Consider the following 115,343-nt stretch of genomic DNA (forward strand, 5'->3'; position numbering starts at 1 on the left):
GCCGCAGCGAAAGCGAGTCTGAATAGGGCGAATGAGTATGTGGTTGTAGACCCGAAACCGGGTGATCTACCCATGTCCAGGGTGAAGTCCAGGTAACACTGGATGGAGGCCCGAACCCACGCACGTTGAAAAGTGCGGGGATGAGGTGTGGGTAGGGGTGAAATGCCAATCGAACTCGGAAATAGCTGGTTCTCCCCGAAATAGCTTTAGGGCTAGCCTCGAGGGAAGAGTTTTGGAGGTAGAGCACTGATTGGACGAGGGGTCCCCACAGGATTACCGAATTCAGTCAAACTCCGAATGCCAAAAACTTATCCTCGGGAGTCAGACTGCGAGTGCTAAGATCCGTAGTCAAGAGGGAAACAGCCCAGACCATCAGCTAAGGTCCCAAAGTATACGTTAAGTGGAAAAGGATGTGGAGTTGCTTAGACAACCAGGATGTTGGCTTAGAAGCAGCCATCATTGAAAGAGTGCGTAATAGCTCACTGGTCGAGTGACTCTGCGCCGAAAATGTACCGGGGCTAAACGTATCACCGAAGCTATGGACAGACACCTTCGGGTGTCCTGTGGTAGGGGAGCGTTCCAAGGGCGTCGAAGCATGACCGGAAGGACATGTGGAGCGCTTGGAAGTGAGAATGCCGGTATGAGTAGCGAAAAGAGGGGTGAGAATCCCCTCCGTCGAAAGCCTAAGGTTTCCTGAGGAAGGCTCGTCCGCTCAGGGTAAGTCGGGACCTAAGCCGAGGCCGAAAGGCGTAGGCGATGGAAAACAGGTTGAAATTCCTGTACCACCACGTTTCCGTTTGAGTAATGGGGGGACGCAGTAAGGTAGGGTAAGCGCACCGTTGGTTGTGTGCGTCGAAGCAATTAGGCTGACAAGTAGGTAAATCCGCTTGTCGTGAAGGCTGAGTTGTGATCGCGAGGGAAATTTAGTACCGAAGTTCCCAATCCTACACTGCCAAGAAAAGCCTCTAGCGAGGAAGCTGGTGCCCGTACCGCAAACCGACACAGGTAGGCGGGATGAGAATTCTAAGACGCGCGGGAGAACTCTCGTTAAGGAACTCGGCAAAATGACTCCGTAACTTCGGGAGAAGGAGTGCTCTATTAGGGTGCAAGCCCGAGAGAGCCGCAGTGAATAGGCCCAAACGACTGTTTATCAAAAACACAGGTCTCTGCCAAGCCGCAAGGCGATGTATAGGGGCTGACACCTGCCCGGTGCTGGAAGGTTAAGAGGAGGGGTTATCCCGTAAGGGAGAAGCTCTGAATTGAAGCCCCAGTAAACGGCGGCCGTAACTATAACGGTCCTAAGGTAGCGAAATTCCTTGTCGGGTAAGTTCCGACCCGCACGAAAGGTGCAACGATTTGGGCACTGTCTCAACGAGAGACCCGGTGAAATTATATTACCAGTGAAGATGCTGGTTACCCGCGACAGGACGGAAAGACCCCATGGAGCTTTACTGTAGCTTGATATTGGATGTTGGAACAGCTTGTACAGGATAGGTAGGAGCCTTGGAAACCGGAGCGCTAGCTTCGGTGGAGGCATTGGTGGGATACTACCCTGGCTGTTTTGACATTCTAACCTCGGACCGTGATCCGGTTCAGGAACAGTGTCAGGTGGGCAGTTTGACTGGGGCGGTCGCCTCCTAAAGAGTAACGGAGGCGCCCAAAGGTTCCCTCAGAATGGTTGGAAATCATTCGTAGAGTGCAAAGGCATAAGGGAGCTTGACTGCGAGACATACAGGTCGAGCAGGGACGAAAGTCGGGCTTAGTGATCCGGCGGCACCGTATGGAAGGGCCGTCGCTCAACGGATAAAAGCTACCCTGGGGATAACAGGCTAATCTCCCCCAAGAGTCCACATCGACGGGGAGGTTTGGCACCTCGATGTCGGCTCGTCGCATCCTGGGGCTGAAGTAGGTCCCAAGGGTTGGGCTGTTCGCCCATTAAAGCGGCACGCGAGCTGGGTTCAGAACGTCGTGAGACAGTTCGGTCCCTATCCGTCGCGGGCGCAGGAAATTTGAGAGGAGCTGTCCTTAGTACGAGAGGACCGGGATGGACACACCGCTGGTGTACCAGTTGTTCCGCCAGGAGCATCGCTGGGTAGCTACGTGTGGAAGGGATAAGTGCTGAAAGCATCTAAGCATGAAGCCCCCCTCGAGATGAGATTTCCCATCACGTAAGTGAGTAAGATCCCTCAGAGAAGATGAGGTAGATAGGTCTCGTGTGGAAGCATGGCGACATGCGGAGCTGAGAGATACTAATCGATCGAGGACTTAACCAAATGTTTTACTCTAAGCAACGATTCTTTTCAGTCCATCACGTTATCCAGTTTTGAGAGGTCAACGACCACTCACTATGTCCAGTGACGATCGCGGAGAGGTCACACCCGTTCCCATGCCGAACACGGAAGTTAAGCTCTCCAGCGCCGATGATAGTTGGGGGTTTCCCCCTGTGAAAGTAGGACGCCGCTGGGCAATTAGGAAAAGACATTCTCTTTGGAGAGTGTCTTTTTTGTGGTTTTAAAGGGTTATCGGTCTATAATCTTGAGGGTAGGTGCTACGCTAGTAGCACCTACAAACGTCGCGGGAAGAAACAAGAGGCATGAGCGAGAATAAGATACTTTGAAAGGTGCTTCTACTATTTAGTGACATTCAAAGCAACGAAGAAGTGAAGATAGTAGATATGCTTGGCGTTTTCCGTCAGTGGGTGCAAATGTTTCAGGCTGAGAGTAGTTAACCAAGTAATTTAGAGACATTCAATACCGGTTTTTCATTGGAAGGTTACTATAGCTATAATATTTATACTAAGCAGCCTCATGATAGCAGAACAAAGTGCACCTACTTAAACAGTTCTTAAAAGCAATTGCTTGATAGATAAGAAAACTTTCCAGGATTCTAGTAAATAATAAACTATCCATCCTTGAAATGAAATGATACAGTGAAACAACCTCATGTTTCCAGTTAAAAAAGCTTGACGTGCGAGGAGATTTTAAGTAGATTGAGGAAAGTAATTGTTTTGATTTTGACATAAAGAAGGAAAGTGACACATGCGTATTTCATATTTTGATAATTTAAAAGTGTTTTTGATTTTTTTAGTGGTTACGGGTCATTTAATGGGACAGTTTTTAGGTAGAAGTGAATTCATAGATAGTTTGTATTTTTTTATAAATATATTCCATATGCCACTTTTTGTTTTTGTGGCAGGGTACTTCTCGAAAAACTTTGCTAGAAAAGACTATATCGGAAAATTGGCTATTAAGCTATTAATTCCGTACTTAATATTTCAATATATTTATACGACGTATTACAATTTGTATGGAGATGGCTTAGCTTATAATTTTTTAATTCCTAGGTGGGCGTTATGGTTTTTAATTAGTTTATTCTTCTGGAACCTATTGTTAATTGTGTTCAGTAGGTTTAAATACGGTTTGATTCTCTCTGTTGTAATAGGGGTATTTGCCGGATATGTGAATGAAATAAACGAAGTGTTAAGCATGTCACGAACATTCTTTTTCTTTCCATTCTTTATCCTAGGATATTATGCAAAGATGGATCATATTCTGGCTTTCAAAAAAAATATCTTTAAAGTGATAAGTGTTATTTGTTTAACTAGCTTACTATTTTTTATATATCAATATAACTTGATAGATCACGGACAATGGTTGATGGGAAAAAGAAGTTATGAGTTTATGTTAAATGGTGACATTAATTTAGCCTGGTTGTATAGAATGATCACGTATATGACAATGTTCGTCGTTTCATTTTCAGTCGTGCTTTTAATCCCTCAAAGAACATTAAGAGCATCAGAAATTGGTAAATACACGATGTATATTTACTTATTGCATTTATTTTTTATAAAACTAATCGTGGAATCCCCTATAAAAGAGCTTGTAATCCAAGAATCGATGTATGTCTTCTTGTTTATTATTCCATTTATGATTGTATGGTTTACGCAAAGTAAAGTGGTGAGAAAAATAACAAGTGGTTTAATCGAAGTGAAATTCTTAAAAAGGAAACATAAAACATCTTCTGTATAAAAGTGCTTAATGGTTTCCGTGATGGATGTCATATAATGAACATCATGCTAGCTTTTCAAAAGTAAAAGGACTCTTTCGTTTCGGGAAGAGTTTTTTTGCGTTTTATATATGTGTATGATGAGTACGCGCGTCCCCTAGACAATGGTAATGAAGCACAGAACCGTCCCCATGTTTCCTTAAATCGTGGGAAATAACTATACTGTTTGATTAAATATGAATAGATTGAATGAAGAAAACGAAAGGAGGAGATAAAATGATAAGAAGAGAATTTGACGATAATGGAAACCAAAGTTACTTTAAAGACTCTGAATCAAATGCTAGAGATTTAGAAGATTTAGCTGGTGTTTTTGAGGAAGAGTTCAAAGTCAGAGTCAATGCTTTTATTGACGGTAAAGATTTTTGCAATGCAGTCCGTCGTTGTCTATTAAAGGACCTTCTTGCAGGGGCTATGGATGAAAAAGACGATGATAAACGTAAGAAACACGGCTAGTTTTTAGATGTGAGGACAGGGCAATTATTGCCTTGTCCTCTTATTGGGTTTGTCTATAAATCGAAAACGTTTCTTGCTTGTTTATCTGTCTCGTATTTGAGTATGCAGTTTTTGGTACTATTTCGTAAATAGCTTAAATTCCGCCATTTAGATAAAGTTAAACCTTAATTAGTGTACTTCAATATATATAAATAACAACCAGCATTGTCGAATTAGCGAATCGTCTAAAGTTTAGCACATTTTTTTGATAGTAATTACAATTGCCCTTCCCTCCTTTTCTATCAGACATAGTATGCAGTATCAAACAATAAGGGGGTGTGAGATCAATGGGAGATTATAGAAGAAGAGATGATAACGATGTAGCAGGTATTTCTGATAAAAAGTTAAGACGTTTAGCAGATCTTTTAGATGAAGATTTCAAAGTACCTGTACGTGCAACCATTGATGGAGAAGATCTTTGCGATGCTGTTCGTCGTTGTTTAATCAAAGACCTTGTTGACGGTCTATTAGATGAAGAAGATAAACCGAAAAGACACAAGAAACACTTCTAGTTATTGGAGAACAATATTTAAGAGGTCAGGACAGTTATTGTCCGGGCCTCTTATTGTTGATAGATTATAGGGATTCTCGATTAATTGAAAACATCTATCGCAGTCTCGTATTTAATTCTGCAATTCCTGGTTTGATTCCGAAAATAGCTTCAATTTTTTCTCTATAAAAGATTACTATAATTTTTGTTTTTAGCACAGAACCGTCTCTATGTTTCCGCATATATTGCATTGACACAATAAGGGTTCAATAGTACTATTAGATTTATTGTGAATGATAATCATTATCAATCCGGGTTCATTTTTGGATGGTTATCATTGCTAGGTATACATAAGAGAGGGGAATTAATCATGGAAAGAAGAGCATCATTTTTTAGTGTTATTATCATTATGTTGTTAAGTATTTTGTCTGGTTGTGGATCTAATAATGAAGCAGCAAATGACCAAGCACAAGCGGAGGAAGAATCAATTCAAGTTGAAAACAGCAATGAAGAGGTTGATGAAGAAGATGTAGAATCGAGGGTTATTACTCACGAAATGGGTGACACGACTATTACAGGAACACCAACTAATGTTGTCGTACTCGAATTTTCATTTGTAGATGCATTAGCATCTTTAGGAATTTCTCCAATTGGAATTGCTGATGATGGTGATGAAGAACGGATAATCGGGCCTATTGCTGAAAAGATCAGCGACTACACTTCGGTTGGTGCTAGAAAAGAGCCTAGTTTAGAAGTTATTGCCAGTTTACAACCGGACTTAATTATCGCTGATTTAAATCGTCATAAAGATTCGTACGAAGAATTAAGTGAAATCGCACCTACAATTGTATTATCTAGTTTAAGTGCTAATTATGAAGAAAACGTTGAGTCGTTTCCCATCATAGCGGAAGCCTTAGGAGCAACAGAACTAGCTGACGAGCGTACGACTGATCACAACGAATTGTTAGCTGAACTGAAGTCTAAAGTTCCTTCTGATGAAAGCCGCACATTCTTACCGGCTGTAGTTACAGATACAGGATTTCACGCCCATTCATCTACATCATATACGGGGTCTTTACTTGAAACATTAGGATTAAAGAATGCGATTCAAGGTGAGGGAGTGGAAGATGCAACAAATAAGATTGATTTAGAAACACTGGTGGAGCATAACCCTGATATTATTTTTCTTATGACAGGGGATGAAGAAACAATTATCTCAGAATGGGAAGAAAACCCATTATGGGAAGAGATCAGTGCTGTGAAAAATGATCAGGTCTATAAAGTCGATCAGAACGAATGGTCACGTTTCCGAGGATTAATAGCTGCTGAATTAATCGTTCAAGATACTATTGACCTGTTATATGAGAACTAAATAATAATCCAAAAAAAGCGGATAAGCCGATCTTACCGCTTTTTTTATTTCAATGATGAACGAGTGAATTTCATCAATTGTTTCAACAAAGGATGTGCCTATATATGACTATTTCAGCAAAAAACCATCAATCCATCACGAAAAGTTCCAGGAATGAATTATTTCGTTTTTTACCACTTTTTGTTATAGGGATCTTCATCCTAGTCGTTGGAATTTTGATTAGTACATCCATTGGTATGGCAGATGTACGTTTTACTCATTTGATCGAATCTTTTTTTATTGGTGAGCTAACAAAAGAGCATTTAATTGCGCAAACTATTCGTTTACCAAGAGCTATTATTGCATGTCTTATTGGAGCAAGTTTAGCTATAGCGGGCGCGATCATGCAAGCAATCACCCGGAATCCCCTTGCGTCTCCACAAATTTTTGGAATTAATGCAGGAGCTTCTTTTGTAGTTGTGGCCTCTTCCATTTTCTTGACAGGAATTTCACCATATTCGATGGTTTATTTTGCTTTTTTAGGAGCAGCTTTAGGAGGAATGTTAGTTTATTACTTAGGTTCTTCCGGGGAGGGAATGACACCTGTCAAATTAGCCTTAGCTGGAATCTCTATTCACTTTTTTCTATCGGCAATAACCGAGGGACTCATTATATTTAACGAGGATACGACAGAAGGAATTCTTTTTTGGTTAGCGGGTTCAGTAGATAGTACAAGCTGGCAGGATGTAAGAATCATTTCCCCTTGGGTTCTTCTAGGGATAATCGGATCTTTTTTATTAGCTAGTTCTATTAATGTATTGAATCTTGGAGATGATGTTGCGAGTAGTTTGGGACAAAATACTGGTTGGATACGCGTGCTTTCAGGGTTACTCGTTGTTATTTTAGCAGGGTCTTCTGTTTCCATTGCGGGTCCTATTGGTTTTGTAGGATTAATTGTACCCCATATTACAAGGAATCTTGTAGGTATAGATTATCGATGGATTTTGCCTTTTTCCGCGTTATTTGGAGCTATACTCCTTATTTATGCGGATATTGTTGCACGTTTTATATCGTTTCCATATGAATCACCCGTTGGAATTGTGACAGCACTAGTAGGTGCCCCTTTCTTTTTTTACTTAATAAAAAGAGGGAGGAATTTATCATGATAAAAGACGAAGTGAACAAGGATATTACTAGAATAAAACGTATAACGCCTAAATGGCTGTTTATTATCTTGCCTGTAGCAATTATTATATTTTCTATCATAAGCACTGGGATAGGTGCTGTTTTTATTCATCCTTTAGATGTTTTAGCTGTGTTAGTGGGAACAGGGACAGAGATGGATACAATTCTCGTTGAAAAGTATCGAATTCCTAGAATCGTCTTAGCGCTTCTTGTTGGGGCAGGCTTATCTGTGTCGGGTACGATTTTACAAGGTATTATTCGAAATCCTTTGGCATCACCTGACGTCATCGGCATTACAAAAGGGGCTGGGCTGGCTGCGGTTGTGGTCATCATCCTTTTTCCGAATTCACCTACTTTTGTTTTACCGCTTGCTGCATTTTCTGGAGCACTGATCATTGCACTTATCCTTTATCTCTTAGTTTATAAACAAGGGATGCAGCCGACCACGTTAGCACTGGGAGGAGTTGCTCTTGGGGCTTTATGTAATGCTGGGATTCAGTACTTTATGATTAAGTTCCCTCTAGAAATAAATGCTGCTCTCATTTGGCTAACTGGTAGTCTATGGTCTAGTAGGTGGGAACAGATTTATGGCGTTTTCCCTTGGATTATCATTTTGCTACCCTTGTCGATGATTTTAGCGACCAAACTTGATATTTTAAATTTTGGTGATGATGTAGCAATAGGGCTAGGTTTAGGGGTAGTGCGTGTTCGGTTGCTTTTATTGTTCATTGCGGTTGCGCTAGCTGCTGCATGCGTGGCAGCTATTGGTTCCATTGGTTTTGTTGGGTTAATCGCTCCTCATGTGGCAAGAAAGTTAGTAGGTGCTAAACATAAACTTTTGATTCCTATGTCAGCAATGACAGGTTCTTTGTTAGTAGTGGTGGCCGACTCTATTGGACGCGGATTAATACCACCAAAGGAAATTCCTGTTGGAATCGTTGTAGCAGTAATAGGGGCACCTTATTTTTTATATCTTTTGCGTAAAGAAAGTAAGAATTTATAACGATATGGAACGACATTAGATGTGGTTTAAAATTTTGCTAGAGAGGGAGATAAGCATGGAGAAAAGGATATCTGCAATAGCAAAGGTTATACGCGAACGGAGATCAATTAAGAGTGGTTATGTAGACAAAGAAGTTTCACAAGAGTTAGTAATGAATTTATTAAAAGATGCTGTATGGGCACCTAACCATGGACTACGGGAACCTTGGCGATTTATATTTGTACCAACTGATAAAAAGAGTAAGTTTATTGAAGAAATAGTTGATACTTTACCAGAAGAACTGAAAGAAAATAGGAGAAACTATTTGAGTCAACCAGCGGCTTTTCTTATTATTGTCATGAAAGAAGAGTGACAACAAAAGCAATGGGAGGAGAACTTTGGCGCGGTAAGCTCTTTAATTCAAAACTTTCAATTGCTTGCTTGGGAACAAGAGCTTGGTGTTGTCTGGAAAACAAACCCACATATATACGATCCGAAAGTATATCAACTTTTAGATGTACAACCAGGCGAGAAAATTGTTGGGTTTTTACATTTAGGTTATTTTGAGAGTATACCAACATCAAAGCCACGGACATCAATAGAAGAAAAATTTACTGTTTTCAAAGGCAAGTAGAGTAGGTGTTCAGGAAAACAATTTGATGTGTAGGTTCAGTGGAATTCTGGTATTAAGGATAAAAAAACATAAGCTCGTGGTGGCATTTCTGCAATAAAGCAGGATGCTTTCACAAGATAAGCGTTTATAAAATTATCGGTTTTTTAGAGATTGTTGTTTTCGTCGAATAGAGGCTCGCGGACCGGAACATACGTGTAACCCTGCAAATGAAAAGGAAGCACAGAACCGTCCCCCATGTTTCCCTTGATAAATAGTCATAAATGATTTACACTGATATTTAATTAAAAAAATATAGTGATAGACTTCTTATCCAGAGTGGTGGAGGGACAGGCCCTTTGATACCCAGCAACCATTAAATCAATGATCGATTGATTTAAACGGTGCCAATTCCTGCAAGGATCGTTAACAATGATCCTTGGAAGATGAGAGTAATCGTATATACATATACGAGAACCTCTCTTAAACTTAGAGAGGTTTTTCTTATGGAGAGAAGATTTATCGCTCAAAAAGGGGCGAATTAGAATGGAAAAAGTAGTATTTGGAGCAGGTTGTTTTTGGGGTGTCGAAGCATTTTTTGAAAGTATTCGCGGAGTGGAAGCAACAAAAGTAGGCTATTCCGGTGGTCATGTGGAGAATCCATCTTATGAAGAAGTGAAAACAGGCACAACTGGTCATGCAGAGGTAATTGAAGTATTATATAATCCATGGAAAATATCTTATGAAGAGCTAGTGAGTAAGTTTTTTGAATGTCATAATCCGACAACCCGTAACCGTCAAGGGATAGATATTGGCACTCAATATCGTTCCGTGATTTTCTTTCAAAACCGGCAGCAATTAGAAATTGCGAGCACTAAAAAAGCCGAGTTAAATGACGTGGGCAGTAAAGAGATTGTCACTGAACTTAGTCCTTTACAACCGTTTTATCCAGCAGAAGAGTATCATCAAAAATATTTTCAAAAAAATAATGTGGTTGCTTGTGGGATATAAAGAGATTCAAAAGGGGGAATGAGTCAGTTGAGCTTGTTCTCCTTTTTTCTATGTACGAATATTCACTGGATACTAAAGCAATAGATGAAGATGTGCAAAGAATACCCTGAATTGAATGGGTCCTATTTTTATGGTCTGTAATTGGGATTTTATGTTAAAATTAACAAAGTGAGTTTTTCAGGATAGCTACTTTTAGAAGAATCCATTGCAGTTAAGAGGTAATACTTCATTTTGAAGTGGGAGGGAAAAGATGGTTCCTACATTAGAGACTAAACGATTGTTATTAAGAGAAATTTCAATGGATGATGCGGAAGAAGATAGCTAGGATTATATAATACTAAAATAATTTAGAGCTCTCCTTGCTTAACCTTTGTGTTGCGATTTTTGAGGGGTGTTGATATCGTATGATCAAAAATATATTTCGAGGAATGGCTATAGGAATTACCGAAACTGTTCCTGGTGTGAGCGGCAGTACAATTGCAATGATTTTAGGTATTTATGAAAAGCTCATCTATTCTCTCAGTATTTTAACTAGCCATGAAAGAAAAGAGGCAATGCCCTTTTTAATAACCTTTGGTTTGGGGATGGTCATCGGTTTTGCTTTATCTATAAACATTATAAACTATTTATTACATACTTACCGGACACCTACGCTCATGTTTTTTGTTGGAATCATTGTTGCTTTTATACCTTTTCTATGGAAAGAAGCTAATAATCATGCTAAAACAAATTTGACGATGAAACACTACCTCATTATTACTCTATTTGTATGCCTGGTTGTTTTAGGTCAGCTGTTAGGCGGATCGAACACTTTGGAAATGTCTAACCTTTCATTAGGTAATTATTTATTCCTTGTGTCCGCGGGTTTTATTGCAAGTACAGCACTTGTACTACCTGGTATAAGTGGAGCTTTAATGTTAACTATATTAGGTATTTATGAAATAGCTACCGCCGCTGTTATTTCATTATACATTAGTTAGATGACCAATTTATATTTGACTTGGTCTTTTTCTAATTGTCTATATATAAAGGATGTTAACATATTGTAAAAAACAATATAGCGAATTATTGATTATTTCTTGCAATCAAGTGATTTTTTTAGTATTATCGTTTCATAGCTAACGATTATGAAAATTCAAAAGGTGGTGGATCACGATACATTCATTTAATGATCTGGGAGAGTTGCTGGAAGAAGAGAAGGACACGATCAACCGCTTATCTAAAATGCCGTTGGGTTCACTTGATTTGGATGCTGTTTCCGTCGTTACGAACATATACCGGGTTGCACAAGGGTTAAGAAATAAAATGGAACGCGAAGTATTATCGAAATACGGACTATCGTGGACATCTTTTTCGATACTTTATGATTTGTCTATTTGGAAGGCAATAGAAACAAAAAAGTTAGCAGAATCTGCGGCGGTATCAAAAGCCACAATAAGTAATATAACAAAAACATTAGAAAAAAAAGAACTTTGTTATCGAAAAACGGATACGAGAGACAGAAGAATTACCTATGTAATGATTACAGCTAAAGGGATACAAGTAATGGAAGAATTATACCCTGAATTTCATAAAAGGGAAGTTGAAATTGTCTCTGGTTTAACTGTAAATGAACAGAAAAGTGTCACTGAATTGCTAAGGAAAGTTATCAGGAAAAATCAGTTTTAGTTTTGATACAAATGAATAGTGTAAAAAGTGATGATAGGAAAATAGTAGGGCTTACCTCCCTGTTTCAGAGAGTCGATGGTTGGTGTGAATCGATGCAAAGGTAATACGAATTACATTCCTAGAGCTTTCTTTGTAAAACTTCAATTGCAAAGAACGGACGAGCCGTTAATCGTGAGTGGAAGACCAGATTCTTTAAGAAGGGTGGAACCGCGTGATAAAATCACGTCCCTTTATGAAGGGTGTGGTTTTTAATTTACAGATAAGAAAGTATAAGTTGACAGCTATCTTTACGCCACGCGTGTCAAGGGAAACCCACCTCCTTTCGAGTAGCACCTACACGCACTTCGTAGGTGCTACTCGGGGGTGGCGAAAGATATGCTGTATTTAATAAAAGACGCTACGCGTTTTTCTTAGGAGGTTATGTAGATGGAAAATGTAATGGAACAACTGAATGTTGAACAAACAGCGGAAGTAAAAAGGCAAATGACGTTTTACAAGCAAGGTGTAAAAGAGATTATTCCTACAGAGGAGTTAGAGGTGAAGGTGGCACATTCCGTAATCAAGAATCAGCCACTTAAAATAAAATTAGGATTAGATCCATCAGCTCCAGATGTCCATTTAGGTCATACAGTAGTTTTAAATAAGCTTAGACAGTTTCAAGATAACGGACACATCATTCAATTGCTGATTGGTGATTTTACAGGAAAGATTGGAGATCCAACAGGGAAGTCTGTTGCTAGAAAACAATTAACAGATGAGGAAGTAAAGCATAATGCAAAGACGTACTTCGAACAATTTGGCAAGATTGTTGATATGGAAAAAGTAGAGCTTCATTTTAATTCTAAGTGGCTTTCTAAATTAAATTTTGAAGATGTGAACCAGCTGGCTGGGAAAATTACCGTTGCAAGGCTGATGGAAAGGGATGATTTTGAAGAACGCATGGCTCTTGGAAAACCCATATCACTGCATGAATTCTTCTACCCGTTAATGCAAGGCTATGATTCCGTGGAATTAGAATGTGATATTGAGCTTGGAGGAACGGACCAGCATTTTAACATTCTTATGGGAAGACATTTCCAAGAGAAATACGGTAAAAATAAACAAGTGGCGATGTTAATGCCATTATTAGAAGGCCTTGACGGTGTAGAAAAAATGTCTAAATCAAAGAAAAACTACATTGGTATTGATGAAAAGGCTCAAGAGATGTACGGGAAGACAATGTCTATCCCCGATGTATTAATAGGTAAATACTTTGAACTAGTAACAGATTTTTCACCTGAACAGGTAAACGAAATAAAAGCTGAGTTAGAATCAGGTAAATTACATCCAAGGGATGCAAAAATGTTATTAGGAAAGACCATCGTGCGTATGTACCACGGAGAAGAAGAAGCTGAAAAGGCAGAACAGCATTTTATCTCTGTTTTTCAACAAAGATCGTTACCTGACGACATTCCAGTAGTTGAATGGAATGGAAATAATGAAATGCCTATCTTAGATCTTCTTGTTGAGTTGCAGTTGTTAAGTTCTAAAAGTGAGGCCCGCAAAATGATTGATAATAGGGGTGTCAAACTTAATGGAAAAACGATAGAAGATACTAAAATACAGCTTACAATGATTGAAGATTTAATTGTTCAGGTAGGTAAACGTAAATTCGTAAAAATAAAGCTCTAAATCCACGAGGGGTTATCATCCCTCGATTAATTTTATGAAATATAAAAGAGATAGCAGGTGTAAATATGCAAAAAGTTATTTTCATAGATGTTGATGGGACGCTCGTTAATGATCATGGTGTGATTCCAGAATCAGCAAAGCTTGCGATCCGAAAAGCTAGGGATAACGGTCACCTTGTTTTTATATGTACAGGTCGGTCAAAAGCTGAGCTATTTCCCGAAATACTAGAAGCTGGATTTGATGGTATTATTGGCGCAGCTGGGGGATATATCGAAGTAGGCAGTGAAATTATATTACACGAACAAGTGAAAAAAGAGGATGTCGAACACCTCGTACAATTTTTTACCGAACACGAGATAGATTTTTATTTAGAATCAAATGGAGGTTTATTTGCGAGTAAACATTGCAAAAAACGTATCGGTAGCCTTATACAAAACTTATTAGCTGAAAAACCTGAAGATAAAGAGGAAATTGAAAAGGGATTGCAGCCATTTCATGATTGTTTAATTGAGGGAGAAGATTTAGTAAGAGAGGACATTAATAAGATATCCTTTTTAGGTTCAAATTTACCTCTTGAGAGAATAACTCAAGAATTTGCCTCAACATTCAATGTAATTCCTAGTACAGTGCCTTCATTCGGCAATAATAGTGGGGAATTATCTGTTCCTGGGATCCATAAAGCAACAGCCATTGCAAAGTTGCTACAGCATTTAACAATGGATAAAATAGATACCTTTGCATACGGAGATGGTTTGAATGATTTAGAAATGCTTGAATTTGTTCAACATGGTATTGCCATGGGTAACGCAAAAGATGCCATTAAAAAAGTAGCTGACGATATTACCGATACACACGATGAGAATGGTATTTATAATAGTTTTAAAAAATATGGTTTGATATAAAAATCATTTGAGTAGTCCTGTTCTAGCCCTTTGGGAGTGCACGAATAGTGATTCAAAATATTTATTGTGGCAAGTGATTAGTTTTATATTAGGGTTTAAAATGATTACCTATTGAAAACAAAGGTTGATCTAAAATGTCTTTCAAATTGCAAGATAATTTGAGAGGCATTTTTTATTTGTGGAGTTTGAATGAGATTACCAAGGTAGTAGTATATCATAATGATTAGACAAATATGGCAAATGGGTATTTATGTTAAAATTGGTGGAGAGGTAAAAATAGGATTGTCGAGTGAAAAAGGGGGAACTTATGAAATTACCAACCTGTTGGTCGTGTTCTTACGGTTTTAAATGGAGCGAATTACTAATTGTTATGGATGGGAGAAAACAATGCCCTCATTGCTCTAGTAAACAATACTTTACTGCTCATAGTATTTTCAAGTCAAGTGTCGTTGCTGTTCCTTTAGTGTTTATCCCGTTTATCTTAAAGCTATTAAATACTTCCTGGACGATGATGATTTTTATAGCTTTTCTTTTACTCATGATTTATATTGTTTGTTTACCTTTCCTATATGAATTTACTAACGAGCAACAGCATTTTTTTAAGTGATAAGAATTTATATAATTGGCAGCTACCTTCACACCGCGCGTATCAAGGTAAACCCATTCTCCTATCGAGTAGCACCTACACGGACTACGTAGGTGCTACTCGCGGCGGTTGAAGCTGACGCTGCATTTAATAAAAGACGGCTATGCCGTTTTTCTTAAGTGAGTTCATAAAAAACTTTGAATATTTAGAAGTTAGGGAGGTAGACATTGTGGATAGTACGATGAAAAAAGAATTCGAAAGATCAAAGTCAAAGGATAAAGTAGAACGCTATGAAGCGTACCACAATATTTTAAAAGCAACCGAACAAGAAGTAGATTGGGCCTATGAAATTTGGGAGCAATTGCTAGAGGATTTAACACATAAAGACAACCATCAACGCTCTAGAGCTGCACAATATTTGGCCAATCTAGCGATAAGCGATCCAGAGAAGAGAATGATAAAAGACTTTCCTCGGCTGTGGGAAGTAACCAAAGATGAAAAGTTTGTTACTGCAAGGCATTGCCTACAATCTATTTGGAAAGTAGGACTTGCTGGGACTGCACAAAAAGAGATGGTCATGGAATATATGGTTGATCGTTTTGAAAATGGAACAGATGAAAAAAATTATACTTTAATTCGTTCAGATATTCTGCAAAACATGAGATATTTATACGATACCTTAGAAGATGAGGACATAAAAGTAAAAGCTATGCAGGTAATTGAAACAGTGGATGAGAGTAAATATAAGAAAAAATATGCAAGTATATGGAAATGAACCAAAAGAGATAATTATGTTTATATAGACGACCGTAACCCTCCGCTATATTCATATGCAGCGGAGGAAAGGAAAGAGGCTGTTAATACTCTAAGGGGGTTTCAATGGCACAATACACAGGATTTGTTATAACATTGGGGTTCATATTTATCATCGTGATTTTCAACAAATATATGTTTTGGTGGGGCAAAAGCGTAATTATTACTTATTATTTGGTCGTTTCCTATTTTTTTATAACGGTTAAGAACAGAATTGATGAAAAATATGAGGACATTCTCCCTGTTCCAGAGGAATATTGGGATCAAAATACAGGATGGGTTGGCACGATAACTAATTATCTATTTTTACCTTTAATAGGTATCATCGTTTTTATTTATTTCAGGTGGTTTACCAAGGCTCGCACTAAAAAGGGGAAGGTACTTATTTTATTAAGTGTCATTCCTGCAACTGTCGTCTATGTTTTATTTAGCTTCTTGTTTTCTTTCGTGTACGGATACAGACCTTAAGATTAATTTAAGCGCGGAAAACTGGTTATAGAAAAGTGGTTATAAAGATAAAAATGGATTGGAGTTTTAATGATGAGAAAAGTAATTTTAGCAGGAGGAACAGGTTTCATAGGTGAATATTTTAAAACTAAATTTGACGAGCTTGGATATGACGTGAAAATTATATCGAGACAACCTCAGTACATTTCCTGGGATGATACATCTGGAATAATAGAAGCATTAGAAGGTGCAGAACTTCTGGTTAATCTGGCTGGAAAATCAGTGAATTGCCGATATAATGAAGAAAATAAAAAGGAAATCATAAATTCAAGGGTCAAGACAACTACTATTCTTGGAGAGTGTATATTGGCTTGCGAAAAACCACCTGAAGTTTGGATGAATTCGAGCACAGCTACTATTTATCGACACGCGGAAGATCGTCCGATGTCAGAAGAAAATGGGGAGATAGGTTCAGGATTTTCAGTTGATGTTGCTTTACACTGGGAGAAAACTTTCTTTGCATATGACTTACCAAAAACAAGAAAAGTCGCTCTCCGCACTGCTATTGTACTCGGTAAAGAGGGAGGAGTCATGACTCCATATCGAAACTTAGTGAAGTTTGGGCTTGGTGGTATCCAGGGAACAGGAAAACAAAAATTTAGCTGGATCCACATAGAAGATCTATTGCAAATTGTGCTTTTTCTAAAGGGAAGAGAGGATCTTAGTGGCGTATTTAATTGTTCGTCGCCAAATCCTGTAACTAATCAAGAGCTTATGAAATCATTACGAACGGAAATGAATAAGTCGTTTGGTTTACCTGCCCCAAAATGGATACTGGAAATAGGATCGGCTATGATAAGGACGGAAACAGAACTGGTTTTGAAAAGCCGCTGGGTTATTCCAGAACGACTGGAACGAGAAGGATTCACGTTTACTTTCAATACACTTCATAAGACGTTGCAGGACGTTTTATAATAAATCAAAACATTACTCCTTTGAAGAAATTACATACTTGTGTACAGGGAGCAAATAGTTATAGAGTCCTGTGAGAGCCTGGAGAATGACTAGAAAATGACAAGGTTTAAGAGGCTTAATTGTCAGGATTTAAAGATTCATTCAGCCAGAATAATTTATAACAAGTGGTATAAAAAGTGTTAGGAATGCCTCTTAAATTAAATGTTGATTTGGTAGGCATTTTGATTCGTTTATAAGATTTTCGGTATAGGCTGATATTTGTATAATGAGTGAAAAGGGTAATTGGTTATTTATGTTAAAATTAGTGTAGAGGAACACAGACATTGTGAAAAGATATTAATCTAGTGATATTCTTTATTTGTAGTCTATTATCTTTTTTAACATTCCGTGAAATAACTCCTGTCAGGAGGAATATAAGTGAAAAAATATCTATTTGTGATTACATTTTTTAGTATTTTTTTGTTTGGATGTCAACAGGGGGCTCTTACAAATGGTAATGATTCTACAAAAGATAGAGTCTATAGCAGCTTATGGGATGAGAATAGTATCAATGTCAAACAGAAAAAAGACAACGGGAACTACGCTACAATAAATGAAATTCAGGCGAATGATCAAGTGGAAACTCTTATTGAAGCTTTGAAAAACGCTGACTGGCAGGAAAATGTGGAAGTGGATATTGGTCCCCCTGATTTTCGCTTTACTTGGAATTCATATAATCACAGCGTTAGGAGAAACCGAGATTATAATAGAATAGAATTAAAAATTGAGGGACAATCGAATTACGGAACATTGTCTAAAAACTCTTCTGAAATTGTATATGAGATCCTAACAGATAAAAAATGGGAAGCTGAATAGTATTGGGAGCAGAGGTGTTGAAGAAATAAGAAGGGTAAGATTTTTATGCAAACAATTTTAACGAACATAGCAATTGCTATAGTGACAGTTTTTATATTAGTTTATGTAGTAGATAATCTGATGATTGGAATTATTCCTTTAGTTAGTCTCTGGGTAGTCAATAATTATATTCGAGAATTGGAAATGAAAACGAAAGTTGATATAAAAATGAAAAAAATAGGGACTATCTGTTATTTTTTTACTGTAATTATAGGCTTTTTAATATTCTTCTTATAGGTCAAGTTAAGTTGCTAGATAGTACCAGTTCCTGTTTACCTCGTTATTGGGAGCGGATTATATTCGTGCACGATAACTGTATTTTTTTACTCTAAATTGGAGGAGATATGTTTGATAGTAGAAGCCGTAATGTTAAATGTTAAGCGAGGAATGGAAGATGATTACGAGGAAGCATTTAGGGAAGCCGCAAAAATCATTTCATCTAGGAAAGGTTACATATCTCACGAATTACAGCGATGCCTAGAAGTGAAAGGGAAATATTTACTGTTAGTGAAGTGGGAAACATTAGATGATCATACAGTTGGATTTAGACAATCGGAAGAGTATCAAGAGTGGAAGAGGCAATTGCATCATTTCTATGATCCATTTCCAACAGTGGAACATTTTGAAAAAGTACCTGTTTCATAGTTTGACGGAATTGGGGGGGGATTTGTCGGTGTAAATTAACTCGTATCTTATTCAATTTGCCGTTACAGCAATCGTTATTGGAGGAACTTTTACCATTCGATATTTCAGAACTGGTGAACTTTTATTGGACCAAATTATTGGCGTTATAGTAGGTGCTGTTCTATTGGTTTCTTTACTGGCTTGGAAAAGTATATAAGTAATTCCGATATACAAATGGTGTGCCTTTGCCTGGTGTTAGTGTTTTATTAAAGGGGGGATTGGATGAATAGTAATAAAGAAACTCCTGAAAGACGGCGAGAGAGAATGAGACAAGAAGAATTAAAACGAAACCCAACTGGAAATATGGTAGATGCTGCTAACAGAGCCCAATCTGGTGGTCTAATAGATTTAGTCAATAGCCTTGGTTGGAAAGGAACAGGCATACTTATTATTGTTATCATTCTAGGTTATTTAATTGTATCCTTCTTCTTTTAACAGTGGAGAATAATAACGGTTCTCTGTGTTTTCCTTAGCTTTTTCTTGGTTTAGTGTTAGGGTTTAACAATCTAGTTTTTAGAGTGATTTATAGGTTGAGGGGGATTTTTAATGGCCACTAAAACAAATAGTAATGCTGTTATTTCTTTAACTGTGGGGATTCTTTCGATAATTTTACCTATCATTGGCTTAGTCTTCGGCGTAATTGGGATTGTGACAGCGAGAAAAGCTGTGAAAGAAATAGAAAAATCAAGTGACGTTGGTGAAAGATTAGCAACGTCCGGTTTAATTTGCAGTTCGGTTGGAATTTTCATTCAATTAGTTGGGGTGTTAGGAATTATCATGTTTAACTTTTCTAGTGGAGGATGATGTTTGGTTATCGGGAGGAAAGATTGGCCATCAAGATATTAACTTGACGAACTGGTTCACCTCGCGCTTTAGTGAAAGCAACTTATAAGTTACAGAATCTAGTTAAAAATTGAATAGTCTAAAACTATAGAGCATTTCTGGCTAATGAGAAATGCTTTTTGTCTTTTTCGGGAGATAAATTGACAGCTCTTTTTAATAAAAAGACGTTATGTGTTTTTCTTATTAACAATAGAAACACAATACAAATCAACATTAATTTATTGTTAAACGATAAAATTTGTGGTAAAGTCAAATTTAATAATAAATAAGTGAGGTGCTTATTATGAAACGAGGAACAACACTGTTTTTAAGAATTGCTTTGATTATTATTGGAATTCCAGTTCTTGCTTTGTGCCTATTTTTGGTGCCTGAGATAGCGAATTTTGCAGCAGAATTGTATCCGGATATTGCTTATATAAAATATCTTATTTTCATCGATTTGTATGCAACGGCGATACCTTTTTACTTTGCTCTGTACCAAGCTTTTAAACTTTTAAGCTATATTGACAAGAATAAAGCTTTCTCGGAATTATCTGTAAGAGCTTTAAAGGTTATAAAATACTGCGCCTTCACAATCAGTCTCTTATATGTGGTAGGCATGCCACTTTTCTTTCTCATAGCGGAGAAAGACGACGCCCCAGGTATCATACTACTTGGAATGGTCATGATTTTTGCTTCCATGGTGATTGCAGTCTTTGCTGCTGTTCTTCAAAAGCTGTTAAAAAATGCTATAGATATAAAATCAGAAAATGATTTAACGGTATGAGGTGAATAAGATGGCGATTATTATCAATATTGATGTGATGCTTGCTAAAAGGAAAATGAGCGTGACAGAACTATCAAATAGAGTTGGAATCACGATGGCTAATCTATCTATATTAAAAAATGGAAAGGCAAAGGCGGTTCGGTTATCAACGTTAGAAGCAATTTGCAAGGCTTTGGAATGTCAACCTGGAGATATTCTTGAATATCAAAGTGAAATGGACAATCAACAACATTAAGACAACAGAACTTTTTTAGAAAGTGAGTGTTACATTAATTGGTAAATAAAATTTTATATTAACGAGGGGTAGTATAATGAAGAGATTATGGTCGTTATTTATGATAATTTTGTTACTTACTTTTTTATCTGCTTGTTCAGATAGCCCAGATACTCCTATTGAACCAAATGAGAATAATATGATGATCAACATAAAAAACAACGCTAATTTTGATTTTTATGGATTAGAAACTAAAATATTGAATCATTCACAAGGTATGACTAATGCTGACGGCTCTATAATTGAAAATGGAGAAGAATTAAGGTTTGAATTTCTAAAAGAAGATTTTGAGTTAGATGGAGAGGTTGAAATGGAAACTTTTATTTTGGCGGACGGTAATGTAGAAGATGACGTGGATAGAATACAGTTAAACAAAAAAGTTACGCTTGAATTAGTCAATAATAAAGAATTATTTTTTGAAATTACTGGTGATTCGATAAATGAAGCTGATTTGAAAAGAATAAAATAAAGCAAGGGACGGTTCTCTGCTTCATTTGTTGCGGAGAATTGAAGCAGAGAACCGTCCCCGTGTTTACATATAATTCAGAAAAAACTTGTGGAGGAACAAAACATGAGATCACTAAAACAACTCCTTCGTTTTGGGCGGGAGCAGGCTCTATCATGCTTGTTTCCTGTCGTTATTTTTGCCTCTTTGGCTCTCACCCAACTCATAGCCCTTCCCTTCCTGCCGCGGTACGACTGGCTTCTCATCATTTGCCTTCTGATGCAATGGTTGATGGTGCGGTCTGGACTTGAAACACGGGATGAACTAAAGGTGATCACATTGTTTCACCTTATTGGACTTGCGCTTGAACTCTTCAAGGTACATATGGGCTCCTGGTCTTATCCAGAGGATGGATATTCCAAGATTTTTGGAGTGCCTTTTTATAGCGGATTCATGTATGCAAGTGTAGCGAGTTATCTTTGCCAGGCGTGGAGGAGGCTTAAGATTGAACTGGTTAAGTGGCCACCGTTTTTGATCGTTGTACCTCTTGCAGTTTCCATTTATTTGAATTTTTTCACCCACCATTTTTGGATGGATGTTCGTTGGGGCTTATCTGTACTTGTCATTTTTGTCTTTTGGAAATCATGGGTCATATACGAGATTGATGGAAGTCGTTACTGTATGCCAATCGCACTTTCTTTTGTGCTCATCGGATTTTTTATATGGATAGCCGAAAACATCGCAACGTTCTTTGGAGCATGGGAATATCCTAACCAAACCGATGCATGGAGTCTCGTTCATTTAGGAAAGGTCAGTTCATGGCTCTTATTAGTGATTGTTAGCTTTCTCATAGTAGCGACGTTGAAGCAGGTTAAAGGAAAAAATTCCACTAAGGTAGATACTAGTCGATCTTTATAATTAAATTCGAATATTAGTTGAAGTTCTTACTAAAGCATACTAAAGGATGAACCGTGAACAGCGAAGCAGGGGACGGTTCCCTGCTTCACTTTTCGGGTGAAGAAGATGTGTCATTAGAACCTGAAATTCGGCGAAACGAATCTCACCGTTCTTATGAAGATTAAATAGATTATGATAATTGGTGCCATACATTTTTAAAAATATTGTGATTAAAACAGAAGAGAGATAGCTTGTTTTGCGTACGGGTTATATGCTTGAATAAGTTGACGTCTGTCTCTTATTGAAGTATCAGTCAGGTTTATAAAGATGGCTGAAAAGAAATAAACATGTGGAGGATGAAATTATGGATGTGAACTTAAAAGAACATTTAAAAGAATTAGAAATGAGGCACACAGGACTTGAAGTACGTCAAAGTCTTGAAGAACTAGATAATATACTAGACGATGATTTCTTTGAAATAGGCAGTTCAGGTTATATGTTTGACAAAAAAGAATGCCTTGAATCTGGAGTTGTATTAACTGAAATGTCACTACATAATTATGAAATATATCCGTTATCATCTGATTTAGTTTTATCCACTTATTTTATAGTAGATAAGACTAGAAATCGTAATACACTTCGAAGTTCTATATGGAAACTTATAGACGATAGATGGAAGTTATATTTTCATCAAGGCACTATCTCACCATTGCAATTAAGTGAAGTAATAAAAGATCTCACATGAAAAGTTAGTTTATATGTGCTAACGGTGATTTTCCTAATAAAGTACCAGCGGTGATCTTATCAATAGAGATCTCTTGTTTACTAGCGAAAGGCTAATTTATCAGAAAAAATACTGATAAATTAGCCTATTTTCTTGTAAAATCCTTACCGTTGTAATCCTCACTTCCTTCATGTAACCTAGTGGTAAATGTTGCGGCAATCGCTTCTAAAAATCATACAAAAGTGGAATATTTTAAACCTACAAAAATATCATTATATTATTTATTAAGACAGTCAATTGGAAAATAGTGTTAAACTAAAAGCGTAGTAATAGAATAAGAAAAAGTGAAGCGATTACATAAAAGTTATTGGGTATGTTGTTTTCGATAATCATTTTTTAGGAGGATAGTAATGAATAATCCTAGGAATAGGTTTGTATATAAAATATGGTCTCCTATATACGATAAGATTTTTAACTCAGGTGTTTTATGATACAATGGTTTACCTCAAAAATGAAGTGGAAAATTCGCCCACATAAAATTGACATAAGACTTAAATATTCTGAAAAGAGGGGGATAATTTGAAAAAGAGAATACCGAAAAAGATCCATATTATTGGTTTTGTTGGAAGTGGCAAAACAACGTTGGCAAAAGAGTTATCCACTAAGTATTCAATTCCATTTCACGAATTAGATAACGTTGTATGGATAAGGGATAAGGCGGGCGATATAAAAAGAACTGAGAAGGAAAGAGAAGATTATTTGAATAAGATTATTCAATCTGAAAGTTGGATAATAGAAGGTATTCACAATGAAGATTGGGTTGCTAATAGTTTTCGACATGCAGATTTAATTATTTTTTTAGATACAAAGTATTCAATACGAACATCACGAATAACAAAGAGATTTTTGTATCAAAAACTAGGATTAGAGAAATCAAATTACAAGCCGACAATCAAAATTTTTTTCAACATGTTTAAGTGGAATAAGCAATTTGAAGATAGAGGAAAGCCCAAATTTTTCGAAAGATATGGAATATATCGTGATAAAATATTTGTCGCAAATAACAAGAAATATATAATTAGTTACCTTAACTCATGGCAGGCAACGTTGAGAAGATATTAAAGAAATGTTCCCCCGTGAAATTCAGAATAAAATCTTAAATTATTCAACGATACATATTGGTGAACTTATAGAAGATAGGGAATACAATGTAAATTGAATGGGAGTGAAAGTAATCTATGACTGCAAGACAGTTTTTTCTGTGAAAATAAAAAGTGAAGAAGTTTTCGCGTTAAGAATTTAGGAAGTTGGGTTGAAGGGAAATAGTAGTTGAAGGCCGCACTAAATAGAGGGTGTATTTCTTGTTTTTTTTTTTTTACACAACCTTGAATGGATATGACATTGTAAACTTTTTTATCCAACTAAACGTGATTCTACGTACTGTTGTTTATTAATGAGTAGTGTGTAAATTATTCTTAGTAGTTTATGGGCGATTGCCAGTAATGCTTTGTTCTTTCCTCTTCTAGCAGAGAGTTTCCAAAAAGTAGACGCCATGGCTGTATTTTTCGATCTTGATATGGCCCAAGCTACTTCACAAAGAGCGGCTTTTATATGCGGGTTTCCTTGGACGCTTTTAGAACTTTTTTTTTACCGGCACTTTCGTTGTTTCCAGGAGATACTCCAGCCCATGAAGCTAAATGCCTGGAGGAAGGAAATTGCGTCATATCTGTGCCGATTTCAGCAATGATGCAGGCAACGGTATGTTCCTTAATTCCTGGAATGGTTAAAAGGATGTCTTTTTCTTCTTGATGAAATTGGACCAGAGAATCAATTCTGCTTTCTAGATCTTGAATGGACCTTTCCAAGTATTCGATGTGATTCCAAGAGCTTCTAATCATAAACATTTGATGTTCATTTAATGTGCCGAAAAGAGATTCAGAGATCGTTTCTGCTTTTTTTCTTAGGCAGTGATGTATACTAGCATTCACATCCTTTTGATCAAGGTACCCTTTTTCGACTAAGTGATTTAAGAGCCTACGTCCGGAAACGCCAAAGATATCGGAAATAACAGAGCCTAATTTGATATTTGAACTTTCGAGTACTTTTGAAATCCTGTTTTTTTCCGCGGTTAAGTTCCCGATCCATTTCTTTCGTAAGCGAGTTAAGTCGCGTAACTCTCGGAGATCTTGACTAGGTACAAAGCTTTTTTCAATTAAACCGTGACGAAGCAGTTTGGCAATCCATTCTGCATCGGAGACATCCGTCTTACGACCAGGGACATTTTTAATTCGTTGAGCATTGGCAAGAGTGATATCAAAGTACCCTTCAAGAATATTATAGACAGGCTTCCAATAGATTCCTGTGCTTTCCATGGCAAGGTGGATAATTTCTTTATCTTCCAGCCATTTCAATAAATCAAAGAGACTTTTAGTGAGAGTGGAGAAGGATTTTGTTTCTTTTTGAATGTCATCATCGGTTGAACCGATGATGGTACAAACGACAATCTCTTTTTGATGTACATCCATACCAGCACAACGGGGAACGAAAGTTTCCATACGATCTACCTCCAAAATAATGTCTATGGAAAGTGGAATAAGCTTGAACAAATAGTATTTTTCTGTACGTGATCATCTTCGGATAAAAGGAAGAGTCAACATCGGGGTGTACACAAAGCAAATTCCAAACAGTTTCTTATTCAGGGTTAGGACCACCACAAAAACGCGCGTTTAACGTCCTTTCCACAGCATTAATCAGTATAGGTAAATGGATAAAAAGAAAAACCCCGAGGGATAGGATAATTTTCATGCCCGGGGTGTGAGTGTTAAATCATGTGTGTTTCTTATGTGGTTCATTTCCTGAGGAGTATTCCACCGGTGATAAAGAAGCAGAGAACCGTCACCATGTTTTGAAACTAAGAATGCGAGGTGTTAGTTTTGCTAGATAATGAGGTTATGGAACTTTTAGGTATTGAGTATCCGATTATTCAAGCGCCAATGGCAGGTGGAGTAACAACGTCGGAATTAGTAGTGGCAGTTTCTAATTCTGGTGGTCTAGGAATGATTGGTGCAGGTTATATGACTGCCGATCAAATGCGTGAACAAATTAGAGAAATAACGCAGTTAACTGACAATACTTTTGGTATAAACTTATTTGTACCAACTGAATTTGAAGTGCCAGAGGAAGAAGTGGAAACCGCTAATCAGTTATTGCAGCCTATTCGTGAACAATTGAATATAGACGCTAAAGATAGCTTGGAAATTCCTCAATATAAAAAAGTTTTAGCAGAATTCCATGAACAAATAAACGTGGTAATCGAAGAAAAGGTCCCTGTTTGTTCTTTTACATTTGGTATACCTTCTAGAGACGTGATTAAAGAGTTGAAACGGTATGGCATTATCGTAATTGGCACAGCTACAACGGTTAAAGAAGCCATGGAAATTGAAAAAGAAGGAATGGATATGGTAGTTGTCCAAGGTAGCGAGGCTGGTGGACATCGAGGGAACTTTTTAGTTGAGCATGAAGAGAGTTTAGTAGGTTTAATGTCACTGATCCCACAAGTTGTCGACAATGTTAATATTCCTGTTGTTTCCTCTGGAGGTATAATGGATGGGAGAGGGTTAATGGCCTCTATTTGTCTAGGTGCGAAGGGTGTTCAAATGGGCACTGCTTTCTTAACTTGCAAGGAAAGTGGCGCTAGCGAGTTACATAAAGAAGAAATTCTTCAAGCTCATGAAGATCAGATTGTCTTCACTCGTTCTTTTTCAGGAAAGTGGGCAAGGGGAGTTAATAATAAATTCATCATGGAAATGCAACAAAACGAAGCCTCCCTACCAAGTTTCCCAGTACAAAACACCTTAACAAAAGGAATTAGAAAAGCTTCTTCTTCGCAAAGAAATCGAGAATTTATGTCTCTATGGTCCGGACAAAGTCCAAGATTAGCGAAAAGCCAAACGGTTAACGCATTAATGAAAACGATAATTGCAGAGGCGAAAACTATTTGTAACAAGAATTAAAAAAGAGGTTTTTCGGTTTAAAACGGAAGTTAAGCCCTAATGATTACAGCTTACTTAGTTCGAGAAATTTTATAGAAGGAGCGAATATAAATGAAACATGCCTTGGTCGTTGGTGGTATAGGTATGTTATCGAATGTGTCACTTTGGTTAGCAGATAATGGCTATCGTGTGTCGGTCATTGCAAGGAATCCCATAAAAATGGCACAGCTGATCGAGAAAGCAAGCACAAAAAAACAGATCACTCCATTGTTAGTGGATTATAAAAATGGGTTTGAATTACGAGATCAACTAAAACAGTCGATTCAAGTAAATGGAGGGATTGATATTGTCATTGCGTGGATTCATTCAGATGCTGAAGATGCACTGGAAATCATCGGAAATGATGTTTCTACTTCTATCGAAACATGGGACTTGTATCATATTTGTGGCAGTAGTTCAGATTTAGAAGAAATAAAAAGAAATGATATCGCACCTGATGGTTGTCAATACCACCAAGTGCAATTAGGATTTGTGGTGGAAGACAATCACTCAAGGTGGTTAACAAATCAAGAAATTTCCACTGGGGTTATAGAGGCTATTAAAAAGAATACATATATTTCATGTGTTGGTGTAGTTACTCCTTGGGAAAAGCGTCCTTAACAAAAAGGAAGTTTCATGATACGCAGGGACGGTTCTCTGTTTCAATCCTCACCCAAAAATGAAGCAGAGAACCGTCCCCATGTTTTATTAACACGATATTAGAATGAAAAAAAGGAGAGAGAAGAATGGAACTTGATTTTTTTTGGTTAGCAATAGCAATAGCGGCCGCAGGGTATTTTATTGGGGACGGGTTAAAAAACATTAATAACCCAAATGCTAAAAGTATAATAGATTCCTTGGATGATGACGATGAACACGAACTGATGAAAGAAAGCGAAGTTCATCATTTTATGGGAATATCAAAAGAAGATGCAAACTCTTTAATTAAAGACCATTCAGACATTCCACATATTATTATAAATAACAATGTGTATTATCCAAAGTCAAAATTGCGTAAATGGTTATTAGATCAAGAGTAGTGAACACTATTTGATGAACAGATAGTAGTAAGTTTATCTAACCTGCAAAGTTATATTTCTAGAAGCATAAGTAAAGCCTATCAGCAGCTGAAATTGCTTTCTAATAGGCTTTATTTAATAGGACTTTATTTCATCCATAGATAACAAAGCGTTTCTGAATGGTACCAGTGATTTCTTCCTCCGAAATTTGACTTTCATGATAGGTGATTTTAACTTCTCCATCTTTCGTATCCACTAAAGCTCTTTCAATGCCATCCATTTGCATTAAAACGGTTTCTAGTGTTTGAATGGGTTCCTCGTTCGTGGCTTCTTTAATAAATAAGGTCATATCGGCCAATTGTTACATCCTCCTTTTCCATTTAACTAAGGCATTAATATAAGACAAAACCAAGAGCGGTTCACACACACGCTCTTGGTTTTATTTATAAATTTATCATGATTGTTATTGCATAGGGTTTTGATTTTGATGATTTTGATGTTGGTTTTGATTTTGATTACCTTGCATTTGATTCATTGATCCGGATCCCATGTTCTGAAACATATCTTTCATTTGGTGTGTTTGTGACGTATTGAAAGTAGTTGGTTGGTAATAGCCATTTTGGTGCATCCAAGTCCAGATCTCATACGCCATCTCTTGACATAGGTTAGCTCCGTTAACATGGTATGTACGAAGCAATGTATCTACGCACTCGTTAGCCCACTGCATTCCCATCATCGAACCTGTTTTATGGGTGTTAAGAGCTAAGGTAGCCATGGTTTGATCCGAAAGAGTTTGTGGATTCATCATCGGAGCAGACATGGTCGATTGATGTTGCATAGTAGCATTAGATTGATTATTTTGATTAGAACCTTGTGATTGGTAGTTATTTTGCGTCTGAAAGTTAGGAGTTTGATGAGTTAACTGGGCGCCTCTTCCTTGCGCAAGGTTAATTCCCTGTTGGTAGGCAGACATCATTTGTTGTTGATGCTTTTCTAATATCCCTTTTAAGCGTTGATCATTACATTGGTTGGCAAACATCCCATGTTGTTCAATCTCGGCTGCTTTGGTTCTTAAAGCTTCCGATGTTTCCAAAAGTTCGTGTGCTGCAAAATTCATGCATATTCCTCCATATAAGTTATTGGGTTGTCCCCAAATGATAGTGTGCACTTTAGAATAAATTACATGCACGAATAAAGGTTCAAACAAGTCCGATTGCGTATCTTTTTCTATTAAAAAACTTTTAAATAGAGGAAAGTATCTCCGAGAAGCGAATTCAAGTGACATCCTATCTTCCATTAAAAGAGTAGAGAATCCAATGGCGCCAATGAAGCACAGAACCGTCCCCATGCTTCCTGTGAATGTGTGTGAAATAGTGTGGATTTGGTCGTTTTTTGGTTGTTTGTTTTTGTTTTAAAATGTTTTATGTTGTTTTATTTGGAAGGTTTCTTTATAATGAAAATTGTAAGGGCTTTATATTTTATTACTTGGAGGTAATTTTATGAGTGAAAATAAACCATTTATTGAAAAAAAAGAAGTTTTAAATTATATGGATAAGCTAATTAACAACCTTTCGCAGATCAAAGATGAATCTGGAGAATTTTTGTTGGATTTTGACGGACTCATTGTGGACGACAAAAGTTGGAGTGTATGGAATTGGCCACAAGGTGTTGGTTTATATGGAATATATAGATTTTGGGAGATAACAAAAGATCCAAAAGCCTATAATGTGGTGATGGATTGGTTTAATGATAGATTGGAAGAAGGAGCTCCGCCGAAAAACGTGAACACCATGGCCCCACTATTAACCCTGGCTTATTTATATGAAGAAACAAAGGACAAGACGTATCTTCCATATTTAGAAGAGTGGGCAGAATGGGTCATGTATGATATGCCAAGGACAACAGACGATGGGTTGCAACATATGACCTATGGTCCGGAAAATAAAAATCAGCTCTGGGATGATACTTTAATGATGACGGTATTGCCTCTAGCGAAAATTGGAAAACTATTAAATAGACCGGAATATATAGAAGAAGCTAAAAAACAATTTCTAATACACATAAAATATTTAGCCGACAAAAAAACCGGCTTATGGTTTCATGGTTGGACGTTTGAAGGAAACCATAATTATGCAGAAGCGTTATGGGGAAGAGGCAACTGCTGGATCACGATTGCCATTCCGGAAATCATAGAAATATTGGACTTGAAAAAAGGAGATTTCTTTAGAGAATTTCTTATCGATACATTAAATAGTCAAGTAAAAGAGTTAGCTAAACTCCAAGATGAAAGCGGTTTATGGCATACGCTGTTAAACGACAAAACATCTTATCTTGAATCTTCTGCAACGGCTGGTTTTGCTTACGGAATATTAAAATCTGTCCGCAAACGATATATTTCTCCAGAATATAAGGAAGTGGCTGTGAAAGCGGTCAAAGGAATTATTAATGAGATTAGCGAAGATGGAGCAGTTAATAAAGTGTCAGTAGGTACAGGAATGGGTGACAATTTAGAATTTTATAAAGAAATTAAAACAACTACTATGCCTTACGGACAGTCATTGGCAATTACTTGTTTAACAGAATATCTATATTCTTACGTTTAAGAAGAAAACATTATTTTTTTCAATTACATGTAAGCGTTGCGATATCAAGGAGGAGGAGGCAGAAGAGAATGAAAAAGAATATTCTTGCGTTAGTTGCCGGTTTAGCGATGTTAGTACTCATTTCTGGTTGTAGTACTCGAACTGGTGCGGAACAAGATACTCAGGTTTTAAGATTCGGATATGCAAGTAACAGTCAGCCAGTTATTGATGCTATGAAAGAGTTCGGAAGACTAGTAGAGGAAAAAACGGATGGAGAAGTGGTAGTGGATTATTTTCCAGACGGTCAATTAGGTGGAGAAAGAGAACTTATTGAGTTAACGCAAACTGGCGCGATTGATATGACAAAAGTTAGTGGCGCAGCATTAGAGAGTTTTTCAGATATTTATTCTGTTTTCGGGATTCCGTTTTTGTTTGATAGTGAGGAACATTATTACCGAGTGTTAGAAGATGACGATATTATGGATCCTGTCTATCAATCTACGCAAGATATGGGGATCGTTGGATTAACGTATTATGACTCCGGCGCAAGGAACTTTTATATGTCGGAGGGACCTATTGAAACACCCGAAGATCTAGAAGGGAAAATCATTCGGGTCATGCAGAGTGAAATTGCGATCGAGATGATTGAACTATTAGGTGGTTCGCCAACTCCGATGGGCAGTGGCGAAGTATATACTTCTTTGCAGCAAGGTATTATTGATGGTTCAGAAAATAATGAATTCGTTTTAGTAACAGCTGGACACGGAGCGGTTGCCCCGTATTACTCGTATTCCGAACATACGAGAGTACCAGATATCATCGTAATAAATGAAGAGAGTTTAGCAGGTTTAACGGAAGAACAAATAGAAGCGGTTCATGAATCGGCTGAGGAATCAACCGAGTTTCAAAAAGGAGTATGGAGTGAGGCAGTCGAAAACGAAAAACAAACAGCAGCAGAAGAATACGGGGTTGTTTATAACGACGTAGATAAAAAGCCATTCCAAGACGCTGTGCAGCCTATACATGAGCAGTTTAAGGAAAATGACGAATTTAATGAAATGTATGAAGCGATAAGAAATCTTAGTGATACAGAAGAAGAGTAATGAGGAGTTGTTTCTAGTGATAAACGCTAAAAAATATGTCGATAGAGTACTTGAATTTGTTACCTGTACAGTTTTTGCGTTAATGGTAGCGGTTACGGCGTGGCAGGTAATCAGTCGATTCATATTAAACAATCCAAGTACTGCTACGGAAGAGTTTGTTCGATTCGGTTTAATATGGTTATCGATGTTAGCAGCAGCATATGTAGTAGGTCGAAAGGGTCATATAGCGATCACTCTTTTAAGTGAAAAACTAAAAGATGGGAAGAAACTGGCATTAGGTTTAGTGATCCAATTTGGTTTCCTTTTTTTCGCTGCCATTATTATGATATACGGTGGATCCAGAGCCGTATCTCTTACAATGGCTCAGATTTCACCTTCATTAGGGATACCAATGGGATTAGTGTATTTATCTTTACCCGTGTCTGGCGTACTCATCCTATTTTATAGTTCTGTTAATATCCTAGAGCTTGTAAAAGAAAAGAAAGAAGGGGCACCAATCGAAACGCAAGTAGATAACCAAATCAAAATTAATTAAACAAAGCAGGTGAATGTTATGGTAATGGAAGCCAGTTTGATTTTAGTCCTCGTCTTTGCTCTTTTATTGGCGCTTGGAATACCTATTGCAATTAGTATAGCGATAGCAGCACTATCAGCAATTTTATTAGCATTACCACTCGATATCGCAGTTTTCACTTCTGCTCAAAAAATGGTGGCGAGTTTAGATAGCTTTTCTTTAGTAGCGGTGCCATTTTTTATCCTGTCAGGGATTATCATGAACCATGGTGGAATTGCTCATAAACTGATTGATTTAGCTAAGTTAATTGGCGGTAGAATTCCAGGCTCATTAGCGCACACGAACATTATCGGAAATGGATTATTTGGATCGATTTCAAGCTCTGCGATTGCAGCATCTACTGCAATTGGTGGGGTAATGGTTCCACTGCAAGAAAAAGAAGGTTATGATAGAAAGTTTGCTGCAGCAGTAAACATTGCATCCGCGCCAGTGGGGATGGTTATACCTCCTAGTACAGCATTTATTATTTTTTCGTTAATAAGTGGAGGTACTTCTATAGCCGCTTTATTTATGGCTGGTGCCGTCATCGGGTTACTTTGGATGTTCACAATCATGGTCGTTGCATATATAATTGCTAAAAAGAACAACTATCCAATTGCAGCTAAAAATAGCAATCAAAATGTGAAAAAGATCGTTATCGATGCCATCCCAAGTTTATTTCTCATCGTAATTGTTATTGGTGGGATACTCACAGGTGTTTTTTCAGCGATCGAAGCATCTGCAGTATGTGTCATCTATTCTTTATTTTTAGCGTTAGTTTATTATAGAACCTTAAAAGTGAATCAATTACCACATGTGTTTGTTAAAGCTGTGGAAATGACCGGGATTATTATGTTTTTAATTGCAGCATCTTCCCTCATGTCTTTTACGATGGCATTTACGGGAATTCCAGAAGCTTTAAGTAATTTAGTGTTGGGTTTCTCGGACAATCCTATTATCATTTTACTAATTATCACACTTGTCTTAATCCTGATTGGGACTGTGATGGATGTCGCACCAGCGATTTTAATTTTTACTCCCATTTTTCTGCCGATCGCATTGGATTTAGGGATAGATCCAGTACACTTCGGTATGTTCTTTATCTTAAACTTGTGTGTTGGTACGATTACACCACCTGTAGGTACAGGACTGTTCGTTGGGTCGAGTATTGCTAAAGTGAATATAGAGAAGTTAATCAAACCATTGATGCCATTTTATTTAGCGATATTTATACTCTTGTTAGTAGTTACCTTTGTACCGCAGATTAGTTTATTCTTGCCTAATCTATTAGGTTTGTAATCTAGGGATTCGTTAGTAGAATCGGTTATGTTTAAAAAAGAAACTAAATTATAGTTGAATATTGTGTATTTACATGGTTCCTCTCGTTATTGAATCTTAGATGTTTTAATAACGATGCAGGAGCCAATTTTAACAGGGATGAGAAAGCGTTACCAAACCAAGTAAACGATAGAAAGTAGGGGGGAAATGCTTTTAGCAGAAAGGCAACAAAAGCTTGTAAAACTTGTTAATGATAAAAAAAGTGTTCGTGTATCGGAATTGAGTGAAATGTTCTCTGTTTCTGAAGAGACCATTCGAAGAGATCTGGAAAAGCTGGAATATGATAAAAAATTAATTCGAAGTCATGGCGGGGCAATTCATCTCACTCCGGATGATGATTCAATAGAAATTCCTTTTTCTGAAAGAGAAACGATGAACGTAGAAGAGAAACAAGAAATTGCGCTTAAGGCAGTAGAGTATGTCAAAGAAGGCGATAAAATTATCTTAGATGCAAGCACGACTGCTTGTTATATGGCTAAAGTATTACCTGATATAGCCATAACTGTTTTGACCAATTCTGTTAAAGTAGCCATGGTTTTAGCGAAGAAAGAACGTGTAACTGTGATTTCAACAGGTGGGATCTTGTTGTCTAATTCCCTATCCTATGTTGGGCTGTTAGCTGAATCTGCAATGGATACTTATCACGTAGATAAGGCTTTTGTTTCTTGTAAGGGTTTACATTTGGAGCGGGGACTTACAGACTCGGATGAACAGCAAGCGAGGATCAAGAAAAAAATGATTGAGAATGCAGGAACCGTTTATATTATGATTGATTGCAGTAAGATTGGGGTTAGGTCCTTTTCCAAGTTTAGTGATTTGGATGTCATTGATTACTTGATTACCGATAGCAATATTGATGGAACGCTTGTCCAACAAATTAATGACAGAGGACTTGATGTTATTAAGGTATAGATGGTTGATTTTTAAAAGAATGAAGGTTAATTTTTATATCTGATAAACAGGTTATAATAATTCTTTTATTTACAATTCAATCTGAATTAGTTTAATGTGAATTAACGAAATTGTTTGATTAGTAGGTTGGATATAAGTTATTAGAAATGTTTGGTATGAGATGTTGGGCGTCCGTCTATCCATGATCAAATAAATGCCGATGAGTTGGAATGTTAGGTGCTGAAAGTTATCTGGAAATCCTATTATCCCATTTACGAAAACTTGACGAAAATAATTAATAAAACGTAGACTCTTTCCACGGGAAGGGTCTTTTTTGGAGCTATTTTTTGCTAGGTCAACCCAAGATTACCCCATCGGTGAAAAGGAAGCAGAGAACCGTCCCTTTGTTTTATTCATCATCTATTGTAGTCCAGGTCTTTCCATCTATATTATCATTCACAGCTTCTTGAACAGGCGTGAGGGGGCTGTCGTCTAAAAGGCTTTCATTCTGTCCTGGATGCTGTTCAAATTCAGTATCAACGACGTCATTTAATACCGCTGAACTGTTAGTTTCCTCTTTTACATTGTCCATTTGCTGCTCAAATAGGTTTTTCTTCTTCATAATTTTCCTCCATCCATCATAGTGATAATGTTATTATTCAACTTATCTTATATTAATATGAGTGGATATGTAATTTTGTTTTCTGTATGTTTTTCCAGTGTTTTTATATTAAATATTTTTTCTAACAAATAATACATGGCTCCATTAATATAGGTAGAAATAATCGTATCTAAAGGAAGTGGAGTGATATTTTGGTTTTTAAACTTATAGCAAGTAATATTAACAGTGTTTGCAAGAGTATTTATATCAAAGTTGGAAAACTAAAAAGAAAAGATTGAGCTAGGTGAGTGGAGTAACTGAAATAACTACAGAGAATGAAGTAACATTAATTACGTCACTGGTGCTAGGGAAGCACAGAACCGTCCCCTTGTTTCCCATGATTCATAATTAATAAAGGGTTTTCATGGTTTTTGTTGAATATAGTAAATCGTTGAGTAAAATCGAAGAAAGTAAGTTGGTGGGGGTTGAAATAGAGTGAAAAAGTGGTTGTACTTTCTTATGTTCTTGTCCTTTCTGTTCTCTGCAACTGCGTTTGTTTACTTTTTTATGAAAACGCTTACTGAAGATGTGGCCAAATCTGAAATTAGGAGCGATAAACCTAGCTATCGTCTTGTGATCATTCCAGAAGAAATGAATAATGATTATTGGCGTTTAGTGGAAGAAGGTGCTCGCAAAGCTGCAGAAGAATTAAACATATCTTTACAGTATACTGGCCCTGTTACTGCAAATGTAGACGATCATATAAAAACGATTCAAAAAGCTGTAGCTTCTAATGTAGATGGCATAATCACTCAAGGATTAATTGAAGATGATTTTACGCCACTAATTGATCAAGTAATTCAAAAAGGGATTCCAGTAATAACTGTTGATACAGATGCACCTGATAGCAGAAGGATGTCATACATAGGTACAGATAATTACAATGCTGGTTATTTGGCTGGACAGGAACTCGCAAAAGACACCAATGGGCAAGGGAAGATAGCAATTATAACCGGACACTTTAATACAGCCAATCAAGTGTTACGAGTACGAGGATTCAAAGATGCGATAGAGAAGGAAAAAGACCTTGAAATTGTTGCCATTGAAGAATCGAAAATCTCCCTGATTCAAGCTGCAGAAATGACATTTAAAATTATGAATGAACACTCTGACATAACAGCATTCTTTGGGACTAGTGCCCTTGATGGTGTAGGGATAGCGAGTGTGTTAAATAGTCTTGATAAAAATAAGAATATATATATCATGGCATTTGATACATTACCGGAAACACTTCAATTGATGGAAGAGGGAAGAATTAACGCTACTGTGATTCAGCATCCTTATGATATGGGATACAACAGCGTCAAAGTAATGGTAGATTTAATTCATGGCGAGAAAATCGAAGAATTAAATTTTACGGATACGGGAATTTTGCGTAAACATGAGCTCATAAAGAATTTGAACGAAGTGCAGGTCATTGACTAATGATTCACATTCGAACAAAGATGTTTATTTATTTTATGGCAATTATACTTATTATGATCGTTGGTACGATTTTTTTACAAATAAATAGTCAAAAAACGATTCATAGGTACACGGAAAGTTTTGAAAGTTTTTTAATATTAAATGAAATATCTCAATTAACAATCCAAACATATGACACATTAAATCTGTATCTGACAGAACGTGACCCCGAATATTTAGCAAAGTATGAAGTTTATAGAGATGAATTAAAGAGATACCAAGACAAATTAACAGGGAAGTTGGAATCGGAGAGCAACTCGTTAATTATCCAAAATCACGAAAATATGATTGGAAGTTTTTTAGAGGAATGTGAATTGACAATTCTCGCTTTCGAAGCCGGGCAAGTGGATTTTTATTCATATCACATAAATGAATCTTTAAAGATCTCACAATACATCCATGAAAATACGTTATCACTCGTAAATTCTGATCTAACAGAATATCAATTATTTTTTAATAAGATGACTGAGCGGGATCAAGCATATTTCTGGATGGTTGTTTACGCGTTATTAACTATCTTTTTCTTAAGTCTATTTCTAACCGATTGGTTCTCGAGAGGGGTGACTAAACCTGTATCTAAGCTCTCGAAAGCTGCTATAGAGATTTCAAAAGGGAATTTTGATATTGAAGATGTAACGATTAATACAAAAGATGAAATGGAAGTATTGGCAAACGCTTTTAATCAAATGCGTAATAATATTCAAAACCTGGTTGAGGAAATAAAACAAAAATCAGAATTAGATAAACTATTAAAAGAATTAGAGCTTAAAACCTTGCAAAGTCAAATTAATCCACATTTTTTATTTAATACATTGAATACAATTTCTCGAACGGCATATATTGAAGATGCAGAAAAAACAGTGGAGCTAATCGAATCGATCTCCACTTTATTAAGGTACAATCTCGGAAACTTGGAAAAACCTGTTTTACTGAAAGACGAAGTAAATATTGTGAAGGAATACTTATTTATTCAGGAGACAAGGTTTGGAGACCGAGTAACCTTTGTGTTAGAAATTGATGAAACTTGTTTAGACATAAAAATACCTAGTCTTACACTACAACCGATTGTTGAAAATGCGTTTATTCATGGGATCGAATCTGTGGAAGAAGCAGCAGAAATAAAATTAATTATTCGAAAAGATATGACGAATATCATTGTCGAAATACGTGACAATGGATGTGGTATGGCTGAGGAAACGATAGAAAGAATTCTGAATGAGTCAGAGCATAGTAAAGAGATTAAAGAAATAGTTGCCCAAAAAAAGAAAGGACACTCTACTGGGTTAGGCTTAGCAAATGTGATAAAACGGTTACGATTATTTTTTCAAAAGGATGATTTATTTTCAATTTATTCTAAGGTAGGGGAAGGAACTAGTGTTTATTTAAAATTGCCGAATAAAAGGGGGGAACTTTATGAAAGTAATGATCGTCGATGATGAAGCCATAGAGAGACAGGTTTTAAAACGTATTTTAGAGAAAGAGATCCCTGGTATTATTGTAAATGGGGAAGCTAGAAACGGACGTATAGCGATAGAAATAGCTGAAGAATTTAAACCGGATATTATTTTCATGGATATTAAAATGCCAGGGATGAATGGAATCGAGGCGATAAAGGAGATTCAACAGAGCCTTCCAAAATCAAAATTCATTATGATCACTGCATTTGATACATTCGAATATGCGAGAGAGGTTATGCAAAAAGGGGTACGGGAGTATTTGTTAAAACCAGCAAAAAAACAGGATGTATTAGATGCCTATTACCGTATGGAGGAAGCGATCAAGCGGGAAATAGAGGAAAGAGAGAAGCGGGATAATGTGAAAAAAGAGTATGATAAAGTTCTCGCGATCAGCCAAAAGGAGTGGATTGCTTCCTCTATAATGGACCATGTTTTGGAAATATCTTTTGAAGATTGGAGTGACCTTTTAGGATTAAGAGTTAATACTGGTCAAATGGTTGTTTTTTCTTTTAACGATACAATAGGAAAACAACAGCGCCAGTTTTATTACAATTGGTTAAAACAAACGATTAAACGAGGGAGTGAGTTATTTTTCGTCGGACCGATGATTGGGGAGAAGATTCCTGTATTATTCCTGTGTGAATCTAGAATTGGGAAAGAGCGACAAGTAAAGGCAGTCACTATCCAAAACGTTAGAAACTTTATTCATCAGTTTTATACTGCACAAGAAAAACGGACTGGAATAAAAGCTGGGATCGGAAAACCTTTCTTCATAGAGAGTGACTTTTCATCTTCCTACAATGAAGCGTTGGTAGCTTTAGGTCAAGTTAGAGATCAGGAGGGCCCACCTTATCAATATGGTGTAGTTGGGCAAAAAGAGATCGCTAATCAATTCCCATTAGACAGAGAAAAACTTATTATGGATGGCGTAAGAAATGGAAACGAGCAAGAAGCCCTTACAGCTTTTGAAGTTTATATTTTTGAATTGAAAGGAGAAGGTTTCTCACTTCTAGAACTTCATCAAAAAATGGAAGATTTTATGATTGTATTACGCCATACGTTGAAGGAATTAGGTATTGACAGTAAACGTCGATTCCAATCAACAGGTATTACTGGAAATGAAGAATTAATAGTTCTTTGTAAAGAGTATATACAATATCTTATTATGGAAATTATGAATTGGAGAATGGCTCACTCACAGTATTCATTGATTGAAGTAAAGGATTATATAAAAGAAAATTATGATAAAAACCTCACTCTGGAAGGGGTTGCGGAACAGCTTGGATTAAGTCCATTCTACTTTAGTAAATTATTTAAAGAAAAATTTCAGATTACTTTTATTCACTATTTAACAGATGTTCGTATGAACAAAGCAAAGGACATGTTATTGCAGAGAGATCAAAGTGTGAAAGAAGTTTGCTTTCTGGTTGGTTATAAGGATCCCAATTATTTTAGCCGTGTTTTTAAAAAGAATACGACTTTCACACCTAAGGAATTTAAAGAGAAAGCAATGCAAAAACAAGAGTGACTTTTGGTCATTTATGAAAAGTTAAGAATTTATAAGTTGACAGCTATCTTTACGCCAACGCATCAAGGGAAGCACACCCTTGATTTTTGAAAAAGTTAGTTTACGTAGACAGCCTTTCTGAAAGGTTGTTTTTTATTTGCTCTACAATAGCTCGTTCCTTAAACAATAATGGATGGGAAGTTTAAATAATCTAAAAGCAAAAAATTCCCCATGGTAAGTCAGCTACTTCATAAGCTTTGTGTAAATCCATGAAATGAATATAGTATGGATTCATTAACGCAGTCCAGAACGCTCTTTTATTAGTTTGCAGTAGAAGAGTGTGCTCTGTTAAACTCATGATTAGATAAGGAGTGAATGCAATGTTAATCGGTCATATAAAAGAAATTGTTCGTCATCCAGTAAAATCTTTTCGTGGAGAAAGTGTACAAAAAAACAAAATAATGGAATATGGTTTATATGGGGATCGTAGCCATACTTATTTAGACGATACTAAAAAAGGAGATTTCTTAACTATAACGCAATTCCAAGAAATGGTACGATATAAAGCGAGATTTGAGGGAGAAGAATCATTGGACAAATTTCCAAAAGTCGAAGTAATCACGCCTGAGGGGAAGGTTTTGGATTGGGAAGATCAAGAATTAATAGAAGAAATGGAAAGCAAATCAAAACGAAAAATTTCTACTAGGAAATATACGCCATCACATGTACCTATTGGACCAATTGCAGTAGAACACATTTTACTTGCAACAGATGCTTCATTAGATAAGTTGAAAGAACTATGGGGGAAAGAAGAAGTTAATATGAGACGATTTCGTCCTAATTTATTTCTATCATTAAAGGAAAAGAGACCTTTTATTGAGGAAGAATGGATTGGCCGACGTATTAAAATAGGCTCAGAAGTAGAATTGGAATTCGTAGGACATTGTGAAAGGTGTATGATTATTACTGTTGATCCTAGTAATGCCGAACGAGATTCGAGTTTACATAAAACGCTTATTAAAGAAAGAAATAATAATTTTGGTGTTTATGCTTCTGTAATAAAAACTGGGGACATTCAAGTAGATGATGAAGTTCATCTACTTGATTGAATTTTAAAAAAGAACGTGATGAATGTAAATGATTGAACGTATACTCTGTATCGTAAGCTTTTTTAAACATAAAGAATGTTCCCTTTAGTAATTTTGTATGATCACGTGGGGAAGTTGGTAAAAGGTCTGCTCCCTCTATTACATACTGAAAGATAGACTTAAACCTCGGTGCATGAGCATCGAGGTTTTTTATCAATTGATGATATGATTATCCAGTTTTTAGTTTTCGTTGCCATGGTTCTTATAGAGAATGTGGAATTGTCACATCGTTCTGAATATGCTTGTATTCGCATTTGCAGAGAGGGACTAGGAGGCACAATGAAGTGGTGGGTGAATAATAAGAACAAAAAAGTAGAGGTAATGATATAAATGTGCTAATGATAGCGCTCTCATTTATTTTTCATGAAGCTATAATTAAGCTGTACTAAATGATATTAACTTGAAAAGGGGAGTAAAAATGAGAAAAAAAATCAAATCCATTCCTGTTGTTTTGGTAGTTATCATGCTTGCATTTATTTTAGGGGCTTGTAACAGTAACAGTGATAGCGACGTAAGTGGTAACAGCGAAGGGGCAGCAAACGACGAAGAAAGTGCTGGCAACGAAACAACAAGTGAAAGCGGACTCAGTGTTGGGATCGTATTACCTACTAAAGATGAACCAAGGTGGGTACAGGACGAAGAAAGATTTAAAGAAGCCTTATCAGATTCTGATTATACGACGGAAATTTTATTTAGCCAAGGTTCTTCCGCTAAGGAAAAAGAAAACGTTGAAACTTTGATCAGTAAAGGTATTGAAGTTCTAATTATAGCTCCACATGATGGTCCTGCTGCTGGTGTCTCAGTAGAAGCAGCAAAAGCGGAAGGAATCACGGTTATCGCCTATGACCGCCTTATTACAGAAACGGATGCGGTTGATTATTACGTGACGTTCGACAGTCTCGCAGTTGGCGCAGCGCAAGGACAATATTTAGTGGACAATGCGGGAGAGGGTACTAACGTTCCATTGTATCTATATGCGGGTGCTTCTTCTGACAACAACGCATTCTTGTTCTTCGAAGGTGCATGGAGTGTTCTTCAACCTAAAATCGCTGATGGAACATTCGTAATAGCCAATTCTAGTGAAGCAGAAGCTTTACAAGATAAAGCGGAACTTACTCGTGATGAAATGGGTAAAATTCTAGGGCAGGTCACTACAAACTGGGATCCGAACGAAGCGAAAAACAAAGCTCAAACGCATCTTACAGCTGTAGGACCAGAGATGAAAGGTGATATTGCAGTACTTGCGCCTAATGACGGCACTGCACGTTCAATCGCAGATGTATTCTCAACTGATCCTGAAGTTTCAAGCTATATTATCACGGGTCAAGACGCGGAGAAAGCTTCTATTCAATACGTTATCGATGGGAAACAATCGATGACAGTGTTTAAGGATGTTCGTACGCTTGTGACAGATGCGATGGGCATGGCGGTTGATGTTTTAGATGGTAATACTCCTGAAACTACTGGTAATTACGACAACGGAAGTATTGATGTAAAAGCAAAGCAAACGGACGTTATTGTTGTTGACGAAGCCAATGTGCAGAGTGAACTTATTGATTCTGGATACTATGAAGCTAGCGAATTCACTGGACTATAAAATACAAAATAACGAAAAGACATACTTGCAAGGAAGTAGTGATGGACTCGTCTATCACTATTTCCCGATTGTAAAGGTTGTTTGTTAAGGGAGGGAAATCATGAGCGAATATATTCTGGAAATGCATCAGATCACAAAGGAATTTACAGGAGTCAAAGCGCTCAGTAATGTTAACTTCAAAGTAGAAAAAGGTGAAATCCATTGCTTAATCGGTGAAAATGGAGCCGGCAAGTCCACGCTTATGAAAGTACTTAGCGGTGTCTATCCTTATGGAAAATATAAAGGAGATATCGTATTTAATGGCAGTATTCAACAGTTTAATAAAATAAACGACAGCGTAGATGCAGGTATTGCGATTATTTACCAGGAGCTAGCATTATTTCCGGATCTAGCGGTTTATGAAAATATATTCATAGGCAATGAAGTAGAGAATAGAGGAGTATTGGATTGGAACCAAACGATTATTGAATCGCAAAAAATGCTAGATAAAGTGAATCTGAAAGTAAATCCAGAAACATTGATTAAGGATTTAGGTGTAGGCAAGCAGCAACTCATAGAAATTGCTAAAGCTTTAAGCAAAGAAGTAAAGCTACTCATTTTGGATGAGCCGACAGCAGCGCTCAACGAGGACGACAGCGAAAATCTATTGAGATTATTAAGAGAGCTTAAAAGTCAGGGAATTACTTGCATTATGATTTCACACAAGCTGAAAGAAGTAATTTCTATTGCGGATAAAGCGACTGTGCTTCGTGATGGAGAGACGATTTGCACGTTGGATGCTTCAAAAGGAGAAATTAACGAAAGTATCATTATTAAGAACATGGTTGGTCGAGAAATTAATGCTATTTATCCCAAACGAGAGAATAAAATTTTTGGCGATAAAATACTTGAATTAACGAATTGGTGTGCCTATGATGCCCAATTGGGACGTCAAGTCTCTAAAGATGTCAACCTTCATGTCAAACAAGGAGAAATCATCGGATTAGCTGGCTTGATGGGTTCGGGCCGAACGGAACTTGCCTTAAGTATCTTTGGTAATCCAAAGTCTTATAAATTGCAGGGGGATTTAAAATTGCACGGTAAGTCTAGACAATTTAAACATACTAGCGAGGCAATGAAAGCAGGAATCGCTTATGTTACTGAAGATAGGAAGGGCGATGGGTTATTTTTAATACAAGATATTAAAAGTAATATATCCGTTGCAAATATGAAGGGGATTTCCTCGAATGGAATTATCAATGTAAACGAAGAGATCATTGTTGGAGAGAAATATAGAAAGTCTATGGGAATTAAAGCGTCATCATTAGAGCAAGTTGTCGGCAATTTGAGTGGCGGTAATCAACAGAAAGTTTCGCTAGGTAAATGGTTATTTGTAAATCCAAATCTACTGATTTTAGATGAACCGACACGGGGCATTGATGTAGGAGCCAAGTTTGAAATTTATACGGTTATGAACAAACTAATAAGCGATGGTATGAGCATTATCATGATTTCCTCGGAGCTTGGTGAAATTCTGGGAATGAGCGATCGTGTATATGTTATGGCCAAAAGTGAAATCAAAGGCGTGTTAACATCTGAAGAAGCCAGTCAAGAAAAAATTATGCAGCTTGCTACGCAATAGGAGGTTAAATGTATGAAACTTTATATGGAAGCAAAAGAATTAATATCAGATAATATTCGCGACTATGGGATGTACATTGCCTTAATCGTAATCTTTATTACCTTTTCTATCCTGACGGACGGACTATTCATGTCTTCTCGAAATTTAAGTAATTTACTAGATTCTGCTGGTTACATTGCCGTTTTGGCAGTAGGTGTCATGCTAGTGATAGTCATTAGACACATAGACTTATCTATTGGATTCTTAGCTGGTTTTCTTGGAGCAATTGCTGCTATTCTACTCATGCAGGTCGGATTATCAGTATATTTGGTCATTCCCATCATTCTTATACTTGGAATTATCGCTGGTTTGGCTACAGGTTTTCTCGTTGCAAAAGTTGGGATTCCCGCCTTTGTTGCGACACTGGCTGGATGGCTCATCTATAGAGGAGCATTACTTTTAGTAACAGAAAGAACAGGGACGATAATCGTTCAGGATGATAAATTTAACGCAATCGGTAATGGATTTATACCGTCTCTTATGCAAGTAAATGGGTTGCATGTACTCACTTTGCTTGTAGGTGCATTGGGTATCTTATTCTATATTTATGGCGCAGTCTCCAATCGGAGAAATAAGATGAAATATAGTTTTGATGTTGTTTCAAAACAGCTTTTCCTTTTACAATTAGTTTTTGTTTCAGCTATTATTGCTTATATTACGTGGATCCTGGCAGGGTATAATGGTTTTTCTTGGACAGTCATTGTAATGTTGATTGTGCTTCTTGTTTATCATTTTTTTACAACGAAAACAGTATTAGGGCGACATATTTATGCAGTGGGAAGTAACCCTGAAGCAGCACACCTTAGCGGCATCAACGTCAGTAAAATTACTTTTCTTGTATTCGGTTCCATGGGCATGCTCTCTGCGCTATCTGGAATTCTGTTCACCGCTCGATTACAATCGGCAACAACAACTGCAGGTACATTATTTGAGCTAGATGCCATTGCAGCAGCATACGTCGGAGGTGTTTCCGCTGCAGGGGGCGTTGGTAAAGTGACTGGAGCTATTATTGGGGCGGTAGTTATGGCATCTCTAACTAACGGAATGAATTTGATGGGCGTAGGGATTGCCCCCCAATATATCATTCGAGGTAGTGTATTGGCGCTAGCTGTTATCTTTGATGTTACTACTAGAAAGAGAGGGAAATAGTTTATAATATTTTACTAGTTCATCGTGAAGACAAGGAAGGGTGTGGAAAACGTAACCGTATTTTTTGGTTTTAGGGACTCTTTTCCTTATGGGAAGGGTCTTATTTGTGTTTATTTCCACATCATCGAGTCAAATTACCTCTACCATTGCCAATGAAGCACAGAACCGTCCCCTTGTTTCCAAACGAGTGTGGGTGTAAAATGAATTGGAGGTTGTTTTCTGAAAATTTAAAAAATAAACTGTGAAGGTTGATGAAAATTGACAATGGAGGCTAAAGAATTAAAGGTTAAAGAACAAACTATTTTTCATCACACTGGAAATAAAATAATAATAGAAGATAGAGTGATAGATATCATCACGAGATTAGAAGAACCACTAATCATGGTCTTAGGAAATGTTTTAAGCGCGGAAGAATGTGATGAGCTAATTAGCTTGTCGAAAGACAGAGTGAAGCGTTCAAAAATCGGAAATTCACGTGAAGTAGAGGATTTGAGAACAAGCAGTAGCATGTTTTTTCAGGAAAATGAAAGTGACCTTGTGACGAAAATTGAAAAAAGAACCTCACAAATCATGAATATACCTTATGAGCATGGAGAAGGTCTTCAAATTCTTAATTATAAAATTGGGCAGGAGTATAAAGCTCATTATGACTTTTTCTCATCTGCACATAAAGCCGTTCGTAATCCAAGAATCAGCACATTAGTTATGTACTTAAACGATGTAGAAGAAGGCGGCGAAACTTATTTTCCTAAACTCAATTTTTCAGTAACTCCAAAAAAGGGTATGGCTGTCTATTTCGAATACTTCTATGATGACCATGCTTTAAATGAGTTAACGTTACATGGCGGCGCACCAATTATAGCAGGAGATAAATGGGCCGCAACACAATGGATGAGAAGGCAAAGAGTCGAATAAAGTGAAGAAGAACTGTCTCAATTGGGCATGAGACAGTTCCTTTTCTTTGTGTACGTGGGATATCGGCGGATGCCGCATCATAGAATTACTGGCATAGGAGGCTGAAAGCATTCACTTTCAAGTGACATGTTAGTAATCAGCAGATTCCTTTCCTACCTAGAAGGTTTTCTTATTTTACCTTTTACATCTTGAGAAAGACTATTCCCCTGGTGCCAATGAAGCAGAGAACAGTCCCCTTGTTTCTATTCAAACTGGTCCATTTGTTCATCAAAACCTGAAGAAACCTTTTCAAACTCTTCATCGCTGTCAATCGCGGAGATAGCACCATTATTGTCGACCTTTAAAAAGAACACATCAACCTCTTCACTTTCCTGCTCCAACTCGTCAACAAAACTTACGGCAACATATTCGTTATCATCTAGTTCCATTGTACCTAAAACTTCAACTTCCTGATCCTCCGTGTTTTCATCACTTATGGTGAACACGTTACCAATTTCTAGTTTTTCCATTCTACCAGCTCCTATCAATTATGATAAATCAATAATGGTTCTTTACAAATATGTTTTCTGTGTTGCTTAGTATCTTCCCTTAATTAAAAAAGTAAACACGGTAAATTTTTGTTCATGTTCAAACGTTCGTTTATTCAAATACAGTTTAGGTGAAAAATAATGAAATCCCGTCTGAAAGATGTTGAACTCATCCGCTGGGAAAAGTATTAATTGGAATCTACTTCGTATATGTGAAGCATACTAGTACTTCTCTATTGCCAAGTCAATGAAGCAGAGAACCGTCCCCTTGTTTCCAACTTTAAAGGAGTGAGATGAATGCAGGAGAAATACTTAGATAGAATGAGAAACGGAAAAGGTTTTATCGCAGCGCTTGATCAAAGTGGTGGAAGTACACCAAAGGCGCTTGCGGCTTATGGTGTATCTGAAAACGACTATTCCACCGAGGAGGAAATGTTTGATCTGGTGCATGAAATGAGAACTCGCATTATTACTGCGCCAGCATTTGATTCGGAGCATATCCTCGGTTCGATTTTATTTGAGCAAACAATGGATCGTGAAATTGAAAGCCAATATACCGGACAGTATTTAGCCGAGAAAAAAGGAATTGCACCATTCCTTAAAGTCGATAAAGGTCTTGCCGAGCTTTCTAACGGTGTTCAGAAAATGAAACCAATTGATAATCTCAGTGAAACACTGGAAAGAGCTAACCAGCGTGGTATGTTCGGAACAAAAATGCGGTCTGCTATTCAAGAAGCAAACAAAGATGGGATTCAAGAAGTAGTTGATCAGCAATTTGAAATCGGTAAAAAGATTATCGATGCAGGACTTGTTCCAATCATTGAGCCGGAAGTGGATATTCATAGTGCCGATAAAGAGCAATCGGAAGAAATATTAAAGCAGGAAATCAATAAACATCTTGATCAACTAAAAAAGAAGGAACGTGTGATATTGAAGCTTACCATTCCTACGATCGGTAATCACTATAAAGAGCTTATTGATCATCCTCAAGTTGTTCGTGTAGTCGCTTTATCTGGTGGCTATTCCAGAGACGAAGCTAATGCAAAACTTAAAGATAACGAAGGATTAATCGCAAGCTTCTCTAGAGCATTAAGTGAAAACTTAAATGTAAGTCAGTCTGACGAAGAATTTAATGCAGCATTAAAAGAAGCGGTGGACTCTATATATGATGCATCTGTAAATAAAAATAGCTAACAAAAGACGCTATGGTGAAATATGAGGCATGAATCCGACTATAAATAACAATTCTATAAAGCGGGCGACGTATCGACAGTCGCTCGCTTTATTAATGAGAGGCATAATCCCACCGATAATGACCAGCAATCGGGGTGCTTATTGAAGTTAGTTTTACTTCCGCTGCAAACGGACGGGTATTGTGAATTAAATAAGGCGTGCCATCTTTTGCACGTTTATCGGAAATAATACCGACGTGATGGAAACCTTCCAAATAAAGAACGATATCACCAGGCTGCCATTCTTTAAGATTCTCCACGTCACCTGGAATTAATTCCTTCGTTAACGACTCTGCAAAACGCTCAAAATACACATATTGATTTGGCACGCGTCGGAAATCAATATTAGTGTCCGGATGCCCATCTACTCTTGGATACAGTTCAGTGTTCGCATGTATATCCTCGTCCATCAACTCTTTTAAAGAAATCCCTGCATTGAGTAGTCCCCGCCAAATAACATCCGTACAAACCCCTTCGTTCTCAGGGGGATAGCCACCTGCATAGTAGGCGCTTTTATATTTAGTTCTCTGTTCCGATTCCACCCGGGCAGCGTTGACAATATCAATCGGATCCGGAATGCCGTTTTTATTCCGGTCTACTGAGGAATATGTATTTGGGACCTCAACTGTTTTTCCGAAAGGTATTTCGAAATGAATACCTACAGAATCAAGAATAATTCCGTCTTTAAAGAAGAACAAAAAAGCAAAGATGAAAGTGATAAAGATAGGAAAAATATAACGTATTATTTTACGCTTCATAATAGATATCTCCTCAGACGAATTTAAGTGAATTATATGGCAAAATCAGAAAAAAATCTAGCATATTAATGGTAATGCAGGGGACGGTTCTCTGCTTCATCCGGATAGTTTAGCAACACTATATAAGGAACATACATTCGCATTTTGTGGACAATGGTAATCTACAGGGATATAATATTAATAACCACATGTGGCTATTGGACAGAAACTTCCATTATATCTAAGGGTGGGATATTACTTTTTTAGGCGTATGAACGATGTAATACGTATCGTTTGTTTATGTGAATTTCGTGGTAAACTAAACGAAAGGAAGACTCGAATATATATTCAAAGCTAATACAGCCGAATTATTTAAGACTCTTGAACGCTCAGTAGAGGCACTTCAGGAAATTGAGGATAAAGACACGAGAACGGCATACTTTCAAACGTTAATTAACTATATTTTTAATGTAAAGAAAAACTTAAGTCAAGCTGAGGTGAAACAGTTCAGTAAACGAATCGAACATATCTATCCTGAAGGGAGCAAAATGATTATGAGTTTGAGAGAAGAAATCCTAAAAGAAGGGAAACAAGAGGGTAGACTACTTCAAAATCAGGAAGATATTCACTATTTTTTAGAAGAAAATATTCGTGAAGAAGCAGAAGATCTTTATAAAAAAGTGACATCCATTCAGGATACTGAGCGTCTTGGACAGTTGAAACGCAAATTGTATCGAACGAGTTCAAAGGCTGAAATAAGAAAGATGGTTATAGAGGGAAGTCAGTGATGTGTGTTTCTTGATTCTCCATGTATGAATATGCTCATGCGCGGAGGAGTTAGGTATTTTAACAGGTCGGAATTCAGATAATTCTTGATTTATGGAGATTGCTGTAGGTTTTAGAACAGAAGGCTCGAATACGCTCTAGCCGACGCTTTCCGCGGGCAACGACTTCGGCCTCCTCGGGAAAGTCCGCCCTGTGCGGTCTTCAGTTGTTGCTAATCCCGCAGGAGTCACCGCATTCGCTACTTCGAGCTTTTAAAAATCTATGGTTAAGAAGGTTCACGCTGTTATAAATAAAAGACGCTTTGCATTTTTCTTAACAAGAAAGGATAAAGTGAAGACTCAGTATAGGCACATAATTTCTTTATAAACTTATTTTTATCGTTTTCGAAAAAACATATTATTCACTGCAGTCATGGCTTAAAGCAGGGCGTATTTTTTTGTGTGAATTATCTAATGTTGCCTGCGATACTATACTTCCCCATCAAGTTTCACACCATAGTTTTTACCTGTGCAGTTCCTTGTTACCAACAAATCTCTCAACAACTAGCTAAAACCTCACTGATATTTCCAGGAGGGCCATTTGGATAATTGTTTCTTGATATCTATCGATGTTCATATGCTATAATCTAGTATTAGATGAAAACGTGAGTTATTACAAAACCAAATAGAAGAGTTAAATAAACTGGTTTCCAAGATAGTGTTGCAAGAGGGACACTCAAATTCGCTCATTGCATCAAAGGGATACTGAAATAGTGAAAATCAATTTTTTCAGTAACCTTCAGAATAATTCGTATTACATAATAGAGATCAATCAATCCCTTAACAGGCAATCTCATAGCAAGCAGGTGGAACGTGATGAAGTTACTGAATAAGACATATCGTTGTCCAATTACCTTAACAAATAAGGCAAAGGACAAAATGGGCGTGCTTGGGATAGAGCGTTCGTTTTTTTCGTTGGAGAGATCATTTCGTGTATATATAGAAAAGTATCCGCAGACAGCGGATCGTCCCCTTTCTGCCGCGTTGTTCTTTGATAATGTGGAAAATAAGCGTTTGGCCGATATGTACGATCGTCTTGTGATCATTCTTCATTGTGTGGTGGAGAAGGATTGTTTTATTGTGACAAATGTGACGAAGAAATCAGCGCGTTCCTCCGTGCGAACAAACTGGCGTCAATCAGTCGATCTCACTTTTGATTTAAGCGACCAACGAGGGAGACAGGTCCCATTTGACTTGCTAAACTTGCTTCATGACATGCCGGTAGCGCAAGAAATTTCCACATATGTGAAAAAGCGGATGACGAGTTGGGAAGGCTATTTGAAAATTCAAGAGCGTTCCGCGGATATTCCGGACATGGTCGCTCGTTTTACGAGTCTTGCATTCAACGATGATTTTAGCCGTGTAACGATCAAGGGATGCGAGTTGAATGATAAGGAATGGAAATCACTCAGAAATTTGAGCGTAAAACTTAAGGGGCTTGACCAAGACATCGGGAAGGTACTGAAAGCGAATCGCTCCGCTCGTACAGTGGAAGTAGAAGTCAATAAATATATGGAAAAACGAGCAAGGGAGCAGCAGCTCGACCTGCCTCAAAAAGAAGTGATCTTCAGTAACTTTGCGGCATTGAGCCAGGTGAAACGGTTACGGCAAGGGTTTAAACATTTAGAAGATGGCTTGGCCGCCAATCCGGAACTGGAACAACTTTTATTTGAAAACAAGCCGCCCGTTCAAACGCCCAAAAAAATCGCTCCGCTCAAATTTCATAATCGATTGAATGAATTTCAGCAGGAAGCAGTCCAAGGTGCGGTGGCTTCGGAAGATTTGTACGTCATTCAAGGGCCACCTGGAACGGGAAAAACAACGGTTATATCGGAAATTTGCCTGCAAAATGCGAGAGCAGGGCTTCGTACACTCGTTGCATCCCAATCGAATTTAGCAGTTGATAATGCGCTCGGCCGATTGTTGGAAAATAAGGATATTCGTATTCTTAGAGTAGGTCGTACGGAAAGCATTGAAGAGGAAGGCAAAAAGTTTATGGAAGAAAACGTAGGTCAGTATTGGAAGGACCATACGTTAAAAGAAGTCTCCACTCAATTTGAAGCGCGACATAAGCGCGAAAAAGAACTAGAAACAGAGTGGACGGAGAATGAAGCGGAACAAGAGCGGCTAAAGCCGGTGCTCGCACGATTAGAAGCAGAGGTAGAAGCGAAAAAGAAAGCGAAAGAGCAACATCACGAAATCGAAACGTTTTTGAAAGAACAAAAAAAGAAAGTGGATCATGCTGAAAAGGAGCAACAACATGCTCAGAGCGATGTGCAGGAGATCGAACAAACTCTTCGTACGTTGACGGATTTGATAGAAGAAGATAAAAACTTTCTGCGTGAGGTCCCCGAACCTGACACGATAAAAAAAGAAATCGAAGACAATCAACAGGTGATCCAAAAGCTGCAACAAAGCATTGCTGTTCAAGCACTTGAAGACAAAATCAGTGAACAAAAGCAAACACTGGATCAAGCGACTACGGAATATGAAAAGTTTGCCGAGGCTATCCAACAAACTGATGCTCTCATTATCAAAGTAACAGAATCGAAGCAAGTCGATACTCTGAGATGGATGGTTCTAGAGCAAAAACTCGAACGTACGTTAGATGTTCAGCAGTTATTTGAAGAGATAAAGGACATTCGTGAAGAAATTAACCAATTCCAAAAATTAAAGGAATACAATGACACGCTAAACCGCGCGATTTCCTATCTTGAACAGAGATTAAACGAGCATCATACCCCGACTGACAAGATTCAGCAACGGGCGCTCCACCGATTATCCGTTTATACGGCGGATGAAATCGATCAGTTTTTAGACGAATTAAGAAGCAAACTGAATGGACAACAAATCTCTGTGCAGGTGCTTGTATCGGATCTGGAAGGTTTGTATAGCAGGAGACACTTTGTGCGGCAAAAAGCCGAACGGTTAACGCCATTTGATACGAATAAACAGTTGGCGCAGGAAGCCTTTGGACAGGTGAAGCAAAAAATGCTCGGTCAACTCCACTACAAGCAGAGTGTCAATAATATGTCTCATGAAAAATGGCAGCTGGAAAAAAAAGACGAGGACTCAGCACTTCATTCTCTTCAAGAGAGTCTGAAGCAAATGTTGGAGACAGCAGAACGAATTCCGAACGCAAAAGATTTACTTCCACAAAAAGAAGAAAAAATGCTGGAACTGAAGAAAAAACACGAGCAATATAAGCAAGTGAAAGAGCAGCTTGAAACGAACCGCAAAAAACAAGAAGAAGAAAGCGTTCGGCTTCAAGAAGAAAAGAAGAAGCTCGGTGAAACTGAGGCCCGGCTCGAACAATGGCAAAGTTCGATCACTCAGAAGCAAGAAGAACAACTCCTTTTAAATGACATATTGGAGACTGATCCGGAGAGCGAGCATGAGGACCGCTTAAAGCAATGGGCGAGTCTAGCATTTAGGTGGGATTCTTTAAAAAAAGAGAAAGAGAGACTGCCTGTTTTTCAGTCGATTCAAGGACAATGGCTCTCTCTGTTAGAAGAGGCAAATGAACACGATTTAGAGGAAATTCGCAAGCTTTATGTGAAACATGCCAACGTGATTGGAACGACTTGCGTGGCCTCTGCACGAAAAGATTTCATCGACAGCTATCCTGAATTTGATGTCGTGATCATCGATGAAGTATCGAAAGCGACCCCACCGGAGCTTCTTTTGCCGATGCTAAAAGGAAAGAAAATCGTCTTAGTGGGGGACCATCATCAGCTGCCGCCTTTATTAGGAAACGATACGCTAGAAGAAACGTTGCAGGAAATGGCGGATGATAGTGATGACTTTGAAGGTAAAGTTGAATTAAAAAAACTGTTGAAAGAATCGCTGTTTGAAAGATTGTTTAAAAGCTTACCGAAACAGAACAAAACGATGCTTGCGATTCAATACCGCATGCATGAAAACATTATGGAAGCTATTGCACCGTTTTATGAACAGGAAAATGAGCGGCTTCAGTGTGGTTTAACGGATTCAGCTGCACAACGTGATCACTTGCTGGAATCACCGCTTGTTCAGCGAAATAATCATCTTTTATGGCTTGATGTTCCGAATGAACCTTTGTTTTTCGAAGAGCGAATGAAAGGCGGAAAAAGTCTGTATAACTCCGCTGAATTGAGAAGAATAGAAGATTTACTGAAGGAGTTGGATGAGGCAACAGCTCAAGCAAAACAAACAGGGAAAATGAATGCCGATGAGAAAAAAAGCATTGGTGTCATTAGTTTTTACGGGGAACAAGTTAAAAAAATCGATCGATTGATTCATCAGGTACTTCGTTTGGATCACTTGACGGTGCGCACGGGAACTGTCGACCGTTTTCAGGGCATGGAAATGGATGTGATTCTGTTAAGTATGGTGCGAAACCATGATAATAAACAGGCGGACATCGGTTTTGCCAATGATTACCGCCGATTAAATGTTGCCCTGTCGAGAGCAAAAGAATTACTCGTTTTAATCGGCAGTATAGAAATGTTTACCAAAAAGGCGAAACAAGCAGATACACGAAAAATGTATACGCACGTGTTAGAAGCAGTCAAAAAACAAGATGGTTTGCGTGAGCTTGAAGGGGTGGTTCAGCATGGATAAAGTCATGAATCGGTTACGCGCTGGTTTGCTTGAGAATCCGGCAGTCGTTATCAAAGAGACGGCTGTGTGGCATGTACCAGTTAAGATCTTTGATACGTCCTTTACGCGGGTCAAGCGTTCGAAAATGGATATTTTGATGAAAATGATGCTGATTGCTTTTGAGAAGACGGATATTCGGCGTGCTGCAAATATCACTGAAATGTTGTTGGTCGAGGAGCTGTTTGTTGCCGATTTGATGGAAGATATGCAGCGCAGGGGATTGATCCACCTTGAAAAATCAATTTTCAAGCTGACAAGAAAAGGGCGAGAGCAGTTAGAGTCTGGCATCATTGAAGAAGCACTGGATGAAGAGGGAGCAGAGCTTTATTACAGCGTTACTCATGATGATTTTTGGCCAAAAACAAGGAATGAATCGATGCCGGACCTAGATGAAGAAGGGTCTGCTTACCGGTATGAGCACGCCAAAGAACATGTTGATGAGGCCCGAATCTTGGAGGTCCTTTCCAAGCAACAAAACCGATTGGATGAAAAAGGCTTTCAAACGGTTGTTGCCGATGTTCATCGGTTTGAGACGAGGACGATAGAATCTGTCCCGTGTCTGGAATTTCAACTGTACAATAAAGAACAGGATATTTTTTATGCCCGTGTCTGGAACACATGGCTCGAACGTTGGGATGATAAACTCGAGAAACAAATCGAGGAAGAAGATCGAGTGGACTGGAGAAAGAAATGGATGGGAGTGGAGGAGGAGTGATTAGTTTTTTGTGGTGACTCTCCCCACGGAGAGGTTGAATGCTTTGAGGATGGCTGTATCAAATTCGGATGAAAGTTCCTGACTCTCATTGTGCAAAATAACGATCTTTTTGATTGTGTGCCAGCTCATGTTATAATGAACAACTTAGGATAATTACGACTTTAGCTCATAATTAAACGGATGCCAAGAAAAGCCTCCGCCTAGCAATAAATATGGAGGTGTAAGAGAATGAATAAACGATGGACAATCAGTAAAATTAAAGAATATGTTGAGAATAATTCAGAAAGTACGTTGTTATCGACGGAATATCACGGTTTTTCTCAAAGGTTACTGTTTAAATGTGCGTGTGGTAGCAACTTTGAAAAAACATTTACGAGATTTAAAAATAAAAACCAACGTAAATGTGACGTGTGCCAACCTCCAAAAGAGTCAAACTAAACGTATATCGAATAAACGAAGTGCCGATTTCAGAATCAAAGTTCTTGACCCCAGTGGGTCTACATAAATTAACGAGAATATAATTAGTAAGATACATACTTTAGTAGTGGTCAAATGGAGAAGCCTTTTGATGTAATGAAACATAGTCTGCTGCTGTTTATAGGGCGTTAAAAGCTTAACACATGTGCAAATAGAATAATCGATCCACTGTTACCACGCGAGTTTTGTAATATTGTTTATATATACATAGAATGTTTCATGCATATAAAGCTACCAGTATCAGATATAGATTCCCATGGCATCGTGAATTAATGCCAAATATCAATGGATTCCCTCACCGAAGATATAAAAAGTGATTGAAAGCAATGGGAAAGATCTGTGAGAGGTTCTGTGAATAAATCTAATAGTGTTACATTTACGCACTTCTTGATGAAGTGCGTTTTTTAGCAGACAAGGGGTTAAATATTGTTGCGTTAGAGCACGTGGGGGCACTTTTCTAGCACCAAGATTATCTCATCGATGCCAATGAAGCACGGAACCGTCCCCTGCTTTAGAATGCAATCTTTTATTAAATAATCGAAATAATGAACACGTATCATTTGAATTAGAATTTTTAGACTCATTTTTCATGGAAGACGTAGTTAGAATGGAATCACTTATGAATTTAGCTGGTCCGTATAGTATTACGATAGAGGCTAATAGTGAAAAGTCTATTCACTTGAAGGAATTACTCGAATTATCAGATGTTTCGGAACATATTGATGGAAGATCATCGTCTGATATTCATTTTAAGTTAATTGACGAGGAGAATACACGTACTTATTCGCTTACAAGCGTCATAATGGAATGAAATTATGGAAAGCGATTTTTGAAAGTAATATTATTATTTCTCCTTTGCCTTTATACAGTGTTTTTACATCATTGAATAGGATAGGAGAGTTAATTTCCTGATTACTAACGGGGTAGCGTTGAAGAAGAAAATAGAAATATAAGGGCATGGAGACTAAATTTCCATTCCCTTATTTATTGTGAATAATACTGTGATTTGTGTTGTGATAGTTATGCGATTTCTAATGTGCTTTGGTCTGCGATTTATGAATTAACCTATAACCCCCGTTTTTCAAAAATTAGAATCCCGACAAATGTTGTTGCATAAACGTTTGTGGGGATTTTTTGAGGATAAAGGTTGCTCATGAAAAAACCAGAAGTGGAAAAGTTTGTTTTTCGGTAGGCATTGAGGTAATGTGAAGCGTGATTTAAAATAACTTAGTGTAGAAATGGGGGGTCTACTATTGTATGTTGGATCCCAGTTTAAAATATTTTTTAAATACGCTCTGCCAATTCATTTAAGTCTGGTGAAGGAATGATTTCAAACGACCGTCTGCCATATTTGGCTTACTGATCACCTAATATAGGAGGGAAACATGAATCGTACATCTATTATATATATTGTTTTAATCTCGTTCATTTTAGCGGCAATCGTGTATTCTTTCTATTTTTATAAACAAGTACAGGACTATGATCAACTGATTGAGAAAGGTATGTCTTCTGAGTCTTCTCTGCCTACCTATCATTTTGCATTGATCGGTGAGGAAATGAATCATGATTATTGGCGTTTAGTAGGACAAGGTGCAAAGGAGACCGAAGCAGCGTATGATGTTTTTGTCCAATACGAGGGGCCTAAGCGTTCCAATCCCGAGGAACAACTGAAGCTTTTAGATATTGCTTTAAAATCACAAGTAGATGGGATTATTGTCCAAGCACTGAACGATAATTTCACTCCGCTAATTGATCGGGCTGTAGAGGCTGGCATTCCAATTATTACGATTGATACAGATTCTCCTGATAGTTTAAGAAATGCATATATTGGGACAGATAATTACGCCGCCGGTCAATTAGCTGGAGAAGCGTTGATTGAAGATACTAATGGAAAAGCTACTGTAGGAATTATTACAGGAAGTTTTGATAATGCCCATCATCAGTTGCGAGTCGAAGGATTTAGAGATGTAGTAGAAAAGGTCGAAGGAATCGAGATCGTGGCTATGGATGAATCAAACATCACAAGAGTAAAAGCAGAGGAAAAAGCATACGAGATGCTAACCGAGCATGACAATATTACTGCCTTTTATGGAACAAGTTCGTTTGATGGGATTGGCATCGTAGCCGCAGCGAAATCACTAAATAAAGAGGAGAATCTTTATGTGATGACTTTCGATACGTTAAATGAAAACATTCAATTATTAAAAGAAGGGGACTTAGATGCCATCGTTGAACAACAACCCTTTGAAATGGGGTACAAAAGTATTGAGATAATGCTCGATATTATTAAAGGGAAGTCGGTTCAAGACACCTATTTTACCGATGCTTCGATCATACGTATCTCCAACTTAGATAACTGGAAGAGTGAAAAGGATGAAGCCTCATGATTAAGATTCGCACGAAGTTGTTAATCTATTTTGTGGCTATTCTATTATTGATCGTACTTGCTTTTTTCATTCGGGATCAAAATGATCAAAAAGTAATGGAACTCTATGATGAGAATGTCGAACATTTCTTTCTCTTGAATGAAATGACGAAAATAACGAATCAGACGTTCCAATCCTTGCAAATTTATGTGCATGAACCTTTGCCTGAAAATCTATCTTTTTATCAAGAGGATAAGCAAAACCTTCTCGAGCTACAGCAGGAATTTTCCACGAAGGAAACAGAGGGAATCCCTAAGAAAAACTATCTTAACTTGTTGAGGACTTTTCTTGAACAAGCAGATCAAACAGTGGAAGGTGTAAATAAACAAGATATTCGGCAATATTCGATGTATTTAAATGAAGCAGATCAAACATCCAGTTATATTCATGAGAAAACACTAGAATTGATTAATCAAGAACTTACAAACTATAAAGAGTTATCTTTACTGATGGACACTAAAATTACCTATACGGAAAAGACCGGGACAGCTATGATAACTTCTATCATTTTACTAAGCATTTTATTTGCGCTTTGGTTTTCTAACGGCATTACCAAAACCATTGGTCGTCTATCAAATGCTGCAAAGGAAATTTCTGCAGGGAATTATTCTGGTGAGGATGTTGTGGTTTCTAGAAAGGATGAGCTTTGGCATTTAACGAATACATTTAATGAAATGAAAGGAAATATTAATCAATCCGTTACGGAGATTGAAGAAAAAGCAAGGCTTTCGCAACTCCTGAAGGAAATGGAATTGAAGAGTTTACAAAACCAGATAAATCCACATTTCCTATTTAATACGCTAAATACAATTTCCAAAACCTCTTATATTGAAGGCGCAGAGCGAACCAGTGATTTAATTTCTTCCGTTTCTGCGTTGCTGCGTTACAATATTGGTAACTTAAATAGAGAGATAGAACTTAAAGATGAAGTGGAAACTGTCAAAGAGTACTTTTTCATCCAAACAACGCGTTTCGGTGACCGCGTAGCGTTTGAAGAAAAAATAGATCCTGCGTGTCTCTCGACTCCACTTCCTTGCTTAACCCTGCAGCCAATTATTGAGAACGCCTTTATGCATGGGATCGAAGACATGGCTGAAGGGGCAATCATTGCATTAACGATATATCAATTGAACGAGAGGGTTTGTATTGAAGTGACGGATAACGGGGTAGGCATGGATCAGCAAACGATCGATCGCTTGCTGGATACGAGTAGAGAACAACCTGTTTCTTCAACAAAAAAAAGCTCTGGTCATTCCACTGGCATAGGGATGAAAAACGTGATTACTCGTCTCAAACTGTTTGATAAAGAGAGTAACGTGGAGATTGATTCCAAGCCTGGAAAAGGTACAACCGTAAGAATTTACTTATCAAAACAGGAGAGAGGAGGAGGAAAATAGTGATAAAAGTCATGCTGGTAGATGATGAGCCACTGGAAAGAGAAGGGCTCAAGCTGATGCTATCCAAGAACCGTTCGGGATTTGAAGTCATTGCCGAAGCGAAAAATGGAAATCAGGCTGTAGATCTGGCGTTAGAAAAGAATCCAGATTTAATTTTTATGGATATTAAAATGCCACAGTTAGATGGACTCCAAGCGATTCAAAAAATTATCGATGTTTATCCAACGATAAAGTGTATCATGGTATCTGCGTTTGATACGTTTGATTATGCTCGTCAAGCAATGAAGTATGGTATTAAAGAATATTTGTTAAAGCCAAGTAAAGTATCAGAAGTACTCGAAGCTTTCGACCGAATGGTAGAAGAAATAGAAGCCGAAAGAAAACAAGGGACTGAAATGCTGGAAATGACTCAACGGTTGGAACGAGTTAGTTCCTTTATCGAAATGGAGTTTATCGTATCGTCACTATTGGATCATGTCCATGAATTTGATCAAGCGGATTGGAATGAATGGTTACACCTTGATCAGTCACAAGGGTTCGTCGTCGTTTTTTCATTCGATTCGACTCGTCTCCAACCTGACAGAAATGAAAAAAGCCGGTGGTATCGGATATTAAAACAGGCATTACATGACCAGCGCCATCCTTGTCTTGTTGGTCCACTAACTGGTTTTCAAGTCCCGACATTATTGTTACTGAACAAAGAAGAAGAAGCAACTCTGGAAATGAGACAAGATTTTGCACGTTCCATCATCCATCAGGTTCAAAATCAGTTAGAAGCTTGCAGTGTATTGGCAGGAATTGGTACGATCGTTTCTGATGTTCATCAATTTTCTCGTTCCTACGAGGAAGCCATCTATGCGTTGGAATTAGTTTATAAACATGCAAGTGCGTCCTATATGACCTATAGTGACCATATGAAACAAAAGCGGACAGAGCTGATCCCATTTGAAGTAGAGAAAGAACTTGTGAATTCGGTGAAGAAAGGGGATATCCAAAAAGGTTTACATCTGTTTGATACTTATTTTCAACTGATTCACCAAGCTTCTGAATCGAAGGTAGAAATGATTAAAAAAGCAATGGAGAATTTCTTTATCATTTTAACCCGATCGATGAAAGAGTTTGGATTTGATGAAGATGTTCAGATGAGCTTTGATACATTAGAAACATCTATGCAAATAAAAGAACGTGCGAAAACACACCTCTCTGTTATTATCGAACGTCTAGGAGAGTGGCGAACGAGCGGTGTAGAGAGCCTACTTTTACAAGCAAAAGAATATATCGACAATAATTATCATAAAACAGTGATGTTAGAAGAAGTTGCTGAAACAATTGGTCTTAGCTCTTATTACCTGAGTAAGTTATTTAAGGATAAGTTTCAGGTTACATTTATTGATTATTTAACGAATACGAGGATACAAAAGGCAAAAGACTTATTATTGGATGGGAAAACCCCATTAAAAGAAATCGCAATGAATATAGGATACAAGGATCCGAATTATTTTAGTAGAGTCTTTAAAAAGGAAATGGGATTAAGTCCGCGTGAATATAGAAGCAAATATCAACAGTAAAACAATGATTTTACCTATTACGGGCTTACTAGTGAAGTGCAAAATACCAATATATAAAGTGGATTCCCAACTTTTTTTAATAGACGAGGAACAGGTTTGTTGTCCCGATGATAGGGGATAACAAACCTGACTTTGTCAATCTAGGATCAAGAGCATTATATTAATCTTTAACTGCCTTCCATATAGATCCATCATCTGACGAATTAATCCCCGTTTATGAAACACATACCAGCGAGGTCCCTCTTTAGAAATGACGGGATCGTGTGCACATAATTGACCGTTCAGACCCCAATCTACTACGTAAAAGTTTACTCCTTAAAGGAAAGACCTTGTTCTAGACAATACTTGTTTACACTAGCACCCAATAAATGATGGCGGACATAGCATCCGTAAGTTCAATAAAAACGATTGGCTTTTTTTGTGAAAATACTTGTACAAAATAGTCTAGGTTTTAACAATAATGTGAAGATGAAAGTGCTACCAAGAAAAAGTGTTTATGATAAATTTACTTTAAGAGAACGTTCACAATGTTATTGGAAACGTTTTATAGCTCATAACACGAATAATGGTAACGATATCATAGCGGCAAGTGACAACAGGAGGTGTGCAGAAAAGAAACGTTTATGTTGATTTAAGGGAAGATTAATCATAGAAACAAATAAGATAATTAGACACATCAAAAAGTTTTGACAGTGTATGGTGTGTATTTACCTAGAGAGTATGAGGAGGATCATTATGTTACAGAAACATTCATCACGATATGTTATATTAATTGCAATTGCAGCAGGTATGGCCGGTCTAATGTACGGTTTTGATACAGCGGTTATTTCAGGGGCAATTGGTTTTCTTGCGGAAAAATACAACTTATCACCGGCTATGCAGGGCTGGGTCATTTCCTGTGTAATGATTGGTGGGGTGGTTGGTGTTGCAATTTCCGGTTTCTTAAGTGATAAATTCGGTCGGAAGAATATCATGTTTTTAGCAGCTATTCTTTTTATCATTTCTGCACTAGGGTCTGCATTTGCAACAAGTGTTACAATGCTAGTTTATGCTAGAATTATCGGTGGATTAGGAATTGGTTTTGCTTCTGCTTTATCTGTTACATATATTAGTGAATGTGCGCCACCAAAAATTCGCGGTAGACTCGGTTCCCTTTATCAGTTATTTACTATTTTCGGTATTTGTGCTACTTTTTACATCAACTACGGTGTAGCGAATAGCGGTACCTATGCTTGGGGATTGGATGTTGGCTGGCGCTGGATGCTTGGATTTGGAACGTTTCCAGGCCTAATCTTTTTTATTCTATTATTCTTCATTCCAGAAAGCCCAAGGTATTTAATGCAAAAAGGTAGAGAAATAGAAGCGTTTCAAATACTGAAACGAATTAATGGCGAAGAAGTTGCGGAGCAAGAGTCGAAAGAAATTAAATACTCCATCAAAACAGAAAATAATACTTCTATTAAACAGTTATTGAAGCCAGGTTTGCGAATGGCTATGGCAGTTGGGATTTTCCTTGCACTGTTTAACCAGGTAATTGGTATGAATGCGGTAACCTACTATGGTCCAGATATTTTTCGTAGTGTTGGGTTTGAAAATAATACCGAATTTTTGGCGACAAGTATCATAGGTAGTGTGCAAGTAGTGTTTACAATTGTTGCACTTCTGTTGATTGATAAAATTGGAAGAAAGAGATTGATGGCAATTGGTTCGAGTTTGATGGCGATCTTTATGGTGCTGATTGGAAGCGTATTCTACTTTGAACCCGCTAGTAGTGGCATGTTACTAATCATATTTATAGCTGGTTTTACTGCAGCATTCTGTGTATCCATGGGACCAATTCCTTGGATTATGATTCCCGAAATCTTCCCGAATCATCTACGTGCTAAAGCGGTTGGTATTGCGACGATGTTCCTTTGGGGAGCAAACTGGGCAATCGGACAGTTCACTCCGATTCTAATCAATAACATGGGCGGAGCATTCACTTTCTGGATGTTCGCTGTGATCAACGCAATTTGCTTCACCTTTGTTATGACAATTGTACCGGAGACGAAAAATAAATCGCTCGAAGAAATTGCTGAAATTTGGAAGCCGAAAAATAAAAAAACAGTTGTTTTTGATAAAGATATTCACCAGGATTATGGTGTAAAGTAAACAACAAGTAAATAGTTAAGAGTTTTAAGGTGTCAGGTACTTTATATAGACAAATGTCTTTATGGAGTGCCTGACATCTTTGTTGTTTTGATCAATTGGTGATGAGCCAAGTTCAAGAAGTTCCTATCAATATGAAGATCTCAAAAGGTATTCAAAACCATTTTGATTTTGTGTGTACAAACATAGAAGGTTTAATGCCATATAAAGCTTCAAGTACCAGAGCATAGATGGATAGAATATACTAAATATCTATCTATGTTTAAGGACTTGACTTGATTCTTTATGCAATCAGCGCTAGGCTTTTAAAAGAACTGAACTAAGAAATGAGGCTTACTATTGACAACCTTTACTGAAAAAGTGATTGAGATTATACGAGACATTCCTGAAGGGAGAGTTATGTCATATGGACAGATTGCAAGACTAGCTGGGAACCCGCGTGCTGCCCGCCAAGTCGCTCGTATATTACATTCAATGAGCAAGAGACATCTTCTCCCATGGCATCGGGTTATTAATGCCAAGGGTAAGATCTCTCTTCAGAATGATGAGTCCTTTAACGAGCAGTTGTTGTCCTTGGAAAATGAGGGTGTAGAGGCAGGATTAAATGGAGTCATTGATTTAGCAAAATATCAATGGATTCCCTCACCGAGGGTATAAAAGGTGATTGAGGGTAATGGGGGAGATCTTTAAGAGTTTCCGTGAATAAATATAAAAATTTAAATTAACGCACTTCTTGATGAAGTGCGTTAATATGCTTTTCATAGAAATATTGTCACGATTGGCTTGTTGTGGATTCTGCCCCCAGTGCTTTATAGCACTGGGGGCACTTTTTTGTGAACCAAGATTACCCAATCGTGCCTATGAAGCAGAGAACCGTCCCCATATTTCCTATGACTTTAGTAATAGTAATTTAACTTATTACTTGAGTTAAATAAGTAACCGCCCGATATGAAATGTGTCAAAAAAATACGTGTATATACTGACAGGACTTGCTAAACCCTCTAATTAAAATAATAATAATGAATTCTATAGAAATTATTTGCAAATTTTTCTATGAAAATAGTAGGACTTATATTATGATATAAATATACTACATGAGAGAGGAAGAATTGCATATGGAAAAGGTATTAGGTTTTATAAAACTTAGATGGGGATATATTTTGGTAGCATTTATTGCTTTAATCATTGGAGGCATATTTGGCCCTTCTCAGGAGCAGGTAGATGCACTGGATCAAGAAAAAACTACTCTAAATGACACCATTTCGGATACAAATAAGCAAGTCAAAGCACTTGAAGGGGAATTATCGGATATAAATAAGCAAGTTAAAGCACTTGAAGGAGAAAAAAAAGAGTTGGAAGCTAAAGTAAAAGAAGCGGAGCCATTTTTTCAACTAAAAGAAGCCGAGCGTAAAGAAAAAGAGGCTGAACTAAAGAAAAAAGAAGAAGAAGCAAAGGCTAAGAAAGAAGCAGAAGAGGCTGCTGCTAAGGCTGAGAAAGAAGCGGAAGAAAAAGCAAAAGCTGAAGAGGAAGAAAAGGCTCAAGCTGAAGCAAAACGATTGGCGGAAGAGGAAGAGAAGAGAGGTTATGACACAGGGATAACCTATGACCAACTAGCAAGAAATCCCGATAACCATATTTTTGAAAAAGTTAAATTTCATGGGAAGGTTGTTCAAGTAATGGAAGGTGACGGTATAACTCAAATTAGATTAGCTGCTAATGATAATTACGATACCATGGTTTTTGCTGAATTTGAATCTTCTGTTGTTGATTCTAGAATTTTAGAAGATGATACCATTACGATTATGGGTATCTCTACTGGCTTATTGACTTATGAATCTACAATGGGCGGGAGTATATCCATTCCTGGTGTTTCTATTGAAAAAATAGAAAGGTAAGAGGATTATAAAATAATATATCTTTATCTTAAAAGAAGATGGCTTGAGTGGGCACTGAAAATATTAATAGTCCAAAGCTGAATATATAAATCTACCTAGCGGGCTGCCTAAATATGGCAGCTTTTTTTACCTGGATCGATATGGCTTTCAAACGGTTTTATCGATGTTCATCACTTGGAGACACGGACTTGTCGATTATGTCTGATGTTTAGAATTTCAACTGTATAATAAAGAACAGGATATTTTTAAAAGTTCGCATCAGAAATACATCGCTCGAACGTTGGTATGATGAGACCGAGAAATAAATCGAGGAAGAAAAACGAGTGATTGGCGATTGACCTTAAACGTTTCCGTCTAACAGAGGATTCGAATTCGCTCCAGGCGGCTGCTTTCCTGCCAAAGTCTCCACTTTCGCTCTTTCTAGTTTTTCCAAAAAAACAAGGTTTACTGAAGTAGGAGACCGAGGGAGTAATTATTTATGGAGATTAAGTTTTCGTTTATTTTAAACTCTGATTATGAAAATAAAGCAGCTTATAATAATGGCTTTATTGAAGGTGAATTTAAAATTTCACTTAAAGAAAAACTATATTTCGAAGACCCATACATCAATGTTGCTGAGCTAGGAATTCAATTGGGGGAATGGATCAAAAAAGTTCAAAAAGGAAATAGAATAAATATGAACTACGAGACTATTGACCATGACGAGGTAATTCTAAATTTTCTTTATGAAGGCAATAATAATTGGAGTATTTTTCCATTTGGCAGAATTTTGAGTCTCAAGAATTCTTTGCTACTGAGACATTAGTAGAGGCTGTTAGAGATTATTTACATGAGTTAAATAAAACAACTTCACGATATAAAATATGTCGTGAACCTTGATGAGTACATTAAATAGATCTTATATGCAGAGCTAAAATTATATAGATGCGTTTTATTAAGAATCTTAATGGATTCATTTCATAGGGTGGTTTGGTATGTTTATTTTCTCATGTCTAATTAACAAATATCCCCACCGTTGAAATGATGCACGGAACCGTCCCTTTGTTTCACGGGTTTGCGTTCACGCAAAATAATTGCGTACTTCTTTCATGTGCAGTCATGGGCAAAAAGGTTGCTATAGACCCACTCAAATTTAGTTTGGTAATATGGTTATGGCTTTACAAACGGTGGAGGTAATTTCATGGAAGCGAAAAAGTACAAGGATTTAAAATTGGGCGAACGCGGGGCAATTATTAGTATTATTGCTTATCTATGCCTATCTATTATTAAATTAATCATTGGAAATATAAGTGATTCTGCAGCTTTGAGAGCAGATGGTCTTAACAATACAACGGACATTATTGCTTCCATTGCGGTACTAATAGGTTTAAAATTAGCCCAAAAACCGCCAGATAAAGATCATAGCTACGGGCACTGGAAAAGCGAGACAATTGCTTCCATGATTGCATCTTTTATCATGATAGCAGTTGGTTTCCAAGTACTGGTTGGTGCTGTAAATTCCATTATTCAAGGCAGTAAGGAATCTCCAGACATTCTTGCTGGGTATGTAGGTCTTATTTCTGCTGTAATTATGTATTTTGTATATCGTTATAACAAGAAGCTAGCTGAAAAAATAAATAGTAAGGCAGTGATGGCCGCGGCAAAGGATAATATTTCCGATGCCTGGGTAAGTATTGGAGTAGCTATAGGTATATTTGGTTCACAGTTGAATATGCCTTGGCTTGACATAATCGCTGCCCTCATCGTTGGACTCTTAATCTGTAAAACCGCTTGGGGGATATTTACTCAAGCATCTCATGAACTCTCCGATGGTTTTGATATTAATAAGCTACAACTCTACCGAGATCTAATTTCCCAATTAGATGGAGTTGAGGAAATAAAAGATATAAAAGGTAGAAGTTACGGAAACAATGAAATAATTGATGTGGTTATTCTCGTTAGTTCTGCTTTAGATATTAAAGAAGCACATGATATTGCTACCCGTGTAGAACAAGTCATGATGAAGGATTATGATGTTTTTGATGTCCATATTCATGTTGAACCATATTAAAAACAATTATTAGGCTTTGACACCCTATTCCGTAATAAACGTGATTCAACTATTAAATTAAAGTAATTATTTCGCAGTATAAAACTAAGATGCAATAGAAGAATGATCTGCAAAAAGAAGGCGCAATTCTATAATAAGAATAGCGCCTTTTTTTGTATAGGACTAGATTGTAGAAATAGGAAGTACTAATAAATTGAAATCCGATTGGAAATTTATGTTAATGTGTTAATAATAGACCTAAGAGTTTGTGCCGGTTGAAATAGTTCATTCGACATTACAATTTCTTACCCTTTCTTTTCGCAAGCTCCTTTTTCAGCAGAGGAATCCCTTTCTCTTTCAACAATGTTGGTCCGTTGTGCTTTAAGTAGCTTGTGATTGTTCTTTTTAAAGACATCCATACCATCCCTTTCGAAAATCTGATTACACTAAAAAAGACCTTTCCAATTAGAAAGTAAAGGTCTCGCGAACAACCTAAGTTCCCAACAAAACCGAGGGTAAAGCTGTCCAAATATTCCTCTAAAAAAAGGATCAAAGTATTTTCTAATTTAATTTAGTATATTTTTAATTCTGACGGGAGTCAAATTTTAACTGATTTTGTTTTCGGAAGATTGGATCTAAGTCAATATGGGACACAAATAAGTTAACTTTCCATGCTGTTTGATGGAACTGCTTATCAAATTTATCGCAAGGTGGTTATATAAAGGGTGCAAATAGAAGAATGGTCATTGATTATTCATAAGTTATGTTCGAATTGAACATCAAATGATTTGATGTTCAATTTAAGAAAAGCAAGTTTTAAAGGGGGAAGAGCTTATTAAAGATTAACACCAAATTGATGAGATGATTAATGAAGGACTAGGTGCTGGTAAAATTGATAAAACCAAAGATGAAAAACTGTTGAAAAATCGATTAAAGGTTACAGAGCCAAAGAAATTCTATGAACGAGAGTATTGAAGATGTTCTGAAGCTGGGTAAAGACATGGAAAACATGAAAACGAAAAAAGAGGGGGGAACGTCTGAACCAATTCAAGGATATTGAAACTGAGAAAATAGAAAAAGTTTAAAATAAATGTAGTAGTATTTTAGGTAATTATGTTTATGTTGTTGCTGAAAAGAAGTAGTAAATGCTTGTTCAAGTCCCTCAGGGTGATTGATATATCTCTTGAATGCTCACTTATTCGCAGGATTCCATAACCTTAGTGTTAATCCTGAGTGCCGTAAAAACCATATTGGAAAGCAACTTTATATTAATTTTTCAATGGATAAAAAAGTTTAATAGAAATATTGTTCGTGCTATTACTACGCCAGTTAATAAGGTTTTCGATTGCCTATCATACAAAGATGGAATTAATGTTGAAACAGGTGTTAAACATGTTGATGGAGTTTCTGTTTTTTTCTATTATGATGGAGTAAATCAGGATAGAGTATTGATTGTTAAGAAGATTGATTAAAACTATGTTCTTCTTGTATTAAAGGGAGCGTTTTTTTAACAAGGGCCGCATTTTTTGTGTCAGTAAAAAGGGAATTAATGTTAAACTGAGAAGGAGTTTAGTGATAGAGAGAAACCCAATATTTCACAAGGAAGACGGAGCTATCTTGAAATGTTAAAGTCGGTTAAACCGAATTCAGACATTATTGTGGATGGAATGCTACCCATATCTAAAATTATAGATGAAATATACGAGAGAATTTCAGTCAATAAAACGCTGTCATAATGGAAACGTTCTTGTGCTAACGGGGAGCATTCCTGTAATTAAAGAATTTAGAGTTTGATAGAAAAAGAGTCCTCTTGGTATGATACGAGGTGTCCAAAGCTTTGCGCGCAAAAGGACCCTTAATTGATAACCAAGGAGGACTCACTAATGAATTATAACCAAAATCACAAAATTGCTCAAATCACAGCTGAAACACTAATTATAGGTGTTGATATTGCAAAGTTTAATCACGTCGCAAGAGCACAGGATTTCAGAGGAATGGATCTAGGGAAATCTATTACTTTTGAAAATACTCAATCAGGGTTTGATGGCTTAATAGGTTGGATTAAACAACTTCAAGTTGATAATCAAATGAATAAAGTCTTCGTTGGTATGGAGCCAACAGGACATTACTGGCTTAACCTTGCACATTATTTAAAAGAGTTAAATATCAAGTGTGTTGTGGTCAATCCATTGCACACTAAGAAAAGCAAAGAATTAGACGATAATTCACCAACAAAAAATGACGTGAAAGAAGCCAAAGTCATAGCACAGTTGGTCAAAGACGGTCGCTACGCTGAACCAAGTATCCCTGAAGGTGTTTATGCAGAACTTCGAGGAGCAATGAAAGTGCGCGAGCTATTATCTACTGACCTACGTTCTGTACAAGGTAAGATTCACAATTGGCTAGACCGCTATTTCCCTGAGTTTTTTACAGCCTTTAAAGACTGGGAAGGAAAAGCTGCACTTCGTACTTTAAAGCTTAATCTACTACCACATGAGCTACTGAAACTATCTGATGGTGAAATTTTAAAACACCTCAAAAAGGGCGCCCAAAGAGGTGTTGGTTTAAGTAGAGTGAGGAGATTAAAAGAGGCGGCTTGTTGTTCAGTCGGCATTAAACAAGGAAATAACATGGCTAAATTAGAGCTTAAAACCTTATTAGCTCAATATGACTTATTGAAAGAAAAGTTCGAAGAACTAGATGCTCATTTAGATGAATTGCTTAAACAAGTTCCTGGTGTTCATAATATGGTGGCAATCACAGGAATAGGGAAAGATACGGTCGCTGCATTTTTAGCTGAAGTAGGCGATCTAAGAAACTATTCTCATCCAAAACAAATTATTAAACTAGCTGGACTAAACTTACGGGAAAATACATCAGGACTTCATAAAGGACGCACAACCATTACAAAACGAGGGAGAAAGAAGCTCAGAGCTCTCCTCTTTCGAGTTGTAATGCCGTTAGTCGCTAAGAACCAAGCCTTTAAAGATCTGCATGAGTATTATACGACCCGTCCAGACAATCCGTTAAAAAAAATGCCGTCTTTAATTGCCATATGCAATAAACTAATACGAATCTTATTTACAGTAGGCACTAAACAGTGTGAGTTCAGTGAAGAAAAGATGCTTAGTGATATTCCACACTTTAATAACTTACAGGAAGCTGCATAACTCAAATACCATGTTTTATTAAACTCTATTAACCTAAGTGATTTTAAACAACTTACTTATTATCAAAAGACATTTGAAGCACGGAGAAGTCAGAACATAAACTAAAACTACGGGCAGAGACCCTGGCGGGGAGCATATCTGACCTCCACCCTCATGGCAAGGTTGAACGAAGGAATGTAGGAGCATTGACTCTGGGAGACATGGGAGGGTTAACCCCATGAGAAACGTGGAGATCCATCGTTGCGATCATACGTAAAATTCCCCTCTACTTTTAAAAAATTACTTAAGTGGAGCTGGTCAATCAGCCCCCTAACATCCATTTTTTAAAAGATAAGTTAAAACTAACCATGTAAATAATGTCTAGTGGTAAAGAGTAGCTATGAAATCCTTAGATAAACGGAGTTTTCGTAAGAAAACAAAAAGATTATAGAGGGAGTATAGCACAAGAAAGAGAAGAGAAAAAACGGAGTATTTATTATAATGGTGGCTCTATTGGCTGGGCAAAATGCCATGTGCTACCTTGGATAGCATTATATTGGTTTGTTCAATTTGTTAAAAAAATGGTATAGAAGCCTCTATCCAAGTATTGGTGAGCTGTGTTGAAGAAGTTATTGGTTTTAAATGGAAAATGAAAAATATAAGAAAGAGGGGTGATTACTATTTCTAGGGATTATAAGTTCTTTAATAAATGGAGTAAAACTCGAAAAATGGGTAAATGGAAATATATCCTTTTTATGGGATTTTATTTGGAGGAACAGGTTTTTTATTAGGAAAAGTAGGTTTAGATTTTTTCTTAGATAAAGCGTTTGAAAAGATATCAGAGTACATAATGACTTCAATAATATTTGGTATTCTGTTTGGAACTGGTACTTGGTTATATACAGAAAATAGATATAAAAAGTACACAGCAAATAAATAACACTAATCAACTAATGGAAGCGTTAGTGCAAGAAGTTAGCGGCTCTTTAGTACCTAATTCCTATCAAATGCTTTTTATTATGTTAAGGGGTGAGGATTATATGTCAATGAATAAGCAATGGACTGTTGGGATTTTACTGTTTGACGAGATTGAAGTGCTCGATTTTGCAGGTCCTTTTGAAGTTTTTTCCGTGACTAAATATGAAGACTTTACAACTAGAGCATTCATTGTAAGCACCATTTCAGAAACTGGAGAGATGATACATGCTAGAAACGGGTTGAAAGTTCAACCTGATTACAGCTTTGAGAACGCACCTTCTTTTGATATCGTTGTGGTTCCAGGTGGACCTGGAGCAAGAGAAACACAAATACACAATAGACGGGTTATAGAATGGATAACTAGTCAAATGACTAATGTTCATATTATGACTTCGGTTTGCACGGGTGCTTTTTTACTAGCTAAAGCAGGATTACTTAACGGGAAAACGGCGACTACACATTGGTTTAGCTATGATAGATTTGAAAACAAGTTTCCAAAGGTAACACTACAAAGGAATGTAAAATTCGTTGACCAAGGTAATATTGTGACTTCAGGCGGGGTTTCGGCAGGAATAAATATGTCTTTTCATATTGTAAATCGTCTTCTTGGAAAAGAAATAGCTTCAAATACAGCCCGTGGAATGGAATACGAAATATTACTTGACTAGAGTCAGAAAGTAACTACAATTCTATTTCTTGTTTACAAAAAGTGGTTTAGTAACATTACTGTGAAATTATTTATGCATATTTTCCGCATTTTAGTATTCCGTAATCGTGCCGGATGGTTAAAAGTAGTTCCTAAGATATAGAAAATGAGTTGGGGATTTATGTTAAAACGATAATAGAAAATGTGAGGGTTTGTGAATTTTACCACTTAAAGTATTGGGGAGGTTTGTTGAAGAGGTGTTGGAATACTTGGTATAAGAATAGAAAAGTAGGGGTGATTTTATGAAAAGAATTCAGCTAATTTTATTTAGTATGTTATTTGTTTTGGTAGCTTGTACAACAGATGAAACTACTATAGAAGAAATAGAATTACCCGAAGATATACCTGAGTTTGTACAAAAAAATGATTTTGAAGCGATTAATTGGGAAGAAAAAGCAGTTAAATTTGGTAATAGAGGTATCATTGGGAATGAAAATAAGTCAGGCGTCATTGGTGCTGATATGCCTAGTTTAAGCAATCAAAAGTGGATGTGGCATCTATGGGGAATGGATAATCTTGAGAACATAGAATTAACGGTTGTTGGTTTTCATAAAGAAACAGGAACTGTCCACCAAATTCTAATAGATGGGTGGACTAAAACTCTTAGTGGACCAAACAACGGTGCAGATGCACATACACCATCAACAGTAAAAATACCAGAGTCGGGAGAGTGGGCTTTATTACTTTATACCGATGGTGAATTATTTGATACATTAATATATGAAATAAATGAATAGTATTCAAGAGATTGCTATTGTTGTTGTGCTAAAAGCAGCAATAGTTGAACATGCCATTGGTGCTGTTGCGGTGCTAAAGGGAGAATGAACGAAGCAGTTTAGTGGAAGAAAAGAATACATCAATATTGTAAAATAAATGGAGGATTTAAATGGTCGAATTGCAAGTTATAAGTTTAGATAAGGTATCATTTCAATTAAAAGAACAACATAACTTCGAATGGCTATTAAATATGGGAGAGGTCTTCAGCGTTTTTGATGAACAAGATTCAGGAAATATATGTTTTGGAATTGAAAAAAACGGAACAAAAAAGTTTGTGAAGTATGCTGGTGCAAAGACAAAAGAATATACAGGACAACCAGAAGATGCGATAGAGTTGTTAAAGAATTCAATCCCACTTTATAGAGAATTGCAATATAAACATTTGATACATTTAATCGAACATTTTGAGGTTGAGAAAGGGTATGTGTTAGTTTTTGAGTGGTTTGATGGGGAATGTCTTCACTCCCATTGGTCGTTTCCCCCACCTCATAAGTACACTCACCCTGGATCTCCGTTTTATCGGTTCAAGCAATTACCAGTTGAACAACGTTTAAGGTCATTTAATAGTATATTAGATTTCCATCTCAATGTGGAAAAGAATAATTATGTAGCAGTTGATTTTTATGACGGTAGTATCTTATATGACTTTAAAAATAATGTAACAAAGATTTGCGACATTGATTTATATAAGAAAAAACCATTTATCAATACAATGGGGCGACTTTGGGGTTCATCAAGATTTATGTCACCAGAAGAATTCAAAATAGGTTCGAATATTGATGAAAGAACGAATGTATTTAATATGGGAGCAATCGCATTTGGACTGTTAGGCGGAGAATTAGACCGTTCAATTTTGTGGGATGCAGGACAGGAACTTTATCAAGTGGCAATAAAGGCAGTTAAATCAGATAGAAGAGAAAGATATTCAACAATAGAAGAATTCATCTCAGATTGGGAATCAGCCTCAAAACAGCATTTGTGAAGCATTATTAAAGCTCAAGGAGAGCGTTAGGGAAAGAAGCTAGCTGCCTTTTAGTACCTAATTGCTATCGATTCTATCTGCACAATCAGGCGCAATTCTGTAGCAAGAATTGTGCTAGTTCCATTTAATGGAATAAGAGGACTTTTCACGAAAAAATGAACTTGTAATTAATGTTATATGAAGGAGGGAATTACATGAAAGATACTACGAGCGAAATTTATAATAAGTTAGCCAATACATATCAAAACGATGTTGATGAGGGGAGTCCTTATAACGCTTATTATGAACGCCCAGCTATGATGACAGCTTTGCCTCCACAATTAAAAGGGAAAAAGGTGCTTGATGCTGGTTGTTCGGCTGGATGGTATTCTTCTCAATTATTGCAGCAAGGGGCGGAAGTTACAGGTATAGACGTAAGTCCCGAAATGGTAAAAGCAGCGAAGCATCGTTTAGGGGGAAAAGCGACAATCCTTCGTCATGATCTTCAAGATACGCTTCCTTTTAATGATAATTCCTTTGATGTGATTGTAAGCTCACTTACACTTCATTATTTAAAGGATTGGACATACACATTTCAAGAATTCAACCGCATTCTAAAAGCAGATGGAACCTTTTTATTTTCGGTTCATCACCCATTTATGGATTATACAAGACACAAATGCGAGGATTACTTTAAAACCCAATTCTTATCAGAAACCTGGAACAAACCTAATATTACAATTGATGTCAACTTTTACAGAAGACCCATGCAAAGCATCGTAAATAAAACCACTCAATTTTTCAATCTCCATGAGCTTATTGAACCCCAACCGCAAGAAAAGATGAAAGAAGTGAAAGAGAAATCTTATTTCTATCTTATGACCAGCCCTCATTTCCTTATAGTAAAAGCTACGTCAAAAAAGTTTATGGAAATCCAGCAATTGGGTTAAACTTTCTCTTCAACAATCAGGCGCAAATCTGTAATAAGAATTGCGCTTTTTTTTGTGTATAGGCCAGTTTATATAAGAATTAGGTTCTTTAAAATTAGAGATTAAATTGGAAAATTTATGTTAATATGATATTAGAAAACCTAAGAGTTTGTGATTTTTTACTTAAACTAAAGAGAAGGACTTTCCATTATCAAGTCGAATAATGTTTTTTGAATCGATTTTAGTTGAGAAGAGAAAGGTAGAGTTGAGAATGGATGTGAATCGTTTTAAAGCTGTATTATTTGATTTAGATGGAACGTTAATTAACAGTGAATGGTTAGGAACGGAATCTTATAATTATGGCATTCAGAAAATATTAAACAGGGAAATAAATGAGGTTGAAAAACAATATCTATTAGGAAAACCATTCAAAGCCTTAAGTGATTTGTTTCCTTATTTATCATCCATTGAAACAGAAAAAATTATAGAAGAGACTTTAGATTATTATCGTAAATATAACCATATGATTAAAGAATATGATGGGATTAAGGAAATGCTTCAAATTCTTAAGGAAAAGGGATTTAAATTAGGTCTTGTTACAGCTAAACTAAAACAAAATGCGACTAAGGAGTTACAAAATACTGGTTTATATCCTTTTTTTGAAGTGGTTATGGGAAAGGAAGATTGTCAGGATTTTAAACCTAGTCCTGTTCCTTTATTACAATTAGCTGAAAAACTTAATGTTAGGCCGATAGAATGTTTATATGTTGGTGATCAACCGACAGACATTCAGGCAACACACTCTGCAAATATGATAAGTGTTGCTGCACTTTGGGGAGAAGGGAAGACTGAAAGGTTATCCCCTCTGAATCCAACCTTTTTATTTAATAATCCATATCAATTAACTCAATTGTTATAAAGAGAAGACCGTCCCGTAGGTGGTTTTTTAGGGCTTCTTCAACTAAATGAGAGTTTAGCTGAACAAAGGATTTTAAATTTGAAACAGAGGTGTTGAGTAAATGGGTATCGTTATTGAAAAACCTAAGACAATACATTCAGAAGCTATTGCTAGTATTTGTTCGAAAGGCTGGAAACAAACAGTAGAAGGAATGTTAAGTGAAGAATATTAAATGAAAAATGTAGAGTATTAGTACGACAATGAACGTGTAAAAAAAGATATAAAAGCAGGCATTTATTCTTACATAGCATTACTTAATTCAGAAGTCGTAGGAGTAATTGGTGGTGCAAAAACGGAATCAAATGAAGGAGAAATATTTGTATTATATGTTGACGAAACTATTAGATATGAATGGGTTGGAAAAAAACTACTTGAAACTTTCACTCAACAACAAATGAGGAAAGGGATTTCTGAACAATGGGTTTCGGTGCAAGAAGATAATCATAGAGGTATCCCATTTTATGAAGCTAGAGGCTTTTTATTTAAAGAAAATAGAATCAAAGAAACTGAAACAGGAGAACAACAGGTATCATTACGATATGCTAGAAAACTAAATTCTTATTGAACAAACGGAGGTACTTTACTTTAATAAAGCGAACGCACCTTGTTAAGTGAGTGTTCGTAAGATACTTAAATTTTGAGTAGGGAGGTTTAAAATGGTAGTAATTCTAACCAGTATTTTTTCAGCTGTAATAATATTCATTACTGTTTTTTCTATGATTAAAGTCTTAAGTATTGCCTATAAAAGAAAAGAAATTTCGCATTTGAAATATAGAGTTTTAGCAACTTCTTTTATAGTAGTAGGTATTTTAGTTACTTCGGTTTTACCTTTTGGTTATCAAAAAGTATCTGAAATAATACTCTAATCATTTATATAGCAATTATTGAAATAGTGAAAAAGTGTACTTAAAGTAACGAGGAGAATAGTAAATTCTCTCCAGTAAAATCGAAAGGAGGTAGTCGTATGAATAAAAATAAAATATTATTACAGATTTTGGTTGGTGTTATTTTCTTTGTACTTGCTGTTCTGTTGTTTACTTTTATTGAGTCGCCTTCCCCTTATTTTGCTGGTTTTTTCGTAGCTTTTGCCACACTAGAGATTATCTTTTTGAATCGGATTATAAAAAATAATAAAAATCAAACTAGAAACCAATTATAAAAGGCTAAGTGAAGTGGATATTATAAGAATGTTTTCTTCAACAAACGGGACTGCGATAGTTACGCCTTCGCTCTCGATGGTGCTACAGGGGAGATGAGTTGAAGTAGATCTCTGCTATACAAAGTTAAAATAAGATTTTAGATGGAGGGATATATTTTGGATAGACTACTAGATTTTACTTTTGTAATATTGTTACCGTCACTAGTTACTATAGCGTTTGTGTATTGGACGATGAAAGTATGCTATTCAAAAAGATTCATACCGACTATTATGCAAACTTTGTTGGCTATTTTAGTTTTTTTTGTTCCAATAATTCTTGTTTCCTTTGACGTTATTAATGGGGGATTTGGTCCAGCAATTATGAGCATTGTTTTATTTAGTTCTTTGATATTAGGTTCTTTTGTAAACCTTATAGTAATTTTTACTATAAAGAAAAATGACCTGCCCAACTAACGGAGTAGCTGTTGCTATGGTGCCAATGAGGAGAAACTTAATTGAAAAAAACCATGCTGGTTTATTAGAAGATTGTTAGGAAGAATTCTGGGTTTATTACACACTTACTCTGGTCTGGTTTTGTTATTGGAAAACGCATTTGTAAAATTAAATTAAAACGTACTGATGGAGATAATGTTAAACTATCGAATATTTTTTTAGAGAAGTAAAGACGGGTGAGTACATTTTTTATGACTGTTCAGCGGAAAGTCCTAAAGGTCGTAGAAGTGTTTGTTACGACCGTGAAGCGCTGGAGTCAAGAAAAAAATTTAAACCAGAAAATAACGTTATTGATATGGTTGCGGACATGGGCATTGAGCTTTTAACGGAAGAACAATACCGGTATTTTCAAGAAATTGGAGAATTCGATAGAAAAACATCGAGCTGGATGAAAACACCTGCTAACATTAGAAAACTCGGCGGTGCCATTTTTTGTGATCGTCGTTACGACACAGTTTTTATGTACCACAATGGAGCAGAATCCTACTATGCTGCCAGAGGTTTCCGCGGCTCGCTAAGGGTCTAAATTTTGAACAGACAGTGAAATTTGAATGTGAGACTGGATCATACCTGGGGAAAGGCTCAATTTCAACAATGGATGAGGGGATCCCCAACTATATCAAGGCATGCTAACCTATTTAAGTTTGTAATAGTTGAGTCTTTAATATAATCGATCTAATTAATTTATAGGAGGTTTTCTAATGGGATTAATGATGAAAACGACATGTCAAAAATGTGAAAAGACATATCTCAAGATGCTTATATTTGTGTTCATGAATGTACGTTTTGCGAGAAATGCACGATCGAAATGTCCAATATTTGTCCGAATTGTAACGGAGAATTAGTCAGAAGACCCAAAAGTGTAGGGTAATCGATTTTATAGAGTGATATAAAATGAATAAGTGGGTGAAGAAATGAATATTAGATTAGAAAAGGCAACCGTTAATGATGCACAATCTATTTTTGATATTCAAGTCAAGGCATTTATGCCCTTGCTGGAGAAGTATAAAGATTATGAAACCAATCCAGCAAACGAAACTATCGAGAGAGTAATAACTAGAATAAATAAACCTAATGGTAGTTTTTTAAGATATTAGCTGACAACAAAATTAGAGGTGCTATCTGCGTTTTTTGGGAAGAAGATGTAAAGTTTTGGATAAGTCCAATGTTTATTCTACCTACATATCAAGGGGAAGGGATCGCCCAAAAAGCTATCTTTTTAATTGAAGAAATGTTTCCTCAAGCTATAACCTGGGAATTAGCAACAATTTTAGAGGAAGAACGAAATTGTTATCTATACGAAAAAATGGGCTATAACAAAACAGGAGTAAAGAAAATATTGAATGACAATACTACCTTAATTTATTATAAAAAGGTCTGTTAAATATAAATTCGGAGTCGCTGATCTACGAAAGATTGACGCAATTTGTTTCGAATTTATTGAAATATGGGTCAGGTTTATCGAATGAAAAAAGGTTATCATTTCCATTTCATTGTGGTAATATGAATCTAATCTTATAGAAGAGGTGAGTTGAGATGAGCAGAGTTGAGCAGAGTACAAAGTTAGATTTAGAGCGAATTGTTTTTATTGGGAGAACCTTTGAAGAGTATTTAAATATGTTCTCGCTTTCAAAAGAAGAACTACAAGGGAAAAAAATACTCGATTGTCCAGCAGGGGCTTGTTCATTTACTGCTGTTGGTAACCAAGCAGGTTTAGACGTAACAGCTTGCGATATTGCTTATTATCATTCGGGTGAAGACCTAAAAAGTAAAGGTGTCCAGGATATTGAACATGCGATGGAACATATGCAAAAAGCTCAAAACAATTATAAGTGGGATTATTTTAAAGATATAGAAGGTCTAAGAAACCATCGTTTAAGTGCCTTACAAGACTGTGCCAAAGATATGAAGGAATCTAGCGAAAGATACATTCCCGTTACATTACCCTCTTTACCGTTTAAGAATGAAGAATTTGATATTCTTCTCTCTGCACATTTTTTATTTATGTATGCGGATAGATTAGGTGATCAATTTCACATAGAAACCATAAATGAGTTATTGAGGGTTTCGAAAGAGGAAGTTCGTATTTTTCCTGTAGTAGATTTAGAGGGAAAAAGATATAAGTATTTAGATAAATTAATAAGTTATCTGGCTGACATTGGGTATAAAGTTGAAGAAGTGAAAGTTCCATATGAATTTCAGACAAATGCTAACTCGATGTTAAAAATAGTAAAAAGCTAGTAAAGGAGGGGGCAACGTAGCGGCGTTGCCCCTTTTTGTACTAACGAGGAAGCGAGTGTGAAACAGACTTTGATTGCTCTGTCGCTATAGAAACAGTTTTGTTCACAAGTCTTAAGGGGGAGAATACAATGACACGACAAATAAAAGCTTTAATATTCGACTGGGGAGACACTCTAATGTGGGATTTCCCTGAATTAGATGGTCCTATGGCATATTGGGAGAAAATAGAAGCGGTCCCCGGTATGAACCATGCATTAGAAATGGCCTGCAAAGATTATATTTGTTGCGTAGCTTCTAACGCGGGTGACTCAACTACAGAATTAATGGGAGAGGCTTTAAATCGCGTAGATTTAAGAAAATATTTTAATTTCCTATTTACTTCTCGTGAATTAGGAGTCACAAAACCGAACCTTGATTTTTTTAATAAAATTGTTAGTAATTTACATCTCAAGCCTGAAGAATGTATTATGATAGGTAATGATTATGAAAAGGAAATAGTTCCTTCAAAAGCTGTGGGAATGCATACGATATTTTTTACAGAAGAAAGAAAACGTGCAGTCTTTATGGATGCAGATTATACGATTAACTCTATGAATAACCTGTATGAAATAATTATGGATTTTGAAGATATGAATAACATACATACTGTTTAACTGCTTCGGTGAAAACCTATTTGATTGTGAAACAATAGACTTAAACAATTATATTGTCTTAGTATTATAGAGATTGTGACTACCGGTTTGTCGACTCCACACACAGTCTATAACAACTAGAATGAGTGGTAACTTAGGCGGGACTTTACCATAACAATTATTAAACGAAAGGTTTTGGTTTGTATGAATGCACATAATAATTTAACTAAAGTTACTGCTTATATAACTCGAATAAAAGATGGAGAAGTCCAATTACTTACTATGTTAGAAGAAGGTGTGGAATCGTATGGACTTCAAGTTCCAGGTGGTACTCAGGAGTTAGGTGAAGAGTTAGAAGAATGCCTACTCAGGGAAATTTATGAAGAGGCTGAACTTACCGAATTAAGAATAAATTCATATCTTGGAGAACATACGTATTTTTTAGCGAAGAAGAATGCTTCTATTACACGACACTACTTTCAATTAACAATTGAAGATTGTTGTGATAAATTCACGGTTGTTGTACGTAGTCAGGATGAAGATAATGGATGGATTTATCATTTAGGTGGCTTGACTTAGACAAAGCAATGATTCCTGAACTTGGTGGTCATTTAGGGATTAGACTAAAAAGTTTGTATAAATCTATTTTTAATTGAGCTATAACTATATGATAGTTTACATTTAAACTAAATGTGAGCTAATGGAAACAAGCTGTTGCTGCCATTTTTACAGGAAAATATTTAAGAGAAGTATAACAAGGCTATTTTACTAGGAGGGAATTAAATGTTTATAGTAAATGTTGAAGGTGCAATATTTAAAAATGGGAAATGGCTAATAATTGAACGCAGTAAAAAAGAAGAACATGCAGGTGGCTTGCTTTCTATTGTTGGAGGTAAGGTGGAGAATGAAGGAAATTCTTCTGATATATTAGAAAGAACTGTTAAGCATGAAATAGTTGAAGAGGTTGGTGTAGAAGTAAAAGATAATTTGAAGTATGTTCATAGTACATCTTTTGTAACCGATAAAGGTGAAAGAGTTGTAGATATTGTTTTTCTATGTGAATACTCATCTGGGGAAGCTTTTCCTAAAAGCCCAGATGAAGTTGAAAGAGTTTTATGGTTATCTACGGAAGAAGTGTTAAATCACCCGAAATCACCAATTTATTTAAAAGAAAGTATTAAACGAGCAGAAACATTCATTGATTCTGCTATGAATACTTAATTTACTATTATTTTGGAGTGATTGTATTGAATAAAATCTATGTTATAAGACATTGTGAAGCTGAGGGACAATCACCAGAGTCACAACTTACTGAAAAAGGGTTTAAACAGGCAGGGGAATTAGCTGATTTCTTTTACGAAGTAAAGGTTGACCGAATAATTTCTAGTCCATTTATCAGAGCTATTCAAACGATAAAGCCATTAGCTGATAACCTAAAAATTGATATTGAAGTTAGTAAATCATTGTCAGAACGGATACTTAGTGATAAAAATATGCCTGATTGGTTTGAAAAACTAAAATCTACATATGAAGAGCTAGATTTAAAGTATGAAGGCGGAGAATCAAGTAGAGAGGCTATGAATCGAATTGTTGGCGTTGTTGAGGATATTTTTAATGCTCAATCTCAAAATACTGTTATTGTTACACATGGTAACTTAATGTCTTTATTATTAAAATATTATGATGGGAATTTTGGATTTGAAGAATGGACAAACTTTAGTAATCCTGATGTGTTTGAATTAAAATTAGAGAATAATCAAGTTTCAAATAAACGTATCTGGGTAGAAAAATAAAATTATTAATTTGTGAAAGTTTACACTTAAACAAACGGGTAGCGTTAGTACAACAAGCAAGCTAACTTTTAGTACCTAATTCCTATTGATTCTATCTGCAACAATCAAGGTACGATTGTGAGAAGGGATAGAAAATGATCAAACTTTTTTTGTGAATTTTATAAAAACGAAACTTAAATCTACTGGAGCAGAATCATTTTGATCAATCTTTTTTCAAAATGGATTCTTTTTATTTATCGTAAAATATCGATTTGCAATGTTTTTTTGATTAAACTTTATCACAAAGCTACAATAGGATTTTTTTGTGCGTACATACATACGGGAATATAAGCTAAAGATTTGTAATTTATTTTACACAAACAGGTAGAGGGATAAAAATAAAATGAGCTAATTGTAGCTCTTTTTTTGTTGTTGCCAGACAATGCACTTGTTCTCATAATGTGCGAGTTTAAAAAAGTATTGTAAACAACATTTCTTTTGATAAGTTTAACTATTTCTTCAAGTATTTGAAACTAATTTAGTGTTCAGTCGTCAATACATTGAGAAAAAAATTGGAGTGAATAGGATGAATGAACCAGTAGAGGATTGTGATTATATAAAAGATAAAGAAGAATGGATCGGCATGATTTTTGATAAATATGGTGATCAATTGCTAAGGTTATGCTTTAACTATGTTAAGGATTGGGGCAAAGCAGAAGATTTAGTCCAAGAAGTTCTTGTCCAATGTTATATCAAAATTGATGAGTTTAGAGGAGAGGCCTCCTTAAAAAATTGGATTTACCGTATAGCTACAAATCGGTGCAAAGATGTTCTTAAAAGTTATTCGTTTCGAAGGGTGTTCTTACATAATTTTCAATCTCATCAAATGGCATCTAAGGAATATATACCTGAAGATACCATGCTTGAAAAAGAAGAAACTGAGATATTGGTTAAATTAATTTTTAAGTTACCTATAAAATATCGTGAAGTGATTTTGCTTTATTACTATGAAGAACTTAGGATATTTGAAATTGCGAGTATTCTTTCAATTAATGAATCAACAGTAAAAACTCGATTAAGAAGATCTAAACATAAATTGAAAAAAGGGTTAGAAAGAGAGGGAAATTATATATGGAAAAACAATTAAATGAAGTGAAAAGGATATTAGATAACAGTTTATACCGCGGGAAGAATCTATCTGAAAAAAGTAGGCAATCAGTTTATAAACGAATTCACGAGAAAAAAAATCGATCGATAATTTCATTTCGTTGGGGTCCCATTCTAACTCTTTCTGTTATTGGAGCCATTTTGTTTTTATTGGTACAACCTATTTTAATAGAAAAATTGACAGTGGATCCATTGAATGATGAAAGTTCAGCAAATAACTCTGAGAATAATGAAATGGTTAATGAATCTCTTTTGTCAGATGGAAAACCTATATCCCTTTTGATTACTAGAGAAAACAACGAAGGTATTGGTTCTTCTATTATCTTGGCGATAGCTCCTGAAAAACAAAATATAAAATTATTAGACATACCTTTATTCTTAAATATGGCAAGTAATGATGACAAAATTCTAACTATCAATGATATTTATGAGAACGGAGGATTCAAAGGAGTAAGGGAGAACGTAAAACAGTTTTATAATATTCCTATTGACCACCATATTCATATAACAGACGAAGAACTCGTAAAACTAATAAACAGTATTGAGGGAGTAAATGTTACTAATCCATTTGAATTCAGTTATAAGGGGAAAGATTTTTCTGAAGGAGATTTACATCTAAAAGGACGAGAAGCAATTCTCTATGGAGAGATGACAAAAGATGACCCTAGAGGAGAATTTGGAAGTATTGAGAGGGAAAATGAAATTTTACTAACAATGTTTGAAAAGGAGCTAAAAAGCAACGATATTATCAACCATTTCAAAACTGAGATAAATAATGAAGAGGTTAAAATACTATTAAAGTCATATCTAAATAATAGCAGTAATACTGATGTTTTAGAAATTAAAGGGTCAAGTCGAGTGGTTAATGAAACCTATTTTTATGAAGTTGATGATAAAACAAATAATGAAATAAGTGATGAAATAAATGATTATCTATTTGATGAAGTTAATTAAAAAATGCTTTATATCTTGTCATGATGATTGTCAGTTTTCTAGTTAAAAAAACTATTTTGGAACGTCGTTACAGAACTAGAAAAGGGGGTGGTATTTCAAATTCCTTCTCCTTTTATGTAAATGTCACCCCAAAAGTTGAAGAGATTACGAATTAATTTAGAAAACTCATTATAAAATGGACTAAACTAAATATACATTTGAAAATGGTGTTTTATCTGCTGAACTAAGTTAAAAAATATATAAATTAGAAAGGTTTTACCTCATTATGGAAATAAGTAGAAGTGATAGAAAAAAAGGTAAAATAAAAAAGGTGATTTTTTTAACATTAACGATAATGTTATCTTTGGTTTTTGTAACATCCGTTTATGCTTATTTTGAATATAAAGAAGGAATCAAAGAGGCAACGGAGCTAACGGACAAATCACATCCCCCTTATGAAGATGTAGTATTTAATGGCGTTGAAGAGAATATTGAAAAGGTTAGTATTCTACTTTTAGGTATTGATGCTAGAGGAAGTGAGAGTTCACGATCGGATACTATTATGATTGTTCAATATGAACCTGAAACGGGAACCTCAAAAATCGTCTCCATAATGAGAGATACATATGTTGAAATACCAGGTTATAAGAAACAAAAAATAAATGCAGCCCATGCATTAGGAGGGGCTGAATTAGTTAGAAAGACTATCAAAGCAAACTTTGATATAGATGTACAGTATTATGCAACTATTACCTTTAATGGTTTCTCTCATCTCATCGATACAACTTTCCCAGATGGTATTCAGGTGGAAGTAGAAAAAGAAATGTCTAAAAATATTGGGCTAACTCTTTATCCAGGTTCACAGAAGTTAAATGGGGAAGAATTGTTAGGATATGTAAGGTTTAGACATGATTCACAAAGTGATTTTGGTAGAGTTGAAAGGCAGCAAGAAGTATTGAGTCAAATAGCTGATGATGTGACTAGTATTAAAGGTATTACAAAAATTCCTAAAATGATAGGAACAATCCAACCTTTTATAAAAACGAATATTGATAATCAGACAATATTATCAGTTGGGAAACAATTTGTTAGTGACGAAACGAATATTGAGAATTTAAGAATACCTATAGATGGATCGTTTACATCTACAACATATGATGTAGGAGCAGTGTTAGATCCAGATTTAAAAGAAAATAGACAAGCTTTACAGGATTTTCTTAATTAAAACCCTACTTCATTTTGGCCTGTAAGGGTAGGGAAACTATTCGAGGATTGAGGCGTCAATTATGTAAAAAATACAATTAATCTTTCTAAACATCTTCTACTCTCAAAAATGGTGGTACTTCTTGAATCGGTTCACCGCCTAGTTCACCTAAAAGACTTGTGTTCACATGAGAAATCATTGAACTGACAATAAAAATCTGTTTGATTTTGATCTTTATAATTAAAGCTATTAGTTTTTCAGTCAGGAAGGGTATACAAATAAAAAAGGAGGCGCTACGAGTGAAGAAAATAACCATAATAGTTGGATTTATTTCTGTAGCTTTAATCGCTGGATGCCAAAATTCCGAGGATGAGGTACTGAATGACGAATCGCTTGAAGAAAACCCAGCAGATGAGAGTGTTCAAGAGGAGAATGAAAAATTAGAAACAGAAGACAATGTTGTTGAGAATGACAGCAAAAGAAGACAGGAGAAGAATCTTTACATGACGCTGACGATAATGATTCTGATACCTATGCTGGAACTCAAGAGACTCCTACTTACTTAATTGGTTCACACCATATTGAATCAGAAGTTGACGACATCATTCAATTTTATACAGCGTTTTCAATTACGCGTGATGAAGAGCAGCAACTATCACATGAAGATCGTATAGAGATGTCTCTTATCGACGGGGACCCTTCTGAACAAGGTATTCTTAGCTCATATGCTGATATTTCTTTAGATTGGCCAGAGCTTCATTTAGACTTAAATGAAGAAGGAAATGAATTATCAGCAACCTCCGCACAATCGGGCTTATTTTACGACTCGCTGTTTGGAATTAGTGATTTATATGGCATTGAAGAAGTGTTATTTTTTAATCCAAATGGAGAAAATGACATCATTGTGGCTGAACGAGAAATTGATGAGCCCCTCATTGTTGAAGATGAAAGAGGTCTAACACGCGGCTATTATACGATCTACGATGAAGATTTAGAGGAGACTTTGTTTCTAGCTGGCGGGGAGTTAGTAGAGCAAGTTGAGGATGATATTGGAGAGCCTTTATCCTTCCCAGAGACGGTTGAGGCGATGCATACGGTAGATCGTGAAGACGCATTTTACTTTTCCTCGATTGTTGAGGGATTGGAAATCGTCAACTCATCGATGGAAAACGGTATTGCTACAGTTCAATACACGATGGATGAAGAAGTTGTAACGGAAGCAGACCGGATTGTGTTTGAGAACGCGATACAGCTCGCTGCACTTGACTTCCGTGCTTGGGAAGTCCGTTTGATAAATAATACAATGCAAGAATTCATCACTTACCCATTAGTAGGTCAATAAATTAAGAGGTTTCTTTAAGAAAAAATTGCGTAGGAAGACGGGAGAGGAATCTTATAGGCGCAATTCTGTAATAAGAATTGTGTCCTTTCTTTGTGAATAAAGCCAGATGGTTGAAAAGTAGTTCCTAAGATTTTGAAAAAAATTGGGAAATTTATGTTAATATGATAACAGAAACCCTAAGAGTTTGTGATTTTATTCGCTTAAACTATCGGGGCGAATACTTCAATAAGAGAAAGGGATGATTTGGTGAAAAAAACAACGGTCTTATCTATAATAACTGGAATAATAATCTTAATGCTAATATCACTAATTCTTCCCAAATATGAAGAGATGCTTCATTTTTTCAATGCCAAATGGTTTTTAATTTATTCAATTTTATTAAGTGTTTTATATTTCTTATTTGGTATTTTGATTGAGACTAAAAGGGTAATTAAAGCGTTCTCTAAGAATATAAGTGTTAATTGGTTACAGTTTAGTTTTGTAGTTATTTTAATTTTAATAGTTTTCGTTCCTGCACAATATTGGTATACGCTGTTTCCTAATAAATTTTTACTTAGTTTTATCTTCAGAATTGAAGTTCAAGTTATTTTGAACGTTCTCGCAGGGATTTTATTTGTACGTTCATTTGATAACGAGATTTAACTTGGCTGTTAACTAAGAGCAATACTTGAATAACATAAAGACTTTCCTAAAATAAGTTACCACAGCTTATCACTTTTAACAGGGTTACTACTTTAGACATTTACAAATCAAAACGCATGGGAATTCACACCGCTTGTCACAAGGGTTTAGAGATAGAACCAATTTTATTTTGCAATTAGGTAAGAGGAAATAATAAAAAGGGGCAAAAATAATGATTGTTTCTATTTGTGGGACAGAGGGCAGCTATGCTGAAACAGCGGCACTAGAAATGTTAGGAGAAGGGATATCTCTATTGTACTGTAATAGTTTTCAAAGTGCATTGGATTCAGTTGAAAATAAACGATCAGATTATGTGATTTTACCCGTGAAAACATCAAATTCGGGATATGTATCAGAGGTGAATGAGTTGCTCTCTTCCGGTAATTGGAGAGTAAAGCAAAAATTTGGCCTTCATACTCACCATTGTCTTATGGCTGTAAAAGGTCAAGAATTAACTAGTATTAAATTAGTTTATTCTCATCCAAAGGCACTACAAGAATGTGAACTTTACCTAAGCAAGCTAAACGTCTCGTTGCGAGATTTTTATAATACGGCTGCTAGTGCAAAGTATGTTGCTGAAAATCATCTATTAAACACGGCAGTTATTGCTTCTAAGCAAGCGGCTCGACTATATGGATTAGAAATCCTAGCTGAAAACATTGAAAATAACAGTGATGTGACTACCTTTTATGCAATAATTCCTAGATAGTTCTTTACTTGTGAATAAATTGATTACATGATGCACAGAAAATTATTCCAAAGGGTGCTGAAGAGGAAGAAAAGATTTTTTATTGTAATGTATTAGGATTAGAAGAAATTGAAAAGCCGGATTCACTTAAAGGTGGTAGGGGCTTTTGGTTACAACCAAGTAGAAGATGTGTCACATTGGAGAAGGTGAGAAGGGTTGAGATTAGATGAGTGGAGAAGAGAGTAAATATGATATGATCGGAAAAACGTATAACCAAACAAGAAGACCAGATAAGAGAATAGTAAAAACTTTAATGGAAATATTGAACCTTGATGCACCAGCAACTGTTGTAGACGTTGGAGCAGGAACAGGGAATTATAGTTTTGAACTTGCTGAGAGTGGTTTTAATGTTCTGGCAGTGGAACCATCCAAAGTAATGAGAGAACAAACAAATGCACATTCAAATATTAAGTGGGTAAATGGAGTTGCTGAATATATTCCTCTTGATGACGCTATTGCAGATGCTGTGATATGTATTCTTGCAACTCACCACTTTCAAGACTTAGAAAAATCCTTTTATGAAATGAAACGAGTATTAAAAGATAATGGAAAGTTAATCATATTATTAGCAGACCCACGTTTGTGTGGTAGCGACTGTTGGTTAGTTGACTACTTCTCACCTATATTTGAGAAAGCCTATAAAGTTTATAAGCCGCTAAACGAAGTATCAGATACTTTGAGCAAGGTTTTTAATAACCAGGTTCAGATAGTACCATTCTTTATCCCTCATGATATTGAAGATAAATTCTTTGTTTCAGCATGGAGAAAACCAGAATTATATTTACAATCTTCCTTCCGAGCTGGAGTTTCGCCATTGGCAAATGCACCAACGGAACTTCTAAACCTTATCTTAGAAAAATTGGAATCTGATCTGGAAAGCGGACAGTGGACAAAGAAATATTGTCACTATTTAGAACAGGATTTCTATGAAGGTGGTTATCGTTTCTTGGTTACAGCAAAATAATACAAGTTTCAATGTCCCAATCAAAACTGATTGGGACATTTTCTTCTTCAACAAAACGAACAGGCGCAATTCTTTAATAAAGAATGTGTCTATTTCATTTTAGGGCCAGATTGCTGCAGGTGAGAGTGGTATTATCAGAAAATTATTACAAATAAAAGTGATAATTGGAAAATTTATGATAACATAATACTAGAAAATATAAGAGTCTGTAAAATTTTCACTTAAAGGGGAGATTTTAATTGGGGACAGAAATAAGGTTTAGACTTGCTACTAAAAAAGATTTAGATAGTATTGTTGCGATGCTTGCAGATGATGTTTTGGAAAGTAAACGTGAACAACATGAGCATCCTCTTCCTAATAGTTACATAAAAGCATTTGAGGCTATTACATCTGATCCTAATAACGAGTTAGCAGTAGCTTGTGACGGCAATGAAGTAATTGGGGTACAACAAATTACTTTTACCCCTTATATCACACATCAAGGTGGATGGAGAGCTACAATCGAAGGAGTAAGAACATCTGCTTCGGTAAGAGGAAAGGGTGTAGGTACTAAACTAATAAAATGGGCAATTCAACGTGCAGAAGAACGTGGTTGTCATTTAGTACAATTGACAACTTATAAAAATAGACCAGATGCGTTAAGGTTTTATGAACGGTTAGGTTTTAAAGCTACGGATGAAGGTTTAAAGCTAAAACTTTCATGATTCTTTATTGAACGATCGGACTAGCATTAGTTCAATAAGCTAGTTGCCTTATAGACCTAATTAATTCTATCACCAACAATCAAGCGGAATTAGTGAACAAACTACGAATTCTGTTGTGGTGCTAACGGGGAGCTTAGTGAAAGACCACATAGGATAAATTGGAGGAGTTTATGAAAAGAAAGTTACCAATTGTAATTGCGATTGCTGCCGTTTCGGGTGGGGGAAAAACAATAATTACGTCCAACCTTAAAAAGGAATTGCAAAATTAGCAAAACACTATTTTTTGATGACTACGATTTTGATGGTCCAGAAGACATTCTTGATTGGATTGATAATGGGGGTAATCCCGATGAATGGGATTTATCGCCATTTATTAGAGATATTAAAAAGTTACTCATCGAACCTTTAGATTATATAATTATCGATTTTCCATTTGCCTATTTACATAGTAAAAGGAGCCATTGCAATATCTAATACCGTTTTTATTGATACGCCATTAGATATTGCAATGGCTCGGAGAATAATTAGAGATTTTAAAGATAGTTCCATCGAGAATGTATTGTTAGATTTAGATAATTACATTATTAGAGGAAGACGGGGGTTTCTCGGTATGTTAAAAACGATCAAACCAAATTCTGACCTTATTGTAGATGGGACATTACCTGTATCTGATATTGTAACTATTATCACTCAAAATATAGAAACCATTGAATAATTTAGTGTGAAACAAAAATATCAAGTGAATTTGTTCATATACAAACGGGCAAGCATTCGTTAGGAGCTGTTGTATGGATAGTTCCTACTGTTGTTTAAGTAGCCCAGTATAGTTGAACAGTTAAAGGAGTAAATGACCATAAAGAAGTGAATGATCTTTCAAATACAGTTTATGTGAGGTGATATTATGTTATTCCAACATGGGAATTTAAGAGTTCGCAAATTGGAAAAAAAGGATAATTACCTTTTAGCGAAATGGCTTTCGGACCCAACAATACTTGAATTTTATGAAGGAAGAGACAACTGTTTTGATTTAGACAAAGTGAATAAAGTTTTTTATGCTTCCGAAGATAATGAAGTTAAATGTATTGTAGAGTTTGATGGTATCGAAATAGGATATTTCCAATTCTATAGAATAGATGATGAAACGAAAAAAGAATATGGTTATCTTGATGAAAATATTTATGGCACAGACCAATTTATAGGTGAAGTAGAGTATTGGAATAAAGGAATTGGAACATTACTTGTTACATCAATGGTTAAATTCTTAATCGAGCACAAAAAAGCAGACCGAGTAGTTATGGACCCTCAAACAAGAAATACGAGGGCTATAAAATGTTATGAGAAATGTGGTTTTAAAAAAGTTAGAATACTCCCAAAACATGAGCATCACGAAGGGAAATATCAAGATTGTTGGTTGATTGAATACCATAAATGAATTATCTCTTCTTCAAGTAACGAAGAGCGATAGTTAAACAAGCCTTCGCATTCGTTATTTTGCTAACTGCGAGGTCAGTTATTAGGGAGGGGCTTTAATGTTAGGAGTAAATAAAGGAGAAGTAAAGTTGGTAACTCATTCGCCAAATTGGAAAAAACTATTTACTGAAGAGAAAGAAATGTTACAATCCAGCATTGGAGAAAACATAAAGGATGTTCAACATTTTGGAAGTACAGCTATTGAAGGTATTAGCGCAAAACCTATCATCGACATGCTTGTTGGAGTAGATTCTTTAGATAAAGTTGAGAAATTCGATAAAGAGAGATTAAAAGAAAATGGATATTACCATTTATCGAAAGTACGTCTTGAAGGAAAAGTAGTTTTTGCTAAATTCTCTAACTTAGAAAACCTTACTAAGACACATATAATGCACATAGTTGAACATAACGGTACTTGGTGGAAAGAGCATGCTTTTTTTAGAGATTATCTGAATGAGAATTCTGAAAAAGCAAAAGAATATGAAACACTAAAAAAAAGGTTGGCATTAAAATATCCTAATGATGAACATTTATAGGCAGATGAAAAGAAAAAGTTTGTTGGTGATGTACTTAGTAAATTATAGAGATTCTTGTTCAACTAAAGGGTGCTACACTTCAATAACGATCTTCCGCAAACTTAGGTGCGAAAGCTGAACAAGAAGCAGATGATTTTTGTAAACTTAAAAGTCAGAATAGTTTAATAATTATATTGGTATATATCGCTTAATAAAAAGAAAGAGGTCATTTAACTAAGTGGGGCGATTCTTGATAATCTGAGCATCGCTTTCCTTGTTCTGTGACCGAAGCAGATTAGAATAACTGAGCCTATATTTTAGGCTCTGTTTAAGAATAATGTTGTATTTTTAATACCTCTACGAAAATAAATCTTACTATGAGCACAAAAAGGATGTCGTGGTAATACGGCAAAAGGCATTGGAATAGAACATTACTAGATTAAATAAAATGATAACGGGAAGAGATGAGGTGATTTTATATTAGAAAAACTCAGAAAAATGAATATGAAAACTGCTGTAATTATGGGGATTATTTTTTACTCTTTGACGATCTTAATCCATGTTCTTATTATTAGCGGCATTATTCCATTCACATGGGTTAACGGTGGACGGTCTGAATCCTTCGCTACTCAGCTTCCAATATCTATAATCAATACCAATATTTCTATTGTTGGAGGAGTTTTTACGCTAATTGTTGGCAGAAATATAGTATATAATTACAAAAGAAAAAGAGGGATAACCGTTATATGTTGGTTTTTTGTTGTACTTTGGTCTATTGGGCTTATACAACAATTTTTTGGAACGCCTTTTGAAAAAGTGGTTTGTTCCTTAATATTGTTCCTTGGAGTCATCTCGAATTTACGTATGGCGATTGAAAAGAGATAGCAGTAATGAACAAGTTTGTGAAATAAATGCCCTTAAACTAACGTGGCAAGAGTTTGTTACGATTGTTTTTTTATTGTACTAAGGGGCCAGGAGAGATAAAGTACAGTTATTGAGGAATGAACCACCGTTTTATTTATCCCAAGATATAAGAATGATGTGTATAGGGCATTTAATGGAAGAAAAATAGAGTATAAATAGTATGAAATTCGAAAAGAATTTGTGAGTAGGGATCTATATCATTTAATGTACCACCTGTTTTAGGTGGAAATTATACATTACTTAATGCTAATGTTAAGGTGAAATCAGAGCTTAAAAGTCCTTTGTAGGTTAAAGGTTCATATAAACAGTTCATTATTATATGAACAAAAGGAGTGAAGGTATGCCGTGTTTAAACAACTATGTCATTCTTGTCACCGGGGCTAATCGAGGACAGGGGAAAGCTATTGCTCAGCATCTTGCTACGTTGGGTGCTACGGTAGGGATTGGTGCCCGAAACTATGATGAGGCTAAAGTAGTGGCTAGGATGATTGGAGAAGATTACGCCATTCCAGTTCAGTTAGATGTTACAAAAGAATTAGAGTGGAAATCAGCGGTTGATAAGGTCATAAATAAATTCGGTAAGCTTGATGTGTTAGTGAATAATGCTGGAGCCCTAAAACGTAAACCATTTACAGAGACAACCATAGATGATTATCAACAGTTGATTAATGTCAATCAACTTGGTGTTTTTATGGGGATGCAAGCAGTTATTCCACAAATGGAAATGCAGCAAAAAGGCTCCATTATAAACAATGTGTCGATTTCTGCATTTGCCCCAATTAGCCAATCCTCTGTTTATGCCGCGTCAAAAGCATCTGTAGTTGCAATGTCAAAAGCTGCAGCTATTGAATTAGGACCAAAAGGAATTCGAGTAAATATGGTCCATCCAGGTGGAGTTGAAACAGAAATGACTACTCATGGCAAACATGTTCCTACTTTTTACGATTCAGTACCTTTAGGACGTATTGGACAACCAATTGAAATAGCTAGAACTGTAGCATTCCTTGCCTCAGATGAAAGTTCGTATTGTACGGGTACAGAGATAGTTGTTGACGGTGGCATGACACTGGGTACGTCAGATGAGTAAAAAATTCTTGGTAGATAGATTGTAAAATAATAATTAGTCCACATTAATTAAAGGGTGCGTTAGTGCAAAAAGCTAGCTGCCTTTTAGTACCTAATTCCTATAATAGGAATTTATTCTCGCGTTATGGTGTAAATCATAGAGCGAGTTTTTTTCTGCTATAAATCCACGTCTGCAGAATGGTTCATTTCAAATACGAAGGATTATTTCTTTATGAATAGAATACTACCTGCTAGAAAAAAACGATTAGGAAAAGAGAAAATGACTTATTAATTGTAATTACAAAGTTATAAATACCTAAGTTATAGAATATTTTTGTGTTTTATAAAGGTAATTAAATGTTAATGGCGAATCTTATACCTAAGAATGGAATAAATATACATAGGTTTATAAAAGAGGAAAGTAAATGGCATTCCACATACTAATTATTAGGAGAAAAAATAGGAGTAGTACCACCGTAGTTAGATATGCAGGATACAGAGATTTGTATGAATCTTGATAAGTCGGTGTTCCGTTTTTGATTAATGTATCCTTAACAGAAATTTTAATCTAGATCCTCTTTAGAAGTTAAAATAGATAGTTATATATGTGCTAGGGGGAGGACTAATTATGAAAACGTTTCCAATGAAGTTGCAATTAACTGTTATTCTTTTTTTCATTATGGCCATTCCAATCGCTGTTTTAACTTGGTACAGTGGTGATCAAATATTAGATAATTCGGAAAACGCTATTGCTGAATCTTCTTTAGCTGAACTGAACGCTAATCGCATGCTTAAAGAGAATGCGATGAATAATTTATCTCAGAACACGGCTGCTCTTACAAGTACAAGAATTTTCGATAGCATAGAGCCTTACAAGAACTATGCTGATCTATTCTCAAATTTCCGTCATCTTATTGATGTAAAAGAAGTTCAAATGGAACTCATAAGATTAAACCGTATGATTGAAGGGGCATATTCCACCTTCTTTTATTTAAATGACTCTGACTATGTCGTATCAACGGATAAAGGAGTTATGATGTTAGGAAATTACGAATCTCTCGACTGGATAGAGGAAGCACTAGTTGACCGAAGGGGAATCAGGGGTGTGTGGTATCCACGTAAGCTCGATTCGGGCTTGAACGTGTTATCTTATGTCCTGCCTCTCGACAAACTTTCAACCAATACGGAAGGAATAATTGTTGTCAATATACTGGAGAGTCAACTGGAAAATTATTTTAGTTCATCTTATGCCAATAAACAAGAATATTTGATCATGGATTCTGATGGATATATCATTTCTCACAGTGACAAAAGTTTTATTTTAGATAATGGGAACAAAGATCCTATTATTCGTGAGATATTAAATGATGACTTAAAGGAAGGTTATACGTTCCGCGAGGTTGAAGGAGATCGAATGCTGTATACATGGTCTCGGTCTCAAAATTCGGAATGGTTAAATGTTGGCGTATATTCTGTTAATAAACTAATGAATAATACACATACTTTACACCAAAATATTATTGACGTAACCCTTTTACTAATTTTGATAGGATTTATTTTGACCTTACTTCTGGCGACTTGGCTGTCAGAACCAGCAAGAAAAATAGTTAAAAATTTAAATTTACTTTCTAAAGGGATTAAGGGAAGAAATGAGCTTGCTATTTTGGACTTAGCATTTAAAAGTATGCAAGAAAAGGAAGAAACGCTTCATGTGATGTTGGATATACGTGAACAGGATTCCCGAAATCTTGCCATTTATAATCTAATACGAGGAGAGTTCTCTAAGCATGTTCTAGAAATATTTACAGAACCATTTTTCCTTATTGCCGTAGTTTCCATTGATCAATACAGAGATTATGTAATTAAAAATAATTCGGAGACTCGTAGTTATCACTGGTATCTTTTTACTACGCACTGTGATCGCTTATTACCGGAAGATGTGAATGGGCGATGTGTTTATCAAGGAGAGGGAAGTTTTGTTATTGTGATCAATTATGGACAGTCTGAAGTGGAGACAATCGAACAAAATATTCAATCCTCCCTTTTAGAGATAATGGATAAAGCAGAAGAGATAATGAATAGCACTGTAACAATCGGCGTTAGTAGTCCGACAACAGAGATGGATTTGGTACCAGCTCGTTTCTCGGAAGCGATGGAAGCCATAAAATACCGAATGGTTAAAGGAAGTGGAGGCATTATTAATTGGAATGATCAAAAAGAACATGATAAAAAATACATTTATCCTGTTAACAGTGAAAGACGAATCCTTAACTTTCTGGATAATAATGACTTGGACAGTATAATGAAAGAACTGGAATTTATCGGAAACGAGATTCGTTCTGCTGAATACATTTCTTATGATAATATTTTGTTTATTTACTTACAATTAGTAGGTATTTGCATTAAGCATTTAAGAGAGAATAATGTAAGCACCGCACGAATTTTTGCAGGAAGAGGGAATATTTATGCGTCTCTTGCTTCGATAGATACTTTGGATGAACTTGAAGAATACCTGTGCAATTTTTTCGAGGAAATTATACAGTATTTAAAGCAGCCGACTGTTCAGAACAACGATTATGGTGAGAGAATCCTCCATTATTTAAACAATCATTATCAGGAGGAGGTTGATTTCAAAGAAATGGCGAAAACCATTGGCATCAGTTACTCTTATATGCGTCGAATTGTTTATGAAACGACAGGTCAAAGTCTGATTGAACATCTCAACCTTCGGAGAATTGAAAAAGCAAAACAAATGTTACTCGAATCAGATTTAACAATCACTGAAATTGCTGCAGAGGTAGGGTACAATAATGTTCAAAGCTTTAACAGATTCTTTCGAAAATTTGAAGGAATGCCCCCTAGCAATTACAGACAAATATCTTAAAGAGAAGCTGGTTCACACTTATGTGGCCAGCTTCTCTGATTATAGAGTATGAGTTTCTTGGGAGGCGATCGTGACAAAAGTCTACTCCACAATTAACGGATTGAAAAGAATGAGTACCTTAGAATGTTTAAGGCGTATTGCCTTGCAACAATCATTGAATTTTCCTGATGAAGAGACTTTATTTTTGATTATACTAGTTAAAAATGATCTTTTGTTATACATACTATCCGCTAGTTCATTGATAATTATCAATATTAATATGGAATAATCACTATTGACGATTTACGTATGTATTGTTGTAATCTAACATGATGATTAACCTCTTAAATTGTCTGGAGGGAATAGCTGAGGATTTATTCAAAGAAATCAGGAGGTGAGATTTTGAAATTAAAGGAGGAATTAAGACAAAAGAATGAAAGCGCTTCACTTAAAAAAGAAACAAGCAAAAAGAGTTGGTATTTCCACATTCGTCGAGATTGGCAGCTTTATGTTTTACTCTTAATTCCAGTATCATTCGCGTTTGTTTTTAAGTATGTACCATTGACTGGAATCTTAGTAGCTTTTAAAGATTACAATATCATAAAAGGCTTTTGGGCTAGTGAATGGGTTGGACTTGATGTATTCAGAGATTTGTTCGCACGACCTGATTTTTTGAAAGCAGTACGCAATACACTGTTGCTTAATGTTTCTGATCTTGTTCTCAGTTTTACGATTCCAATTTTTCTTGCATTATTAATTAATGAAATAAACGGTAACATATTCAAACGAGTGAACCAAACACTAATCTATCTGCCACATTTTCTTTCATGGGTCATTATGGGAGCTCTCGCTTATCAATTATTGGGTTATGGAAGTGGTATGGTTAATAATCTCATCGAACAGCTTGGAGGTAATCGAATCCCTTTCCTCCAAAGTGACATTCATTGGCTGTTTAGTTACCTCGCAATCGGAGTCTGGCAAGGGATGGGGTGGGGTACCATTATTTACCTGGCAGCGATGAGTGGAGTAAACCCGGAATTATACGAAGCGGCAACGGTTGATGGTGCGAACAGGTGGCGTAAAATGTGGCACGTTACAATACCGTGTATCCGGCCGACAATTGTCATCTTGGTTATCCTTAGTTTGGGACATGTTATGGGGGGATCGTTCGAAAGAGTTTACGCTCTGCAAAACATGGCAACCACTGAATTCACAACTACGATTCCCGTACTAGTATTCCGTTGGGGTATTGAAAATGGTGATTATAGTTCTGCCACCGCACTTGGAGTATTTCAAGCAGTGATCGGACTTGTTCTCGTGGTGCTTGCAGATCAAATTGCTAAAAAAGCGGGGGAAGATGGACTACTTTAATTTTCGAATAAAGGTAGTAAGTTTCTCCATGTTCTAGAAGCGAGACTTCTTAACGCTTTTAAAGAACGGTTGTTTAAGAGGATACGTAATCACTGAACTACAAATGATGTGCTTACTAGAAAAGTAGATAGGAGGTAAAAAATGAAATTATCCGGTAGTAACACTTCTATCAAGCGATCAGGGAGAATCGACATATGGGATATAATAATTCGTATCATGCTCGTTATACTATCGCTAACATGTCTATTGCCATTTGTCCACGTTGCAGCCAAATCGTTAAGTAGTGATGCCTTTGTTATGGCGAACAACATTTTTCTATGGCCAAAAGGGTTTACCATTGATGCTTATAGACAAATATTGTCTGACCAAAGTATCATACAATCCCTTTATATTAGCGTTCTCATTACTGTGTTGTTTACTGCTTTGGGAATGATCATTACTGTTTGCGCTGCGTATCCATTGTCACGGAAGCAATTAAAAGGTCGAACAATGATTACAATTATGTTTACTGTCACTTTGTATCTTTCTGGTGGTATCATCCCTGACTACTTGCTTATCAATAATTTGGGAATGCTTGATACACTTTGGGCACTCATCCTTCCAGGTGCGTTTAGTGCTTTCAATTTATTAATTATGAAGAGTGCGATTACCAGCACGATTCCAGTGAGCTTGGAGGAATCGGCACGGATAGATGGAGCGAACCACTTTCAAATTTTGTGGCACATTGTTCTACCGCTCAGCAAGCCAATACTCGCTACGTTGTCTCTCTTTTATGCAGTGGGTCGCTGGAATGGCTATCAAGATGCTTTATTTTATATTAGGTATAACACGGAATTAAGACCTCTGCAGCTTAAATTATATTATCTTGTTGTTCAAGCAAGTGAAAGTTTTCAAACTGAATTGACGTTTGTGCAGACTACTAACCCTGAAGTTCTAAGAGCAGCAGTTGTAGTTTTCGCTACCCTTCCTATTATTTGCGTCTATCCGTTTATTCAGAAGTATTTTGTTCGAGGTGTTATGATCGGTTCTGTTAAAGAGTAGTCTTAAAAAATTAGATTAAATGGGGGATATCCATGAGAAAAACAAATTTATTAACACTAATCAGCTCTGTTATGCTCATCACTCTTCTAGGAGCTTGTTCAGATAATGAGAATGAAACATCATCAACTAGCAATACAAGCGAAAACGACGTCACACTTGATGATGATATGAAATTCTCAGAAACTGTCAGTCTTAATATACCAGTCTATGATCGCGCTTTTGAAAATTGGAATGTTTCCGATAACTATTACACAAACTGGATTCAAGACGAGTTTGGTGAGCAATATAACATTGATGTAAATTTTGTTCCTATATCACGAGGAAGTGAAGTAACAGATTTTCAACAATTACTTTCTGCTGGAAACGCCCCACATATTATTTACAATTATGATATGCCTCTGGCGCTTTCTTACTATAGCTCTGGTGTTTTTCAACCTTTAGATTTGGATGAAATTGCTGAGTATGCACCAACATATTGGGAAAAATTAAGTGGGACGATTGATCAGTACGGGATGATTAACGAAGAAAATGTCTTCTTTTTCGCTGAAAGACCCGATATCAGTAATTTTGTTTCAATTATCCGTAAAGATTGGGTCGAAGAGGTTGGAATGGAAGTAGAAGATTTGACTTCACTTGAAAAGTTTAATGAAATGGCTATGAAGTGGAAAGAAGCAGGTCTAGGCACTTTAGGCGGTGGTTTAACCGAGAATATTTACAATTATAACTATGCTTTTAGAGATTGGCCAATTGATCCAGAATATCGAGCTCTATACTCGGATCTAATGGTTGCCGATTTTACGACGGAGGATACAGAACGTTGGCTTCGCAATCTAAGCAATCAATATCACAACGGTTTAATAAACCAAGAATTCTATTTACTTGATGCAAATAGGCAAAAAACGGAATTCGTTGCAGGCAGGTCTGGTATTCATGGCGAATACATTTCCAGCAATACAGATCTATTTGAAGCGACCCTAAAAAATAATCCAGATGCAGAATTTGCAGTGGTTCCTCCATATGCAAGGGTACCTGAAGGACGCGAGGCACAGGGACGAGCGAATTTCCCATTTGGTTTAATAATGGGTATCAATGAGAAGGCAACTGAAGAAGAACGAATCGCTGTGTGGATGTATCTCGAATGGATGAGTCAGCCTGACAACTTATTCTTTCTGCAGAATGGTGTAGAAGGAGACAACTACACATTAGATTCTGAAGGCTTCCCAGTTAAGAATGAGGAATTTGATGGCGAATCAAGCTTAGCGATGAATAACAACAAGGACTATTGGTCACTTGTTACAGAAGCTCCTTATTTTGGTTCAGAAGAATTGACACATAAAGCGATGGAAAGTTTCTGGTCTCCGTCAGGGTACGAATATATCGTTGATGATATGTTCAAGTATCAGGAACAGGTAGTAGAGTATCTTAAACCAGATGCATTGTTCACCGTAGTTATTGAGAGTCAGAATCGATACCAGGCTGATTTGAACGCCCTTTTCCAAGAGCTTTATTTAAAAGTAGTCATGGCTCCTGAAGAGAATTTTGATGAAGAATATGAAGCTGCTAAGCAACGGTATCTTGAAGCTGGCTACCAGGAAATACTCGATGAAAAACAAAAAGCAATTGATGAAGACAAATTCCTGTATTTTGAATAAGATCAATCATACTAATCGAGCCCTGGTTTCAGCCAGGGCTCTTTCTCAAGAAAAGGTTTGTTCAGGAAGTGATTTTAATAGGATACTAAGGTTATCAAGCAGGGCATTAGGGTTGAAGTGAAAATTACAGGCGGACAATAAAGAAGGAGGGTTTAATGATGAGTGAGCAAAAAAAATTGATCATTCATACGAAGCAAAAGCAAAGTGATTTAGGAGATTTATTTGGTATTTTCTTTGAAGACTTAAATCATGCTGCAGATGGTGGTCTGTATGCAGAGTTAGTTCAAAACCGTTCATTTGAATTTGATCCAATTGATAATAAAGAGTATCATGCTTTAACCGCTTGGGAAAAGGTGGAACATGGAGATTCTAAAGTAAATATGACTGTTGAAAAGGAAGATCCTCTTCATTCAAATAACGTCCATTATTTATCTTTAAACGTTATAGGAACGTGTGGAAGAGCGGGTGTGAAAAATCTAGGTTTTAATTCTGGTATTCCTGTGAAACAAGGAAATAATTATTTGTTTTCATTCTATGCAAGAACAGATTCAGATCAATCAAAAGTAATGACTGTAGCACTAGAAAGTGCAGATGAAAAAGACGTCCATGCAGTTCAAAAGATAGAAATCACAGCTTCTAAATGGAAGAGATATGAGGTAACATTAACTAGTAGTGAGACCGATAACAGTTCTCGTCTTGTCTTAACTACGGAACAACAAGGCAATGTTTACATAGATATGGTATCTCTATTTCCAGAAAAAACGTATAAAGATCGACACAATGGCTTGCGAAAAGATATAGCTGAGAAATTAGAGGCTTTAACTCCAAAATTTATGCGTTTCCCAGGTGGGTGTTTGGTCCATGATGGCAGCTTGAAGGAAGACGATAGAAATTCAATGTATCGCTGGAAAAATACCATCGGTAACGTTGAAACAAGAGCCCCTAGAAGAAATAACTGGCATTATCATCAAACACTTGGATTAGGTTACTATGAATATTTCCAGTTTTGTGAAGATATTGGTGCCAAACCAATTCCGATACTGCCTGCTGGCTATGATCCTCATCATCAACGTATCGTTCCAATAGAAGAACTGAAGCCGTGGATAGATGATGCCCTTGATTTAATTGAGTTTGCAACGGGAGGATCGACAACGGAATGGGGAGCAAAGCGGATGGAACTCGGTCATCCAGAACCATTCGAGTTAGAATATATTGGAATCGGAAATGAAGAAGTCGGAGAACCTTTTTATGAAAGGTATGCCTATTTTCATAAAGCAATCAAAGAGAGGTATCCAGACATAAAAATCATTAATTCTAGCGGTCCCTTTGCAGCAGGAAGTGAATATGAGCGTGGATGGAAATCTGCAAAAGAAAATAACTCCGATTTCGTAGACGAGCATTATTATCAATCAGCCGAGTGGTTTTTAGCTAATTACCATCGTTACGACGACTTTCGCGAAGGTGATCCAAAGGTATTTTTGGGAGAGTACGCAACTGGTGGCAATACTTATTATAATGCGTTAGCAGAAGCAGCGTTCATGACAGGACTTGAAAAGAATGCCCATGCAGTAGGTTTAGCTTGTTACGCACCAATGCTTTGCAATGTAGATTATGTTAAATGGGATCCTAATTTAATTTGGTTTAATAACCATGAGGTTTATGGAACACCTAATTATTATGTACAAAAATTATTTATGAATCATCAAGGTGATTACGGATTGAATGTAGAATTAAAAGGCTTTAAAAAGCAAAAGGAACCTAAGGATAAGCCAATAGTGGGCAATATTAAACTTGGGAGTATCCGAAACACCTCTCATTTTCATGACATAGTAGTGACGAATAAAGATACAGGTGAGAAAAAGGATTATAAAGCAATGACATGTGAAGGGATGGATCATCTAACACTAGATAACATTAAATGGGGAAATTATGAACTCTCTTTAAAAGCCAAGAAAAGTGATGGACCACTAGGATTCAAAATTTATTTTGGTCACGAAGATGATAAAAATCATTTCATCTGGGAGATTGGCGGATGGGAGAACCAGGATTCACTTATTGCGACACGCGCGAAAAGCTGGAACTCCTGTTTAACTCAAAGTAGGTTCTCCGTTGAAAACGATAAAGAATATCATCTTAAGTTAGCGGTCATGGGAAGAGAGATTCGTACGTTTATTGATGGAACATTAATTAATGAAACAAAGGATAAACTTCCTGTCATTGAACCCCTCTATTATTCAGCGAGTATAGATGAAACAACGCGGTACGTTATTCTCAAAGTTGTTAATGTTCAAAGTATACCTATGTCAACGCAACTGATCGTGAATGGTCTGGATGAGGAACGATATCATCTTAAGATCCACGAGCTGTCTGGTTACGAGTTGGAAGCAAAAAATAGTTTTGAATTTCCAGAACATATTATTCCTAAAGAAACGGAAATCGTTATGAGAGGTAACACCATTGACTATGAATTTCAAAAGCATTCCGTTACAATTATTCGGATGAGACCTATGGATATAAATATGTAATCTTAAGAGTTATCGGAGGTGGATGTATCACAATGTCTAAAGTTAATATAAATAAAAGTGAACATGGAGCGTACTTATTTGTGCATTTTATTCATGATAAAGAAAGAAAAGAAAACCAGGAACAAGTGTATTTTTCAGTCAGCAAGGATGGCGTGCGATGGGATACATTAAATGATAAAAAACCTTTACTGACTTCAACGTTAGGTGATCTTGGAGTAAGGGATCCATTTATTATCCGCTCTCCTAATGAAAATAAATTTTACATTATTGGTACTGATCTTTCTATTTATTACCGTAAAGATTGGGAGGAGGTTCAGAAATCAGGAAGCCAGCATATGGTAGTTTGGGAATCTGAAGATTTGGTTAACTGGTCGGAACAACGGCTTGTTAAGACAGGTCCTAAAACAGCTGGTTGTGTATGGGCTCCTGAAGCAATCTATGATAAAGAAACCGATGACTTTTTAGTGTTTTGGGCTTCACGAGAAAATTTTGGAGCGGAAAAGCAAAAAGTATATTACTCGAAAACAAGAGATTTTATAACGTTTGATGAGCCAAAGATATATATTGAAAGAGAAAATCATATTATTGACACCACAATTATAGAATACAAGGGTAAGTATTATCGTTTTTCAAAGGATGAAACTGTAAAAAGCATTACAGTCGAGGTATCGGATCGGTTACTAGGAGAGTTTACTTCTATAGATACAAATCTAAATGATATGATTGGAGTGGAGGGTCCAGCTTGCTTTAAATTACAAGGGGAAGAAAAATGGTGTCTGTTGCTGGACCATTATAAAAATGAAAAGAAATATATCCCTTACTATACGAATGACTTAAATACTGCAAAGTTCATAAAAAGTGAAGAGGATATGGACATACCTGTAAATTCTAAGCACGGCGGAGTAATGGTAATTACAATGGATGAATACAATGCACTGATTAACGCATATGGAATTAGGCACGATATAAAATCTAAAAAAAGGTAAAAACGATGTTGAAATCAGGTAATTATCTAAATTTTTTTCTCGGAATTTAAAGTATTTGGCCCCAGTACAGGGAATATCGCTGTTCTTGGGGCCGTAGTTATGATTTTTATATTGGTTCTTTAGTATACTTTCTGTACAGATTTTTGAAGTTTTTCATCATTTTTATTGAAAGAAAGGTTAGCACAAGACATGATAATTAATGAGAAAATACTACCAGAGAATAAAACGATTAAACTAGGTATTTTTATCATTAAGTATAAAGCAACGAGACTTATTAAAATCGCTATAATTGTATAGATGGGATATAGGAGCATAATGAAAAATGCATTTTTTATTACTTGAAGTAGTTTTAAATCGTAATGAACATAAACAGGGAAAATGTATAAGACGATTAAGATATAGACCAAAGACATGATTAGAAAAGGGATATATAGCAAATGCAGAAACCCGGTTGACTGTCTTAAAAACTCTAAATCAATATAGAATATAAAACCGATAATTACTAAAACCAGACCTAGCGAGTTACTTTTTTTAAATTCCTTTTTATAGGTTGTCCAAAATGTTCTAAAGGTAGGGACATCTTCATTAGATAAAAGTTTTCTTATCAACGTAAACATAGCAACTGTTGCTGGGAAGAAACCAAATATGACTAAACCTAGTAATGAAAATAATCCCCATAAAATATTTATATATGCTAATTTCATTATCCATTCACAAACTTTGTAAATACCTCCCACAACTCCTGTTGATTCCATTAAAGTAATCCTCCTAATAGTTATATTATTATACAAGTTTACCATTATTTAAGTAATTATTTGAATATTTTTTTTATTTAAATAATTCCATACTTTAGATGACTGCCCCCACTACTGTAACGTTTTACAATGGTGGGGGCAGTCGCTTTTTTTACAATCATCGATGACAAATTTTAGAAACAATAGTTCGCCATATACTTAACTCTTTTCCGTTACCTGAAGAGTCTTTTTTTGTGTGTTTTTCTTCTATCGAGTAATCAAGAGGCTGTATTCGTAAACACGTTAACGTTGTTTCTGAGATAGAAGTGTGTAGTAGCGAAAGGAGGCTGTGACTTCAGAGGGAACAGCAACGGCTGATGAGCCAACAGGGTGGTTTTAAGGTCACCGATAAAGTCTGAAAACTACCTGGTATTGGATTCTCACTCCGCAATCCTATTAGGATAAATACGCTACTAATAGGCTTTTAAAAGATGCGGCGGCATCGCTCATTACATCAGAAAGGCTCTGAAAAAGTTGGTTTTTACTTTTCAGGGCCTTTGGTGGTTTGCCCGAGGAGACTGAAGCTTTGCCCGTGGAAAGTGCGAATTCCAGTTACCATGTTATTAATTAGCAGATTTTTTCCTTTGAAAACGGTTTAAAACTACCTCACCGGTGCCAATGATGCAGAGAACCGTCCCCATGTTTCCTTCTCGAAAAAACGAATGCAAAGAACGATTATTTAGGAGACCAGTATATGTTGAAATTATTTCTTCTACTCAACCAATAACCGAATAAAAATATCAAGAAATAAATTGGGTATGAATAGAAATGATTCCAACTAATTTCCTTATACAACCCCATATAATCAAAAAATGGCTCACCAATAAACGAAGTTAGAAACGCAAAGATCAATCCCTTAAGATAAGGAGAAATATGAGGTTTATATTCAATTAGCATCATAATAGAAACAGGCATAAGAGTTCCATCCCAAGGTTCATATGCTGGTATCCATGGTATTAACTCATAGTAGTAAATCCATAAACCTAATTGTACGCCTATAAAATCGAAAAAAGACGCGACAATAACAATACCGAAGCCGGCAAATAACAAGCGGTTTCTACTTTTTTTATGATGGAAAAATGCCCAGGCAATCCAAGGAAGGATACTTAAACTTAATCCAAACCACCATAGGGGAGTAAAAATAACATTTTCCATCCATTCTTGAATCATTTCATACTGAGTATCGACAAGTAATTCATATAATTCATTTGTCTTCTGAATATATTCTTGGTTCATAAGCACCTATTTCCTGATCTGATTTTTTATATTATGTTTCCAATGTTTAGCTACTTTATTCTCCTCAAAAATACGAAAACAATTTTTATTTCTCTGTTTTATTTTTTAGGAGGAGGGTATATCATTTCTAGAAACCTACATTGCAGAATAGAGTGTTTTTACATTATATTAACTGATGATATTACTTGTAGGTTGAGGTCTTTCCTTTTGAAAGAAGAGGAAATTAGTAGCCGATGATCAACATTAGGAAAGATTTTTTCAGAGTCTACTAACTAGATGGATGAAAAAGGAGAGTTTTTATATGCGTAATCAGGTTAAGCATTTTATAAATGGAGAATGGATAGAATCAACAGGTTCTGAGACGATCGATGTTGTGAACCCAGCGACCGAAGAAGTGATGGGAAAGATCAGCTCTGGAACAAATGAGGATTTAGATAAAGCCGTTGCTGCAGCAAAAGCAGTACTACCGACGTTTTCAAATTCTACAAGAGAAGAGCGAATTCAATGGCTGCACAATATTGTGGAAGGATATAAGAAGCGAAAAGACGAATTCATCGAGGTGATGACAGACGAATTAGGTGCGCCACTTTCTGTCTCCGAGGAAGTACATTATAACATGGGTCTAGGTCATTTCAGTCACGCGGCAGAAGCCCTAGAGTCCTTTTCCTTCTCAGAGAATCGAGGCGGGCATACGGTCTTAAAGGAAACAATAGGTGTGAGTGGACTTATTACACTATGGAACTTTCCTACGAATCAAACCTCAACAAAGATTGCTAGTGCGATTGCGGCCGGTAGTCCCGTGGTGCTGAAGCCGGCATCAAAGACACCGTTTGCAGCTATGATGCTAGCGGAGATCATTGATGAGGCAGGTGTCCCTAAAGGTGCATTCAACCTTGTAAACGGAACAGGTTCTGTCATTGGGGACGGCATTAGTTCCCACCGAGATATTGATTTTGTTTCCTTTACAGGTTCCGGATCAGTAGGAGAGAAAATCATGCAAAATGCGGCGCAAACGATTAAAAAGGTAGCCTTGGAATTAGGCGGGAAATCGCCGCTTATCGTGTTGGATGACGCAAATGTAGAAGAAGCAGCGAAATCAGCCGTTTCCCATATGATGACGAACACCGGTCAGGTCTGCTCTGCCGCGACAAGAATACTTGTGCCTACTTCGCTGAAGGTTCAATTCGAAGAAGCGGTTCAAAAGGTATTACCATCTTTCCCGGTCGGTGATCCCCGTAAAAAAGGAATTGCAACAGGGCCACTTGTATCAGAGGATCAGTGGGAAACTGTGCAATCTTATATTGAAAAAGGAGAGAAGGAAGCAACATTGCTTATAGGTGGGACAGGCAAACCTGAAGGACTGGAAAAAGGTTATTTTGCCAAGCCGACTGTTTTTACGGATGTCTCTAACGATATGGTCATTGCACAAGAAGAAATTTTCGGTCCAGTTACAACGATTCTGACTTACGATAGTCTTGACCAAGCACTTGATATTGCAAACGATACTATTTATGGTCTTGCAGGCTATGTAATTGGTAAAAATCCGGAGAAATTGCGTGATGTTGCATCGAAAATCAAAGCTGGAAGAATTACTGTCAACGATGCTGACACCGACTTCCATGGACCATTTGGGGGCTATAAACAATCTGGAATCGGTCGTGAGTGGGGTGACTTTGGGATTGAGGAATATCTTGAGGTCAAATCTGTTCATGGCATGCCTTCGTAATACGAAGAAAGACAGGTTACAACGCAAAGAGTTCAACCATTATCTCAGAATTCATGGTCGCCTTAACGAATAGTGTAACAAATAGGACCCTTCGCTTTTTGCGGAAGGGTCCTTTATTCGTTTATTCCTCGCTGAGTGAACCATGCAAGTCTTCTGTATGTGTCAATGAAGCACAGAACCGTCCCCTTGTAACCACAAATGCAGATGCTCCAATGTTTATAAATCTCCAAAATGATTTATTGTCTTTTAAGTTCAATTAAGCCTAATACCAACGTTAGGATACCCACTAAAGAATGAGGCAGTAAATCGAATTTTCGAGTTATTAAACTATAGCTACCTAAAGTGACAACGGATATTGATAAGATAATTCTTAAGACTTTCAGCAAATTTTTTCCCCCTAATGTACATTTCTTCTTAAACAAAGCATCATTTAGCTTAAGTGAAAACATTTACAATAATCCATATATTCTACTATTACTTTAACATAAATTTCCCAATTGAATTTCAGAATCCTTACGAACAGTGCCTGGCACTGTTCGATGAACCCCTATTCCTCCGCCGGTACCAAGGAAGCACAGAACCGTCCCCTTGTTTCCTTGAAAAATTAGTAGTTAATTTATAGGCGGAAATGTTAAAATGATAAGGGAACAAATATGGAGGGTGATTATGAAGATTAAACTAGGGTTATTATATGGTGGGAAATCCGCCGAACATAATGTATCATTACAAACAGCAAAAGCCGTCATTAATGCATTGGATTTAACTAAATATGACGTTCATCCAATATACATTTCAGAAACGGGTCAGTGGGTTAGAGGAACTCAGCTTGAAGGTCCTGTGGAAGAGGTCGAGAAGCTTCAATTGAAAGAAGCAGGGGAAACGATTTCTCCGGTTGCTTTAAATTCAGAAATTTTTCCGGTTCAAGCAAAGGGTGAAAGCAGCCAAACGGAAGATAAGTTCGATGTGATTTTCCCGTTGCTTCATGGACCGAACGGGGAAGACGGAACCGTTCAGGGGTTATTAGAGCTGATGAACGTTCCTTATATAGGGAACGGAGTGCTGGCGTCTGCTGCCGGCATGGATAAAGTCATGATGAAAAACATTTATGAACAGGCTGGCATTAAGCAACCGAACTATGTATGGTACGTTCGCAGTTATTGGGAAAAAGAGACCGAAGCCGCTTACAAGAACGTCGAAGAAAAACTTGGTTACCCTTGTTTTGTCAAACCAGCAAACTTAGGTTCAAGTGTTGGAATCAGTAAATGTAACGACCGCGAAAGCCTTGAAAAAGCTTTTGTAGAAGCTTTTGAATATGACCGTAAAATCATTATTGAAGAAGGAATCGACGGTCGTGAATTGGAAATTGCCGTATTAGGAAACGAGGATCCGCAATGCTCCGTAGTTGGTGAAATCGTTCCAAAAGATGGTTTTTATGACTATAAAGCTAAATATGAGGACGGAAGCACAGGCCTTATTATCCCTGCAGACGTCTCCAATGAAGACTATGAAGAAATGAAACGCGTGGCGATTCAATCGTTTAAAGCACTCGATTGCTCGGGATTAGTCCGCGCTGACTTCTTTTTAACAAAAGAGGGAGACATCCTTATGAACGAAGTGAACACGATGCCAGGCTTTACACCTTTTAGCATGTTCCCGATGCTTTGGCAGAAATCAGGCTTGTCATACACGGAGTTAATTGAAAAACTAGTCGAACTTGGAAGAGAGCGACATCAGGAAAAACAGAAGATTAAGCACACCTTTTAAGCATAAATTTAGGAATGAGGTTGACTCTGAGTCAGCCTCGTTTTACATAGCTTTTCCCTATCTTTTTTCCGCATAATATCGTGGAAAATATCTACACATATTATTCAGAAAGAGGAACGTTTCTATCGATAAGAAGGAGTGAGTGCGATGATGCAAAAAACATTGAAAGAAATTGCTGTGTGGGCGAACGGAGAAGTTGTCGGTCCAGACACTAACCGTATCGAGGTTGCCGGAGTTTCCACAGATACAAGAACGATCGAAAAAGCAAATCTATATATCCCGATTGTTGGGGAGAACTTTAATGGCCACGATTTTGTGACAGGAGCTATCAAGAATGGGGCAGTCGGAGCCCTTTGGCAAAAAGATCAGCCGAATTCTCCTGCAGATGTACCGTTAATTTATGTCGACGATACGTTAGTGGCATTACAGGAATTAGCAAAAAACTACTTGGCGAGTTTGCCCGCAAAAGTCATCGCAATCACTGGTAGTAACGGTAAAACAACAACGAAAGACATGGTTACCTCCGTGCTTTCAACGACATATAAAGTCCAAAAAACGGAAGGGAATTACAATAATCACATCGGATTGCCATTGACGATTCTTCGGTTACAGGAAGACACAGAAATCGTAGTGTTGGAAATGGGAATGAGCGGAAGAGGAGAAATTGAGCTCCTTTCCAATCTAGCACAACCTGAAGCTGCAATCATCACAAACATTGGCGAGTCCCACTTACAGGATTTAGGTTCTCGTGAAGGAATTTCAGAGGCGAAATTTGAAATCACTGCAGGTTTGAGAGAAAACGGGACACTCATCATCCATGGAGATGAGCCATTATTAACAGAAAAAGTCGACCAAAGTCCGTTTCACGTCATCACCTTTGGTAATAGTGAAACAAACGATTATTGCCCGGCGCATATCCAACAGAAGAGCAATGGCACATATTTCACCTTAAAAGACGAAGCTGAGACCGAGTATTTTATTCCGGTCCTCGGCAAACACAATGTAAATAATGCTCTCTCAGCCATCGCTATTTCCAAGCAGATGAATGTGTCGATCCCAGATATCAAAAAAGGGCTCGAAGCAATTAAAATCACGGGAATGCGAACAGAACTGATCCAAGGAAAAGATGGCGTGACGGTCATTAATGATGCTTATAACGCGAGCCCAACGTCGATGCGAGCCGCCATTGACTTGCTTCAAGATTTAAAACACTACAAGAAAAAAATCGTCGTTTTGGGAGATATGCTTGAACTAGGTGACAAGGAAGAAACCTTTCATTTTGAAGTCGGTAAAGGAATTGACAAAGAGAAAATTAATGAAGTCATCACATTTGGCCAGCTAGGGAGAAAAATAGCAGAAGGTGCAAAAGTCAATTTTCCCGAAAATCGCGTTTTTGCATACAACGATAAACAGGCGCTGATCGCTAAACTAAAGGGAACGGTGGAAGAAGGCGATATCGTTCTACTGAAAGGCTCCCGCGGCATGAAACTAGAAGAAGTTGTGTATGAATTAACTTAAGTGTTTCAGATCGTAGACTCCGATAACTGTTTGCGGAAACGCACGTAAAAACTAGGAAACATGACCAAGCTTAGCAGCTTACTTTGAACAAATGATCATTTTTTTAGTCATGAGGTAATCTACTTTTAACCAAGTTTTCAGCCTTGTTCTAAACGTTGTGGGAATTTTGCGATACAAGACTTACGGTAGGTGACTGATTTTCAAAGAGGGAAAGAAGCAAGAGTAAATAACAGAAGAAATAGCGTGTTAAATCGTATATGATTTGGTGCGCTATTTTTTGTTGTTAGATCAGCATTGTTTAACCGGTATACACAAAAAAAGCATGTAAATTGGATACAAAAATTAGTAGGAGGGGTTATATTGAAAGCAGAAAAAAGCTTAAGAGTTTGTGAAAAAGGGCATAAATATTCTAAAAGTAGTGACTGTCCAAGTTGTCCTGCTTGTGATAAGGAGAATAAACTTGAAAGTGACTTCCTATCGAAACTAAGTTCACCTGCCAGAAATGCCTTAGATCAGGAAGGGATTAATACTTTGCAAAAACTTTCAAAATACACCGAAAAAGAAATTCTAACAATCCATGGTATTGGTCCAGCGTCCTTACCAGTTATGAGAACTTTATTAGATGAAGCAAGTTTATCATTTAAAAAATCGTAATGTGTTTTCCTATCAATTGAAGGTACTTAAAGTAACTACGCGTTAGTTCAATAAGCAAAGAAAATATGAGTAAAAACACGCAGATCTTAATCTGTGTGTTTTTGTATGCTATTAATAGTGTTTAGTTGGAGTATGAATGTAAAATGTGCTTTTATTTACAAACAGTCCCTACTGTTCGTAAACCATAGAATCTTAGATGTAATAAAGATAGTGTTCGTCCTAAACAGTCACCGAAAGCAAACACATTCACATTATCGAGTTGGATAAATAGTTCACTGAAAATCTTCAATGAAAAAAGTAAACTATTTTTATGACCTTGCATGTCAAGTTACCGCAAAATCGAATATTACAACATATACTTGACTCTTCACTAGTATTAACTGAAGAGTCTTTTTGACGTTTCTTCTTCCTGTTAAAGGAGAGGCTGTATTCTTAAACAAAAAGAAGCTGGAAGTAGCGAAGGCGGTGACTTGAGCGGGAAGAGCAACAGCTGAATCATTTCCCGCGGAACGCACCGCCTAGAAGGGATTCAACTGAGTAACATGTTATTAATCAACAGAATCCTTCAGATAGGAACTTTTAATTTACCTTTACAATCTTAAGAAAGAGTCCCCACCGCTGCCAATGATGCACAGAACAGTCCCCCTGTTTCCCTAATGTGTTATTATTTCATATAGATAGAGGTGATTCTTTGAGAACAAGTTTGGTAAGTTTAATGAATTTATGTTTAATAGTCTTTTTAATCACGGGATGTCAAGAGGCGGAAACAAACGAAGCTACTGGTGATTACAACTCGGAAATAGCATCTGAAAATAATGCTGATTCAGATGAATCGAGTGAAACAGAAAGTAAGGAAGAAAATTTAGATATAAAAGAAGAAAATGAAATAGAGACAGAAAGCAACACTAATCAAGGTGTAGAACAGAACGAGGGAAACACAGAAGAAAATCCTAGAGACGGACCTTCGGCGGATAAACTTAATGAAATGAAAGTTCACTACATCGATGTAGGACAAGCTGACGCAACGTTAATAGAATATTCCTATGAAGGCGATGATTTTAGAATTTTAATTGATACAGGAAATTGGGATGCTAATAACGTTGTCAATTACTTAGAGTCTCATGAGATTTCTCACCTTGATATTTTAATTGGGACACACCCACACGCAGACCATATCGGACAGATTGATCAAGTCATTGCAAATCTCGATGTAGAAGAAGTCTGGTTGTCTGGAGACACGGCAACCTCTGATATATACCAAGAGGTAATGGATGCTATTGAAGACAGTAATGTCGAATTTCATGAACCAAGAGCTGGCGAAGGATATGATATTGGTCCTCTAGGTCTTGAGATTCTAAACCCAGATACACTAACAGGTGATTTAAATGAAGGTTCTGTATCACTCAGAATGGATTACGGAGAAGTTTCCTTTATTTTTACGGGAGATGCGGAATCTCAAACGGAAAATGCAATGAGTCAAAGTGGGCTTCATTTGGAAGCGGATATTCTTCAATTAGGACATCATGGTTCGAACACAGCTACTACAGATGATTTTTTAAATGCCGTTAACCCTGATGTTGCTATTTATTCTGCCGGTTCTGACAATCAATATGGTCATCCCCATGATGAAGTGATTTCGCGAGTAACCGACAAAGGAATCGAACTCTACGGCACAGATGTTCATGGAACAGTAATTGTTTCTACTGATGGGGCCACTTACGATGTAACTACTAAAAAAGATGGAAATATTACTCCTGCATCACCATCTTCTGGTAATTATAGCGGTAGTTCAAGTTCGAGTAATTCTTCCGATGACGCGGATTCTAATGATCGGAATAACGGAAACGATAATGATTCTGCCACGAATACTGAAAATTGTGTAGATATTAATTCTGCATCTACGGAAGAAATTGAATCTATTATTCACTTCGGTCCTGCTCGGGCAGAAGAACTTGTTCATTCAAGACCGTTCAAATCCGTAGATAGCTTATCTAAAATAAATGGCATAGGCGAAGCAAGACTTGCCGATATCAAATCGGAAGGTTTAGCTTGTGTAGGAGGGGAATGATGAAACACGAAGGCGTTTTAGATCGAATCGTAGATGGAAAGTTTGCAACACTATTAGTCGAAGAGATTGGTGAAGAGTATACTCTCGATGTATCTGAGTTACCCGACGGTAGCAAAGAAGGAATGTGGTTTTTTATAACCTTATCTGGAGATAAGATCGTATCTTTAGAAATGAACAATAAAAAAACTACTGATGTTGAAAACCGAGTTGAAGAGCAACTTACTAGAATGCGTGCTAAAAGTAAAGGAAGTCGTTTTAAAAGGAAATAGTATAGCAAACTTTCTCACATAGTCGAAAATAATTCTTATAGTAACACGGAGTCCATACATGATACGAAACGAACGCCATTCCATAATCGGAATGGTGTTTTTTTCTTGACTACGAGATGCTTATCCTTATTTACAGAGTAAAATTAATACATTCAAATAGTAAAAAGGCTTTTTTTGGTAAATTGTCGAATTTATTATTAATAGATTGTATAGAAGGGGGAAGTTGCTTTGGTTGATAACGAAGTTTTGTCTCGGAATTTTTTGACCTTTGCCGAAAAGGAATGTAAAGGGTCAAGCCTATTATACGAATTTTTGTCCATAAAAATTTCTAAGGATGATCAACTTCTTGCTATTTGTGGTAACGCAGGTGATGGGCAACCTATCCCCAACCTGTTATTTGGTGCAGTACATTATCTTTTACTAAAAGGTAAGGAACACCCTTTAAAAGAGTTTTACCCGAGTATAGTAAATCATTCAAAGTTATATAAGGACTCGTTTGAATTCTTTAAGGATTTTTGTATTAAGCATCGGAATGAAATCGAATCAATTCTCAAAACGAGACTTGTCCAAACGAACGAAGTACGTAGATGTGCATACCTTTATCCTGTTTTTTGTACTGTTTATGAGAAAGCGAAGAAACCATTAGCACTTATTGAAATTGGAACTAGTGCGGGGTTACAGCTTCTTTGGGATAACTATTCATATTCTTACGGACAAAATGACATTTATGGTAATATTGATTCCAAACTTCATCTTACAGCAGAAATCAAAGGAGAAAATACACCAATTCTTCATTCGACACCACCACCAGTATCGACCAGGATGGGGATAGATTTAAATACAATTGATTTAAATGATGAAGAGGAGAAATTGTGGCTTAAATCCTTAATATGGACCGAACATAAGAAGAGGTTGTTTATGTTTGAAGAAGCTGCAAGTTATATGAAAGAAGTTCCAGTGAGTTTGTTTGATGGTGATGGGATAAGTTTATTATCAAAATTTGTTGATAATATTTCAGAAGACAGTGTGATTTGTATTTTTCATACTCATGTTGCTAACCAAATACCATTAGAAATGAAAAATCAACTGTTACAAATTGTTGAAGACATTGGTAGGAATAGAGACATATTTCATATTTACAATAACATTCAAGATAGGTACTTACATCTTGATTATTATTTGGATGGTATTGAAAGTAAAAATACTATAGCTGAAACCGATGGACACGGTAGATGGTTTAAATGGTTTTTGAAAAGCCAAATGCCAATTCAGTAAAATGGTGAAGCAGCTTCTCTATGGGCAGCTATTCTTTGTTCATTGCCACTTTGTGAAAAAATGTACTTTAACAAACAGAGTAGCAATAATGGAAGAACCGTAGTTTCTGTTATGGCGCTAAAGGGGAGGACAGTTATAGAAGAATTCTTGGAATGGGGAGAAGAAATGACAGGATCAACGTTCTATAAGGATTACAAAAATAATGAGGAACTAAGAAAAAGTTTTAATGAACTTGCCACTCTGGTTTTTGGTTTGAATTTTGAAGATTGGTATAAAAAAGGGTATTGGAATAACCGCTATATTCCCTTTTCTTATGCTGATGGGGGTAAAGTAATAGCTAATGTTTCAGTTAATCTATTGGACTTCGTTATAAATGGGGAGAATAAAAGAGCCATACAAATAGGAACAGTTATGACACACCCAGATTATCGAAATCGAGGACTTTCAGCAAGTTTAATGAATAAGGTTTTGGAAGAATTTGAGAGTAGCTATGACTTCATGTACCTATTTGCAAATCAAAATGTATTGGACTTTTACCCGAAATTTGGTTTCCAATCAGTTAATGAGTATCAGTTTTCAATGATATATTCGCCAATTCAATCTGATACAATAGGTATTCGTAAACTCGATGGTAACAATAGTGACGACCTTAACTTTGTTTATA

General features: G+C 36.5%; 103 protein-coding genes, 2 rRNA genes, 9 pseudogenes, 1 riboswitch and 1 other annotated feature (2 of these 116 cut by a window edge). Of the genes and pseudogenes, 105 read left to right on the forward strand and 9 right to left on the reverse strand.

Annotation, left to right across the window (positions count from 1 at the left end; translation table 11 throughout):
• The 28 genes and pseudogenes from CEF18_RS05165 to CEF18_RS05315 form a co-directional block, all read left to right on the forward strand.
• Positions 1-2,273 (forward strand): 23S ribosomal RNA (locus CEF18_RS05165) (it extends 238 nt beyond the left edge of the window).
• Positions 2,274-2,350: 77 nt separating this feature from the next.
• Positions 2,351-2,466, forward strand: a 5S ribosomal RNA gene (rrf, locus tag CEF18_RS05175).
• A gap of 572 nt (positions 2,467-3,038) precedes the next feature.
• Entirely contained in the window at positions 3,039-4,028 is a 990-nt protein-coding gene (locus CEF18_RS05180) for an acyltransferase family protein (protein ID WP_110935500.1), read from the forward strand.
• Positions 4,029-4,281: 253 nt separating this feature from the next.
• A complete protein-coding gene (locus CEF18_RS05185) occupies positions 4,282-4,518 on the forward strand; it encodes a hypothetical protein (RefSeq protein ID WP_110935501.1) in 237 nt (78 codons plus the stop codon).
• Positions 4,519-4,844: 326 nt separating this feature from the next.
• On the forward strand, positions 4,845-5,069 hold the full coding sequence (locus tag CEF18_RS05190; RefSeq protein ID WP_110935502.1) for a hypothetical protein: 225 nt from the start codon (positions 4,845-4,847) through the stop codon (positions 5,067-5,069).
• 348 nt (positions 5,070-5,417) lie between these two features.
• Complete coding sequence (locus CEF18_RS05195) at positions 5,418-6,419, forward strand: ABC transporter substrate-binding protein (RefSeq protein WP_110935503.1); 1,002 nt, start codon at positions 5,418-5,420, stop codon at positions 6,417-6,419.
• Between the two features lie 134 nt (positions 6,420-6,553).
• Positions 6,554-7,564, forward strand: a complete 1,011-nt coding sequence (locus CEF18_RS05200) for a FecCD family ABC transporter permease (RefSeq protein ID WP_407690410.1) — start codon at positions 6,554-6,556, stop codon at positions 7,562-7,564.
• Positions 7,561-8,586 carry a FecCD family ABC transporter permease gene (locus CEF18_RS05205; protein WP_110935505.1) on the forward strand — a complete coding sequence of 342 codons (1,026 nt, stop codon included), beginning with the start codon at positions 7,561-7,563 and terminating at the stop codon, positions 8,584-8,586. The genes CEF18_RS05200 and CEF18_RS05205 overlap by 4 nt, the downstream gene beginning before the upstream one ends.
• A 55-nt stretch (positions 8,587-8,641) precedes the next feature.
• A pseudogene (locus tag CEF18_RS05210) lies at positions 8,642-9,199 on the forward strand (nitroreductase family protein).
• Between the two features lie 303 nt (positions 9,200-9,502).
• Positions 9,503-9,628: riboswitch (SAM riboswitch) on the forward strand.
• A gap of 93 nt (positions 9,629-9,721) precedes the next feature.
• Entirely contained in the window at positions 9,722-10,186 is a 465-nt protein-coding gene (gene msrA / locus CEF18_RS05215; protein ID WP_110935506.1) for a peptide-methionine (S)-S-oxide reductase MsrA, read from the forward strand.
• Between the two features lie 404 nt (positions 10,187-10,590).
• Positions 10,591-11,166 carry a DUF368 domain-containing protein gene (locus tag CEF18_RS05220; RefSeq protein ID WP_110935507.1) on the forward strand — a complete coding sequence of 192 codons (576 nt, stop codon included), beginning with the start codon at positions 10,591-10,593 and terminating at the stop codon, positions 11,164-11,166.
• Positions 11,167-11,410: 244 nt separating this feature from the next.
• Positions 11,411-11,854 carry a MarR family transcriptional regulator gene (locus tag CEF18_RS05225; RefSeq protein ID WP_110937598.1) on the forward strand — a complete coding sequence of 148 codons (444 nt, stop codon included), beginning with the start codon at positions 11,411-11,413 and terminating at the stop codon, positions 11,852-11,854.
• A gap of 21 nt (positions 11,855-11,875) precedes the next feature.
• Positions 11,876-12,087, forward strand: a binding site (T-box leader).
• A gap of 193 nt (positions 12,088-12,280) precedes the next feature.
• Complete coding sequence (tyrS, locus tag CEF18_RS05230) at positions 12,281-13,525, forward strand: tyrosine--tRNA ligase (protein ID WP_110935508.1); 1,245 nt, start codon at positions 12,281-12,283, stop codon at positions 13,523-13,525.
• 65 nt (positions 13,526-13,590) lie between these two features.
• Positions 13,591-14,427: an HAD family hydrolase gene (locus CEF18_RS05235; RefSeq protein WP_110935509.1), complete on the forward strand. Its 837-nt coding sequence runs from the start codon at positions 13,591-13,593 to the stop codon at positions 14,425-14,427.
• A gap of 307 nt (positions 14,428-14,734) precedes the next feature.
• Positions 14,735-15,034 (forward strand): TIGR04104 family putative zinc finger protein, encoded by a 300-nt coding sequence (locus CEF18_RS05240; protein WP_110935510.1) that lies wholly within the window; start codon positions 14,735-14,737, stop codon positions 15,032-15,034.
• 208 nt (positions 15,035-15,242) lie between these two features.
• Positions 15,243-15,788, forward strand: a complete 546-nt coding sequence (locus CEF18_RS05245; protein WP_110935511.1) for a hypothetical protein — start codon at positions 15,243-15,245, stop codon at positions 15,786-15,788.
• A gap of 104 nt (positions 15,789-15,892) precedes the next feature.
• The gene (locus CEF18_RS05250; protein ID WP_110935512.1) at positions 15,893-16,294 is read left to right on the forward strand and encodes a hypothetical protein; all 402 of its coding nucleotides are present in this window, start codon (positions 15,893-15,895) and stop codon (positions 16,292-16,294) included.
• Between the two features lie 69 nt (positions 16,295-16,363).
• Positions 16,364-17,248 (forward strand): TIGR01777 family oxidoreductase, encoded by an 885-nt coding sequence (locus CEF18_RS05255; RefSeq protein WP_110935513.1) that lies wholly within the window; start codon positions 16,364-16,366, stop codon positions 17,246-17,248.
• 417 nt (positions 17,249-17,665) lie between these two features.
• Positions 17,666-18,103 (forward strand): hypothetical protein, encoded by a 438-nt coding sequence (locus CEF18_RS05260; protein ID WP_110935514.1) that lies wholly within the window; start codon positions 17,666-17,668, stop codon positions 18,101-18,103.
• 387 nt (positions 18,104-18,490) lie between these two features.
• Positions 18,491-18,787: an antibiotic biosynthesis monooxygenase family protein gene (locus CEF18_RS05270; RefSeq protein WP_110935516.1), complete on the forward strand. Its 297-nt coding sequence runs from the start codon at positions 18,491-18,493 to the stop codon at positions 18,785-18,787.
• Between the two features lie 261 nt (positions 18,788-19,048).
• On the forward strand, positions 19,049-19,261 hold the full coding sequence (locus CEF18_RS05275) for a DUF6366 family protein (RefSeq protein WP_110935517.1): 213 nt from the start codon (positions 19,049-19,051) through the stop codon (positions 19,259-19,261).
• A 111-nt stretch (positions 19,262-19,372) separates the two neighbouring features.
• Positions 19,373-19,630: a DUF4190 domain-containing protein gene (locus CEF18_RS05280; protein ID WP_110935518.1), complete on the forward strand. Its 258-nt coding sequence runs from the start codon at positions 19,373-19,375 to the stop codon at positions 19,628-19,630.
• Positions 19,631-19,952: 322 nt separating this feature from the next.
• Positions 19,953-20,435: a DUF2975 domain-containing protein gene (locus tag CEF18_RS05285; protein ID WP_110935519.1), complete on the forward strand. Its 483-nt coding sequence runs from the start codon at positions 19,953-19,955 to the stop codon at positions 20,433-20,435.
• A 10-nt stretch (positions 20,436-20,445) separates the two neighbouring features.
• Positions 20,446-20,670 carry a helix-turn-helix domain-containing protein gene (locus CEF18_RS05290; RefSeq protein WP_110935520.1) on the forward strand — a complete coding sequence of 75 codons (225 nt, stop codon included), beginning with the start codon at positions 20,446-20,448 and terminating at the stop codon, positions 20,668-20,670.
• Between the two features lie 76 nt (positions 20,671-20,746).
• The gene (locus CEF18_RS05295) at positions 20,747-21,178 is read left to right on the forward strand and encodes a hypothetical protein (RefSeq protein WP_110935521.1); all 432 of its coding nucleotides are present in this window, start codon (positions 20,747-20,749) and stop codon (positions 21,176-21,178) included.
• 102 nt (positions 21,179-21,280) lie between these two features.
• Positions 21,281-22,072, forward strand: coding sequence for a DUF817 domain-containing protein (locus CEF18_RS05300; RefSeq protein WP_110935522.1), 792 nt, complete (start codon positions 21,281-21,283; stop codon positions 22,070-22,072).
• Positions 22,073-22,415: 343 nt separating this feature from the next.
• Positions 22,416-22,796, forward strand: a complete 381-nt coding sequence (locus CEF18_RS05305) for a nuclear transport factor 2 family protein (RefSeq protein WP_110935523.1) — start codon at positions 22,416-22,418, stop codon at positions 22,794-22,796.
• 558 nt (positions 22,797-23,354) lie between these two features.
• Positions 23,355-23,897: an AAA family ATPase gene (locus tag CEF18_RS05315; protein ID WP_110935524.1), complete on the forward strand. Its 543-nt coding sequence runs from the start codon at positions 23,355-23,357 to the stop codon at positions 23,895-23,897.
• Between the two features lie 291 nt (positions 23,898-24,188).
• Here the strand turns inward: CEF18_RS05315 and CEF18_RS05320 are convergent.
• A pseudogene (locus CEF18_RS05320) lies at positions 24,189-25,330 on the reverse strand (IS110 family RNA-guided transposase).
• Between the two features lie 378 nt (positions 25,331-25,708).
• Here CEF18_RS05320 and CEF18_RS05325 point away from each other — a divergent pair.
• The 3 genes from CEF18_RS05325 to CEF18_RS05335 all read left to right on the forward strand — a co-directional run bounded on the left by CEF18_RS05325 (position 25,709) and on the right by CEF18_RS05335 (position 27,846).
• On the forward strand, positions 25,709-26,788 hold the full coding sequence (locus CEF18_RS05325) for an NAD(P)H-dependent flavin oxidoreductase (protein WP_110935525.1): 1,080 nt from the start codon (positions 25,709-25,711) through the stop codon (positions 26,786-26,788).
• Between the two features lie 90 nt (positions 26,789-26,878).
• The gene (locus CEF18_RS05330; protein WP_110935526.1) at positions 26,879-27,427 is read left to right on the forward strand and encodes a short-chain dehydrogenase; all 549 of its coding nucleotides are present in this window, start codon (positions 26,879-26,881) and stop codon (positions 27,425-27,427) included.
• A 125-nt stretch (positions 27,428-27,552) separates the two neighbouring features.
• On the forward strand, positions 27,553-27,846 hold the full coding sequence (locus tag CEF18_RS05335; protein ID WP_110935527.1) for a DNA-binding protein: 294 nt from the start codon (positions 27,553-27,555) through the stop codon (positions 27,844-27,846).
• A 130-nt stretch (positions 27,847-27,976) separates the two neighbouring features.
• Here the strand turns inward: CEF18_RS05335 and CEF18_RS05340 are convergent, their stop codons facing one another.
• Positions 27,977-28,174, reverse strand: coding sequence for a heavy-metal-associated domain-containing protein (locus CEF18_RS05340; protein WP_223292351.1), 198 nt, complete (start codon positions 28,172-28,174; stop codon positions 27,977-27,979).
• Positions 28,175-28,288: 114 nt separating this feature from the next.
• Positions 28,289-29,173: a spore coat protein gene (locus CEF18_RS05345; RefSeq protein ID WP_110935529.1), complete on the reverse strand. Its 885-nt coding sequence runs from the start codon at positions 29,171-29,173 to the stop codon at positions 28,289-28,291.
• Between the two features lie 151 nt (positions 29,174-29,324).
• On the opposite strand from CEF18_RS05345, the gene bglB reads away from it, so the two are divergent.
• From bglB to CEF18_RS05370, 5 genes are all read left to right on the forward strand, one after another.
• Positions 29,325-30,428 (forward strand): beta-galactosidase BglB, encoded by a 1,104-nt coding sequence (bglB, locus tag CEF18_RS05350; RefSeq protein WP_110935530.1) that lies wholly within the window; start codon positions 29,325-29,327, stop codon positions 30,426-30,428.
• Between the two features lie 68 nt (positions 30,429-30,496).
• Positions 30,497-31,510, forward strand: a complete 1,014-nt coding sequence (locus CEF18_RS05355) for a TRAP transporter substrate-binding protein (RefSeq protein WP_110935531.1) — start codon at positions 30,497-30,499, stop codon at positions 31,508-31,510.
• Positions 31,511-31,526: 16 nt separating this feature from the next.
• Positions 31,527-32,045, forward strand: a complete 519-nt coding sequence (locus tag CEF18_RS05360; protein ID WP_223292245.1) for a TRAP transporter small permease — start codon at positions 31,527-31,529, stop codon at positions 32,043-32,045.
• Between the two features lie 18 nt (positions 32,046-32,063).
• Positions 32,064-33,362 (forward strand): TRAP transporter large permease, encoded by a 1,299-nt coding sequence (locus tag CEF18_RS05365; RefSeq protein ID WP_110935532.1) that lies wholly within the window; start codon positions 32,064-32,066, stop codon positions 33,360-33,362.
• Between the two features lie 186 nt (positions 33,363-33,548).
• Positions 33,549-34,313, forward strand: a complete 765-nt coding sequence (locus CEF18_RS05370; RefSeq protein WP_110935533.1) for a DeoR/GlpR family DNA-binding transcription regulator — start codon at positions 33,549-33,551, stop codon at positions 34,311-34,313.
• A gap of 388 nt (positions 34,314-34,701) precedes the next feature.
• Here the strand turns inward: CEF18_RS05370 and CEF18_RS05375 are convergent, their stop codons facing one another.
• Positions 34,702-34,914: a hypothetical protein gene (locus tag CEF18_RS05375; protein ID WP_110935534.1), complete on the reverse strand. Its 213-nt coding sequence runs from the start codon at positions 34,912-34,914 to the stop codon at positions 34,702-34,704.
• A 474-nt stretch (positions 34,915-35,388) separates the two neighbouring features.
• On the opposite strand from CEF18_RS05375, the gene CEF18_RS05380 reads away from it, so the two are divergent.
• The 8 genes from CEF18_RS05380 (at position 35,389) to CEF18_RS05415 (ending at position 45,850) form a co-directional block, all read left to right on the forward strand.
• Positions 35,389-36,378: a sugar-binding protein gene (locus CEF18_RS05380; protein ID WP_223292246.1), complete on the forward strand. Its 990-nt coding sequence runs from the start codon at positions 35,389-35,391 to the stop codon at positions 36,376-36,378.
• Complete coding sequence (locus tag CEF18_RS05385) at positions 36,378-37,853, forward strand: sensor histidine kinase (protein WP_110935535.1); 1,476 nt, start codon at positions 36,378-36,380, stop codon at positions 37,851-37,853. Before CEF18_RS05380 ends, CEF18_RS05385 begins: the two co-directional genes overlap by 1 nt.
• Positions 37,831-39,402, forward strand: a complete 1,572-nt coding sequence (locus CEF18_RS05390; RefSeq protein WP_110935536.1) for a response regulator transcription factor — start codon at positions 37,831-37,833, stop codon at positions 39,400-39,402. Before CEF18_RS05385 ends, CEF18_RS05390 begins: the two co-directional genes overlap by 23 nt.
• 359 nt (positions 39,403-39,761) lie before the next feature.
• Positions 39,762-40,490 carry an MOSC domain-containing protein gene (locus CEF18_RS05395; RefSeq protein ID WP_110935537.1) on the forward strand — a complete coding sequence of 243 codons (729 nt, stop codon included), beginning with the start codon at positions 39,762-39,764 and terminating at the stop codon, positions 40,488-40,490.
• Positions 40,491-40,947: 457 nt separating this feature from the next.
• Positions 40,948-42,126 (forward strand): sugar ABC transporter substrate-binding protein, encoded by a 1,179-nt coding sequence (locus CEF18_RS05400; protein WP_110935538.1) that lies wholly within the window; start codon positions 40,948-40,950, stop codon positions 42,124-42,126.
• A 100-nt stretch (positions 42,127-42,226) separates the two neighbouring features.
• Complete coding sequence (locus CEF18_RS05405; RefSeq protein ID WP_110935539.1) at positions 42,227-43,747, forward strand: sugar ABC transporter ATP-binding protein; 1,521 nt, start codon at positions 42,227-42,229, stop codon at positions 43,745-43,747.
• A gap of 12 nt (positions 43,748-43,759) precedes the next feature.
• Complete coding sequence (locus CEF18_RS05410) at positions 43,760-44,935, forward strand: sugar ABC transporter permease (RefSeq protein ID WP_110935540.1); 1,176 nt, start codon at positions 43,760-43,762, stop codon at positions 44,933-44,935.
• A gap of 264 nt (positions 44,936-45,199) precedes the next feature.
• The gene (locus tag CEF18_RS05415; RefSeq protein ID WP_110937601.1) at positions 45,200-45,850 is read left to right on the forward strand and encodes a 2OG-Fe(II) oxygenase; all 651 of its coding nucleotides are present in this window, start codon (positions 45,200-45,202) and stop codon (positions 45,848-45,850) included.
• A gap of 242 nt (positions 45,851-46,092) precedes the next feature.
• Here CEF18_RS05415 and CEF18_RS05420 read toward each other — a convergent pair whose 3' ends face one another.
• Positions 46,093-46,359: a DUF1292 domain-containing protein gene (locus tag CEF18_RS05420; protein ID WP_110935541.1), complete on the reverse strand. Its 267-nt coding sequence runs from the start codon at positions 46,357-46,359 to the stop codon at positions 46,093-46,095.
• 315 nt (positions 46,360-46,674) lie between these two features.
• On the opposite strand from CEF18_RS05420, the gene CEF18_RS05425 reads away from it, so the two are divergent.
• Entirely contained in the window at positions 46,675-47,571 is an 897-nt protein-coding gene (locus CEF18_RS05425) for a fructose bisphosphate aldolase (RefSeq protein WP_110935542.1), read from the forward strand.
• A gap of 91 nt (positions 47,572-47,662) precedes the next feature.
• Here the strand turns inward: CEF18_RS05425 and CEF18_RS05430 are convergent, their stop codons facing one another.
• Positions 47,663-48,367: a DUF1287 domain-containing protein gene (locus CEF18_RS05430; RefSeq protein ID WP_110935543.1), complete on the reverse strand. Its 705-nt coding sequence runs from the start codon at positions 48,365-48,367 to the stop codon at positions 47,663-47,665.
• A gap of 533 nt (positions 48,368-48,900) precedes the next feature.
• Between CEF18_RS05430 and CEF18_RS05435 the strand changes: the two genes are divergently transcribed.
• From CEF18_RS05435 to CEF18_RS05710, 52 genes and pseudogenes are all read left to right on the forward strand, one after another.
• Positions 48,901-49,134, forward strand: a complete 234-nt coding sequence (locus tag CEF18_RS05435; RefSeq protein WP_120689081.1) for a hypothetical protein — start codon at positions 48,901-48,903, stop codon at positions 49,132-49,134.
• Between the two features lie 852 nt (positions 49,135-49,986).
• On the forward strand, positions 49,987-53,772 hold the full coding sequence (locus CEF18_RS05440; RefSeq protein ID WP_110935545.1) for a DEAD/DEAH box helicase: 3,786 nt from the start codon (positions 49,987-49,989) through the stop codon (positions 53,770-53,772).
• Positions 53,773-53,776: 4 nt separating this feature from the next.
• A complete protein-coding gene (locus CEF18_RS05445) occupies positions 53,777-54,526 on the forward strand; it encodes a hypothetical protein (RefSeq protein ID WP_223292247.1) in 750 nt (249 codons plus the stop codon).
• A gap of 228 nt (positions 54,527-54,754) precedes the next feature.
• The gene (locus CEF18_RS05450) at positions 54,755-54,964 is read left to right on the forward strand and encodes a hypothetical protein (protein ID WP_110935547.1); all 210 of its coding nucleotides are present in this window, start codon (positions 54,755-54,757) and stop codon (positions 54,962-54,964) included.
• 646 nt (positions 54,965-55,610) lie between these two features.
• On the forward strand, positions 55,611-55,814 hold the full coding sequence (locus tag CEF18_RS05455; protein WP_110935548.1) for a hypothetical protein: 204 nt from the start codon (positions 55,611-55,613) through the stop codon (positions 55,812-55,814).
• 574 nt (positions 55,815-56,388) lie between these two features.
• Entirely contained in the window at positions 56,389-57,390 is a 1,002-nt protein-coding gene (locus CEF18_RS05460; RefSeq protein WP_110935549.1) for a sugar-binding protein, read from the forward strand.
• Positions 57,387-58,826 (forward strand): sensor histidine kinase, encoded by a 1,440-nt coding sequence (locus CEF18_RS05465; RefSeq protein WP_110935550.1) that lies wholly within the window; start codon positions 57,387-57,389, stop codon positions 58,824-58,826. Before CEF18_RS05460 ends, CEF18_RS05465 begins: the two co-directional genes overlap by 4 nt.
• Positions 58,826-60,394: a response regulator transcription factor gene (locus CEF18_RS05470; protein ID WP_110935551.1), complete on the forward strand. Its 1,569-nt coding sequence runs from the start codon at positions 58,826-58,828 to the stop codon at positions 60,392-60,394. The genes CEF18_RS05465 and CEF18_RS05470 overlap by 1 nt, the downstream gene beginning before the upstream one ends.
• Positions 60,395-61,129: 735 nt before the next feature.
• Entirely contained in the window at positions 61,130-62,545 is a 1,416-nt protein-coding gene (locus CEF18_RS05475) for a sugar porter family MFS transporter (protein ID WP_110935552.1), read from the forward strand.
• A 336-nt stretch (positions 62,546-62,881) separates the two neighbouring features.
• Positions 62,882-63,199, forward strand: coding sequence for an MGMT family protein (locus tag CEF18_RS05480; RefSeq protein WP_110935553.1), 318 nt, complete (start codon positions 62,882-62,884; stop codon positions 63,197-63,199).
• A 458-nt stretch (positions 63,200-63,657) separates the two neighbouring features.
• Positions 63,658-64,437, forward strand: coding sequence for a coiled-coil domain-containing protein (locus CEF18_RS05485; protein WP_110935554.1), 780 nt, complete (start codon positions 63,658-63,660; stop codon positions 64,435-64,437).
• 478 nt (positions 64,438-64,915) lie between these two features.
• Positions 64,916-65,316, forward strand: a pseudogene (locus CEF18_RS05490) (DUF7878 domain-containing protein).
• A gap of 301 nt (positions 65,317-65,617) precedes the next feature.
• Positions 65,618-66,487: a cation diffusion facilitator family transporter gene (locus CEF18_RS05495; protein WP_110935556.1), complete on the forward strand. Its 870-nt coding sequence runs from the start codon at positions 65,618-65,620 to the stop codon at positions 66,485-66,487.
• A 1,862-nt stretch (positions 66,488-68,349) separates the two neighbouring features.
• Positions 68,350-69,636: an IS110 family RNA-guided transposase gene (locus CEF18_RS05510; protein WP_110935559.1), complete on the forward strand. Its 1,287-nt coding sequence runs from the start codon at positions 68,350-68,352 to the stop codon at positions 69,634-69,636.
• Between the two features lie 715 nt (positions 69,637-70,351).
• Positions 70,352-70,555 (forward strand): hypothetical protein, encoded by a 204-nt coding sequence (locus tag CEF18_RS05515; protein WP_110935560.1) that lies wholly within the window; start codon positions 70,352-70,354, stop codon positions 70,553-70,555.
• A gap of 106 nt (positions 70,556-70,661) precedes the next feature.
• Positions 70,662-71,261, forward strand: a complete 600-nt coding sequence (locus CEF18_RS05520; RefSeq protein ID WP_110937602.1) for a DJ-1/PfpI family protein — start codon at positions 70,662-70,664, stop codon at positions 71,259-71,261.
• Positions 71,262-71,541: 280 nt separating this feature from the next.
• A complete protein-coding gene (locus CEF18_RS05525; RefSeq protein WP_110935561.1) occupies positions 71,542-72,036 on the forward strand; it encodes a hypothetical protein in 495 nt (164 codons plus the stop codon).
• A gap of 149 nt (positions 72,037-72,185) precedes the next feature.
• A complete protein-coding gene (locus tag CEF18_RS05530) occupies positions 72,186-73,058 on the forward strand; it encodes a serine/threonine-protein kinase (protein WP_110935562.1) in 873 nt (290 codons plus the stop codon).
• Between the two features lie 194 nt (positions 73,059-73,252).
• Positions 73,253-73,987 carry a class I SAM-dependent methyltransferase gene (locus CEF18_RS05535; protein ID WP_110935563.1) on the forward strand — a complete coding sequence of 245 codons (735 nt, stop codon included), beginning with the start codon at positions 73,253-73,255 and terminating at the stop codon, positions 73,985-73,987.
• 250 nt (positions 73,988-74,237) lie between these two features.
• Positions 74,238-74,885: an HAD family hydrolase gene (locus CEF18_RS05540; protein ID WP_190238676.1), complete on the forward strand. Its 648-nt coding sequence runs from the start codon at positions 74,238-74,240 to the stop codon at positions 74,883-74,885.
• Positions 74,886-75,135: 250 nt separating this feature from the next.
• A pseudogene (locus CEF18_RS05545) lies at positions 75,136-75,489 on the forward strand (GNAT family N-acetyltransferase); the annotation flags it as partial.
• A 91-nt stretch (positions 75,490-75,580) separates the two neighbouring features.
• On the forward strand, positions 75,581-75,790 hold the full coding sequence (locus CEF18_RS05550; protein WP_110935565.1) for a hypothetical protein: 210 nt from the start codon (positions 75,581-75,583) through the stop codon (positions 75,788-75,790).
• Between the two features lie 98 nt (positions 75,791-75,888).
• Entirely contained in the window at positions 75,889-76,083 is a 195-nt protein-coding gene (locus tag CEF18_RS05555) for a hypothetical protein (RefSeq protein ID WP_110935566.1), read from the forward strand.
• Positions 76,084-76,744: 661 nt separating this feature from the next.
• Positions 76,745-77,101: pseudogene (locus CEF18_RS05565) on the forward strand (DUF4256 domain-containing protein); the annotation flags it as partial.
• 175 nt (positions 77,102-77,276) lie between these two features.
• Positions 77,277-77,446 (forward strand): annotated as a pseudogene (locus CEF18_RS05570) (DUF1272 domain-containing protein).
• Between the two features lie 43 nt (positions 77,447-77,489).
• Positions 77,490-77,959, forward strand: a pseudogene (locus CEF18_RS05575) (GNAT family N-acetyltransferase).
• Between the two features lie 152 nt (positions 77,960-78,111).
• Complete coding sequence (locus tag CEF18_RS05580) at positions 78,112-78,816, forward strand: SAM-dependent methyltransferase (RefSeq protein ID WP_110935569.1); 705 nt, start codon at positions 78,112-78,114, stop codon at positions 78,814-78,816.
• Between the two features lie 128 nt (positions 78,817-78,944).
• Complete coding sequence (locus CEF18_RS05585; protein ID WP_110935570.1) at positions 78,945-79,469, forward strand: HAD family hydrolase; 525 nt, start codon at positions 78,945-78,947, stop codon at positions 79,467-79,469.
• 183 nt (positions 79,470-79,652) lie between these two features.
• Positions 79,653-80,027, forward strand: a complete 375-nt coding sequence (locus CEF18_RS05590; RefSeq protein WP_110935571.1) for an NUDIX domain-containing protein — start codon at positions 79,653-79,655, stop codon at positions 80,025-80,027.
• A gap of 204 nt (positions 80,028-80,231) precedes the next feature.
• Positions 80,232-80,669 carry an NUDIX domain-containing protein gene (locus CEF18_RS05595; protein ID WP_110935572.1) on the forward strand — a complete coding sequence of 146 codons (438 nt, stop codon included), beginning with the start codon at positions 80,232-80,234 and terminating at the stop codon, positions 80,667-80,669.
• A 17-nt stretch (positions 80,670-80,686) separates the two neighbouring features.
• Positions 80,687-81,241: a histidine phosphatase family protein gene (locus tag CEF18_RS05600; protein ID WP_310793595.1), complete on the forward strand. Its 555-nt coding sequence runs from the start codon at positions 80,687-80,689 to the stop codon at positions 81,239-81,241.
• A gap of 565 nt (positions 81,242-81,806) precedes the next feature.
• Positions 81,807-82,367 carry a sigma-70 family RNA polymerase sigma factor gene (locus CEF18_RS05610; protein ID WP_110935574.1) on the forward strand — a complete coding sequence of 187 codons (561 nt, stop codon included), beginning with the start codon at positions 81,807-81,809 and terminating at the stop codon, positions 82,365-82,367.
• Complete coding sequence (locus tag CEF18_RS05615) at positions 82,352-83,341, forward strand: LCP family glycopolymer transferase (RefSeq protein WP_110935575.1); 990 nt, start codon at positions 82,352-82,354, stop codon at positions 83,339-83,341. The genes CEF18_RS05610 and CEF18_RS05615 overlap by 16 nt, the downstream gene beginning before the upstream one ends.
• Positions 83,342-83,606: 265 nt before the next feature.
• On the forward strand, positions 83,607-84,545 hold the full coding sequence (locus CEF18_RS05620) for an LCP family protein (protein ID WP_110935576.1): 939 nt from the start codon (positions 83,607-83,609) through the stop codon (positions 84,543-84,545).
• A gap of 278 nt (positions 84,546-84,823) precedes the next feature.
• Entirely contained in the window at positions 84,824-85,090 is a 267-nt protein-coding gene (locus CEF18_RS05625) for a hypothetical protein (RefSeq protein WP_110935577.1), read from the forward strand.
• A gap of 110 nt (positions 85,091-85,200) precedes the next feature.
• A complete protein-coding gene (locus CEF18_RS05630) occupies positions 85,201-85,866 on the forward strand; it encodes a hypothetical protein (protein ID WP_110935578.1) in 666 nt (221 codons plus the stop codon).
• Between the two features lie 853 nt (positions 85,867-86,719).
• The gene (locus CEF18_RS05640) at positions 86,720-87,256 is read left to right on the forward strand and encodes a prephenate dehydratase domain-containing protein (RefSeq protein WP_110935580.1); all 537 of its coding nucleotides are present in this window, start codon (positions 86,720-86,722) and stop codon (positions 87,254-87,256) included.
• A 41-nt stretch (positions 87,257-87,297) separates the two neighbouring features.
• Positions 87,298-87,411 (forward strand): annotated as a pseudogene (locus CEF18_RS26305) (glyoxalase); the annotation flags it as partial.
• 50 nt (positions 87,412-87,461) lie between these two features.
• Positions 87,462-88,259 (forward strand): class I SAM-dependent methyltransferase, encoded by a 798-nt coding sequence (locus tag CEF18_RS05650; protein WP_110935581.1) that lies wholly within the window; start codon positions 87,462-87,464, stop codon positions 88,257-88,259.
• Between the two features lie 239 nt (positions 88,260-88,498).
• Positions 88,499-88,963, forward strand: a complete 465-nt coding sequence (locus CEF18_RS05655; RefSeq protein ID WP_110935582.1) for a GNAT family N-acetyltransferase — start codon at positions 88,499-88,501, stop codon at positions 88,961-88,963.
• A 170-nt stretch (positions 88,964-89,133) separates the two neighbouring features.
• Positions 89,134-89,678, forward strand: a pseudogene (locus tag CEF18_RS05660) (hypothetical protein).
• Positions 89,679-89,864: 186 nt separating this feature from the next.
• Positions 89,865-90,395 (forward strand): GNAT family N-acetyltransferase, encoded by a 531-nt coding sequence (locus CEF18_RS05665; protein ID WP_183041217.1) that lies wholly within the window; start codon positions 89,865-89,867, stop codon positions 90,393-90,395.
• Between the two features lie 97 nt (positions 90,396-90,492).
• On the forward strand, positions 90,493-90,969 hold the full coding sequence (locus CEF18_RS05670) for a GrpB family protein (protein ID WP_110935584.1): 477 nt from the start codon (positions 90,493-90,495) through the stop codon (positions 90,967-90,969).
• Between the two features lie 477 nt (positions 90,970-91,446).
• On the forward strand, positions 91,447-91,833 hold the full coding sequence (locus CEF18_RS05675) for a hypothetical protein (RefSeq protein WP_110935585.1): 387 nt from the start codon (positions 91,447-91,449) through the stop codon (positions 91,831-91,833).
• A 379-nt stretch (positions 91,834-92,212) separates the two neighbouring features.
• Positions 92,213-92,959 (forward strand): SDR family NAD(P)-dependent oxidoreductase, encoded by a 747-nt coding sequence (locus CEF18_RS05680; protein WP_110935586.1) that lies wholly within the window; start codon positions 92,213-92,215, stop codon positions 92,957-92,959.
• 606 nt (positions 92,960-93,565) lie between these two features.
• Positions 93,566-95,821 carry an AraC family transcriptional regulator gene (locus tag CEF18_RS05685; RefSeq protein ID WP_110935587.1) on the forward strand — a complete coding sequence of 752 codons (2,256 nt, stop codon included), beginning with the start codon at positions 93,566-93,568 and terminating at the stop codon, positions 95,819-95,821.
• Positions 95,822-95,891: 70 nt separating this feature from the next.
• Positions 95,892-96,089 carry a hypothetical protein gene (locus CEF18_RS25755; protein WP_147422026.1) on the forward strand — a complete coding sequence of 66 codons (198 nt, stop codon included), beginning with the start codon at positions 95,892-95,894 and terminating at the stop codon, positions 96,087-96,089.
• A gap of 113 nt (positions 96,090-96,202) precedes the next feature.
• Positions 96,203-97,171 (forward strand): ABC transporter permease, encoded by a 969-nt coding sequence (locus CEF18_RS05690; RefSeq protein ID WP_110935588.1) that lies wholly within the window; start codon positions 96,203-96,205, stop codon positions 97,169-97,171.
• A gap of 141 nt (positions 97,172-97,312) precedes the next feature.
• Complete coding sequence (locus CEF18_RS05695; RefSeq protein WP_110935589.1) at positions 97,313-98,212, forward strand: carbohydrate ABC transporter permease; 900 nt, start codon at positions 97,313-97,315, stop codon at positions 98,210-98,212.
• A gap of 32 nt (positions 98,213-98,244) precedes the next feature.
• Positions 98,245-99,864, forward strand: coding sequence for an extracellular solute-binding protein (locus CEF18_RS05700; RefSeq protein WP_110935590.1), 1,620 nt, complete (start codon positions 98,245-98,247; stop codon positions 99,862-99,864).
• Positions 99,865-100,022: 158 nt separating this feature from the next.
• Complete coding sequence (locus CEF18_RS05705) at positions 100,023-102,389, forward strand: alpha-L-arabinofuranosidase C-terminal domain-containing protein (RefSeq protein ID WP_110935591.1); 2,367 nt, start codon at positions 100,023-100,025, stop codon at positions 102,387-102,389.
• Positions 102,390-102,421: 32 nt separating this feature from the next.
• Positions 102,422-103,375, forward strand: coding sequence for a glycoside hydrolase family 43 protein (locus tag CEF18_RS05710; RefSeq protein WP_110935592.1), 954 nt, complete (start codon positions 102,422-102,424; stop codon positions 103,373-103,375).
• Positions 103,376-103,494: 119 nt separating this feature from the next.
• On the opposite strand, the gene CEF18_RS05715 is transcribed toward CEF18_RS05710, so the two are convergent.
• A complete protein-coding gene (locus CEF18_RS05715) occupies positions 103,495-104,130 on the reverse strand; it encodes a YesL family protein (RefSeq protein ID WP_183041218.1) in 636 nt (211 codons plus the stop codon).
• A 714-nt stretch (positions 104,131-104,844) separates the two neighbouring features.
• On the reverse strand, positions 104,845-105,405 hold the full coding sequence (locus tag CEF18_RS05720; RefSeq protein ID WP_110935594.1) for a CBO0543 family protein: 561 nt from the start codon (positions 105,403-105,405) through the stop codon (positions 104,845-104,847).
• Positions 105,406-105,706: 301 nt separating this feature from the next.
• On the opposite strand from CEF18_RS05720, the gene CEF18_RS05725 reads away from it, so the two are divergent.
• A complete protein-coding gene (locus tag CEF18_RS05725; protein WP_110935595.1) occupies positions 105,707-107,131 on the forward strand; it encodes an aldehyde dehydrogenase family protein in 1,425 nt (474 codons plus the stop codon).
• Positions 107,132-107,367: 236 nt separating this feature from the next.
• Here CEF18_RS05725 and CEF18_RS25760 read toward each other — a convergent pair whose 3' ends face one another.
• Complete coding sequence (locus CEF18_RS25760) at positions 107,368-107,517, reverse strand: hypothetical protein (RefSeq protein ID WP_183041219.1); 150 nt, start codon at positions 107,515-107,517, stop codon at positions 107,368-107,370.
• Between the two features lie 280 nt (positions 107,518-107,797).
• Between CEF18_RS25760 and CEF18_RS05730 the strand changes: the two genes are divergently transcribed.
• From CEF18_RS05730 to CEF18_RS05760, 7 genes are all read left to right on the forward strand, one after another.
• Positions 107,798-108,895, forward strand: a complete 1,098-nt coding sequence (locus tag CEF18_RS05730) for a D-alanine--D-alanine ligase (RefSeq protein WP_110935596.1) — start codon at positions 107,798-107,800, stop codon at positions 108,893-108,895.
• 147 nt (positions 108,896-109,042) lie between these two features.
• Positions 109,043-110,413: a UDP-N-acetylmuramoyl-tripeptide--D-alanyl-D-alanine ligase gene (locus CEF18_RS05735; protein ID WP_110935597.1), complete on the forward strand. Its 1,371-nt coding sequence runs from the start codon at positions 109,043-109,045 to the stop codon at positions 110,411-110,413.
• A 360-nt stretch (positions 110,414-110,773) separates the two neighbouring features.
• Positions 110,774-111,067 carry an RNA polymerase alpha subunit C-terminal domain-containing protein gene (locus CEF18_RS05740; protein WP_110935598.1) on the forward strand — a complete coding sequence of 98 codons (294 nt, stop codon included), beginning with the start codon at positions 110,774-110,776 and terminating at the stop codon, positions 111,065-111,067.
• A gap of 691 nt (positions 111,068-111,758) precedes the next feature.
• Positions 111,759-113,135, forward strand: a complete 1,377-nt coding sequence (locus tag CEF18_RS05745; protein ID WP_223292248.1) for an MBL fold metallo-hydrolase — start codon at positions 111,759-111,761, stop codon at positions 113,133-113,135.
• On the forward strand, positions 113,135-113,404 hold the full coding sequence (locus tag CEF18_RS05750; RefSeq protein WP_183041220.1) for a DUF3006 domain-containing protein: 270 nt from the start codon (positions 113,135-113,137) through the stop codon (positions 113,402-113,404). The genes CEF18_RS05745 and CEF18_RS05750 overlap by 1 nt, the downstream gene beginning before the upstream one ends.
• Positions 113,405-113,632: 228 nt before the next feature.
• A complete protein-coding gene (locus tag CEF18_RS05755; protein WP_110935600.1) occupies positions 113,633-114,679 on the forward strand; it encodes a DUF2332 domain-containing protein in 1,047 nt (348 codons plus the stop codon).
• Positions 114,680-114,844: 165 nt separating this feature from the next.
• Positions 114,845-115,343: the 5' portion of a GNAT family N-acetyltransferase gene (locus tag CEF18_RS05760; RefSeq protein ID WP_110937604.1), read on the forward strand. It continues 383 nt past the right edge of the window; 499 of the gene's 882 nt are visible here — the first part of the coding sequence; its start codon is at positions 114,845-114,847; the stop codon falls past the right edge of the window.

Source organism: Salipaludibacillus neizhouensis (assembly GCF_002886185.1).
Lineage (GTDB): Bacteria > Bacillota > Bacilli > Bacillales > Salisediminibacteriaceae > Salipaludibacillus > Salipaludibacillus neizhouensis.

What these genes read in the sequence shown, in the direction of transcription:
- CEF18_RS05190 (WP_110935502.1), top strand. Translation starts at nt 4,845, where the DNA reads ATGGGAGATTATAGAAGAAGAGATGATAACGATGTAGCAGGTATTTCT.
- CEF18_RS05345 (WP_110935529.1), bottom strand. Translation starts at nt 29,173, where the DNA reads ATGGGGACGGTTCTGTGCTTCATTGGCGCCATTGGATTCTCTACTCTT.
- CEF18_RS05285 (WP_110935519.1), top strand. Translation starts at nt 19,953, where the DNA reads ATGAAACGAGGAACAACACTGTTTTTAAGAATTGCTTTGATTATTATT.
- CEF18_RS05460 (WP_110935549.1), top strand. Translation starts at nt 56,389, where the DNA reads ATGAATCGTACATCTATTATATATATTGTTTTAATCTCGTTCATTTTA.
- bglB (WP_110935530.1), top strand. Translation starts at nt 29,325, where the DNA reads ATGAGTGAAAATAAACCATTTATTGAAAAAAAAGAAGTTTTAAATTAT.
- CEF18_RS05430 (WP_110935543.1), bottom strand. Translation starts at nt 48,367, where the DNA reads ATGAAGCGTAAAATAATACGTTATATTTTTCCTATCTTTATCACTTTC.
- CEF18_RS05640 (WP_110935580.1), top strand. Translation starts at nt 86,720, where the DNA reads ATGATTGTTTCTATTTGTGGGACAGAGGGCAGCTATGCTGAAACAGCG.
- CEF18_RS05700 (WP_110935590.1), top strand. Translation starts at nt 98,245, where the DNA reads ATGAGAAAAACAAATTTATTAACACTAATCAGCTCTGTTATGCTCATC.
- CEF18_RS05410 (WP_110935540.1), top strand. Translation starts at nt 43,760, where the DNA reads ATGAAACTTTATATGGAAGCAAAAGAATTAATATCAGATAATATTCGC.
- CEF18_RS05415 (WP_110937601.1), top strand. Translation starts at nt 45,200, where the DNA reads ATGGAGGCTAAAGAATTAAAGGTTAAAGAACAAACTATTTTTCATCAC.
- CEF18_RS05630 (WP_110935578.1), top strand. Translation starts at nt 85,201, where the DNA reads ATGTCTCTTATCGACGGGGACCCTTCTGAACAAGGTATTCTTAGCTCA.
- CEF18_RS05280 (WP_110935518.1), top strand. Translation starts at nt 19,373, where the DNA reads ATGGCCACTAAAACAAATAGTAATGCTGTTATTTCTTTAACTGTGGGG.
- CEF18_RS05355 (WP_110935531.1), top strand. Translation starts at nt 30,497, where the DNA reads ATGAAAAAGAATATTCTTGCGTTAGTTGCCGGTTTAGCGATGTTAGTA.
- CEF18_RS05220 (WP_110935507.1), top strand. Translation starts at nt 10,591, where the DNA reads ATGATCAAAAATATATTTCGAGGAATGGCTATAGGAATTACCGAAACT.
- CEF18_RS05725 (WP_110935595.1), top strand. Translation starts at nt 105,707, where the DNA reads ATGCGTAATCAGGTTAAGCATTTTATAAATGGAGAATGGATAGAATCA.
- CEF18_RS05590 (WP_110935571.1), top strand. Translation starts at nt 79,653, where the DNA reads ATGAATGCACATAATAATTTAACTAAAGTTACTGCTTATATAACTCGA.
- CEF18_RS05250 (WP_110935512.1), top strand. Translation starts at nt 15,893, where the DNA reads ATGGCACAATACACAGGATTTGTTATAACATTGGGGTTCATATTTATC.
- CEF18_RS05550 (WP_110935565.1), top strand. Translation starts at nt 75,581, where the DNA reads ATGGTAGTAATTCTAACCAGTATTTTTTCAGCTGTAATAATATTCATT.
- CEF18_RS05390 (WP_110935536.1), top strand. Translation starts at nt 37,831, where the DNA reads ATGAAAGTAATGATCGTCGATGATGAAGCCATAGAGAGACAGGTTTTA.
- CEF18_RS05185 (WP_110935501.1), top strand. Translation starts at nt 4,282, where the DNA reads ATGATAAGAAGAGAATTTGACGATAATGGAAACCAAAGTTACTTTAAA.
- msrA (WP_110935506.1), top strand. Translation starts at nt 9,722, where the DNA reads ATGGAAAAAGTAGTATTTGGAGCAGGTTGTTTTTGGGGTGTCGAAGCA.
- CEF18_RS05735 (WP_110935597.1), top strand. Translation starts at nt 109,043, where the DNA reads ATGATGCAAAAAACATTGAAAGAAATTGCTGTGTGGGCGAACGGAGAA.
- CEF18_RS05620 (WP_110935576.1), top strand. Translation starts at nt 83,607, where the DNA reads ATGGAAATAAGTAGAAGTGATAGAAAAAAAGGTAAAATAAAAAAGGTG.
- CEF18_RS05395 (WP_110935537.1), top strand. Translation starts at nt 39,762, where the DNA reads ATGTTAATCGGTCATATAAAAGAAATTGTTCGTCATCCAGTAAAATCT.
- CEF18_RS05445 (WP_223292247.1), top strand. Translation starts at nt 53,777, where the DNA reads ATGAATCGGTTACGCGCTGGTTTGCTTGAGAATCCGGCAGTCGTTATC.
- CEF18_RS05180 (WP_110935500.1), top strand. Translation starts at nt 3,039, where the DNA reads ATGCGTATTTCATATTTTGATAATTTAAAAGTGTTTTTGATTTTTTTA.
- CEF18_RS05465 (WP_110935550.1), top strand. Translation starts at nt 57,387, where the DNA reads ATGATTAAGATTCGCACGAAGTTGTTAATCTATTTTGTGGCTATTCTA.
- CEF18_RS05715 (WP_183041218.1), bottom strand. Translation starts at nt 104,130, where the DNA reads ATGGAATCAACAGGAGTTGTGGGAGGTATTTACAAAGTTTGTGAATGG.
- CEF18_RS05525 (WP_110935561.1), top strand. Translation starts at nt 71,542, where the DNA reads ATGAAAAGAATTCAGCTAATTTTATTTAGTATGTTATTTGTTTTGGTA.
- CEF18_RS05475 (WP_110935552.1), top strand. Translation starts at nt 61,130, where the DNA reads ATGTTACAGAAACATTCATCACGATATGTTATATTAATTGCAATTGCA.
- CEF18_RS05365 (WP_110935532.1), top strand. Translation starts at nt 32,064, where the DNA reads ATGGTAATGGAAGCCAGTTTGATTTTAGTCCTCGTCTTTGCTCTTTTA.
- CEF18_RS05695 (WP_110935589.1), top strand. Translation starts at nt 97,313, where the DNA reads ATGAAATTATCCGGTAGTAACACTTCTATCAAGCGATCAGGGAGAATC.
- CEF18_RS05615 (WP_110935575.1), top strand. Translation starts at nt 82,352, where the DNA reads ATGGAAAAACAATTAAATGAAGTGAAAAGGATATTAGATAACAGTTTA.
- CEF18_RS05720 (WP_110935594.1), bottom strand. Translation starts at nt 105,405, where the DNA reads ATGAACCAAGAATATATTCAGAAGACAAATGAATTATATGAATTACTT.
- CEF18_RS05370 (WP_110935533.1), top strand. Translation starts at nt 33,549, where the DNA reads ATGCTTTTAGCAGAAAGGCAACAAAAGCTTGTAAAACTTGTTAATGAT.
- tyrS (WP_110935508.1), top strand. Translation starts at nt 12,281, where the DNA reads ATGGAAAATGTAATGGAACAACTGAATGTTGAACAAACAGCGGAAGTA.
- CEF18_RS05495 (WP_110935556.1), top strand. Translation starts at nt 65,618, where the DNA reads ATGGAAGCGAAAAAGTACAAGGATTTAAAATTGGGCGAACGCGGGGCA.
- CEF18_RS05610 (WP_110935574.1), top strand. Translation starts at nt 81,807, where the DNA reads ATGAATGAACCAGTAGAGGATTGTGATTATATAAAAGATAAAGAAGAA.
- CEF18_RS05710 (WP_110935592.1), top strand. Translation starts at nt 102,422, where the DNA reads ATGTCTAAAGTTAATATAAATAAAAGTGAACATGGAGCGTACTTATTT.
- CEF18_RS05580 (WP_110935569.1), top strand. Translation starts at nt 78,112, where the DNA reads ATGAGCAGAGTTGAGCAGAGTACAAAGTTAGATTTAGAGCGAATTGTT.
- CEF18_RS05205 (WP_110935505.1), top strand. Translation starts at nt 7,561, where the DNA reads ATGATAAAAGACGAAGTGAACAAGGATATTACTAGAATAAAACGTATA.
- CEF18_RS05515 (WP_110935560.1), top strand. Translation starts at nt 70,352, where the DNA reads ATGGAAATATATCCTTTTTATGGGATTTTATTTGGAGGAACAGGTTTT.
- CEF18_RS05330 (WP_110935526.1), top strand. Translation starts at nt 26,879, where the DNA reads ATGAAACATGCCTTGGTCGTTGGTGGTATAGGTATGTTATCGAATGTG.
- CEF18_RS05420 (WP_110935541.1), bottom strand. Translation starts at nt 46,359, where the DNA reads ATGGAAAAACTAGAAATTGGTAACGTGTTCACCATAAGTGATGAAAAC.
- CEF18_RS05375 (WP_110935534.1), bottom strand. Translation starts at nt 34,914, where the DNA reads ATGAAGAAGAAAAACCTATTTGAGCAGCAAATGGACAATGTAAAAGAG.
- CEF18_RS05405 (WP_110935539.1), top strand. Translation starts at nt 42,227, where the DNA reads ATGAGCGAATATATTCTGGAAATGCATCAGATCACAAAGGAATTTACA.
- CEF18_RS05195 (WP_110935503.1), top strand. Translation starts at nt 5,418, where the DNA reads ATGGAAAGAAGAGCATCATTTTTTAGTGTTATTATCATTATGTTGTTA.
- CEF18_RS05555 (WP_110935566.1), top strand. Translation starts at nt 75,889, where the DNA reads ATGAATAAAAATAAAATATTATTACAGATTTTGGTTGGTGTTATTTTC.
- CEF18_RS05670 (WP_110935584.1), top strand. Translation starts at nt 90,493, where the DNA reads ATGTTAGGAGTAAATAAAGGAGAAGTAAAGTTGGTAACTCATTCGCCA.
- CEF18_RS05730 (WP_110935596.1), top strand. Translation starts at nt 107,798, where the DNA reads ATGAAGATTAAACTAGGGTTATTATATGGTGGGAAATCCGCCGAACAT.
- CEF18_RS05520 (WP_110937602.1), top strand. Translation starts at nt 70,662, where the DNA reads ATGAATAAGCAATGGACTGTTGGGATTTTACTGTTTGACGAGATTGAA.
- CEF18_RS05485 (WP_110935554.1), top strand. Translation starts at nt 63,658, where the DNA reads ATGGAAAAGGTATTAGGTTTTATAAAACTTAGATGGGGATATATTTTG.
- CEF18_RS05675 (WP_110935585.1), top strand. Translation starts at nt 91,447, where the DNA reads ATGAATATGAAAACTGCTGTAATTATGGGGATTATTTTTTACTCTTTG.
- CEF18_RS05385 (WP_110935535.1), top strand. Translation starts at nt 36,378, where the DNA reads ATGATTCACATTCGAACAAAGATGTTTATTTATTTTATGGCAATTATA.
- CEF18_RS05535 (WP_110935563.1), top strand. Translation starts at nt 73,253, where the DNA reads ATGAAAGATACTACGAGCGAAATTTATAATAAGTTAGCCAATACATAT.
- CEF18_RS05225 (WP_110937598.1), top strand. Translation starts at nt 11,411, where the DNA reads ATGCCGTTGGGTTCACTTGATTTGGATGCTGTTTCCGTCGTTACGAAC.
- CEF18_RS05450 (WP_110935547.1), top strand. Translation starts at nt 54,755, where the DNA reads ATGAATAAACGATGGACAATCAGTAAAATTAAAGAATATGTTGAGAAT.
- CEF18_RS05540 (WP_190238676.1), top strand. Translation starts at nt 74,238, where the DNA reads ATGGATGTGAATCGTTTTAAAGCTGTATTATTTGATTTAGATGGAACG.
- CEF18_RS05340 (WP_223292351.1), bottom strand. Translation starts at nt 28,174, where the DNA reads ATGACCTTATTTATTAAAGAAGCCACGAACGAGGAACCCATTCAAACA.
- CEF18_RS05685 (WP_110935587.1), top strand. Translation starts at nt 93,566, where the DNA reads ATGAAAACGTTTCCAATGAAGTTGCAATTAACTGTTATTCTTTTTTTC.
- CEF18_RS05650 (WP_110935581.1), top strand. Translation starts at nt 87,462, where the DNA reads ATGAGTGGAGAAGAGAGTAAATATGATATGATCGGAAAAACGTATAAC.
- CEF18_RS05750 (WP_183041220.1), top strand. Translation starts at nt 113,135, where the DNA reads ATGAAACACGAAGGCGTTTTAGATCGAATCGTAGATGGAAAGTTTGCA.
- CEF18_RS05300 (WP_110935522.1), top strand. Translation starts at nt 21,281, where the DNA reads ATGAGATCACTAAAACAACTCCTTCGTTTTGGGCGGGAGCAGGCTCTA.
- CEF18_RS05440 (WP_110935545.1), top strand. Translation starts at nt 49,987, where the DNA reads ATGAAGTTACTGAATAAGACATATCGTTGTCCAATTACCTTAACAAAT.
- CEF18_RS05400 (WP_110935538.1), top strand. Translation starts at nt 40,948, where the DNA reads ATGAGAAAAAAAATCAAATCCATTCCTGTTGTTTTGGTAGTTATCATG.
- CEF18_RS05255 (WP_110935513.1), top strand. Translation starts at nt 16,364, where the DNA reads ATGATGAGAAAAGTAATTTTAGCAGGAGGAACAGGTTTCATAGGTGAA.
- CEF18_RS05705 (WP_110935591.1), top strand. Translation starts at nt 100,023, where the DNA reads ATGAGTGAGCAAAAAAAATTGATCATTCATACGAAGCAAAAGCAAAGT.
- CEF18_RS05530 (WP_110935562.1), top strand. Translation starts at nt 72,186, where the DNA reads ATGGTCGAATTGCAAGTTATAAGTTTAGATAAGGTATCATTTCAATTA.
- CEF18_RS05680 (WP_110935586.1), top strand. Translation starts at nt 92,213, where the DNA reads ATGCCGTGTTTAAACAACTATGTCATTCTTGTCACCGGGGCTAATCGA.
- CEF18_RS05585 (WP_110935570.1), top strand. Translation starts at nt 78,945, where the DNA reads ATGACACGACAAATAAAAGCTTTAATATTCGACTGGGGAGACACTCTA.
- CEF18_RS05455 (WP_110935548.1), top strand. Translation starts at nt 55,611, where the DNA reads ATGGAATCACTTATGAATTTAGCTGGTCCGTATAGTATTACGATAGAG.
- CEF18_RS05290 (WP_110935520.1), top strand. Translation starts at nt 20,446, where the DNA reads ATGGCGATTATTATCAATATTGATGTGATGCTTGCTAAAAGGAAAATG.
- CEF18_RS05240 (WP_110935510.1), top strand. Translation starts at nt 14,735, where the DNA reads ATGAAATTACCAACCTGTTGGTCGTGTTCTTACGGTTTTAAATGGAGC.
- CEF18_RS05510 (WP_110935559.1), top strand. Translation starts at nt 68,350, where the DNA reads ATGAATTATAACCAAAATCACAAAATTGCTCAAATCACAGCTGAAACA.
- CEF18_RS05295 (WP_110935521.1), top strand. Translation starts at nt 20,747, where the DNA reads ATGAAGAGATTATGGTCGTTATTTATGATAATTTTGTTACTTACTTTT.
- CEF18_RS05665 (WP_183041217.1), top strand. Translation starts at nt 89,865, where the DNA reads ATGTTATTCCAACATGGGAATTTAAGAGTTCGCAAATTGGAAAAAAAG.
- CEF18_RS05425 (WP_110935542.1), top strand. Translation starts at nt 46,675, where the DNA reads ATGCAGGAGAAATACTTAGATAGAATGAGAAACGGAAAAGGTTTTATC.
- CEF18_RS05275 (WP_110935517.1), top strand. Translation starts at nt 19,049, where the DNA reads ATGAATAGTAATAAAGAAACTCCTGAAAGACGGCGAGAGAGAATGAGA.
- CEF18_RS05335 (WP_110935527.1), top strand. Translation starts at nt 27,553, where the DNA reads ATGGAACTTGATTTTTTTTGGTTAGCAATAGCAATAGCGGCCGCAGGG.
- CEF18_RS05305 (WP_110935523.1), top strand. Translation starts at nt 22,416, where the DNA reads ATGGATGTGAACTTAAAAGAACATTTAAAAGAATTAGAAATGAGGCAC.
- CEF18_RS05435 (WP_120689081.1), top strand. Translation starts at nt 48,901, where the DNA reads ATGAGTTTGAGAGAAGAAATCCTAAAAGAAGGGAAACAAGAGGGTAGA.
- CEF18_RS05595 (WP_110935572.1), top strand. Translation starts at nt 80,232, where the DNA reads ATGTTTATAGTAAATGTTGAAGGTGCAATATTTAAAAATGGGAAATGG.
- CEF18_RS05235 (WP_110935509.1), top strand. Translation starts at nt 13,591, where the DNA reads ATGCAAAAAGTTATTTTCATAGATGTTGATGGGACGCTCGTTAATGAT.